This window comes from Verrucomicrobiia bacterium (assembly GCA_035489575.1).
Taxonomy (GTDB): domain Bacteria; phylum Patescibacteriota; class Saccharimonadia; order Saccharimonadales; family JAGQNK01; genus DATHJY01.
In genome coordinates this window covers 57672-171511 of sequence record DATHJY010000013.1, presented here as the reverse complement: position 1 = coordinate 171511, position 113840 = coordinate 57672, and the positions used below count along the sequence as shown (strand labels likewise).

The 113840-nt window shown below is 51.4% G+C and carries 123 protein-coding genes and 3 tRNA genes (2 of these 126 cut by a window edge); 45 read left to right on the top strand and 81 right to left on the bottom strand.

Annotation, left to right across the window (positions count from 1 at the left end; genetic code table 11):
- Both VK694_06720 and VK694_06715 read left to right on the top strand, forming a co-directional pair.
- Positions 1-1688, top strand: partial view of a DUF87 domain-containing protein gene (locus tag VK694_06720; GenBank protein HTE58410.1) — the 3' portion only. Its footprint begins 1378 nt before the window's first position; the window shows 1688 of its 3066 coding nt (coding positions 1379-3066); its start codon lies off the left edge, out of view; its stop codon occupies positions 1686-1688.
- A 49-nt stretch (positions 1689-1737) separates the two neighbouring features.
- A complete protein-coding gene (locus VK694_06715) occupies positions 1738-1929 on the top strand; it encodes a hypothetical protein (GenBank protein HTE58409.1) in 192 nt (63 codons plus the stop codon).
- Between the two features lie 80 nt (positions 1930-2009).
- Here the strand turns inward: VK694_06715 and VK694_06710 are convergent, their stop codons facing one another.
- The 3 genes from VK694_06710 to VK694_06700 form a co-directional block, all read right to left on the bottom strand.
- Entirely contained in the window at positions 2010-3422 is a 1413-nt protein-coding gene (locus VK694_06710; protein ID HTE58408.1) for a hypothetical protein, read from the bottom strand.
- 83 nt (positions 3423-3505) lie between these two features.
- Complete coding sequence (gene gltX, locus VK694_06705; GenBank protein HTE58407.1) at positions 3506-4930, bottom strand: glutamate--tRNA ligase; 1425 nt, start codon at positions 4928-4930, stop codon at positions 3506-3508.
- Between the two features lie 34 nt (positions 4931-4964).
- On the bottom strand, positions 4965-6443 hold the full coding sequence (locus VK694_06700; protein HTE58406.1) for a PEGA domain-containing protein: 1479 nt from the start codon (positions 6441-6443) through the stop codon (positions 4965-4967).
- A 212-nt stretch (positions 6444-6655) separates the two neighbouring features.
- On the opposite strand from VK694_06700, the gene VK694_06695 reads away from it, so the two are divergent.
- The gene (locus tag VK694_06695; protein HTE58405.1) at positions 6656-7705 is read left to right on the top strand and encodes a DUF4367 domain-containing protein; all 1050 of its coding nucleotides are present in this window, start codon (positions 6656-6658) and stop codon (positions 7703-7705) included.
- A gap of 232 nt (positions 7706-7937) precedes the next feature.
- Here the strand turns inward: VK694_06695 and VK694_06690 are convergent, their stop codons facing one another.
- Positions 7938-8906, bottom strand: coding sequence for a DDE-type integrase/transposase/recombinase (locus VK694_06690; protein ID HTE58404.1), 969 nt, complete (start codon positions 8904-8906; stop codon positions 7938-7940).
- Between the two features lie 331 nt (positions 8907-9237).
- Positions 9238-10479 carry a sortase gene (locus tag VK694_06685; protein HTE58403.1) on the bottom strand — a complete coding sequence of 414 codons (1242 nt, stop codon included), beginning with the start codon at positions 10477-10479 and terminating at the stop codon, positions 9238-9240.
- A 101-nt stretch (positions 10480-10580) separates the two neighbouring features.
- Here VK694_06685 and VK694_06680 point away from each other — a divergent pair.
- Positions 10581-10665, top strand: a tRNA-Leu gene (locus VK694_06680).
- 225 nt (positions 10666-10890) lie between these two features.
- Positions 10891-11136 (top strand): hypothetical protein, encoded by a 246-nt coding sequence (locus tag VK694_06675; protein HTE58402.1) that lies wholly within the window; start codon positions 10891-10893, stop codon positions 11134-11136.
- Between the two features lie 23 nt (positions 11137-11159).
- On the opposite strand, the gene VK694_06670 is transcribed toward VK694_06675, so the two are convergent.
- The 9 genes from VK694_06670 to VK694_06630 form a co-directional block, all read right to left on the bottom strand.
- A complete protein-coding gene (locus VK694_06670; protein HTE58401.1) occupies positions 11160-12455 on the bottom strand; it encodes a hypothetical protein in 1296 nt (431 codons plus the stop codon).
- A 20-nt stretch (positions 12456-12475) separates the two neighbouring features.
- Entirely contained in the window at positions 12476-13276 is an 801-nt protein-coding gene (locus VK694_06665) for a hypothetical protein (GenBank protein ID HTE58400.1), read from the bottom strand.
- Complete coding sequence (locus tag VK694_06660; protein HTE58399.1) at positions 13251-13739, bottom strand: 8-oxo-dGTP diphosphatase; 489 nt, start codon at positions 13737-13739, stop codon at positions 13251-13253. Before VK694_06660 ends, VK694_06665 begins: the two co-directional genes overlap by 26 nt.
- Positions 13736-14134: a MazG-like family protein gene (locus tag VK694_06655; GenBank protein HTE58398.1), complete on the bottom strand. Its 399-nt coding sequence runs from the start codon at positions 14132-14134 to the stop codon at positions 13736-13738. Before VK694_06655 ends, VK694_06660 begins: the two co-directional genes overlap by 4 nt.
- Before the next feature lie 12 nt (positions 14135-14146).
- Positions 14147-14950, bottom strand: a complete 804-nt coding sequence (locus VK694_06650; protein ID HTE58397.1) for an exodeoxyribonuclease III — start codon at positions 14948-14950, stop codon at positions 14147-14149.
- A complete protein-coding gene (locus VK694_06645) occupies positions 14947-15213 on the bottom strand; it encodes a hypothetical protein (GenBank protein HTE58396.1) in 267 nt (88 codons plus the stop codon). Before VK694_06645 ends, VK694_06650 begins: the two co-directional genes overlap by 4 nt.
- A 153-nt stretch (positions 15214-15366) precedes the next feature.
- Entirely contained in the window at positions 15367-16212 is an 846-nt protein-coding gene (locus VK694_06640) for a hypothetical protein (protein HTE58395.1), read from the bottom strand.
- A 343-nt stretch (positions 16213-16555) separates the two neighbouring features.
- Positions 16556-17536: a hypothetical protein gene (locus tag VK694_06635; protein HTE58394.1), complete on the bottom strand. Its 981-nt coding sequence runs from the start codon at positions 17534-17536 to the stop codon at positions 16556-16558.
- A gap of 136 nt (positions 17537-17672) precedes the next feature.
- Complete coding sequence (locus VK694_06630) at positions 17673-18599, bottom strand: hypothetical protein (GenBank protein HTE58393.1); 927 nt, start codon at positions 18597-18599, stop codon at positions 17673-17675.
- A 328-nt stretch (positions 18600-18927) separates the two neighbouring features.
- On the opposite strand from VK694_06630, the gene pyrH reads away from it, so the two are divergent.
- The gene (gene pyrH, locus VK694_06625) at positions 18928-19632 is read left to right on the top strand and encodes a UMP kinase (GenBank protein ID HTE58392.1); all 705 of its coding nucleotides are present in this window, start codon (positions 18928-18930) and stop codon (positions 19630-19632) included.
- A 5-nt stretch (positions 19633-19637) separates the two neighbouring features.
- Here the strand turns inward: pyrH and VK694_06620 are convergent, their stop codons facing one another.
- Positions 19638-20231: a hypothetical protein gene (locus tag VK694_06620; GenBank protein HTE58391.1), complete on the bottom strand. Its 594-nt coding sequence runs from the start codon at positions 20229-20231 to the stop codon at positions 19638-19640.
- Between the two features lie 368 nt (positions 20232-20599).
- Positions 20600-20687, bottom strand: a tRNA-Ser gene (locus VK694_06615).
- 315 nt (positions 20688-21002) lie between these two features.
- Between VK694_06615 and VK694_06610 the strand changes: the two genes are divergently transcribed.
- Positions 21003-21896 (top strand): ABC transporter ATP-binding protein, encoded by an 894-nt coding sequence (locus VK694_06610; protein HTE58390.1) that lies wholly within the window; start codon positions 21003-21005, stop codon positions 21894-21896.
- A complete protein-coding gene (locus VK694_06605) occupies positions 21896-23119 on the top strand; it encodes an ABC transporter permease (protein ID HTE58389.1) in 1224 nt (407 codons plus the stop codon). Before VK694_06610 ends, VK694_06605 begins: the two co-directional genes overlap by 1 nt.
- Before the next feature lie 211 nt (positions 23120-23330).
- Here VK694_06605 and VK694_06600 read toward each other — a convergent pair whose 3' ends face one another.
- From VK694_06600 to VK694_06590, 3 genes are all read right to left on the bottom strand, one after another.
- Complete coding sequence (locus VK694_06600; protein HTE58388.1) at positions 23331-23504, bottom strand: DUF6496 domain-containing protein; 174 nt, start codon at positions 23502-23504, stop codon at positions 23331-23333.
- 13 nt (positions 23505-23517) lie between these two features.
- A complete protein-coding gene (locus VK694_06595; GenBank protein ID HTE58387.1) occupies positions 23518-23682 on the bottom strand; it encodes a hypothetical protein in 165 nt (54 codons plus the stop codon).
- Between the two features lie 163 nt (positions 23683-23845).
- Positions 23846-24115 (bottom strand): GlsB/YeaQ/YmgE family stress response membrane protein, encoded by a 270-nt coding sequence (locus VK694_06590; GenBank protein ID HTE58386.1) that lies wholly within the window; start codon positions 24113-24115, stop codon positions 23846-23848.
- Between the two features lie 628 nt (positions 24116-24743).
- Between VK694_06590 and VK694_06585 the strand changes: the two genes are divergently transcribed.
- Entirely contained in the window at positions 24744-25094 is a 351-nt protein-coding gene (locus VK694_06585) for a hypothetical protein (protein ID HTE58385.1), read from the top strand.
- Positions 25095-25260: 166 nt separating this feature from the next.
- Here the strand turns inward: VK694_06585 and VK694_06580 are convergent, their stop codons facing one another.
- From VK694_06580 to VK694_06570, 3 genes are all read right to left on the bottom strand, one after another.
- Positions 25261-26289: a TerC/Alx family metal homeostasis membrane protein gene (locus VK694_06580; protein HTE58384.1), complete on the bottom strand. Its 1029-nt coding sequence runs from the start codon at positions 26287-26289 to the stop codon at positions 25261-25263.
- 195 nt (positions 26290-26484) lie between these two features.
- Positions 26485-27495, bottom strand: coding sequence for an ATP-binding protein (locus tag VK694_06575; GenBank protein ID HTE58383.1), 1011 nt, complete (start codon positions 27493-27495; stop codon positions 26485-26487).
- A complete protein-coding gene (locus VK694_06570) occupies positions 27495-28175 on the bottom strand; it encodes a response regulator transcription factor (protein HTE58382.1) in 681 nt (226 codons plus the stop codon). The genes VK694_06575 and VK694_06570 overlap by 1 nt, the downstream gene beginning before the upstream one ends.
- Before the next feature lie 132 nt (positions 28176-28307).
- Here VK694_06570 and VK694_06565 point away from each other — a divergent pair, with 132 nt between their 5' ends.
- On the top strand, positions 28308-28982 hold the full coding sequence (locus VK694_06565) for a hypothetical protein (protein HTE58381.1): 675 nt from the start codon (positions 28308-28310) through the stop codon (positions 28980-28982).
- On the opposite strand, the gene VK694_06560 is transcribed toward VK694_06565, so the two are convergent.
- The 7 genes from VK694_06560 to VK694_06530 form a co-directional block, all read right to left on the bottom strand.
- Entirely contained in the window at positions 28979-30973 is a 1995-nt protein-coding gene (locus VK694_06560; GenBank protein ID HTE58380.1) for a hypothetical protein, read from the bottom strand. The genes VK694_06565 and VK694_06560 overlap by 4 nt on opposite strands.
- Before the next feature lie 37 nt (positions 30974-31010).
- Positions 31011-31388, bottom strand: a complete 378-nt coding sequence (locus tag VK694_06555; GenBank protein HTE58379.1) for an NUDIX hydrolase — start codon at positions 31386-31388, stop codon at positions 31011-31013.
- A gap of 219 nt (positions 31389-31607) precedes the next feature.
- The gene (locus tag VK694_06550; protein HTE58378.1) at positions 31608-32393 is read right to left on the bottom strand and encodes a prohibitin family protein; all 786 of its coding nucleotides are present in this window, start codon (positions 32391-32393) and stop codon (positions 31608-31610) included.
- Between the two features lie 547 nt (positions 32394-32940).
- Positions 32941-33933, bottom strand: a complete 993-nt coding sequence (locus VK694_06545) for a hypothetical protein (protein HTE58377.1) — start codon at positions 33931-33933, stop codon at positions 32941-32943.
- A 168-nt stretch (positions 33934-34101) separates the two neighbouring features.
- Positions 34102-34353: a hypothetical protein gene (locus VK694_06540; GenBank protein ID HTE58376.1), complete on the bottom strand. Its 252-nt coding sequence runs from the start codon at positions 34351-34353 to the stop codon at positions 34102-34104.
- Between the two features lie 463 nt (positions 34354-34816).
- The gene (locus VK694_06535; GenBank protein HTE58375.1) at positions 34817-35455 is read right to left on the bottom strand and encodes a CAP domain-containing protein; all 639 of its coding nucleotides are present in this window, start codon (positions 35453-35455) and stop codon (positions 34817-34819) included.
- A 56-nt stretch (positions 35456-35511) separates the two neighbouring features.
- Positions 35512-36897 carry a DUF3152 domain-containing protein gene (locus VK694_06530; GenBank protein HTE58374.1) on the bottom strand — a complete coding sequence of 462 codons (1386 nt, stop codon included), beginning with the start codon at positions 36895-36897 and terminating at the stop codon, positions 35512-35514.
- Between the two features lie 100 nt (positions 36898-36997).
- Between VK694_06530 and VK694_06525 the strand changes: the two genes are divergently transcribed.
- A complete protein-coding gene (locus tag VK694_06525) occupies positions 36998-39211 on the top strand; it encodes a bifunctional alpha,alpha-trehalose-phosphate synthase (UDP-forming)/trehalose-phosphatase (GenBank protein ID HTE58373.1) in 2214 nt (737 codons plus the stop codon).
- Here VK694_06525 and VK694_06520 read toward each other — a convergent pair.
- The gene (locus VK694_06520) at positions 39201-39644 is read right to left on the bottom strand and encodes a hypothetical protein (GenBank protein HTE58372.1); all 444 of its coding nucleotides are present in this window, start codon (positions 39642-39644) and stop codon (positions 39201-39203) included. The genes VK694_06525 and VK694_06520 overlap by 11 nt on opposite strands.
- Before the next feature lie 229 nt (positions 39645-39873).
- On the opposite strand from VK694_06520, the gene VK694_06515 reads away from it, so the two are divergent.
- Positions 39874-41100 (top strand): L-histidine N(alpha)-methyltransferase, encoded by a 1227-nt coding sequence (locus tag VK694_06515; GenBank protein ID HTE58371.1) that lies wholly within the window; start codon positions 39874-39876, stop codon positions 41098-41100.
- Between the two features lie 97 nt (positions 41101-41197).
- Here VK694_06515 and VK694_06510 read toward each other — a convergent pair whose 3' ends face one another.
- Positions 41198-41530 carry a nucleotide pyrophosphohydrolase gene (locus VK694_06510; GenBank protein HTE58370.1) on the bottom strand — a complete coding sequence of 111 codons (333 nt, stop codon included), beginning with the start codon at positions 41528-41530 and terminating at the stop codon, positions 41198-41200.
- Positions 41531-41829: 299 nt separating this feature from the next.
- Between VK694_06510 and radC the strand changes: the two genes are divergently transcribed.
- Both radC and VK694_06500 read left to right on the top strand, forming a co-directional pair.
- Positions 41830-42588: a DNA repair protein RadC gene (gene radC, locus VK694_06505; protein ID HTE58369.1), complete on the top strand. Its 759-nt coding sequence runs from the start codon at positions 41830-41832 to the stop codon at positions 42586-42588.
- Entirely contained in the window at positions 42581-42856 is a 276-nt protein-coding gene (locus VK694_06500) for a hypothetical protein (protein ID HTE58368.1), read from the top strand. The genes radC and VK694_06500 overlap by 8 nt, the downstream gene beginning before the upstream one ends.
- Before the next feature lie 87 nt (positions 42857-42943).
- On the opposite strand, the gene VK694_06495 is transcribed toward VK694_06500, so the two are convergent.
- Entirely contained in the window at positions 42944-43363 is a 420-nt protein-coding gene (locus VK694_06495; protein HTE58367.1) for a hypothetical protein, read from the bottom strand.
- Between the two features lie 208 nt (positions 43364-43571).
- On the opposite strand from VK694_06495, the gene VK694_06490 reads away from it, so the two are divergent.
- Positions 43572-43937, top strand: a complete 366-nt coding sequence (locus VK694_06490; protein ID HTE58366.1) for a hypothetical protein — start codon at positions 43572-43574, stop codon at positions 43935-43937.
- Positions 43938-44005: 68 nt separating this feature from the next.
- Here VK694_06490 and VK694_06485 read toward each other — a convergent pair whose 3' ends face one another.
- Positions 44006-45535, bottom strand: a complete 1530-nt coding sequence (locus VK694_06485; GenBank protein ID HTE58365.1) for a lysine--tRNA ligase — start codon at positions 45533-45535, stop codon at positions 44006-44008.
- Positions 45536-45718: 183 nt separating this feature from the next.
- Here VK694_06485 and VK694_06480 point away from each other — a divergent pair, with 183 nt between their 5' ends.
- From VK694_06480 to VK694_06470, 3 genes are all read left to right on the top strand, one after another.
- Positions 45719-46132, top strand: a complete 414-nt coding sequence (locus VK694_06480; GenBank protein ID HTE58364.1) for a VOC family protein — start codon at positions 45719-45721, stop codon at positions 46130-46132.
- A gap of 166 nt (positions 46133-46298) precedes the next feature.
- Positions 46299-47780, top strand: coding sequence for a cohesin domain-containing protein (locus VK694_06475; protein ID HTE58363.1), 1482 nt, complete (start codon positions 46299-46301; stop codon positions 47778-47780).
- A gap of 56 nt (positions 47781-47836) precedes the next feature.
- Entirely contained in the window at positions 47837-50956 is a 3120-nt protein-coding gene (locus VK694_06470; protein HTE58362.1) for an Ig-like domain-containing protein, read from the top strand.
- Between the two features lie 287 nt (positions 50957-51243).
- Here the strand turns inward: VK694_06470 and VK694_06465 are convergent, their stop codons facing one another.
- The 4 genes from VK694_06465 to VK694_06450 all read right to left on the bottom strand — a co-directional run bounded on the left by VK694_06465 (position 51244) and on the right by VK694_06450 (position 54493).
- Positions 51244-52245, bottom strand: coding sequence for an SGNH/GDSL hydrolase family protein (locus tag VK694_06465; GenBank protein ID HTE58361.1), 1002 nt, complete (start codon positions 52243-52245; stop codon positions 51244-51246).
- 148 nt (positions 52246-52393) lie between these two features.
- Positions 52394-53275 carry a hypothetical protein gene (locus tag VK694_06460; protein HTE58360.1) on the bottom strand — a complete coding sequence of 294 codons (882 nt, stop codon included), beginning with the start codon at positions 53273-53275 and terminating at the stop codon, positions 52394-52396.
- Positions 53276-53316: 41 nt separating this feature from the next.
- On the bottom strand, positions 53317-53874 hold the full coding sequence (locus VK694_06455) for a DUF3841 domain-containing protein (GenBank protein ID HTE58359.1): 558 nt from the start codon (positions 53872-53874) through the stop codon (positions 53317-53319).
- 4 nt (positions 53875-53878) lie between these two features.
- A complete protein-coding gene (locus tag VK694_06450) occupies positions 53879-54493 on the bottom strand; it encodes an NUDIX domain-containing protein (GenBank protein ID HTE58358.1) in 615 nt (204 codons plus the stop codon).
- Between the two features lie 103 nt (positions 54494-54596).
- Here VK694_06450 and VK694_06445 point away from each other — a divergent pair, with 103 nt between their 5' ends.
- Positions 54597-55181 (top strand): hypothetical protein, encoded by a 585-nt coding sequence (locus VK694_06445; protein ID HTE58357.1) that lies wholly within the window; start codon positions 54597-54599, stop codon positions 55179-55181.
- Here the strand turns inward: VK694_06445 and VK694_06440 are convergent.
- The 5 genes from VK694_06440 to VK694_06420 all read right to left on the bottom strand — a co-directional run bounded on the left by VK694_06440 (position 55178) and on the right by VK694_06420 (position 58628).
- Positions 55178-55318 (bottom strand): hypothetical protein, encoded by a 141-nt coding sequence (locus tag VK694_06440; protein HTE58356.1) that lies wholly within the window; start codon positions 55316-55318, stop codon positions 55178-55180. The genes VK694_06445 and VK694_06440 overlap by 4 nt on opposite strands.
- Positions 55319-55537: 219 nt before the next feature.
- Complete coding sequence (locus VK694_06435; GenBank protein ID HTE58355.1) at positions 55538-56263, bottom strand: hypothetical protein; 726 nt, start codon at positions 56261-56263, stop codon at positions 55538-55540.
- 36 nt (positions 56264-56299) lie between these two features.
- A complete protein-coding gene (locus tag VK694_06430) occupies positions 56300-56869 on the bottom strand; it encodes an AAA family ATPase (protein ID HTE58354.1) in 570 nt (189 codons plus the stop codon).
- Between the two features lie 106 nt (positions 56870-56975).
- Positions 56976-57911: a hypothetical protein gene (locus VK694_06425; protein HTE58353.1), complete on the bottom strand. Its 936-nt coding sequence runs from the start codon at positions 57909-57911 to the stop codon at positions 56976-56978.
- Between the two features lie 177 nt (positions 57912-58088).
- A complete protein-coding gene (locus tag VK694_06420) occupies positions 58089-58628 on the bottom strand; it encodes a hypothetical protein (GenBank protein HTE58352.1) in 540 nt (179 codons plus the stop codon).
- 239 nt (positions 58629-58867) lie between these two features.
- On the opposite strand from VK694_06420, the gene VK694_06415 reads away from it, so the two are divergent.
- A complete protein-coding gene (locus VK694_06415) occupies positions 58868-60205 on the top strand; it encodes a PIG-L family deacetylase (GenBank protein HTE58351.1) in 1338 nt (445 codons plus the stop codon).
- A gap of 162 nt (positions 60206-60367) precedes the next feature.
- Here VK694_06415 and VK694_06410 read toward each other — a convergent pair whose 3' ends face one another.
- The 8 genes from VK694_06410 to VK694_06375 all read right to left on the bottom strand — a co-directional run bounded on the left by VK694_06410 (position 60368) and on the right by VK694_06375 (position 63928).
- Positions 60368-60646, bottom strand: a complete 279-nt coding sequence (locus tag VK694_06410) for a BrnA antitoxin family protein (protein HTE58350.1) — start codon at positions 60644-60646, stop codon at positions 60368-60370.
- A complete protein-coding gene (locus VK694_06405; protein ID HTE58349.1) occupies positions 60621-60926 on the bottom strand; it encodes a BrnT family toxin in 306 nt (101 codons plus the stop codon). Before VK694_06405 ends, VK694_06410 begins: the two co-directional genes overlap by 26 nt.
- Positions 60927-61127: 201 nt before the next feature.
- A complete protein-coding gene (locus tag VK694_06400) occupies positions 61128-61286 on the bottom strand; it encodes a hypothetical protein (GenBank protein ID HTE58348.1) in 159 nt (52 codons plus the stop codon).
- 24 nt (positions 61287-61310) lie between these two features.
- A complete protein-coding gene (locus VK694_06395) occupies positions 61311-61610 on the bottom strand; it encodes a hypothetical protein (GenBank protein ID HTE58347.1) in 300 nt (99 codons plus the stop codon).
- A 177-nt stretch (positions 61611-61787) separates the two neighbouring features.
- Positions 61788-62033: a hypothetical protein gene (locus tag VK694_06390; protein HTE58346.1), complete on the bottom strand. Its 246-nt coding sequence runs from the start codon at positions 62031-62033 to the stop codon at positions 61788-61790.
- 456 nt (positions 62034-62489) lie between these two features.
- Positions 62490-63422, bottom strand: coding sequence for a hypothetical protein (locus VK694_06385; GenBank protein ID HTE58345.1), 933 nt, complete (start codon positions 63420-63422; stop codon positions 62490-62492).
- 39 nt (positions 63423-63461) lie between these two features.
- A tRNA-Asn gene (locus VK694_06380) sits at positions 63462-63536 on the bottom strand.
- A 53-nt stretch (positions 63537-63589) separates the two neighbouring features.
- On the bottom strand, positions 63590-63928 hold the full coding sequence (locus VK694_06375; GenBank protein ID HTE58344.1) for a potassium channel family protein: 339 nt from the start codon (positions 63926-63928) through the stop codon (positions 63590-63592).
- A gap of 82 nt (positions 63929-64010) precedes the next feature.
- Between VK694_06375 and VK694_06370 the strand changes: the two genes are divergently transcribed.
- Complete coding sequence (locus tag VK694_06370; GenBank protein HTE58343.1) at positions 64011-64613, top strand: hypothetical protein; 603 nt, start codon at positions 64011-64013, stop codon at positions 64611-64613.
- A 1-nt stretch (position 64614) separates the two neighbouring features.
- On the opposite strand, the gene VK694_06365 is transcribed toward VK694_06370, so the two are convergent.
- The 9 genes from VK694_06365 to smpB form a co-directional block, all read right to left on the bottom strand.
- Entirely contained in the window at positions 64615-65571 is a 957-nt protein-coding gene (locus tag VK694_06365; GenBank protein HTE58342.1) for a serine hydrolase, read from the bottom strand.
- 7 nt (positions 65572-65578) lie between these two features.
- Positions 65579-68161, bottom strand: a complete 2583-nt coding sequence (locus VK694_06360) for a hypothetical protein (protein HTE58341.1) — start codon at positions 68159-68161, stop codon at positions 65579-65581.
- Between the two features lie 176 nt (positions 68162-68337).
- A complete protein-coding gene (locus tag VK694_06355; GenBank protein HTE58340.1) occupies positions 68338-69345 on the bottom strand; it encodes a hypothetical protein in 1008 nt (335 codons plus the stop codon).
- A complete protein-coding gene (locus tag VK694_06350; GenBank protein ID HTE58339.1) occupies positions 69342-70409 on the bottom strand; it encodes a hypothetical protein in 1068 nt (355 codons plus the stop codon). Before VK694_06350 ends, VK694_06355 begins: the two co-directional genes overlap by 4 nt.
- 54 nt (positions 70410-70463) lie before the next feature.
- Entirely contained in the window at positions 70464-71537 is a 1074-nt protein-coding gene (locus VK694_06345; protein HTE58338.1) for a hypothetical protein, read from the bottom strand.
- Between the two features lie 139 nt (positions 71538-71676).
- A complete protein-coding gene (locus tag VK694_06340; GenBank protein ID HTE58337.1) occupies positions 71677-72819 on the bottom strand; it encodes a hypothetical protein in 1143 nt (380 codons plus the stop codon).
- 94 nt (positions 72820-72913) lie between these two features.
- A complete protein-coding gene (locus VK694_06335; protein HTE58336.1) occupies positions 72914-73528 on the bottom strand; it encodes a hypothetical protein in 615 nt (204 codons plus the stop codon).
- 230 nt (positions 73529-73758) lie between these two features.
- Positions 73759-74781, bottom strand: coding sequence for a hypothetical protein (locus VK694_06330; protein HTE58335.1), 1023 nt, complete (start codon positions 74779-74781; stop codon positions 73759-73761).
- An 81-nt stretch (positions 74782-74862) separates the two neighbouring features.
- Positions 74863-75324, bottom strand: coding sequence for an SsrA-binding protein SmpB (smpB, locus tag VK694_06325; protein ID HTE58334.1), 462 nt, complete (start codon positions 75322-75324; stop codon positions 74863-74865).
- Between the two features lie 63 nt (positions 75325-75387).
- Here smpB and VK694_06320 point away from each other — a divergent pair, with 63 nt between their 5' ends.
- Together VK694_06320 and VK694_06315 are read left to right on the top strand one after the other, a co-directional pair.
- Entirely contained in the window at positions 75388-76533 is a 1146-nt protein-coding gene (locus tag VK694_06320) for a hypothetical protein (GenBank protein HTE58333.1), read from the top strand.
- A gap of 5 nt (positions 76534-76538) precedes the next feature.
- Entirely contained in the window at positions 76539-77519 is a 981-nt protein-coding gene (locus VK694_06315) for a hypothetical protein (GenBank protein HTE58332.1), read from the top strand.
- Here the strand turns inward: VK694_06315 and VK694_06310 are convergent.
- Together VK694_06310 and VK694_06305 are read right to left on the bottom strand one after the other, a co-directional pair.
- The gene (locus tag VK694_06310; protein HTE58331.1) at positions 77491-78366 is read right to left on the bottom strand and encodes a beta-galactosidase; all 876 of its coding nucleotides are present in this window, start codon (positions 78364-78366) and stop codon (positions 77491-77493) included. The two genes, VK694_06315 and VK694_06310, sit on opposite strands and share 29 nt — an antisense overlap.
- A gap of 32 nt (positions 78367-78398) precedes the next feature.
- Entirely contained in the window at positions 78399-79559 is a 1161-nt protein-coding gene (locus VK694_06305; GenBank protein HTE58330.1) for a hypothetical protein, read from the bottom strand.
- On the opposite strand from VK694_06305, the gene VK694_06300 reads away from it, so the two are divergent.
- Positions 79551-80396: a glycosyltransferase family 2 protein gene (locus VK694_06300; protein ID HTE58329.1), complete on the top strand. Its 846-nt coding sequence runs from the start codon at positions 79551-79553 to the stop codon at positions 80394-80396. The two genes, VK694_06305 and VK694_06300, sit on opposite strands and share 9 nt — an antisense overlap.
- 89 nt (positions 80397-80485) lie before the next feature.
- Positions 80486-80902, top strand: a complete 417-nt coding sequence (locus tag VK694_06295) for a hypothetical protein (protein ID HTE58328.1) — start codon at positions 80486-80488, stop codon at positions 80900-80902.
- Between the two features lie 127 nt (positions 80903-81029).
- Here the strand turns inward: VK694_06295 and VK694_06290 are convergent, their stop codons facing one another.
- From VK694_06290 to VK694_06255, 8 genes are all read right to left on the bottom strand, one after another.
- Positions 81030-81578, bottom strand: coding sequence for a thermonuclease family protein (locus VK694_06290; protein HTE58327.1), 549 nt, complete (start codon positions 81576-81578; stop codon positions 81030-81032).
- 3 nt (positions 81579-81581) lie between these two features.
- Positions 81582-82118 (bottom strand): ATP-binding protein, encoded by a 537-nt coding sequence (locus VK694_06285; protein HTE58326.1) that lies wholly within the window; start codon positions 82116-82118, stop codon positions 81582-81584.
- 34 nt (positions 82119-82152) lie between these two features.
- Positions 82153-82815 carry a hypothetical protein gene (locus tag VK694_06280; GenBank protein HTE58325.1) on the bottom strand — a complete coding sequence of 221 codons (663 nt, stop codon included), beginning with the start codon at positions 82813-82815 and terminating at the stop codon, positions 82153-82155.
- A gap of 78 nt (positions 82816-82893) precedes the next feature.
- Positions 82894-83319, bottom strand: coding sequence for an RbsD/FucU domain-containing protein (locus VK694_06275; protein ID HTE58324.1), 426 nt, complete (start codon positions 83317-83319; stop codon positions 82894-82896).
- Positions 83320-83339: 20 nt separating this feature from the next.
- Positions 83340-83909, bottom strand: coding sequence for a cob(I)yrinic acid a,c-diamide adenosyltransferase (locus VK694_06270; protein HTE58323.1), 570 nt, complete (start codon positions 83907-83909; stop codon positions 83340-83342).
- A 10-nt stretch (positions 83910-83919) separates the two neighbouring features.
- Positions 83920-84351, bottom strand: a complete 432-nt coding sequence (locus VK694_06265; protein HTE58322.1) for a hypothetical protein — start codon at positions 84349-84351, stop codon at positions 83920-83922.
- A gap of 66 nt (positions 84352-84417) precedes the next feature.
- On the bottom strand, positions 84418-84663 hold the full coding sequence (locus VK694_06260) for a glutaredoxin domain-containing protein (GenBank protein HTE58321.1): 246 nt from the start codon (positions 84661-84663) through the stop codon (positions 84418-84420).
- Entirely contained in the window at positions 84663-84884 is a 222-nt protein-coding gene (locus tag VK694_06255) for a hypothetical protein (protein ID HTE58320.1), read from the bottom strand. The genes VK694_06260 and VK694_06255 overlap by 1 nt, the downstream gene beginning before the upstream one ends.
- 46 nt (positions 84885-84930) lie before the next feature.
- Between VK694_06255 and VK694_06250 the strand changes: the two genes are divergently transcribed.
- From VK694_06250 to VK694_06180, 15 genes are all read left to right on the top strand, one after another.
- On the top strand, positions 84931-85614 hold the full coding sequence (locus VK694_06250) for a hypothetical protein (GenBank protein HTE58319.1): 684 nt from the start codon (positions 84931-84933) through the stop codon (positions 85612-85614).
- 73 nt (positions 85615-85687) lie between these two features.
- Positions 85688-86002: an AtpZ/AtpI family protein gene (locus VK694_06245; GenBank protein ID HTE58318.1), complete on the top strand. Its 315-nt coding sequence runs from the start codon at positions 85688-85690 to the stop codon at positions 86000-86002.
- On the top strand, positions 85995-86813 hold the full coding sequence (locus tag VK694_06240; GenBank protein HTE58317.1) for a F0F1 ATP synthase subunit A: 819 nt from the start codon (positions 85995-85997) through the stop codon (positions 86811-86813). The genes VK694_06245 and VK694_06240 overlap by 8 nt, the downstream gene beginning before the upstream one ends.
- Before the next feature lie 49 nt (positions 86814-86862).
- The gene (locus VK694_06235; GenBank protein ID HTE58316.1) at positions 86863-87069 is read left to right on the top strand and encodes an ATP synthase F0 subunit C; all 207 of its coding nucleotides are present in this window, start codon (positions 86863-86865) and stop codon (positions 87067-87069) included.
- Between the two features lie 25 nt (positions 87070-87094).
- Positions 87095-87658 (top strand): F0F1 ATP synthase subunit B, encoded by a 564-nt coding sequence (gene atpF / locus VK694_06230; protein ID HTE58315.1) that lies wholly within the window; start codon positions 87095-87097, stop codon positions 87656-87658.
- On the top strand, positions 87658-88059 hold the full coding sequence (locus VK694_06225) for a F0F1 ATP synthase subunit delta (protein HTE58314.1): 402 nt from the start codon (positions 87658-87660) through the stop codon (positions 88057-88059). Before atpF ends, VK694_06225 begins: the two co-directional genes overlap by 1 nt.
- An 11-nt stretch (positions 88060-88070) precedes the next feature.
- On the top strand, positions 88071-89663 hold the full coding sequence (gene atpA, locus VK694_06220) for a F0F1 ATP synthase subunit alpha (GenBank protein HTE58313.1): 1593 nt from the start codon (positions 88071-88073) through the stop codon (positions 89661-89663).
- Between the two features lies 1 nt (position 89664).
- Complete coding sequence (locus VK694_06215) at positions 89665-90006, top strand: hypothetical protein (GenBank protein ID HTE58312.1); 342 nt, start codon at positions 89665-89667, stop codon at positions 90004-90006.
- Complete coding sequence (gene atpG, locus VK694_06210; protein ID HTE58311.1) at positions 89999-90868, top strand: ATP synthase F1 subunit gamma; 870 nt, start codon at positions 89999-90001, stop codon at positions 90866-90868. Before VK694_06215 ends, atpG begins: the two co-directional genes overlap by 8 nt.
- Positions 90868-91230: a hypothetical protein gene (locus VK694_06205; GenBank protein HTE58310.1), complete on the top strand. Its 363-nt coding sequence runs from the start codon at positions 90868-90870 to the stop codon at positions 91228-91230. The genes atpG and VK694_06205 overlap by 1 nt, the downstream gene beginning before the upstream one ends.
- Positions 91227-91490 carry a hypothetical protein gene (locus tag VK694_06200; GenBank protein HTE58309.1) on the top strand — a complete coding sequence of 88 codons (264 nt, stop codon included), beginning with the start codon at positions 91227-91229 and terminating at the stop codon, positions 91488-91490. The genes VK694_06205 and VK694_06200 overlap by 4 nt, the downstream gene beginning before the upstream one ends.
- Positions 91490-92890 carry a F0F1 ATP synthase subunit beta gene (gene atpD, locus VK694_06195; GenBank protein ID HTE58308.1) on the top strand — a complete coding sequence of 467 codons (1401 nt, stop codon included), beginning with the start codon at positions 91490-91492 and terminating at the stop codon, positions 92888-92890. The genes VK694_06200 and atpD overlap by 1 nt, the downstream gene beginning before the upstream one ends.
- Position 92891: 1 nt before the next feature.
- Entirely contained in the window at positions 92892-93071 is a 180-nt protein-coding gene (locus tag VK694_06190) for a hypothetical protein (GenBank protein ID HTE58307.1), read from the top strand.
- Positions 93068-93502, top strand: coding sequence for an ATP synthase F1 subunit epsilon (gene atpC / locus VK694_06185; GenBank protein ID HTE58306.1), 435 nt, complete (start codon positions 93068-93070; stop codon positions 93500-93502). The genes VK694_06190 and atpC overlap by 4 nt, the downstream gene beginning before the upstream one ends.
- A 73-nt stretch (positions 93503-93575) precedes the next feature.
- Positions 93576-94766 (top strand): Shedu anti-phage system protein SduA domain-containing protein, encoded by a 1191-nt coding sequence (locus VK694_06180; GenBank protein ID HTE58305.1) that lies wholly within the window; start codon positions 93576-93578, stop codon positions 94764-94766.
- A gap of 84 nt (positions 94767-94850) precedes the next feature.
- Here the strand turns inward: VK694_06180 and VK694_06175 are convergent, their stop codons facing one another.
- From VK694_06175 to VK694_06165, 3 genes are all read right to left on the bottom strand, one after another.
- Positions 94851-95474 carry a Type 1 glutamine amidotransferase-like domain-containing protein gene (locus VK694_06175; GenBank protein HTE58304.1) on the bottom strand — a complete coding sequence of 208 codons (624 nt, stop codon included), beginning with the start codon at positions 95472-95474 and terminating at the stop codon, positions 94851-94853.
- 222 nt (positions 95475-95696) lie between these two features.
- A complete protein-coding gene (locus tag VK694_06170; GenBank protein ID HTE58303.1) occupies positions 95697-97643 on the bottom strand; it encodes a KUP/HAK/KT family potassium transporter in 1947 nt (648 codons plus the stop codon).
- A 113-nt stretch (positions 97644-97756) separates the two neighbouring features.
- Positions 97757-98161: a hypothetical protein gene (locus tag VK694_06165; GenBank protein HTE58302.1), complete on the bottom strand. Its 405-nt coding sequence runs from the start codon at positions 98159-98161 to the stop codon at positions 97757-97759.
- Positions 98162-98281: 120 nt separating this feature from the next.
- On the opposite strand from VK694_06165, the gene VK694_06160 reads away from it, so the two are divergent.
- Both VK694_06160 and VK694_06155 read left to right on the top strand, forming a co-directional pair.
- Positions 98282-99286: a hypothetical protein gene (locus VK694_06160; protein HTE58301.1), complete on the top strand. Its 1005-nt coding sequence runs from the start codon at positions 98282-98284 to the stop codon at positions 99284-99286.
- 97 nt (positions 99287-99383) lie between these two features.
- Positions 99384-100043 (top strand): aquaporin, encoded by a 660-nt coding sequence (locus tag VK694_06155; GenBank protein HTE58300.1) that lies wholly within the window; start codon positions 99384-99386, stop codon positions 100041-100043.
- An 11-nt stretch (positions 100044-100054) separates the two neighbouring features.
- Here VK694_06155 and VK694_06150 read toward each other — a convergent pair whose 3' ends face one another.
- Positions 100055-103270, bottom strand: a complete 3216-nt coding sequence (locus tag VK694_06150) for an ATP-dependent DNA helicase (GenBank protein HTE58299.1) — start codon at positions 103268-103270, stop codon at positions 100055-100057.
- A gap of 136 nt (positions 103271-103406) precedes the next feature.
- Between VK694_06150 and VK694_06145 the strand changes: the two genes are divergently transcribed.
- Complete coding sequence (locus tag VK694_06145) at positions 103407-103919, top strand: hypothetical protein (protein ID HTE58298.1); 513 nt, start codon at positions 103407-103409, stop codon at positions 103917-103919.
- A 126-nt stretch (positions 103920-104045) separates the two neighbouring features.
- Complete coding sequence (locus VK694_06140) at positions 104046-104711, top strand: Crp/Fnr family transcriptional regulator (GenBank protein HTE58297.1); 666 nt, start codon at positions 104046-104048, stop codon at positions 104709-104711.
- 37 nt (positions 104712-104748) lie between these two features.
- On the opposite strand, the gene VK694_06135 is transcribed toward VK694_06140, so the two are convergent.
- From VK694_06135 to VK694_06125, 3 genes are all read right to left on the bottom strand, one after another.
- Positions 104749-104898 (bottom strand): hypothetical protein, encoded by a 150-nt coding sequence (locus VK694_06135; protein HTE58296.1) that lies wholly within the window; start codon positions 104896-104898, stop codon positions 104749-104751.
- Positions 104899-105020: 122 nt separating this feature from the next.
- The gene (locus VK694_06130) at positions 105021-105707 is read right to left on the bottom strand and encodes a hypothetical protein (GenBank protein HTE58295.1); all 687 of its coding nucleotides are present in this window, start codon (positions 105705-105707) and stop codon (positions 105021-105023) included.
- 215 nt (positions 105708-105922) lie between these two features.
- Positions 105923-106486, bottom strand: a complete 564-nt coding sequence (locus VK694_06125) for a hypothetical protein (GenBank protein ID HTE58294.1) — start codon at positions 106484-106486, stop codon at positions 105923-105925.
- A 232-nt stretch (positions 106487-106718) separates the two neighbouring features.
- Here VK694_06125 and VK694_06120 point away from each other — a divergent pair, with 232 nt between their 5' ends.
- Positions 106719-108014, top strand: a complete 1296-nt coding sequence (locus tag VK694_06120; GenBank protein ID HTE58293.1) for an MFS transporter — start codon at positions 106719-106721, stop codon at positions 108012-108014.
- 51 nt (positions 108015-108065) lie between these two features.
- Here the strand turns inward: VK694_06120 and VK694_06115 are convergent, their stop codons facing one another.
- The 5 genes from VK694_06115 to VK694_06095 form a co-directional block, all read right to left on the bottom strand.
- Positions 108066-108392, bottom strand: coding sequence for a hypothetical protein (locus tag VK694_06115; GenBank protein ID HTE58292.1), 327 nt, complete (start codon positions 108390-108392; stop codon positions 108066-108068).
- 67 nt (positions 108393-108459) lie between these two features.
- On the bottom strand, positions 108460-108957 hold the full coding sequence (locus tag VK694_06110) for a hypothetical protein (protein HTE58291.1): 498 nt from the start codon (positions 108955-108957) through the stop codon (positions 108460-108462).
- 1 nt (position 108958) lies between these two features.
- A complete protein-coding gene (locus VK694_06105; protein ID HTE58290.1) occupies positions 108959-110587 on the bottom strand; it encodes a hypothetical protein in 1629 nt (542 codons plus the stop codon).
- Positions 110572-113409, bottom strand: a complete 2838-nt coding sequence (locus VK694_06100) for a hypothetical protein (GenBank protein HTE58289.1) — start codon at positions 113407-113409, stop codon at positions 110572-110574. The genes VK694_06105 and VK694_06100 overlap by 16 nt, the downstream gene beginning before the upstream one ends.
- A gap of 6 nt (positions 113410-113415) precedes the next feature.
- On the bottom strand, positions 113416-113840 hold the final stretch of the coding sequence (locus tag VK694_06095; GenBank protein HTE58288.1) for a polysaccharide pyruvyl transferase family protein. Its footprint extends 634 nt past the window's final position; only the last 425 of its 1059 coding nucleotides appear in the window; its start codon lies beyond the right edge, outside the window; it ends in the stop codon at positions 113416-113418.

Sequence of the window (113840 nt, the reverse complement as noted above, 5' to 3'; positions counted from 1 at the left end):
GCGTCCCTGAGGCGCGGGTGAACGACGTTATTTATTTTAACCCTTCTGATACTAATTTCCCGGTAGCCTTTAACCCCCTAGAGGTCTCTGACCCCAACTTGCGTACTCACATTGTGTCGGAACTGATTGGGGTGCTCAAGCGTATGTTCGAGTCATGGGGTCCACGTTTGGAATATATCTTGCGCTACACTCTGCTGGCGCTGGTGGAGTTCCCGGAAGCGACCATGTTGGATATCACCCGCATGCTGACAGAGAAAAAGTTCCGCCAGGACGTTATAAAGCACGTGACTGACCCCGTAGTGGTCAACTTCTGGAATGTAGAATTTGCCAGCTGGAACGACAAATTTGCCACCGAGGCCGTAGCGCCAGTGCTGAACAAAGTAGGTGCCTTTACCGCCAACCCTACTGTTCGTAATATCATCGGCCAACCGCACAGCAGCTTTAATATCCGCAAGATCATGGACGAGCGCAAGATTTTGATCGTCAACTTGTCACGTGGCCTGATCGGCGAAGATAACGCCAGCCTGCTAGGTGCGCTGCTGGTAACCAAGATTCAGATGGCAGCTATGTCCCGGGCAGATATGGACCTGAGCGAGCGTGTGCCTTTCTATCTGTATGTGGACGAATTCCAGAACTTTGCCACTGACTCGTTTGCTACCATCTTGTCCGAGGCTCGTAAGTACGGCCTAAATCTGACCGTAGCCAACCAGTACATTGCCCAGATGAGCATGGAAGTCAAAGATGCTGTCTTTGGCAACGTGGGTTCTATAGTTGGCTTCCGTATGAGTGCCGACGACTCGCGTATTATGACCAAGTATTTCGAACCAAAGTTTGAAGAACATGACCTGGTGCACATGCATAACCGTCACTTTGTTATCAGCATGACCATAGAGGGTGAAAAGGTGCAGGCTTTCTCTGCCACCTCGCTAGAACTACCGCCCCAGAATCAAGACTACAGCGAGCAGATTATTGCTGCCAGCCGTGAAAACTTTGCTTATAAGAAATCCGACATAGAAGATTACGTTCGTGAACGCTACCTAACGCCGGAACAAATAGCAAAAGCCATCCAGACCAACACCAAGCCAAAAGGTCACCATCAGGACAAGCCCAGGCCTGCTAATAATCCAAATAACAATCCAAAGCCTGCTCACCAGGCCCCCAAGCCTGCCACGCCAGCACATAAGCCCGTGGCTGCACCTGCTGCACCAGCAGCAGTAGCTGCCGTCGTTCGGCCAGTAGAAAAGAAAGTGAAAGATACCGTCACTAAAGTAAAAGACCTCGGCAAAGCCGTGACGCACATGGCACAGCCCAAGCCTGCATCTGAAGCAGCTGCACCTGCTGTACCAGCCCCCGCTGAAGCACCCAGACCTGCAGCGCCCCCGGAAAAACCCAAACCAGAGCCTAAGCCTATACCCGTACCGCCTCTGGCGCCAGCCAGTGAAGAGGCTGATAGGCCCAAGCGCAAACGAACGCGCAGCCGACGTCGCAAAAAACCCGGCGTGTCTACCGAGCAATCCGATCGCACTGGCAACCGCCAGCCAAGAGAAAGAGGCGAAGAAAGGCCGGCCCCCAAGCCTGCCGAGCCTCGGAGATCTGAAACTCCTGCTCCCAAGACGGACAAGCCCACGCCAGAGCCCCCAAAGCCCTCCACGACGAGTGGCGACGAAACAGTCATTCGCCTCAGATAAGATATTGACTATTTAGTAAAATAGTGGTATTATATACCTCATGGATAATATGGATGCTTTCGAGGCCCAGTTTGATACGCCCGACGAAACGTTGCGTAAACTTGATGACCAAACACTGACTGTCTTGGCCAGAACGGCATGTCTAGAAGATACCGCTGCCTACCTTGAGGACGAAGCGGTTCAGTTGCTTGCTGATGTTCGGGCTGCCAACGAGAGGCACGGACTCAGCCCTTCTGACTAGATAGATGTGGATGACGTGGATGTCAACTGCAGCCAGCCTACTTACACGGGCTAGAGAATAAAGTAGAAACTCCAGCCACTTTAGGATATAGTAGCGTAGTAACGAGATCGTCTCGTTGCTCTTTTACCTATGGAGGTTACACGGTGACTGACACCGTTACTCCCACCGAGCGGCAAGAGCCGTTGCAGCTCAGTGCGGTGATACACGAGGATGGGACGAGTGAAGCCAACGTCAAAGTGACGTGGTGTGCTCCGACCTCCGAGCTGCAGGATCTGGTGGATCACCACGAGATCGTCAACCCCTTCGTCCTCATCATGGTGCGGCCATACTCGGTCACCCAGAGAGATGGCGAGGAGAGGCGTCTCTACTCCAGCGTGACCAAGCAGTACATCGTGCCGTTCAGCGAAGGCCAGCAGTATGTGTCCTGCTCGCGGCCGGGCAACAACGCCATCAGTGCCACTGTGATCTGGAATGATGAAGGTCACGGCAGCTGGCGCCTTGGTGATGTCTTCCGCCCGGGAGTCGTGTTCGACAACTACGACGGCGAGCTTCGACGAGTGCGACGGCATGACCGTGGCAACCGAGAGGCCTGTCTGTTGTACGAGGTCTTCGACGAGATCACCATGGTGGTGCCGGAGGAGATGTTCGCCAAGCCGTTGCCCCAGTGGTTCCGGGACTACACCGGCAAGTTCGTGGACGACGCGGCGTTCGATCAGTGCAAGGGCCGTGCCCGCATGATCCTGCTGGGCCTCTACGCCCCGCTGTACTTTCCATGGGCCTACCTGTTGCGGACCCTCCAGGTCGTTTTCGGGCTTGCGCTGGGCTTGCGCGACCTGCAGTACAAGAGCTTTGCCCACCCCTTGCGCTATCGGATCCGGCACGTCAGCGAGCAGGCCGACAACTCCATCTGGTGGTTCGACAGAGAGGGTCGTCGCTTGCCCGCCTGGCGGTTGCCCCTGAACCCCCTGTCGCCGCTGGCGGTTGCCCTGATCATCTTGGGGATCAGCAGCTGGCACGTGACCGAGAACGAGCGAGTTGTGCACTGGCTCGGCTGGAGCTGGTGGGAATGCTTGGGCGTGAGCCTGCTGTTGCACCTGGTGCCGCTGGTCCTTCTGGGCATCATTGCCGGACTGGCTCTGTTCGCGGGCGCTGTCAGCGGCATTCCCGTGTTCGGCAAGGTGTACGAGCGGATCGTCGAAGGCCGGCGGGATCGTCGCCAGACTCGCGCCCAGCGTGACGAGGAGAAGCGGCGTGAGCAGGTCAAGCAGACCCGTGCGGCTGTGGAGCTGCTGTCGTGTTCGCGTCCTGGCGGCCCACCCCGGAAGAGGACCTACCGCATGATCTTCCAAGAGACCAGGCACCGGGTCTGCAAGCCCTACGCCCGCTGAGTCCTCTCCCCTAGCCGTCCTGGTATGACGGTCAACAACTACCACGGTGGGTGGTCCTCTGAGATTGTTGCCTTTTTTGGCACCCCTCTCACGGCCACCCGCCACTATCGTCCACAAAGTAATAATTGTGCTGATGAGCTGTAATAGCAGCGAAACGATAGAGAGTTAGGCATCCTATGCGCGGGAAGCTAGAGGGCTGCAAGCTGAGTTTGCAGGCGGCGCAGACTAACCTCTTTGCCCAGGACGGCCAGGGTCTCTGCCAGGCCGGGGCTGGCCGGGGCCTGGGTAGTGGCAATACGGACCAGGCTGAATAACACGGCTGGTTTGGTGTCGGTTGCGGCCAACAGTTCGTTCAGGCGTGTGGTCAGGTCGTCCACGCTAAAATCGCTTTGCTCTAGTTGAGTTTGGGCAGTTTCTAATAGCGTTTTGAGTGTTTCTTTCTCTAGCTTTTTCAGCTGCTTGTGCTCGCTGATAAGTGCCGGATTGAGTGGTAGGTCTGTAAAGAAGAATCGGGTTAGGTCTGGCAGCTCGGCAAAGTATTTTAGGCGTTCTTGTACCAGCCCAAGCACCTGTTTTTTATGAACATCATCATAGTCTTTGGCTTCTGGTGGCCAAAAGTCTTTGACCTTTTGGTACAGATCGTCCAGTTCCAGCTTTCTGATATGCGCGCCGTTTAGCCAAATCAGCCGCTGATCATCAAAATGGGCACCGCCCTTTTGGACCCGTTCTAGGCTGAACTTTTGAATAAGTTCGTCTGCGGTAAAGATCTCTTGCTCGGTACCGTCGTTCCAACCCAGGGTAGCCATAAAATTGATAAGGGCTTCTGGCAGATAGCCTTCCTTGGCGTAATCCAGGATATCTTTGGCGCCGTCACGCTTGCTGAGTTTTTTCTTGCCGTCTGGCCCCATAACCATAGGAACGGTGGCCAACACCGGCGGTTTGATATCCAGGGCTTCGTACAAATTTAAATACTTGGGGACACTGGCAATAAACTCTTGCGAGCGGATGATGTGGGTGATCTCCATCAGGAGGTCGTCAATGATATGGCAAAAGTTATAAGTTGGATAGCCGTCTGATTTTATGAGGATAAAGTCGTCCACGGCTTCGTCGCCGGCCGACAAATCTCCCATGACAGCGTCATGCCAGGTGTAAGCTTTGGGCTGGGACTTGAACCGGAGGGGTTGACTGCCATCCCACGTGGGTGGGTTATCTGGTCGGTGGTCGCGGAACAAGAATGGCTTTTTGGCGGTCTTGGCTTGCTCACGAAAGGCTTGTACTTCTTCGGCTGTATAGGGGTCGCCGTAGGCCCTGCCGGCGTCCACCAGCTTTTGGCCCCATTCCTTATAAGTATCCAGCCGTTCACTCTGCTTGTAAGGGCCATAGGCCCCACCAATATCGATGCCCTCTTGCCATTCCAGGCCGAGCCACCTGAGTGATTCCATGATGTGCTGTTCGGAGCCTTCGACTTCGCGGATTTTGTCGGTATCTTCTAGCCGCAGCATAAACACGCCATTGTTCTGCTTGGCGATCAGCCACGCGAACAGAGCGGTACGTACACCACCGACATGCATATAGCCCGTGGGGCTGGGGGCAAACCTGGTTCTAACTGTCATATTGGTTGATTATACGAAAACAGAGGTAGATTTGCTACTGATCCGAAGAGATTCGCATGGGAGCTCTCAGTAACGCCGGCTTGCCCTGGACTGTCACCGACGGACCTATGCTGTATAAGAAGTCATAATCTCTATCAAAGAATGGCAAGAAGGCGGCGTCTGAAGGGTTTAGCTTTTGTATGTTGATACCGTCAAAATCAAAGACTGCCACCTGTCCCTCGGAGACTACCATGTAGCGGTGGCCATCCATCCAACGGGCCTTGTAGCCGGGTGTCAGGGGCAGCTTGGTATCGTAGTGATAGGTGCGGTCGTGCTCGGAGTCGTATACCGCAAAGTTACTGCCGCCCTGCGCGCCAATAAATCGACTGTTGGCCGATACTGACAGATATTCTAGTTTGTCTAGCTTCAGTACGGCGACGGGTGCCAGGGCTCTGTCTTTTTGTTGAATCAGCGCCTCAAAGGGTTGTTCGTAGACATAGACCTTGTTCTCGGCACTGGTGCCGGCAGCCACATACCACCGGTCGTCGAACCGGCTGACGTCTACTACGTTGATATCACCTTTTGGTAGTTCTCGTAGTTTGTAGCTGTCGTTGCCCTTGCGTAGCTGGACCACGGTCTTGCCGACCGCAGCGCCTTCTTCTGTAACGTAGACAAGTGTGTCGTCGCCGTATGACTTGAAGACCAGCACTCTGTTGGCTAGCAGAGTTAGCTGGGCAGATTTGGCGTCGCCATGCCGCAAGATGCCACCGCTTTTTTCTAGCAAATGGAACTGATCAAACTTTTTGTCACGCAACGCGACGTCGCTCAGCGCTAGGTTAAATGTTTTGTTTATGTTGAAGCTGGTGGCTGGTTGTTCGCGGTCTACCATGACAAATTCTGGCCCACCGGCGTAGACATGCTTGACCAATACGTGTCGGTTGTCGGTAGACCACTCTACTGCCTCCAGCTTGTGGTCGCCGCTGGCCGCTGCAAAAAGTGTGTCTGGCAGTGTCAGCGTGGTGGCGGGGTTGGCGCTATTGCCAAGGTCTACTATGTCGAAAGACGTGAGGGTGGCGGGTTTTTGGACCAAGAGCCACTTGCGGTCCGGGCTCTGGGTGGCCAGTCCGGGACTGCTGCCATATAGTTGTACGTCTTTTGGCTCTAGCTTTTCAGGGAACAAGAACGGATACACCATGCGTTCTATGCTGCCGCCCTCTAGCTGTAGCGTTCGGCGCCATGTCCGGTAGCCGTCACGTTTGAGCTCGAAGTCGTATTTGTTGGCTGGCAGGGTCAGTCTGGTGTCGGTCTGGCCTTCCTGCTTGCCATTCATAAAAATGGTGGCCTGCTCTGGGTGAGCATCTACAAATACCAGGCCATTTTGAATAACGGTGCCGGTCTTGCGGTCGTAGTCGTAACCTGATACCTCAAACAGTAAGATAAGGGTGCCGATACTCAGGGCAACGGCCATCAAAAAGTAGCCGATGTACAGTCGTATGATGTGGGCCTTTTTCTTTTTTGGGTCGAGAAAATCCATATTCCACCACTAGTATAACTCCAGAACCTATTCCAGATCTCCAATTTTGCCCCAAAACCGCCCGGAATGTATCGATTTTGGTATCGAAAGCGAGATCTGGAATAGGCTCTGAGCTCCTTCCGTTCCATTCATTTGCGAAAACCCTGATCAAGGGTTAAGATAAATGAAGCAAAAGCTTTTTTCGGAAATCTTTGAGGGTACAAACAAATAAGATGGGTTCTGCCAAACAAAACACTATCCAGTTGAATGGTCGGCACTACGATGCTCGGACCGGCAAATTAATGTCGGCTCAAGAGACAGTCACGAGCGGCAATAAGACCTACGTAAAACCGCTCGCCCAACAAAGTGGTGTAGTGCTAGATGGGTTTGCCAAGCGCACCCATGCCAAAACACCCGCCAAAAAAGTACACCAAAGGACCGAAAAATCTAAGACCCTCATGCGTCACGCGGTCAAAAAACCGACCACGCCAAAGGCCGGGCCCGAGCGCATGCGTGTAAAGCGTCACGTTACTCCGCACCTGGACATAGATCCCGGCCGACATTCGCGCACCACCACTATTAGCAAGAGCCACATGGTGAGCCGGTTTGGCGTACATGCACCCATAACCCCAACCACATCTGTTTTGCCTGTGCAGCCAGAGCCAACGGCACCGCCTATCAGCCCCCTCACCCAGCACCACGAAGTTTTTGGTTCTAATCTGCAACCCTTGTCTCTGGAAAAAGCTATAGAGCAAGCTACCAGCCACACCCAGCCCAAGCACAAGAAATTATCTAAGCGGCAAAAAGTTGCGCACAGACTGCGTGTCAGCAGCAAAACAACCAATATAGCAGCAGCCAGTTTGGCGACTGTTCTACTGGCAGGCTTTATTGCCTTTCAGAACGTGCCCAATCTAGCTATGCGAGTGGCCACTGCCCGTGCTGGCGTACAAGGCAGCCTGCCCGCCTACCAGCCGGCTGGCTTTGGTATGAATGGTCCTATTCAGTACAAGCCTGGCCAAATTACTATTAGCTACAAGTCAAACTCTGATACTCGGGGATTCCGGGTAAGCCAGAAGACATCCGAATGGAATACCGAGACTTTGCGCGAGGAATACGTTGCCAGTGATCGCCGCGCTTATCAGACTTTTCAGGATGGCGAGCGGACCATTTATATATACGATGGCAGCAACGCCACTTGGGTAGATGAAGGCGTCTGGTACCAAATAGAGGGCAACTCCTCATTAAATAGCGACCAACTCCTCCGCATCGCCGCCTCGATGTAGCTCGCTAACCTAAAAGCCAAAAACACCCACCCCTTCGGATCCTAGTACTTACCCCACCTTCGCCAGACAGGCGGTTCCAAAAACGTGACTGGGCAGCCGGCAAAGCTATCCGGCTCCTGCGGAACTCGTTCTGCTTTTGTCATTGATTTAACGGAATAGCAGAACTTCAGACAGTCCTCGGAGCGCAGGTAGCCCGCAATCTAATCAATACCTTCGCACCACTAACCGGCCGTTAGGCCGGTTGTCTTGCAGCCAGTTCTTGTTGTTCTTTTGGTGTCTTAAGTCCAATACCAAGGTGTAGCCGGTCGTGGTTGTAGTAGTGGAGCCAGGCGTCTAGCCTGGTCTTAGTCACCTGGCCGCGGAGCGGCCTGGTGCCCAGCAGTTCCTGCTGAATGGTCCGGTTGAAGCGTTCAATGTGGGCATTGTCATTGGACTGGCGGACTCGGCTGTGGCGAAGTTGTATGTCTTTGCTCTTCAACATGTCTTTGAGCCAAGTGGCAAACTCTGGTCCGTTGTCTGCCTGGACCGTCTGGAAGGCAAAGCCGAACAGGGCCTGGGCCTCCAGGATTGTTTGGTAGCTCCAGTGTTGTGAGATGTGGTCGTGCACAGCCGCATGTGCCATGCGGCTGTGCAGATCAATCACCGTGTAGAGGTAGAACATCTCCTTGGTCTGCCAATCCAGGAAGTGAATGGTATCTGTCTGCACGAGGGCACCAGGGGTCTCGGCCGGAGGCCGAGCCACTGGTGGGCGATACCGTTTCCATTTGCGGGACGGCACCAGTTCGTGTCGCTTGAGCGTGCGTTTCACGCTGCTCAACGAGACGGTGATGCCACGGCGGGCAAGGCTCGCCTGGATCACCTCGGCGCAGCGCTTGGTGCGCAAGCGTTCCTCCACAATGGCTGACACAAGCCCTGGGGCCAAAGCCCGGGGATGGGACTTGGGTTTGCTGCGGAGTGTGGGGATGGTTTCTCGTCCATCGAACGGAGCACGAGCCACCCAGCGGGACACGGTGCTGTGGCTGTACCCAAAGTGGCGAGCTACCGCTCGCACACTGTGGCCACGGCGAACCATGAGCACAGCCTGCATACGCAGGCGGGGGAGTTTGGGATTAGTGGTGTATGGCATATGGTTCATTATCCCTTCTTTCCACCAGCTCGCGGCTTCGCCGCTCGGACTGGTGGTGCGAAGGTATTGAACCATTACGGTAGCCTTGACCAGCCACCCAATCAGTTTCTGGAAAGCCTGATCTGGTCGGAGGTGGGGTAAGCCATCCACGTTTCGTGGCGGCATTCCCCACATGGAAGTCACGTACGCTTTGGCCAAAACTGATTAGCCAGTAGCTCCCAGCCGCCTGCGGTCCGAGGACCTGTTTGCGGCCCTGCAATCTTTTAAGTCAATAATAAATCCCGCAGGACCCAGACAGTTGGGAGCTACTGGCTAGTAATGTTTGGCCAACCGCGTACTGGCTTGTATGTGGGGAATGCACTGTTTAAATAAGAGTTTCTGGGTTTATTCAGTGGAACTTCAGGAGTTACGAGGTGAACCAGGAGGTTATTCTTTGCCAGAGGCTGGGGGAGTTGCTGGGGAGTTCTTGGGGTTGGGTGGCTTCGTCTTGGGGGATGGTGCTGGCTATGTTGCTTGCGGGGTCGGGGCTGATCTGTTCGCCAATGACTACCAGACGGTTTATGGAAGTGCCGGGTGGGTCGCAGGTTATGAGGGTAAAGGTGGCTGCCTTGGTGGTTTTGCCCAATACGGCCACTTCGGTTGGTTTGACCACCTTCTTCTCGAATATGCGGTATATATACCGTTTGCTATCTTTTTGAATCATAAAGGTATCGCCAATCTCTAGGCGGTGCAGCAGCACAAAGGCAAACTTGTACTGCCCTTTGTTGAGGATGTTGTTGCTAGAGTGGCCAAAGATAACGCCGTTGCCTAGTTCACCCGGGCCGGGCGTGGTGGCGTAGTGCACTACTCCGCGCTCTAGGGCCTTTTGTACGGCTGCTTCGCTGACAGATGGTTCGTCGTAGACAACGGGCAGTTCGGCGTTGATCTTGGGTATCAGAACGGTGGGCGCAGTCCCTACGGTGGTGCTGGCTGGATCTATGATGATGGGGCTATTGCTGACAGATTTGCTGGGTGTGATAAACGGCGCAATAAATCGTTCGTTAAAAAAACCAAAGAGTAATATAACAACCGCGACAGCTCCCAAGCCCAAACCAAACAGCAATGATTGCAGGTGTCCTTTTTTTGCGGTCCCTCGTTTTTGGATACGGCCCAGCAGCTGATCTTTGACATCTGACACACTGCGCAGGTCGGTTGTTGGGGCGTCTGTGGTGACGTGTGCGCTGGCCTGGGGGTGAACCACGGGTTTGTCTGGCTTGCTGGGTTTGGTTTCTGTGTGATGTGGTTCTATCTTGGTGTGCTTGGGCTGGTGGTCTTCGTAAAATTCCTGCCATACCTCGTGCTTGTCTTTGTCGGGTAGCTCTTGGTAATAGGTGTGCCAGGCTTTTTGTATCTCTGCTAGGGGCTTGCCCGACTGGCTAATCTCGTACAAAAACTGCTGGTGTTTGGACCGCTTCTTGCCGGCTGCTTTGGCCTCGACCAGCTCTTCTTTGGCGTTTGGTTCTTCGATATAGAGGTTGCCAATTTTTTGGCGAATCAAATCAACGGCCGGATTATCGTTCTTGCCGGTTTGTTCGGGTAATGGTTCTACCACCCGTCTTTTGGGTTGGAGGTTCTGAAATAGTGGGTTGTCTTGAAAGGGGTTATCCATGGGGTGTCTTGTGGCCGCATACGCTGGCGCTAACAGGGTAATTATAGTACAGTAGGACGGTCAAACCTATCCGTGTATAGGTTGTGCTTTAACACAGAGGAGCCGGAGTGGCGGAATTGGTATACGCGCACGACTCAAAATCGTGTGCCGCAAGGCTTGAGGGTTCGAGTCCCTCCTCCGGCACCAAAGTAAAAGGCCCGCTCTTGGCGGGCTTTTTACTTTGGTATTGAAAGTACCTCGGACCCGTACGGCGAAGCCGAGGGTTCGCTCGCAAAGAGCTCTCGCAGGTGCTTGCACCGAGAAAGCTCTGCAACTTGCCGAAGGCAGTCCCTCCTCCGGCACCTAAAAACCTCAATCGCTGTGCTAAAGACAGCCCCCTCTTCTTCTGTAGGCTGGCGTATACTGGTAGTTATGAGCGAAGACGAATTCACACGGCTATTCAAATATATGACTGAGCGCTTTGATAAAGTTGATAAATCTCTGGCAGAGAAAGCCAGTAGCTTAGATATGCAACGAGTGCTTGCCCTGCTGGATGAGATGGCCAAGCGACAGGAAATTTCTGATGACGAAAGGCTTGTCATGGGACACCAACTTGAGCGTCTAGACCGTTGGACTCACGAGCTAGCCAAAAAGATTGGTTATAAGCTTTCTGCCTAGCTTATTGCTTACCCAGTTCTATGTCATAGCACTACATTATTCTCAGCGGTAATCAGTCCTTGCTTCTGTGCTAGTGCAGCAGCGGCAATGGTGCCTACCTGTAGGGCTATGAGCTGACGGGGTCTGAGCCCGATAGGCTGCAGCCCTTCATCGACTGCCTGAGCTATTTCGATGATCTTGTCGTTCGCTCGCCGTGCCAACTTTGGCTTGTTACTTAATTCGGCCACTTGCCGGGCGCTGTTAAGCGGGACGGCAAAGTAGAGCATCTGTCTGAGAGAGGCATCAAGCTGGGGTAGCTCTGCTATTGGCTTGTTGGTAACACCGGCAAGATATGGCTCAACTTCTGCTAGCCATCCTGCTACCGCGTCGTAGTGTGGCTGTGTTTCTGGTGCTAGGTCGTCGCAAGCTATAGTGTCTCTGACGGTTTGATAAATACTGACAAGGTCTTCCATATGACCCAGTTGATCTAGGCGTTGACCTGGCGGCGTGTCAGCCTCCGAGGCCTGAGACAGCAAGTAGGGTCCCTCGCTTAATGCGGCCAAAGCAGTGAGCCCCGCTACTTTTTTGAGGTACTCGTGAGACATCTTGCCCTCGGCAGACGATCGACGTGCAAAGATTCCGTCAGCAAGCACGGCGGCAGTATTGCCATACGAAGTGCGGGGGATACCTTCATGATCCGAGAGAGCGATCAGCCACTCATTCAGCAGTGGAATATCGTGCGACATCAGCCAGTAGGCGCCTTCGTTGAGGGCAGCGCAGTGGCCGGGAAAGAAAACGGTAGGCTGGTAGAACTCCATGATTTTCATGGATGCCATTGTGCCTGGGGGCGCCTGGGACCCAAGGTGGTAGCTGTAATCTATGTTGGTCATGGATCGGTGGCTGCCCTGCAGGAAGAGTTCGGTGGTCAGTGGGCCTTGATATACCTGGTCCCCGTTGCGTTCGGCGCTTTCTGATTCTGCGTCGTAGTAGATGATTTGCCTAAGGCCAAGCTGGACCATGAACTTGGGCTCTTCCAGTACGCGAGGTGCCAGATGATCCATAGTGCCCTTGGCGACGTGCTCGTTTGAATGCACGTCGTCCTTGATATATAAGACGCCGGCATCGGGATCTGCGTCGGTTAACTCAATAACAAACACCTCAAAAAACCGGCCCATGCTGTCTACATGCTCCCTAAACTCGGCGCAGATGTCTGGGTCGTCGCGATACTTGGTCTCGAGATTCTCTAGGTTTGTGCGTAGTTCGTGTGGGCGTGGGTAGCCCTCGTGCTCTGGGACTTGGTCGATTAGGTGCTCTATGATAGGTGGCAATGCTTCAGACATAAAGGCCAACAGTAAAGGAGTTAAGCGTGATCTGCAACAAGGGTGGTCGCCAAAGCCTCCAGCGGCTTGGACGGGTTCTGCATCCACCAGACGCTAGCGGCTGCGGCTGTTTGGACTCGCCAGGCTTCTGGGACCTCCGGTAATGTGGTGGTTACCACCTGGCCATTCACGCCTATAATCAGTTGCTCTAGGTGTTGCACGACGATCATGATGGTGTGCTGGGTGGTAAAGTCGTGCAGCGTATCAACTAGTCGCAGTAGGTCCATATCGAATGTAAAGGCTCTGGTGTATCCCATCTTTGTCGCCAGCTTCTGCAGTTGCGCAAAGCTGAGCACCAGCAGGGTGTTTTGGCGGTGCACAAAGGCGTCTGGCGCAGATGTCACATAGTCTGCGGCGTCTTTGGTGAGCGTCAGATGGCCCGGGTATTTTTGAGCGAGCTTTTCGAGCAGAATGGCTGTTTCAGAATTTCTGCCTAGGTCGCCGGCTATTAGCACGGCGTCTGCCCAGGCGCTGGCGGCTACTAGTTCTGCCAGGGCTTTTTGCCCAAAGCTGCCGCTGAGGGTGCTGGGTGCGTACTCTACATGTTCCAGTATGGGTCCCACGATCTTCTTGGCAGCGTCTGGCAGCATTACCCTGACAACACCGGCACCGGTTTTTTCGGCCCGGGCAAAAGCCTCGGCCGGAGCGGCAAAGGCGTGTAAGTTGCCCCCAATGATCAACAGCTTGCCCGCGGCACTGCGCCGTTCTGGCCGGCTCCATACCAAATCTGGATACAGAGGTTTGTCGATGGTTTGTCTATGCCAAAATGTTGGATGATCCAAAATCTGTTACCTCCTGCACTTTATGGCTGAGCATGACATCTTGTTTATCAAATGCAAACGTACCGACTACTTTCTTGCCGTTCAGAACTTGTGGCAGCCAGTGTTTGTCGTCTTGCCACATGTCGCCATAAGGTATGTCGGTTGTTTTGAACCACTGAGGACGCATTTCTTCGGACTCGGTTGGCTGGCCAGTCCACTCATGGCACAGAAAGGCATGGACATGTAGATCAGTACGTTGGTCGTTCATATAGGCGTCAAAGGTGAGGTCTGCTACTTTTTCGTAGCTAGTGGGGGTGACACCTATTTCTTCCTGGCATTCGCGGACCAAAGCCTCTGTGGTGCTCTCGTTTGGCTCGAGCTTGCCTCCTGCTCCGTTCCATCTGCCGGCACCAAAGCCACGTTTTTTCATGGCCAGCAGTACCTGGTGGTCACGGATGAGGAACACAAGAGTTAGTTCTTTCATGTTTTTTCGGTGCGATAAGCCCTGAGTGCTTCTTGCCAGTTTTGGTGTCTGTCTGCTTTGGATCTATTCTTAAAATTTTCGGCTGGATACTTCTGGGCAGCCTTCTTCAGTTTTTGTTTGATAGCTTGGGTCATATCAATGTCAGTTCGTTGGGCATACTGGAAGCAGTAGATAAGTATATCGGCTAGTTCATCAGCTAGGGCTTGCTTGTCGCCCACTGCTTTCTCGGACCACTGATAGTGCTCGAGCAGTTCACCAGCCTCGATAGCAATAGATGTTGCATAGCCTCGGGGCGAATTGCCGAGCCAATCCCGCTCTTCCAGATGTTTCCAGATCAGCTGACTTATCTCTTCAAAGCTGGTGTCGCTTTGTCTGATGGTACGTGTTTTGGCCATTGCTGTCCTATCCTAGGCTGATGTTTGCAGGGTTATGCTGATGGGACAGTGGTCGGACCCCATGACGTCGGCATGGATTTGGGCCTTTTTGATCTTTTTCTTCAAGCCCTCTGACACCAGGAAATAGTCAATCCGCCAGCCAACATTATTGGCGCGGGCATTGCCCCAGTGGGACCACCAGCTGTAGTGTCCGTTGCCTTCGGTAAACATACGGAAGGTGTCTACAAAGCCGTGGTCTATGAACTTTTGGAAGCCTTCGCGCTCTTCGGTGGTAAAGCCTTTCTTGCCCTCATTTGGTTTGGGGCGGGCTAGGTCGTCGGGTGTATGAGCGACATTGAGATCGCCGCAAAAGATGACGGGCTTTTTCTTTTCTAGCTGTTGGCAGTAGGCCAGGAAAGCTGGATCCCACTGTTTGTGGCGCAGTGGTACGCGGCTGAGGTCGTCCTTGGCATTGGGGGTGTAGACGGTAACAATATAAAAATCTTCAAACTCGGCAGCGATGACCCTGCCCTCGCTATTGGGGTTGCCATATTTGTCGGCCACCAGACCGTATTTTTTCTGGATATCTTCTGGCAAACTGTTGATGACAGCTATGGGCTGGTGCTTGGTAAAGATGGCGGTGCCACTGTACCCCTTCTTTTCGGCTGAGTGCCAGTACTCCTCATAATCAGGTAGTTCTATAACGGCCTGCCCTTGCATGGCCTTGGTTTCTTGCAGGCACAAGATGTCTGGCTGGTGCGTTTTTATAAACTCTTGAAAAGCACCTTTGTTGACCACGGCGCGGATTCCATTGACATTCCAGCTGTAGATTTTCACCCAGGAATCCCCCGTGTGGCCTCTAGGCGAGCCACTCGTCTTTCAAGTTTATGAAGGTCATTACTGGTATCAGTGACCGCAGCTTTAATGAGTTTGATGTCCTCCCTTGCCTCGACAAGCTCTTCTTGTACAACCGGACGGACTTTCCTTTCGACTATGGCACCCATATTTTCTTCCAGGGCGTCGATTCGCATTCCAATGTCTTCTGTGATGAGCTCGGCTATGCGCTTCAGGTCGTCTTCGTTATAAGTCTTTTTTGCCATATATAAGAGTATAAACCACTTTATACATCTTGGAGATTAAGACATGGTAGTGCCTAGAGTGATGACTTCGCATAAATGCGAAAGAACAGGTCATCACCCTAGGGCTTTTTGTGTTGTTTGATCGGTTCTACTCGATCACCTATCGAAGTTGCGTCAGATCAGGACGTCCACCAGCTCGTGGCCGGAAGCGCCCTGCCGGAGGCTGTCGACCGCGACGGTGTAGTCGCCGTTGGGGGCGTCGAAGCGGTTGTCGTGGAAGCCGGCGACTCCCAGGTTCGGCAGCGGGGCCCAGTCGGGCTGGATGATGAAGCCGCCGTGCTGGTAGCGGAAGCTGATCGGCAGCTGCTGGCCCTGGACCGCGAACGCGACGTAGAAGTCACGCACGATGGGCTGGCCGATGATCGGCACGTTGCCAGTGTGGCCGTCCAGTCCGGGGGCGAACACCACGTCGTCGTTGTTGGGGACGTACCTGACGGCGATCGGGTGCCGCGGGTTGGCGCTGCCGTTGAAGCAGGCCAGCACGAACGAGTGATCCGGGTACCACTCCCCGTACCAGGCGGCCAGGGCCTCGAGCTGCGCGGTATGCGCCGGCCGACGGCTGGGGGGCACCTGATCCAGGGCTTCCAGGATGCGGCTGGGCGAGCTGCACAGGATGAGGTGGTAGTCACCATGCTCCACGACCACGGGCGCGCCGAGGGCTGACCGGGTGGCGAGGCCGCCCAGGGTTGCTCCGCGCATGCGGGGGACGTACACCAGGTCGGGCAGCCCGGCCGTGACGTCGCGCATGAAGTCGTGGGTGTGGTTGGGGCCGTCCACTGCCTCCAGATGCGCGGTCGGGAACTGCAAGAACATGCAGTTGGGTCCCTGGCCGGGCACACGCTCGCTGGCGCGGTTCTGGTAGAAGCTGTAGTGGACGGGCTGGTGGCGGGCCGAGCCGTACGTGACGTACGTCAGGACGCGGGTGTCGTTGATCTCGGCGGGGCCGGATGTGACGCACATGGCGTCTCCTTCATGGGTTGGGGACCGTTTGCGGTCCGATGTGAACGAGCGATAGGATAATTAATTATACAATCTTATCGATATATATGCAATAGTTTGCGATAGACTTTCGCCGTTTACGGCTCATCGGCATAGCTTTTGGTAGATCTATGGAGTCTGTTTGGGGAACGCTTGTGGTTGATATTAGCGATCGCATGAAATGCGATCCTCCACAAGCGTTCCCCGGTTTCGGAGTGTTACAGCTTCCGAAAGGCTGGTGTGATCTACGCGCTGGGCGTGTATGACCTACTCACACGGTAGGGTTGCTTGGCTCTGGATCAGAGCTGGGTACTGGGTGGGATGTCTACTGGCTGACGGGAACGCCCGGCGGGTTGCCGATGTTCACGTCGCAGTGCGACTCCTCGCCCTTGCACTTGTCCAGCACGTCCATGAGGCCCAGCCAGTAGCCGGCGCTGGGGCCGTAGAGGGCCTCGGCGGCAGCCAGGCGGGCGGCGTTGCTCTCGAGCTCGCTCTGAGCCTGGGTGGCCTCTTCGCTGCTCTGCTGGGTGCCCGAGTTGGCGGCGATGATGCCGTCCAGTTCGATGCGCACGCTGGTGCACAAGAAGTCACCCTCGCCGGGCTTGTCGACGTCGTCCCAGCCGGAGTTGCCCGATCCGCAGAAGATGTCCAGCTCGTAGCCGGTCTTGGCCCGCACGGCGTCGGCGAATGCCGCTGACATGCGGTCGCTCATCTGCTGCTCGAGCTCCGGGGTGGGGTGTTGCCAGACCTCGTCGTCCACCTCGGCGACAGCGATCCTGAAGGCATCGTCCACCGAGGGGCCGAAGTTCTCCGCCAGCATGCCGTTCCACCCTTCGGTGGAGAAGTTGGCATCGCCGGACTCGGCATCGTCGCTGGAGCATTTGTACTTGTCGCAGACGGCCCAGAAGGCGCGCAAGGCCTCTTCGTCCTGGTTGAGCGTCCAGTACGAGCTGGTGAAGCCGTTGACCTTGGTGCCATCGCTGGTGTAGCCCACCGAGGGGTTGCTTCGGTCACCGACCTTCTGGTCAGCGCCGTAGGTCACGGAACCGTCGTTGATGATGAAGTTCCGGGCGTTGCAGGGGACGTAGCGCACGTCCTCGGTATCGCTGTTGTAGTCGACGTTGTCGTCGGGGTAGACGACGTCGTGGACCTTGCGGTCGTGGCCCTTGCTGCCATCGCCCAGCACGAAACTGCACATGGACGAGGTGTTGGCGGTGCTCGAGGAGCACGCGGCACCGACGCTGGTCAGGATGGCGGTCACCACCAATGCTGAGGCGACTCGCTTGAGCTTTCGGTTGGAACTCACTGCACCTCCAGGTGCGGTTGTTGGGTTTGGAAGGTTCGTGACTCTCGGATGAGGGTCGGGTGGCACAGCTCACATGTGTCATGAGCCGTTGGGGAGAAATGTTGTTTCAGTTGAAAGAAGGCCTAGCGCCCGTGGCTTACTTGCTCCAGGTGCGCTCTGCGTTCATGATGTCGGCGTTGACCAGGTAAACGGCAAGACTGCTCGTGTTGCCGTCCCTGATATCGTCGAGCACCATCTCTGCAAAACCTCGCATCGCGTTCTCGCCGCTCTCCATGAGTTCACGGGGATTGTCGTAGTAGCGCGGGCAGTCCTGCACGTCGATGTACTTGATGATCAGTCCCCGAAGATTGCCCAGATGGTTCTTGAAATTGTCACTATCTTCGTTGACCGTGGTGCCGAGGGGCACCTGGCGCTCGAAGTATGCGTCACAATCCCAGACGATCTGGGTGATCAGCTGCTCCATGTCGCTGCGGTTCACCTGCGGCGCTAGCTGCAGGATGTCTCGCAGGATGTCGCTGACCTTGCGGGGCGCATGGAATGCCGGCCCTGAGTCTTCGCTCCGTGACGATTTGGTGAACACAACAATCGTGGCGATTGCCGCAAGCACCACTGCCACGCAGCCCACGGCAAGTGGGACGAGGGGTGGTTCATCTTCTGGCTTGGCCGACTTGGAGGCCGCAGCCTCGGGGTTGCGATCCTGCCAGTGGTGGACATTCCGGATGAACGTAATCAGGGTTTCACTCTGGTTGGTCGAAACGCTGATGGCTCGATCCATCAGGTCGGTCGCCTCGCCGGCGGGCAGGATGGCCGAATAGGCCACGATCTGATCGCCGACGGATAAACCGATGATGTTCTTGCCACCGAGAGCCTCGTCGATTCGCTGCGCGAACGCCGTCAGATCGGCTGGCTCTTCTCCCGACTCGCTGATGGCCTGCTGCGGCAGCATGATGATGAAGACGTAGTCTCCTTCATGTATCTGATGCAGCAGTTCTCCGGCGGTGTCGGGGGTTGTTCCTTCGGTGCCTGGTGCGACGTACACGGGACTGGCCTTGAGGGCTTCCACTGTGTCGTCCAGGGTCTCTGCATGTGCAGTGCTTGCTGTGGCCAGGAGGGCCACCACAGCAGTGCACAATGCAGTCACGACTCGTATCAACGCTCCACCTCCCTAGGTGATGGATTTACATGGGTTTAAAGAACTAACTGAAACGGGCAAATATTAACATATGATGGACTAATAGTCAATTTAATTCTAAAGTGTCAGAAGCTCATATCTACCCTATTTTCAGACTTGTGCACAGCTCCCGGGCTTTATTGCATAAAAATTTCTGCTCTTACTTATCTGCACCACAGTAATGGCGAAGAGCAATTGAACTTATGCTAGACTACCAGTAATGTACAAACGCGTACTCCTGAAGCTCTCTGGTGAGCAATTAGCTGGCAAGTTTGACGTTGGGATTGACCCCCAGGTAGCCGCCTACTTTGCGGACGAGGTAAAGAAGACCACCAAAGCCGGCTACCAGCTGGTGATTGTGGTGGGCGGCGGCAATATGGCCCGCGGTGCCGAAGTTGCCAAGCAAGGCATTCGTCGCGTCACCGGCGACCACATGGGCATGCTCAGCGGACTTATTAACTCTATAGCTATGACTGATATCTTCGAGTCGCACGGCGTGCAAACCCGGTGCCTCAGCAATGTCTTTGCTGACCAAGTGGCAGAAATGTACTCATTCAGACGGGCCGATAAACATATAGAGCTTGGTCGAACAGTTATTGTGGCTGGTGGCACCGGCCGGCCCTATTTTACCCACGACACTGCGGCTATAAATATTGGGCTAGAACTCAGTTGCGATGTCGTCCTGAAGGCTACCAAAGTAGACGGGGTATATGACAAAGATCCCACCAGATTCCCCGGCGCCAAGAAGTTTGACGAACTCGACTATCAGACAGCAGTACAAGATGGCGCCATAAAAGTTATGGACAAAGCTGCCCTGGGCCTGGCTATGGAACAAGGCATGCCAGTGGTTATCTACGAAGCCATGGTACCAGGCAATCTGCTGAAGATTTGCCAGGGCGAAAAAGTCGGCACCACCGTTAAGTAGGCGCACTATTCCCAAAAGGCAACGGTTCTAAAGGTGGCTTGGGCGAGTTTTTCATCTGCGGGAGCTGGGGCTGTGTAACTACGTTTACTGTTTCTTGTGATCAGCCCTCGGTTAGCCTGGGTGTGTGCAGACCAGCTCAGTACGGCGTTGCCAATGCGCTCTCCTACCTGAGCTACCCGCTGCCACCTGTGTTGCGCATCGTTAGTAGGTTCCGTCTCGAGCAGGTCTGTTGCGACGGATTCGCGTAGAACACTCACGACAAGGCTTTTTTGGACATGTGTATCCCTAAAGCGTCCCATTCGTGCAAAGAGAACTTCATATCCGTCGGGTACCGCTGTTCTGTTTGGCTGGTCATGGACGTATTGCAGCCCGACTTGCATGACCTCGTTAGTCTGTCGGTACGGCAGACCTAGGTTGCCTAGGTGCTGGTCTACTCCGTCGGGAAAACCCAGTACGGCCGGGCGAGCGTCGGTTAAGTCCCATCGTCCCCTGTTGGGCATGGCACGCTGAACTTCCTCAGGATCATATGCCTGCTGAAGGTGTGGATTGTAATCATAGACGCCTTCGAAAAAGCCATCCTCAATAGTAGGTGTGCTCATAGGTCGGTTATTATATAACAAACCGTAGTTATTTCAATCATTAGGTACCTGAATCCCGAAACTACACCCCTGTTATAAGGATTTGGGTGAAGTTGCCGTCTCTGTTGGGGTGAGTAGACTTTCATTTTCACCTACCTCTGTTAAATTGAGTTTCGGGATTCAGGTTTAGGTCTCTTAGCTCAAACTCAGAAATAGCCCTCTTCAGAGGGATTCGCCTCGGGCGAGCGCAAGTGCGCTGCCTATTCGACCCCAAACATGCCGTCAGGCATCTTTGGGGCTACGGGTCCGGGGAGTGCCACAGGCACTCCCGTTCGAATCCCCTTCGCCTAGCCAAATAAAAAAGCCCAACAAAGTCAGGCTTTTTTATTTGGCGGAGGGAGAGGGATTCGAACCCTCGAGGGCTTGCACCCAACACGCTTTCCAAGCGTGCGCCATAGGCCACTAGGCGACCCCTCCTCGTATAGCTTCACGCCAAGAAATCTTTTCTTTTTCAAGGACTGGGATTTCTTGGGTTCTGCATACAACCTTCGCTGATCGCTCGTTTGCCAACGTGTAATGCTGAGGTAGCTGATTCGCCGGCAAAACAAGTTTGCCCGGCAAATCTAGCTACCTCAGCAAGCCGGTTCCTCTTCCGATTGGCGAATCCTCTCGCCAATCGGGCAAAGCAGCGAGCTGCTTTGTAGACATTTTTGGCTTCATGGCATTATATCCTAAAAATTACATCACTAACACCTTGAAGATGGGGATCATCAAAGGGTACACTAATGTATAGTGCCAGTTATCCAATTACAAGATGTCAGCAAGCTTTTCGGCTTCGGTGATGCTACTACCGTTGCACTTGACGAGGTCAATCTCAGTATTGACGCCGGTGAGTTCGTGGCGGTCATGGGACCGAGCGGATCAGGCAAATCTACTCTGATGAACCTCATCGGACTGTTAGACACTCCTACGCATGGTACCTACAAATTAAACGGCAAGCCCGCCGAGCGCCTGAGTGCTCGCCGCCAGGCCAAGGTGCGTCGTGACACCATTGGCTTTGTGTTCCAGTCGTTCAACCTACTGCCCAAATTGACGGTTGTAGACAATGTGGCATTGCCCCTGGCCTACAAAGGTACTACCCAGGCCCGCCGCCAAAAAAGGGCTGCCGAAATTCTAGAGCGAGTTGGTCTGGCTGACCGCGAGTACTTCATGCCCCGCCAACTATCTGGTGGCCAGGCGCAGCGGGTGGCTATTGCCCGTGCCCTCATAAACAATCCCAACATTATTATTGCGGACGAGCCAACTGGCAACCTAGACAGTGCCTCTAGCCGGCTGGTTATGGAGCTACTGAGCGACATCCACAAAGCCGGCAACACCATTCTGCTGGTGACACACAACCCTGGCCTGACCCGCTTTGCCAGCCGTGTGGTGTTCATGCACGACGGTGCCATCGTCAAAGACGAGCAGTCGGCCGTGGGCGAACTGCACGAATCAGTACGGCGCAGCATGTACTTCCTGCCCCGTGCAACCATAGAAGACGACCTGGCTGGTGTATCTACCCTCATGAAAACTCTTCCCGACAAATTAAGCTCTGGCAAGCAAAAGCCAGCCGCCAAAGCCAAGAAAAAGACCACCACAAAACGTACCAAATACAAAGCTCCCGCCAAAAAAGGCAAAAAAGCCTGATGTTTGGCCCCAGCAACCTCAAAATGGCCCGCGAAGCCATACGTTCCTCGCGTTGGCGCAGTTTGCTGACTATGTTGGGGGTGGTTATTGGTATAGTCAGCGTGGTAACCATTGTCAGTTTGGGCGAAGGCGCCAAACAGCAGATTGTGGGCCAGATCAATAACGGTGGTGCCGATCTGATCACGGTCCGTCCTGGTCGGATCTCTAAACAGAACGATACAGGGGCTCTGATCGGACTATTCGGTGGCCTGAATACTGGTTTCCTGAGCGAGAGCGACTACGCCACTATAGACGCCGCCAATGGCGTCAAGGGCGCCATTCCCTTTGCTTATGTCAACGGTGTGCCCAAAAATCATGACCGCGAATTTACAGAAGCGCTGGTGATTGCCACTACGGAAGAAGCGCCCCAAGCAATCAACAAAAAACTCGAATACGGTGCTTTCTTTAATAAGAGCGAGTCAGATCGTGACGTAGCAATCATCGGCAAGCGGGTGGCCGAGCAGCTCTTTCAAGAGAACGTACCCATAGGCAAATTATTTACCGTCCGGGGTCGCCAGTTTGTGGTGCGTGGAGTGTTCGAGGAGTTCCAGGTTAGTCCCCTTATCCCTAACGCCGACTACAATAACGCCATTTTTATTCCCTACGACTCTGGCAAAAAACTAGACAATGGCCAGGTACAGCTATACCAAGTGTTAGCCCGTCCAGACACACCCGGCCAGGCCACTTTGGCGGCCGAGGCTATCAAGACTTCGTTGGCCAATACCCATTCTGGTCAGGTTGACTTTACCGTCCTAAGGCAAGAAGACATCCAGGCTTCGGCGCAACGAGTGCTCGACCTGCTCACCGCTGCTATTGCTGCTATCGCGGGCATTGCGTTGGTGGTGGCTGGCATTGGTATCATGAATATCATGTTGGTGTCAGTCACCGAACGTACCCGCGAGATCGGCGTGCGCAAGGCTATTGGCGCAACCAATCGTCAGATCCTTGGGCAGTTTTTGACAGAGGCGGCCCTGCTGAGCTTTGTGGGTGGCCTGCTGGGCCTGCTGTTCTCGTTGTTTACTAATTACCTGCTCCGGATATTTACCAACCTGACACCAGTACTTACTTGGCAGATCATGGCCTTTGCCACCCTGGTGTCTGTTGGCATTGGCATGGTCTTTGGCATTACGCCCGCCCTCAAGGCAGCTCGCATGCGCCCCATTGACGCTCTCCGCCACGAATAACCGTAATGAGACACCCATGCGCAGCCCCAAGCAAGCTTGGGTCCCTCTGGCTTGGGTTTCTCACCTTACCCCACAAAACGGGTTTTGTGGGGACCCCGATATCGCGCAATGAAAATGTGCTCCATTTTCGTTGGCTGCTCTTCCCAAATAGCAGATAAAAATAATCTGGAGTGAATCCAGATTATTTTTGATCGATAGATCCAAATTGCTATTACTTCTTTGGGGCTTTTTGTCCCTTGCTTCGTGCTTCGGATAGGCCTATGGCTACCGCTTGCTTGCGGCTGGTTACTTTCTTCTTACTTTTGCCACTGCGCAGATCACCTTCTTTGAATTTGTGCATGGCATTTTCAACGGTCTTTTGGGCCTTGGGGCCGTATTTGTTCATCTATACTCCTTGCTTAGGCGTGATACATCATGGGGTGTATCAGGCGATGGACGACGGGCTCTAGGTCAAAGGGTGCGGCCGGGGGTTCTACCACGGGTGTTTCCCCGTTGATGATCCCGCCGTCGGAGGTATTGTTCCACCATCTAAGTTCGAAATGGGTGTGGATTGCTCTCTTCATACCATTTCCAGCTTTCATTGTTACGAACTTTGCTGTTCTTCTTTGCCATAACTTCCCTCCAATCGTTAAGGCTACTGACAGTCTACGTGGTATCCTACTTTCTCACTACGAAATATTTTACTCAAAGATCAAGTCCATTTTCGGAACCTCTGCACCAAAGGCTCTAGACAGCGTCGTGGTGACGGCCGCCCGTGAACAGCCTGACAAAGAACAGTAAGATAACCGATCCCAAGATAGCCACCAGCAGACTGCCAAGATTAAAACCAGTCACGCCAGGTCCACCAAACATGCGGGCTACCATTCCACCTATGAACGCACCCAGGATACCAACAATGATGTTGGCTATGCCGCCTTGCTGGTCATTAGTACCCATGACCATGGATGCTATCCAGCCAACAACCGCTCCAAACGCGATCCACAAAATAATATTCATTGCCATAGTGCATACCTCCTTCGTCTACTGTTGCTATTGTTGGTGTGCTTTTAGGGCTTTTGTTAAAAGCCACTGACACCAAGTATGAAATCACGGACAATTATTAGCTATAAAATATGTTGCAGTAACTAATACATACCCCAGAAACCAAGATACACCCGGCCTTGGGGAAGCCGGGTGTATCAAAGGGGGATCTTAAAGCACTTGCCTAATAGGTGTCGTTGTCTTCGTCGAGCTGGGAATCTTTTAGCTCGTCGGGATCCAATTGAGGTTGGTCTTGCATCGCAGTGTCATCTTGTGATGAATCGTTTGCCATGATAGCCTCCTTCCTTATTAGGTTGGCACGGTCCATTATGACTACTTATATATTGGCAACTATAAAATATTTCATAGCCCAGACAGATGTGTGCGGTAACGGTTGCATAGTAGTATTTTTTATGTTATAATAAACTAACTTGTTACAGATGTAATGAGTACTTTGACAAGCAGACGCATAAAGGTGAGTTATGAGTCCAGCATAGGCTGGGTTTGTATCTCATCTTTGTGCAAAAGAAAGCACACCTACCCTTTGGCGTAGGCGACCTCCACGAGCGGATAGTGGTCGAGATCGAGAAGACAAGGTTCTGACATGTACACTTTTTCCCTGATCTGGCTGTACACCACTGTGGTGCTTGGCCTCCTGGGCTCCGTGTTGCTGATCGGCAGGAAGGACACCTTCACTCCAGCGAGAGCTTTCTGGGCTGTCGTGGCTAACATCGTCGAGGCGGTTGCGGTCTTCGTGCTCTGGAGGCAGTCCGATCTGGATTCGTCCACTCTGGTGGCGGTCCTGCTCTGGGTGTCCGAGTACTTCTTCGCGGTCCTGGCGTTCTTCCAGATCGGCAAGTCGTCTCCCAACACTCCACGGTACGCCCTGTTCTCTGCCACCTGCTCCGTGTTGCTGGGTATCGGCACCAGTCTGCTGGTTCTCGGCGGAGCGTGATCGCGATGGGGCGACGAAGAAGGAGCCTTAGGCTTCATACTTCGTCGCCCCATCCGCGCCACTTTCTTTTATATTCTGCTTGTCATTTCACTCCATGAATGTGCATTCATGCTGATGAGTCCAAAAGGACGAAAGTGAAAATGCAAGGTCCGGTGTAATGTGTTTCTTATTTAGAGATATGAAGTGGCTTAGTTTTGATGGATCGCTTCCAGAACATGCTGACAGCAATAGACCCAACGAATAAGAGTGCTAACACCCCAAGACTTATAGCGACTGGTATGTGCAGGCCAATCCAGTCTATGCCCAAGAACAGTTTGGTGGGGGCTACGATCATCTTGAAAGATATCCAGGCCAAGATGCCAGCCAGACCCCACTCTAGCGCCCAGAACCGGTCAGAGATGGACTGATAGACAAAGAACAAAGCCCGGAGCCCCAGGATAGCAAAGACGTTAGAGCTGTACGCCACAAACCTATCTGGCGATACGGCCAGAACAGCTGGCACTGAGTCAACGGCAAACACCACGTCTGACAGTTCGATCAGAATGATGATAGCCGCCATGAGCGTCAGCATACGTTTGCCGTTGCGGATGGTTGTCAGCTTGTGGCCATCAAACCCATGGTAAACCGGCAAGATTTTGGTGATTGTTTTCCAGAGTCGCTGTTCGGTGATCTCCACCTTTTCCTCGCCGTAGTCGCCATGAGCTTCCTTGATAGCTTTCCAGGCAGCCCGCAGCAGGATAAGCCCAAAGAATATGCTAATCCACGCAAAAGCCTTTAGCAGTTGAAAACCTAGCACGATAAAAACCAATCGGAAGAAAATAGCCCCGGCAATGCCATAGTTCAGCATGCGCCGCTCTAGTTTGGGCGGTACCGCAAAACTGGTAAAAATAAGACTCATAACAAACAGGTTGTCCAAAGACAGGGCTTTTTCGATTGCCCATGCTGCCAAATATTCACTGCCTGCTTGGGGGCTGATGAACATAAAGACTGGAATGGCAAAGGCCAATGCTGCGCCAATATAGATAAGAGACCAGATGGTGGCCTCTTTGGTGCCGATGACGTGGTCTCGTTTGGTGTGGTGGGCTTCTATGATGGCGTACAGGACCAATACGGTAGCAACCGTGGCATACATGAACCACGGCACATGATAGTGATGCACGCTTGCGGCACCCGAAGAAGCAATAAAACTTAGCATAGAGTTACCTCAGCATAATATGGGAATGCTTCAGAGTCTACCCCAGATCTCGCTCTTGGGTGCCAAAATTGGCCTATTTCGAGTGACAGTTCGTTCTGGTTCGCCAAGCGTACCCGTAGGTACGCTTGGCGAACCAGGGCGGATTGGCGCCGAAAGGGACGGTTTTGGCGTGGGATTGGAGATCTGGGGTAGACTCTATGCAAGTGGCAGATGAAAAGTAAATGTCGACCCTTTGCCCTGGCTACTCTTGACCGTAATGGCGCCACCGTGCATTTCGACAATATTTTTAGCGATGGCCAGGCCCAGCCCGTACCCCTGGGTGTCCTGTTTACTGCGGGCCGAATCGGCGCGATAAAAACGGTCAAAAATATGTGGTAGGTCTGACGCCCGGATACCCATGCCCTGGTCTTTGATCTGGATAAGCGCTTGTTTCTGGCTCTTGCGTACGGTGACCTGGACCTTTGACTTCTTGGGACTGTATTTGATGGCGTTATCCAGCACGGTAACGACAGCCTCTGTTAGGCTGGCCTGTTCGCCGCGTACCTTCAGGTGGGGTGCAACGGTTGCTTCGATCTGGACATGCTTGGTCTGTGCCAAGGTAGTCGTGCGGGCTAGTGAGTCGGCTATAACCTTCTCTAGCTCTACGTCCACAAAATCATCACTATTATTCTCTAGGCGTGCCAGGCGTAACAAGCCCTCTGACAAAACGGTCAGCTTAGCCAGTTCTTCCAGATTGCTGCGCAATTGATCTTTGGCGGCGTCTAGTGTCAGTTTGGGGTTCATCAGGGCCACTTCGTTCTCGGTTTGCATGACGGCCAAGGGCGTACGCAGTTCGTGGCTGGCATCGGCCGTAAAGCGCTCTAGGGCATCATGAGCTTCTTCTATAGGCTGCAGCGTGCGGCGTGCCAGGTAATAGCACAGTATGCCGCCGCCCACTAAAATAATGAGGTTAATCAGCACCAGACGATTCAAGATGTGGGTTTTCGCCTCGGTATACTGCTGCCGCCGTTGGTCGAAGAATTGGTCCAACGCCGGTTCGGTTAGTCGAAAATCTGGCAAGCGGCGAATGACCACTCCCTGGCGTTCGTAGTCTCTGTTGAACTCGTGGACAGCACTCTGAAAAATGATGGCACTAAAAAACAGGCTGATGCTCATGAGGATCACCAGGTAGAGTGCGGCTAATTTAGTGTAGGTTTTACGAAACATTAGTTCTTAATTCCGAATGTATAACCGAACCCTCTCTTTGTATGGATAAGACGGGGTTCGCCATAAGGCTTATCTATTTTAGTACGAAGGTAGCCAATATACACCTCTACTGTGTTGGGCAAGATATCGGCGTCGTAGTTCCAGACGTGCTGCATTATGGTGTCCTTGGTCAGGATGCGCCCACTGTTGCGCATGAGGTATTCCAGGAGCGCGAACTCCTTGGTGGTCAGATCTATTGGCTTCCCCTGGCGTTCTACGGTCATACTTTCTGGATTTAGCGTAAGGTCTTCGTAGGTCAGGACGGGGTTATTTGTTTGCTGTGGGCGTCGCAGCAAGGCACGCACTCTGGCAATTAACTCTACAAAAGCAAATGGTTTTACCAGATAGTCATCGGCCCCGGCATTCAGCCCGGCAGCCCGATCTAGCACCCTGTCTTTGGCGGTTAGCAGTAGCACCGGGGTATGGATGTGCTGTTCCCGTAGCGACTTCAAAATACCGATGCCGTCCAGGCGGCCCGGCAGCATGCGGTCTAGAATGATCAGATCATACGGTTCGGTGGTGGCCAATCCCAGGCCTTTGTCGCTGTCGTAGGCTACGTCTACCGCGTATGATTGTTGCTCTAGACCTTGCTTGACGGCGTTGGCAATCTTGTGCTCATCCTCGACTACTAAAATCCTCATAGGATAGATTGTACCTGTTTATAGCTGAGATGTATCTGAGAGGCCCTCCCTGGGACTGCATCAACTATCTGGCTAAAAGGCGAATTTTGTATTACCCTGCTATCAAGAGCCTACCTAAGCAAAGGACCTCCGTTGAGCGAAAACATACAAGTAACACACCATCAAGGCTCCGGTTGGCGGCTCTGGATCCGTGTCATATTCCCCTCTATTGCGGGTCTGGTCGGGTATCTCATGCTGTCGCTGTTGGTTATTGGTATTCACCTGCTCTTTCTGAGCATGAACCCTGACTTGGTACTTCCCCACTTCTTTAATAGCGGCGTAGACAGCCAACTAGTAAACACCTACGACACCAGTTTTTTGCAGCCCGTGAACGACGCCTTTCGAAACGACACGCTCAGTACCCTGACCACTGCACTGCTCTGGGGCTTTGTGGGCTGGGTCATCTACAGTGTCCTGGACTTCTCTATCACTACTATCAAAGAAGTACGGCAGTCCGCTAAAGAGGTAACTATGCCCGGCCAAAAAAATCAGCTGGTCCAACACCCCTTGCGGCGGTTGTTGGTGGTTAGGCTGCTCTGGCGCTTTTTCATCGGAATGCTGGTTATCACCTTTACGGCTCTGGCGTTGCCCTATATGGGTCGCCTGTTTGGTCAGGATGTATTGGTACTGCGCTCGGCAGAGGGCACGCAAGCGCTCAAACATTTTGGAATCGCCATAGGCGGCTGGATGATCATCTGGCACATATACGCAGTGCTCATGCGCCTCTTCGTCCAGCGCACCCGAGTCACCGGCGAAATCATCTACTAGAATGGGGCTCTGTTGTTCGGTGCTCGATTAATTTGTTTTTCTATGAGGATGGCTGTAGCAATGTAGTTCCTGACCAACTTGCCACCGATTTCTCTTAGTATCGGATTGTGGTTACCCTGTAGTCTATTGAGTTCATCACACGCCCAAAATTGGAACAGAGATGCAGAGAGGTAGGTTTGTCTCTCATCCGCCCGAGTGAGGTTTTCGCCTAGATCTACAATGAGTTGCTCTACAGAACGGTAGGCCTCTTGTGGTGATATTCTTTCGATGGGATCAAGATAGCCATTTTGGCGTTCTTTCAGCGATATGGATCCGGCGATTTCTAAGAGGCGTGTAGTGATTTCGCGCATAGCATCAGGTGTAAGGAGGTCGTCAGACGTGGGGAGGCTGATCTGATCACTCCACGTGTTGAGTCGCTCCTGCAGCACGTCCACCCGCATCTCACGAATCCGATTACGTGCCCATTTCCTAGGCTCTTCGTGGCCGTCGGCGTATAAAATCATATCAATGGGCCCATGTTTGTCATGGAGCATCATTTGAGAACCGAGCAGCTCAATAAAATCATCAAAGCCAAGTGTTTCCCCAAGAGGAAAGTATCCGGCTTGCTGTTTGATTGTTTCTACAGTGGGCGCTTCTGTGGCAATTTCATACCACCGGCGCATATCCTCTGACGTAAGGGTTTTTGCCTGCGTGTCAATACGGACAGTTCCGTCATTTGCCACAAAGACTTCTTCTACCTTTTCTGCGATGTCAGAGGCGTAACTAGCCAACATTTGGCAAAAATCTGCATCTGAATTAGCGTCCTGAAATCCGAAGAGCGCTTGCTCCAATGTGTTGCTGTCAGCCTGTGGGTAGCTACCGATAAATTCGCCTGGGGCATCTCCTGTTCGGTGAAAAGCTATGATTAGACTACTCCTGGCATGTCCTTCCTCTGTCCTTAAGCGATGATGGACCACAGAGCCGGAGGGGAACACAGTAGTAAGTGGCCTCTCTTCATCATATATTTCCACAACTGCGTTATCGCCCGAACGCACCTGCCGCTGCAGAGCAAAAACCTGGTCTACGTCCTCTGGGTTAATAAAAATTGAGGCGTTCTCCGTAGAGAAAACTTCGCCCCCAGGACCCGTTAGGCTATCCCTTACCCCTATATGCGTACCGGGCAAAAACACGAAATTCTGTCCTTTTGGCCCACTGGCCTTCCCTTTTTCCCAGGTAACCAGTACTTTATACTCATCTCTGTAAGGGGTATTGTCGATATGTAGCATGTTGTCTTGCGCCCGTGCACTAATAGGTCCCGTATCTTTTGCCCGCGCATCCACTACACGCACGGCTCCGCCAACCCTCTCAGATATGAGGGCAAGAGCTAAGGGGTGGAAAAATGCGCCACTAAACCCTTTATTGGCAAGAAAGTCTGGTTGATTGCGCAGGTTGGCATAACTATGCAGGAGGCTCTGACTACCATCTCTTTGCATTAGTTCATCATAGTCGCCCACCAGCTGACCAAAATGTTCACGATCAATCAAGTCGCCAAATACCACGGCGCCGTCCTCTTGAATAATGGCAGATAATTGGTCAAAACGTTCAAGGATTTCTGCACCTTCTTCGGCCCCATACTCCGTTTGCCATGCCTCAAGCAAAGTTTTCCGTAACGCTCCTCGGTATTGCTCTTTGTATTCCTGCCCCCGAAAGCGGTTATAGGCCTCTGGCGCACTTACCTCCTCGGGCAGGACAAGTCGAGGGCGGATTGTTGTGGCGGGTATTCTTTCCGCAAGTAATTGGTCTATGCGTACGTCTGGCATGTCGGGGAAGTCCAGGGTGACGGCATGTATTGCCGCCTCTGGGCTTGGTGCGTGACTACAGACTATGGGCGGCAGTGCAACATCACTGCCTATGGCGACTTGCCCTACGACCTGGGCAGCCTCAGCGGCTGTCAGCGGTGCCAGTAAGCGGGGCTCTTCTACAATTGATATTTTTTCAGGTGTTCTATCCATGCCCAGCCTCTCAATGAGACATACATAAGATCGTAGATCAGTGAATGCGTTTGATGATATTTTCTACGCCGGGAGCCAGATTGTCTACGGGCAACTTTGTAACAGCAAAGTAGGCGCCACGTGCAACATCAACACCATTGCCTTGTCTACTCAACTGGCCTTCCACTGTCTGTATCTTGTAGAAGTACCTTTGTTTTAGCGCATCATTCTGCTGGGTAATGTACGTTACGCTGCCCTGTATTTTTGTACCGGTCTCTTCTAAGAACTCGCGCCCCAAGGCGACCCTCCGAGTCTCTCTCTCCTCAATCCTGCCCCCGGGAAAACCCCACAGGCCCGAACTAGCATCTTGGATAAGCAGCACTCTGCCTTTAGCGTCAAGGTAAACCCCATACACACTAGCACTTCTTGTGATCATATATCGATCTATTATAACCCAGGATCCCAGTCCGCACGTACCATAGCCCTACGATTTTGACATGTCCCGACGCTCAAGTGGGCTAGACACAAAGCTAGCGGTATCAAACACGACATCGTGGTTGGCTGATCATCTGGCACATATACGCAGTGCTCATGCGTCTCTTCGTGCAACGCACCCGGGTCACCGGCGAAATCATTTACTAAAACCTTGTCGCAATTAGCGCAATGGTATATTGAACACCGAATCGCCGCCACCCATGTACTGCGGCAACTTGCCATCCCACTTATCAATTGCCAGCTTTTGTAGGAACTCCTGGCTCAGAGACAGCTTCTGTACGTTTTGTGCTTCGGCGTCTAGCTTGGCACGATCTAGGTTAAATTTTGCTCGCTCTGCTTCCTGGGCTGCTACTTGCTTTGCTTCAATAGATTTGCTGAAGTCGCTACTAAAACTAAAGTTCACTATGCTGATATCCTCGATTCGTATCCCGTAGGGCTCAACCCGTGCTTTTATGCTCTCTAGAGCTTTTTGTTTTACTTCGGGCCGCTTGGTAAGCAACTCCGAGGCTGTGTACTGCGCGGTGGCCGCTTTGAAAGATTCTTGCACGGCGGGCACGATGACACGATCTCTGTACTGCGCGCCAATCTCCTTGTAAACGTTCGTGGCCTTTTCGCGGTTCAGGGCATAGTTGACGGCTAGGGTAGCGCTAACGACCTGTAGGTCGGAACTGGCTGCCTCTGCTTCTTCTTGCTGCTTCTGTAGACGTGTATCCATACGGTACAGCTTCTCGACAGGCCATGGGAGTTTAAGGGCCAATCCACTCTGAGTCTCTCTGTTTACTTCACCGTAACGAGTTACCACCCCCACTTGTCCTGCGTCAATAGTTCGGACGCACATCAGTGGCAGCAGAACCAAAAGAATTATGGGTATGGCAAGCTTCCATGCTATCGGTGGTATCGTTGGTCTAGTCACATTTAACTGAATAGGATTTGCAATCTTTGTCATCAATTTTTCCTCTTAAGAAATTTACTAGGCTTTCGTCTGTCAAGAAACGCCACACTTAATATTACTCCCATAAACACGGCACGGCCCAAGTCCATCAAGGTGCTCTGTTCATCGCTAGTGATTAACCCAAGAAGAAACAGGAAAGCAATTGTTGCAATCATGGGCGCAAGCTTCATGGTTTACTCCTGCTGACGGTTACGCAAAGTACTGCAAGCGGTATCGTTGCCATAACCCAGCGCCAGTTTTGTGTGAAGCTTACTATATTCAAAGCAAGCAAACCTACAACAACTACAGCGAGCCATCTTTTGCTTAGATTCACACTACTTCTTTTTGATTAATTGCTCTACGATGCGTGATAATGCAACCAGTGCAATCATGAGAAAGTAAAGCCCCAGGCTTGGCGTAGCTGACCTTGAAAAGGCGTATATGGTGAGCGCTAAAAGAAAAACCAGTCGCAAATAGTCCCAATTTGACCACTGCCATGAATTTTTTCTTGACTCTGATTCTTGTTTCACTGTTTTCCCATTCTTATTTGCTATCTTAGAGATTAGCATCGATAAGGCCACGGTACCATCACTGAATTAGGATTGTAGGAGCGAAAGACGGCAACGCAGTAGCCATTTCTAGTTGCCCATTGAGCAGCCGGAACTATCCCGAAAGATACAAGTCCTAATAGTTTACCCGTGGCCATTGAGGCGGCAGCGCCCGTAATCCACGCCATCGCATTAGTTTCACCCTTTGAAAAGTAAACGTTGTAGCCAGTCCACCCCCAAGAAACTGATGGATCCGCCACCACCGGATAAACCACCCCTGGAATATTGTGCTGCACGTGTTGAGTCAGAGTCTGTCCGTCTGTGGTGAACCAGGTCTGTATTGTTTTGTCTTCGGCGTCTTTAGCCCAAGGGGCTGCTACGGAAGCAATTGGCTCGCTCGACTCCGCCGCCAACACAATTGCTCCACCATCTGGGGTTAGTTCGATTCGGCCACCATTTGGCACGGTTACTTTGTAGTCGTATGCCGTAGGGGCGCTTGGGTTGTCGATGATGGTCAGCATGCGGACGCCGCCATCTTCTGTGGCTTGGACGGCGTTGGCTGAGCCATTGCCTGATTCGTAGGCGACGGTTCCGGCTGCTACCTGTGTGCCTTCGCTGGCTTCAGTGGCGTTAGGCAGTTGAATGTCTAGCTTTGGTCCACCTTCTGCACCAAAGGTAACGCCCTTTTTGGCGTCTTTTGGCACGTCTACCACTGTGCCATTTGTGGTACTGGTGGCTGCTGAGTCTGCGTCGCTTTGTGCAACCGTTTGATCTGAACTCTCCATTACGCCTGGAATGTCCTGCAATGTTTCTTGTACCTCGGAGTGTGATACTCGTCGATCTCTGTTGGTGTGGCGTCTGCGTCCTTGTGGCTGAGCGCCTGCCACTACTGGCAAGCTGACCGAAAAGATCATAGCTAGCAAGAACAGTGCCGAGATTACCCTGAGTTTATTTTGTTTTATCCATCCGTTTTTGTGTAATGCGGCCCCCAAGTTTGTCTGAGACATTGCTCACACGCCTTCCGTATTAGTTGGTATCGGCATCATAACGGGGACGGATTAGGGAACATATTGGTTGTGTTTGTGAAATGATTCTGGCTTAATGTTTTATTAATAATTGATACGAAAAGAATCGCCTTTTCGAAAGTGGCGATTCTTAGGAAGACCTGCGGTACCCTACCGCTCGGTGCTGCGGGTGCCTACGAGAGTCCAGGTGTCATCCTCTAGGCGTAGGCGGTAGGTGGTGCGTCCGTCTGTCATGTCAAACAGTCTTATGACGTGCTGGCCTTTGCGTACCAGGTACTGCAAACCGTCGCTGAATGTGCAGCGGGTGTTGCCGAACTCGATCTCTTTTGGAAAGGACTTTAGCCCTCTGCCGTTTAGGAAGTAAAAGGCGTTTACGTTGACTACTTGGTTTAGTGCGTACATATCATTGGCTCCTTCAGAAACTTACACATCACATTAGCCGACTTCCTGGCAGAGCCAGAAACTCTGCTAATGCTCTTGGCACCCAGCACATTTTTTCTCTGCGGTACTCCCTTCACCGTATTCAGATACGGCTCGGTCTGTTCCGCGAGAAGAAAATGCACTGGATGCTCAAGTGTGTAACTTCTATGTTTTTATAAAGGTAAAAGAAACTAGGCGAAACAGTCTTTATAGATGCTCGCAGACGGCTTTAGAACAAAAGGTGTCTGGTAGGAGTTCCCGAACCGTCCGGTCGGTTGTCCGTAAACAGATGCCTGTGATGATATGTAGGCTCGCAGGGACCAAGGTGTGCGTGCCAAGATGTATATAAAAGTCTGAAAGTAGATGGTCTCCCATACCTCCATGACCTCCTAAATTTTAGCATGACCGTTACGAGGTACCGCAAGTATCAAATGTACAACAGGCGTTATTTGGTGGCTGTGGGCGCGGTTGAGTAGATGCTCACCACTAGGTAGGTTGTCTCGGCATTACTGGACTTGCTAAACTCTGCCGTGGCAATGCCTACTTTGGATACCCTGTTGGTAAGCATGCAGTCTTTGTGACCTTCGTTGCTTGTCAGCCAATCATCGACATATTTTTTGGCTACGAGGGTTGGGGCAATGCCCAGGTTCTCGCAACTGTAGCTTGTCTTAAAGCCATGGCCAGCGAACAGATCGTAGTAGTACTGACCTTTCAGGCTCTGATGTGAGTAGTATTGGTGCTGCACCATGTCCTTCAGGCGTTCTTCGGCAACGGCAGTCAGTTGGGGGTCCAGGGTAACGTTAGGCACATGTATTTCGGTCCGGGCAGCGTTGACCAGCTGCAATAGCTCCGACGTGTCAGGTGCATTAGAGGTATGGCTGATCGAATCTAGGGGGTTTCGCAGGCTGGCATGGGGCTGAAACAACGTTACCAGGCCAGCACCGATGCCAATAAGTCCCAGGCTTACTACAATTCGGCCGACATACGCCATAGAACTGTACCCACCAACGGCACGCATCCAGCGCTTGGGCTTTTTAGCCGAGCTGTGTTTTTTGCCAGGATGTTTTTTGTGTGATTGTTTCATGTCAATTATATATCTTGACTTTACCATAAGCATGGTTGTTTAACGGCATTGTACCCCTATATGCCCAATCTTTGCTTGAGGGCTGCCGTTTCGCCCGGCAACGGCCATGGGTTAAACACGCAGCCATTGAGTGCGATTGACTGTTGTTGCATGACAGGGGCGGCCTGCCCTGCTCCGCCACAGTTACTGTGGTCAAAACCAAACCAGTGTCCGGTCTCGTGGTTTATTACCATAAATCGGTAGTCTTCCAGGCTACCCCCCGAGGCGTTCCAGGCTGGCGAGGCAAAGCGCCAGCGGTCAAAGTTGATCACTACGTTGCTGCCTACCCGGCAGCTCCACATAGCATCACAGATAGCGCCAAAGCTCGGCATCTGGTCGGGCGCAGTCAGCCAGGCGGTAAAGTTACAGCCGCTGCTAGCTTGCGAGAACGTCACCAGCCCACCCACTGACCAGCCGCGGGCATCGGCCAGGGTGGCAGCAAACTTGCTCCCAAACTCACCCAAGTAGGCATTGTCGACACCTCGTGTTGCCACGCAGTAGGTATAGTGCCTGGCGGCCTTGCGGGCAACCAGGCCCACACTGACCTTCTGGCCGGCGGCGATCGCCTTGGACACCTGATCGGCGGCGGCGTCGCTGTTGTCCACCACAATACCCCAAGCCGCTCCACGTTTTTGGATGTAGGCTTTCACGAGGTCCCGGTTGAGTGTAAAGGCATCACCCTGGGGGCTGTACCACCCACCAATGTCTGGAGGCGTGACCGTGTGAGATTTTTGCTGATAGGTTATGGTGATACTGGTATTTTGCTGCTTCTGCAGGCTCTGCTGGGCTGGCTCGAGGTCTTTGGTCTTCTTCTGGGGTTCGACTGTGCGCAACTGCAGCGTGACGTTCTGCTGGCCGTTTTGCAGCGCGTGGGTCAGGGCTTGCTTTATGGTGTCTTTCTGGGCAGTTACTCCATCTTGGGCTGGCACCAGGGTAAATATGTTGTTTTGCAGGACAATCTTGGCATCTGTAACCGGCCTAGAAAAGGCGGTGGCCAAGCGGTTTGCCTCGGCTTCTACTTTTGCGGAATCCATGGATACCGAAGTCTCTAGCGTATGTTTTTTCAGCACATTACTAATGGGTAGCCAGCTTCGCTCTGACTTGAGCCGTGCAATGGTAGCGGGGGCGTCCACCTTGGCGTCGATACTTTTCAGGGGCAGTTGCTCGTGCTTGTCCTGGTGATTGAGGGTCAGGGTGTCATGTCCTAAGGTCTTGGCCTGCAGCGTTTTCTCTATCTGCGAGAAAGATTTGCCGCCCACCTTCTGTCCGTCAATAGTCGTGCGTGGAAAGGCTCGGGCGTTAAAAAACAGATAGGCCACCACATTAATAAGTACAAAGTACGCCAAAAAAGCGCCGAAAATCAGCACAAACTTACGATTCTTAGCGATAAGGCGCAGACGCATTGTTACTATTTTATTACGTCTGTAAGATAATACATACTTGGTGTGTCGAACCTGGCGTATAGTGTACTCAGCATGAGCGAACTAAGCCGGTAGTAAGCATATGGCGAGATCCAAGTTTATTATCGTTTCTAATAGGCTGCCAGTTAGCGTCTCTAAAGAAGACGGCAAGCTTGTATTTACTTCTAGTTCAGGCGGGTTGGCCAAGGCTATGGCCAGCCTAGATTCCAACGCTAAGGACCGGATATGGATTGGCTGGCCTGGGATTGCCTCGGACGATCTTACATCTCAAGACAAATCGGCCATTACGCGCAAGCTCAAATCATTTGGATGCTACCCCATTTTTCTGACAAAAGCGCAGGTCGACAACTTTTATGCCGGATATGCCAATGATACTATCTGGCCACTTTTTCATTATTTTCAGTCACTTGCCCAATACGATGCTGCCTACTGGCAGGCTTACAAAGAAGTTAACGATGTGTTCCGGCGGGCGATTGTACGCAAGGCTGAACCTGATTCAGCCATCTGGATCCACGACTACCATCTCATGCTGCTGCCACAGCTGATCAGAAAGGCGTTGCCAGGTGCTACCATTGGCTTCTTCCTGCACATTCCCTTCCCGTCATACGAGATCTTTCGACAGTTGCCAAACAGAAAAGAGATTCTGCAAGGACTGTTGGGCGCTGACCTGATTGGCTTTCATATTTATGACTATGCTCGTCACTTTCTGAGTAGTGTTCTGAGGGTCCTTGGCCTAGAGAATGACAGTGGTTCTATCATAAAGGGCACTCGTATCGTTAAGGTAGATGCTTTCCCTATTGGTATTGACTATCAAAAATGGGTTGACTCACTGGAGGACGATCAAACAAAGGTCGAGCTGCAGAAACTGCAAGAGCACTACAATGGCCAAAAGATCATTATATCTATGGATCGTCTTGATTATTCCAAGGGTATCCTCAAGCGTCTTGAAGCGTTCGAGCAGTTTTTGCGTAGTGCACCTTCGTGGCATAAAAAAGTTGTCTTGCTCATGGTGGCGGTGCCTTCGCGTACAGAGGTGGATACCTACAAAGAACTCCGCAACGAGATAGAAAAAGCGGTAAGTCGTATCAATGGTGACTACGGAACAGTGGACTGGACACCTATTTCGTATCAGTTCAAGAATCTCCCCTTCGAGCAGATCAGCGCACTATTGGCGCGGGCTGACGTTGCGCTGTTGACTCCTCTCAGAGACGGCATGAATTTAGTTGCAAAAGAGTATATCGCCACAAAACAAAAAGCCTCAGGCGTGCTGATCTTGAGCGAGATGACCGGTGCGGTCGACGAGCTGCCCGAGGCGCTGCGTATCAATCCAAATGACACAGCCTCGGTGGTTCAGGCACTCAAGATTGCTCTCAAGATGTCCCAAAAAGAAAAGCGAGCCCGGCTGTTGGCTATGCAGCGCCGCCTGTCCCGCTATACCGTTCAGCGGTGGGCGGCGGACTTTATGGATCAGCTGCAAAAGTCCAAGTTGGCACAGACGCAAGAGAGCAACAAACTGCTCACCCGTGAGAGAGAAGACAAAATTGTCCGGCAATTTCAAAAAGCCAAGAATCGGCTGCTTTTCTTGGATTACGACGGTACTTTGCGCAAATTTGCTGCCAGCCACCACCCCGCCCAGGCCCGCCCGCCCAAACAACTGCTCCAGCTGCTCCACCAACTGGCCCAGCTGCCCGATACGCGCATTTGTATTGTTAGCGGTCGCCCTCGTGATGCACTAGAGATGTGGTTTAGCGAATTACCCGTCCTGCTGGCTGCCGAACACGGCGCTTTTATGAAATATGACGGCGAATGGTCACAGCAGCCTTCGTCACTTCACGAACATCGTAAGCACATCATGCCTATACTCGAGCAGTACGCCGAGCGGACGCCCGGTGCCCGTATAGAAGAAAAAGAGTCGGCTATTGTCTGGCATTACCGTACGGTGCCTACCGAACTGGCCCATGCCCGCAACGCAGGCCTGAGGTACGAGCTGCGGCAGTTGCTGGCGGGCAGTGATATCCTGGTCCACAATGGCGCAAAGGTAATAGAGATCAAGCCCCGCAACGTCAATAAAGGGATTGTGGTCGAAGATTTACAGGCTATGTATCCTTCTGATTTTGTCATGGCCATTGGCGACGATTACACTGACGAAGACATGTTTCGGGCGCTCCCCGAAGAAGCAAATAGCATAAAGGTAGGACTTGGCGGTACCGAAGCACGGCATCAGATTGTGTCAATAGAGCAAGTGCTCAAGCTGTTGCTCAGACTGGCGCAGGTAGAAATGAAGCCTAAACAGTAGCGTGGGCGATCTTCAGGATGGCGCTTGCCAGGGCTGGTGGGCTTTGGGCCAGGACCGTAAAGCCCGAGTTGTAGTCACCGCTGAGGGCGCTGGTAGCCTCGGAGGTTACTAGGACAGAAGACTTAGCCGGCTGAGCTTCGTCTGATACGAGTGCCCGACCAAATGAAAACGGAGTTGCCTCTGCTGGCAGCTCCGTTGTTGTCTCGAACCGTACGCGCTTCATGAGATCTATGCACTCTACTAGTGGCGCCAGCTCATCTGTGGTCACATCCGCGGTCATGATCATGAGCTTGTAATTCTCTGGCAAATAGTACAACGCATGCAACACATTAGTAAAAGCCTCTGAGCCAGCTTTTGGTGTATAAACCATCCAAAAATCAGGTGCTGCTTTGTAGTCCTGTACCCCGCCTTCTCCAAACAGTGTGGTGCTCATAAGTCTTCCCTCTTTCCCGAGCTTGGCTCGTTCTATATGTTACAATGTTACCTTATGTGTTCGTATCATTGACTGATCTTGGAGAGATTCAATGCAGAACAGCTCCCTTCTCTCCAAGAAAGTCGTCTGCAAAGGTGCTTTACAGTCATGATACGTTTTAAAATCGGAACATGTCAACATTTTTTTTATGTTCTTGAGGCTGGTGTACTAAGATAATTGTGGAGTATCAATGAAGTTTTTTAAGAATACCGAATTAGCAAAGATCTATAATGTCTCAGAGAAATCTGTACGCAATTGGGTTCAGGCTACTCAAGAAGGCAAGCTAGACTTACAATTACACGAAAAAGAGGGACGCTTCTATGTGGCCAATGTCACCAAGAATACTATCCTCATAGAGCAACTCATTGAGAAAGGCAGAAAATACAAAAACAAGCGTGCACTCAAAACTATCTCGCCCAAGCCTGAGTTTTACGAGACGTTTGACCACAAACAGATACTAGATATTATTTCTCATCTCACCATTCATCACGAGATACCTCTGCCGTACAGCTATGTTAATGGTGGGGCGACCTACTGGGATGATTACGCAAACCGGCTTGCCAATGAAGGCACTCGTAATATGCTGACAGCAACCATTGACCTGCTAGGGGCTAGCACTGATACATTAGACCATCTGGTTGGGGGCCATAAGTATGTCAACATTGTAGACCTAGGGCCTGGAAACGGCATGCCAGCAAAGGGACTCCTTGAGCATTTCCTTAAGCTTGGAAAGTTGAAGCGGTACGTTACTCTTGACATCAGCAAGGAAATGCTGCAGATTGCGGAGAAGAATATCGGCACGTGGTTTGACGGTCGAGTTAAGTTCGAGGGGTATGCTCGGGACTTTAGCCGGGAACGATTTGACGATTTATTCACCGAAGATGCTATTGGTAAAGATGAAAGCGATACGCCAGTAAATATAGTACTGTTGCTAGGGGCAACCCTGGGCAATCTCAGGACTCCGGATCAGGCGTTGTGGGCCATTAATAACAGTTTGGGCATCAACGATTTGCTTGTATATAGTGCCAAGCTTGATACTGTTAATTCGCGACGTTATTTTGATTTCACCACCTCCGCAAATCAGAAGCTTGCATATAACCACAGAATGATTCTAGATTTTTTGAACATCGACGAAGATCTTTACGATGTCGTGCAAAATTTCGACGAAAAGAAACAAGCCAGATCCATCAGTATAACCCCCAAGATGGCACTCACGGTAAAGTTTACCTTCCCACAAGGTTTCAAATATATCCACATCAATAAAGGCCAGTTGATCACTGTTTGGCGATACTGGCACCACGACGGCCCGGGGCTCATTGAGCAGTTTGAGAGGAATGACTTTGACATGATGCAGGCTACAAAAACCAAAGATCAAGAGTTTCTGCTGCTAACCTCCAAGATTAAAACCCATAAATAGTCTACCCGACAGCTCAAGAATATTAAGTGATTGTTAAGGGGCGGTGATCGTGGCAAAGCTATATTTAAGCCAGCAGACTCTCAATTAAAGATGAGTTTTATCCTTCTGATGCTAGTTCATTTTTGATTCGGGCGTCGAGTTCATCCATTGTCTTCATAAACTCTGTTGCCAGGTCAATTTTGTACTTGCTGGCTATGACAAGGATGGACCAAAGGCAGTCACTGAGCTCGTGTGTTAGTTTTTTATCTACATCGTCCATAGCACGCAGGCCGCTCTTGGCCATGATGATTTTTGACAGATCACCCACGTCTCCTACGAATCCTGCCATTAACTGCTGTTCGTTCCAGCGGACACCGCGTTGCGTTTCATTTAGTTGGTCGTACTTCTCTCTTAGCTCTAGTGCTCTACTGACGATTTGATCGAAGTTCATCCAGGCTACTCCTTTAAGCGTTACTTGATACTATACTAGACTGTTTTGATGTGCCCGATAGGCTGTTATGGTTGCTTCAAAATCATGCGCTATATTCACTTTACAGAAGAGAATGCTACGAACCTTTCTGCACGGATAGCTTTAGGATCGTGTAGACAACGATGACTTCAAATCAGGAGTACTTACTGCTTATTACAAAACTCAACTCTAATACCTGACTATATTCGGATTGTTAAATAAAGATTAAGCCAAGTCCATTGCGATAGAGTCCTCACAAAACCGCTTGCTATAATGCCGCCATGACATTGGTGGTAGACGAAAAATATCTTTTGCATGACCGAGGGATCTTCATGCTTGCAGATGGTGAAAAAGAATATGAGCTGACACCCCTCAGCGACCTACCCACCGATGAAAAGCCGCGGGAAAAGTTGCAACTGCTCGGCCCAAAGGCTCTTGGCGTGGCCGAGCTAGTAGCGGTACTCCTGAATGTGGGCACTAGAAAAGAAAATGTCTTGTCTATGGCCCACCGCATCCTCAAAGAATACGGCGAGACTGCCATCATGAACGAGACCGACCCGGCCAAGCTATCGGAGGCGCTCAATATTCCCCTTGGCAAGGCCTGTCAAATAGTTGCCAGCTTTGAGCTGGGCCGCCGATACTTCTTGAGCCGGCAAGGCAAGGCTACCTATGTACGCAGCGCCAAGCAGGCTCATGTGTACCTCAAGGACATGGGCACCAGCCAGAAGGAACAACTTCGGGGACTCTATTTAAATAGCCGCCATGAAGTTATCCATGACGAGGTCATCTCGGTAGGCAGCCTGACAGCAAACATCGTGCACCCCCGCGAAGTATTTCAGCCTGCGCTTATCTATGGCGCTGTGGCAATTATCATTGCTCATAACCATCCTTCTGGCAGCCTAGAGCCCACAGCCGCTGACCGTATAGTCACTGCCCAGCTGGTGGATGCCGGCCGGGTGTTGGGTATTGATATTCTGGATCACCTTATTATCAACCAAGATTCATTCGCCAGCATTATGGAAGAGACGCCCCGTGGCTGATTATGCGCTAGATCCCCCTTCGGCGGTGTTGGCACATGATTCGGCACCCACCTGGCTTCTTCACGATGGTAGCGACACTCGTGAGCTAGAGGATCTTATCGTCCACGTACGATCTGGTGATTATTTTATAACTTTGGCTACCTTGCTCGATTCTATTAGTGATGAGCTGACCGTAGAGAACCGTGCCGAGGCAGCGGTGCTGCAACAGCTCATACAAAATCTGATTTACTTAGACAAAACCTACAAGCTTATCAAAAAAGATAACTAAATTGCCAATATAGAAAATTAATTCTATTATATCCCTGCTTGATACTGGTACAAGCTACCTGCAAGTGAGGTGTTCTTGTTGGAACGGTCAGCATGACTGACCCCGAATCAGAAGGAGTCCGTAGTGGACACCACTGACAATACCCCGCGGCAGTCCGCGAACAGCGCAATGGCTGCGAGGCTGCTGGTTCTTGTCGCTGGCGTGGCCGCCATCGGCGTCGCCGCCATCGAGACCAGCAACGCAGGTGCGTTGTGGGCCCTCATCCTGGTGGCCTGGGGCGTTCAGGAGATCGATCGTAAGGGCGAGGTTTCCCCTCTGCTCTACGGCGCAGCCATGGCTGCTGGCTACGCCGTCATCGGCGTCATCTGCGTTTACGTGGAGAGCGTTCAGCCGCTGTGGGCCATGATCTTGGTCAACTGGCTCGCCGACGCGTTGGTCGATGGACTGAGCGACTAGCCCACCACCACACCTATACCCTCCGACTTTTCTGCATGCGGCTTCGGCCAATACTGTATGACAGGTCGGAGGGTTTAATTCTTTATTAGACATATTTATGGATGGGTATGGTAAAAAGTTCTATAATATCTACGCTTAGCATAAGTCTCTAACTTCTGTTTTAAGCAAGGTGTTCTTGTAGTTTGATATGTCATCAGTGCTCGGGCCGAGTTGGTCCACGGGTTTCTACCGTATCCAGCGTATATCCCTAGGAGGGATTGTGACCACAGCAAACGATAGTGACCACGCGACGAGCTGGCTCAGCTCCATCGATGCGATGACCAAGGCGGTCTTTTTGACCTACGTGGGAGGGCTGCTGGCCATCCTGTTGGCCGTCTTGGGCGATCACAACGCTGGCGGCCTGTGGGCCTTCATCCTGGTGGCGTGGGGTGCTATGCGCGTCCGAGAGGGTTCGGCCATGCTGCCTCTGGTGCACGGGGCGCATTACGCCGCGGGCTACCTGCTGATCGGGTTGATCTGTGCGCTCGCGCACGACATCGAAGGTCTATGGGCCATGATTTTGGTTAACTGCTTCGTCAACTACCACGCCCATCTGCGCAGCACGCGCTGCAGCTGCGATCGCTGACAGAACACCATTACCCTCCGACTACATACTCATTGGCGAAGCCAATGCTTATCACTGGTCGGAGGGTTTCAACTTTTGTCTTTATACAGTTCGGGATAGATGGTTTTGGTGACTTCGTCTACTTCCCTTCTGAGCTGGGGGAAGACCACGCCTTCGCGGGCGGTTACGCCTTCTAGGTACCAGAATAAGCGCTCCGAGAATCCAAAGCCGCAGGCTGGTGGCATGGCGTACTCCAACGCTTCTACATAATCAACGTCGAGCATCATGGCCTCGTCATCACCGGCGTCACGAAGGGCTTGCTGCTCTTTGAAGCGATTGAGCTGATCTACTGGGTCGTTCAGCTCTGAATAGGCCTTGCAGAGTTCGCTGCCGCCAAGGAGCAAGTTGAACTGCTCGGTCAGCTCCGGCTTGCCGGACTGGGTTTTGGCCAGCGGTTGTAAAAAGGTGGGTATGTCTACCAAAAAGGCGGGTCCGGCAATAGTCGTGCGTACTTTTTTCCAGAGCTTATCTATGCCACGAGAGCGGTTCTCGGTTTTTTCTACTTCTATCTGATGGTTCTTGAGCTGTTCTTTGACTTGGTCAAGCGTACAGGTGAAGACGTCCAGGCCGTAGTGCTCTTGGATTACATCTACAAAGCTAATACGTGGCCACTTCTGGTCATCGGTTCCTAGGTCTAGATCCATGCCGTTGGCGAGCTTGAATGCACGCTTGCCCCAGGTCTTATCGGCGATAGCACGTACCAGTCTTTCAGTTAGTTCCATGCCCTTTTCCCAGTCGGCATAAGCCCAGTACCATTCCATTGCCACATGCTCTGGCAGGTGTTCGTCGCTATAGTTCTCGTTGCGAAAACGTGGGCCGATATCAAATACTTTTTCGTATCCCCCGACCAGCAGCCGCTTCAGTGGTAGCTCGTGACTAATACGCAGGTAGAAATCTTGGTCTAGGGCGTCCATATGGGTGACAAACGGCGTGGCGTCTGCCCCACCGGTGGTGAGTTCTAGCACGGGAATGTTTATTTCTACAAATCCTTCATCTAATAAGAAGTGGCGTGTTGCTTGCCAAAAGGTACTGCGCCGCAGATAACGCTCGTAAACGTCCTTATTAACATTTGTGTCTATGTAGCGTCGGCGGAGGCGTTCTTCTTTATTAGTGAAGCCGTCTTGCTCTGTGGGCATGGGCCGGAGCGACTTGGTTAGCACCCGAAGCTTCTGCACGTCGATAGATATTTCTCCGGTTTGCGTCTTTATGACAGGTCCGGTGGCCTCGATAAAATCACCAGGGTCTAGCAAATTGATCTGCTCAAAGCCAAGCTGACTGTTTGGCGCCTCTAGACCTGCTAGGGTGTCATGCTTGAGGAAGAGTTGGATGGTTGCGGATGCGTCTTTTAGTACAAAGAAAGCGATCTTGCCAAATTTGCGGGTATTTATAAGACGACCATCGAGCGTGACGGTTTGTCCCTGCAGTTCCTCGAACTTGTCAGCGACTTCTTGGGCTGTGTGGGTTCTGGAGGTGGTGGCCGGGTATGGGTTGATGTCGAGCTTTTTTAGCTCTTCTAGTTTTCGTAAGCGTTCGTCGCGCAGTTCTTTTAAGGTAGCCATAGTGCCTATCTTACACGATTTTAGCATTCTCTCGCCACCCCATATCACATCTGGACGCGCATCCGGTGGGTACTATGGAATCGACGCGAGAATGCTAAAGTCGTGTAGCGAAAACGGGCTCAAACCGAAAGTGTAAACGGCAGCTGGTGTATGATGAGGACAGACAATTAATAGGAGAAAACCATGCAATCGACACTTAATCCTTACCTTAGCTTCAGGGACAAGACTCGTGAAGCTATGGAGTTCTACAAGACAGTTTTTGGCGGCAAGCTAGAGCTGCATACTTTTAAAGAATTCAACTCTGCTCATGATCCAAGTGAAGAAGAGAATATTATGCACTCAGTCCTGACCGCAGATAATGGCATAACATTTATGGCAGCCGATACACCTAAAAGTATGGACTACAAGCCGGGTGCAAATATCAGCATGTCACTGAGTGGCACCAACGATAGCGAGTTGTCTGAGTATTTTCAGAAGCTGTCAGCTGGCGGCACGGTAACGCAACCACTTGTAGCTGCTCCGTGGGGTGACAAGTTTGGCATGCTGATAGATAAGTTTGGCATTACCTGGATGGTTAACGTTACGGCAAAGAAATAAACGATCCTGGTCTGTTAATAAAGAAAAGCATGGGCTGCGCTCTCAGGCGTCTATAAGATTTCTCTAATATACTGGTTGCTTTTTCTTAGCATAAGTACTATTTTGAGAGACAATAAGGGGTATCAAAAAATTGAAAAAGTTACGATCGTTCTCTCCAAAAATTAGAATGTTTATGGTTGGAGGGCTCACTGCTTTATTTGGTGGTGCTTTTCTTCTGCAGCATACCCTTGCGGCGCCGGGTCAGTTCAGTATCACGGGAGCAGGCAGTGTTCAGAATGGTAACAATATAACCGTCGGTGTGCGGGTCAACCCGGGAACGGCTATAGATACAATCGATGCTACTCTGACTTACGATCAGTCTAAGCTCCAGTTTGTATCTGCCAATTCAGGTGGGTCTGGCTTTCCGTACGAACTACCAGGCTCGGGCGGCGGTGGCACCGTGGGCATGGTTCGATTTGTTAGCCCAGGAACAGTTTCTACGGATGTTCTTATTACGCAGGTAACGTTCAAGGCCCTTGCTGGCAGTGGCACAACTAATCTGCAGGTCTCTGGCACCGGTGCGTTAGTGGGCGTTGGTACCACTCCTAGCAATGGCAGCGCGACTATAACCCTTACTTCTCCGGCGCCTGCTCCTTCCCCTTCCCCAACCCCTAGCCCCAATCCGTCCACCCCTAATCCTAAGCCAAGTCCCTCCCCTTCACCTTCGCCGAGCGGTGGTTCGTCATCCGGAGGCGGTTCTTCCTCGGGTGGCTCTAGCAACTCGGGTAGTGGTGGCAGTGGCTCTTCCGGTGGCACCGCTAACAATTCGGGTAGCAAGCCCGCTATTGATCTAGACGTACAGAGGCGCCGCATTGAATTCACCAAAGCACTCTTCTTGGCCAAGGCTAAAACAAAATTCCGCATGTTCATAAAATATGGTCTAGAGAATCAGCTGGTTGCCCAGACAGAGCTAACCGGCTTCGGTACCGAGCACGAGGTTATGCTGAACGAGAGCGTCATATTGCCCGGTACAAAGTTCTACTACCAGGTGATAGCCGAAGACGAGCAAGGCAATAGAACAGAAATGCCGGTAGAGACCTTTAAGACAAAGGGCTACAAGATCCATATGTATCTGGTAGACAAGTACGAAAAGCCTCTTCGTAATAAGAAGGTAGTGTTGCACTCTGACCCTATAGAAGCCAAGACTGACGAAAGCGGTGGCGTTGACTTTGATGACGTTGCACCTGGCAACCACACGGTAGAGTACGAGCAAGAGGGTAAGAAATACTCACAAGAAGTCACGGTCAAGGGACAGCCCATCAAGACCGCAGAGGATGGCGCTCAGGCTGCTGACGTCATACTGCAGCAGGCTGTGTTCAAAGAGCTCGCCGTTGTCGAAAACCGCCCATCCCTCTTACTACCAGCTAGCATCGCAGCTATGGTGGCACTGGTCGTCGTCGGAGCCTTCGTCTTGGTCAAGCGTCGCCGAGGGTTCGTGCCAAACTGGCCTGGAAGCCACGGTGCAGGACCTACACAAGCTGGCCCAGCAGGTACTCCTCCTGCCCCACAAGATCCGACTGGTAATCTAGTCGACAAGGTGTCTGGTCTGCAAAAGCCTGATCCTGGCAGTATTGTCTCGCCCAACGAGGACGATAAAGGCAAGCAATGAGAGCGGCAGTAAGGCGAAAGATAAAGCACCTCACAAAGCAAAGACAGGAGACTAACATGGCATCGGCACCCCGAGCTCAAGACATCACATCCAAAGTAAGACGACTATACGGCAAGCTGGCCAGAGACCCTAAGCGAACCATGATGGCGGCTTTCGTAGTTGTGTTCGCGGTAGCGGGTGCTTCCCTGTTGGTGCTATCGCGGGCAGCCGAGGCCGTTAGCAGTGTCAAGGACGGCCGCTGGAGCGACCCCACAGTTTGGTCTACTGGTCGTGTGCCGGCAACTGGTGACACGGTGACTGTTGGTAACAATGTTATCTTTGATCTCACCACGAGCCCCAAGATGGGCACGACTTACATCAGGGGTAGCCTGACCTTTGATCCCGCTAAAAGCTCCAAATTTATTACCAATGCTAACTTCATTGTTACGGGCAAGCTTACTATGAAGCCCGCCACGCCTGACGTAGAACATTTTGTGCAGTTTGTAGAGGTTAATGAGCCAGGCTTCCAGGGCGGCGGCATGATACCGCTCGATACAGACGTGGGCATGTGGGTTATGGATACCGGTCAGTTGGATCTGGACGGTGCATCTAAGACCAGCTGGACAAACCTTGCAGGTTCATGGAACCCCGCAAACGCAGACAACGGGGTAGCTAATAGGACAATTGTTCTCAAGGAGGTACCAGTGGGCTGGCGAGTGGGCGATGAGATAGTTGTCTCTCCCACAGAGGCACCAACTGTTGGTGCGTCAAGCTACAACGCTTTCGATGAGCGCAAGATTGAATCTATTTCGGGCAATACCGTTGTAGTTAACGATCGTCCAAGTAGGGCTCACCCTATGGTAAACAACAAGTGGACGGCGGAAGTGGGTAACCTGACGCGAAACGTTCGTATAGAGGGTACAGCCATTGCTCGACCTTTCGAAAACGACTGGGATGATAAGCGTCGTTTTAACGGCAGTTCTCACATCTTCATCCATTCCGACAAACCCCAGTTCATACGGGATGCCCAACTGCGTCATATGGGTTCGGGCGGTGTGGACGAGGCTATTAAACAACCCAACTTTAAGTTAGGCCGCTATGCCATACACATGCACCTGATGGGTGATGCATCACGCGGTTCGCTCATTGATGGCGTGGTAGCTCGCGACGGCAACTTCCATACCTTTGTGACTCATGCCAGCCATGGTGTGACACTGAGTAACAACATTGCTTATAAGGTAAAGTCGGCAGCCTTTTGGTGGGATCCGCATGATCTAGATAAAAATAGCGACAGCCATGACATTGTCTGGAACCATAACCTGGTGGCAAATACTATACCGCGTCACTACGGCATGTCGTTCTTCCTGCTGGGCGGTGTTGGTAACATAGCTACGAATAATGCCGCCGTAGGCATACAGGGCTCTGGTGAACAAGGCGGATTTGCCTGGTTCAACGGTGACCACGGCGTCTGGGGCTTTGACAACAACATAACGCACAACCACAACCAAAATGGTATCCAGGTTTGGCAAAACTCCCCACACTTGCACCCTACTGGCAACTTTGTCACTTACTACAATCAGACCTACGGTATCATCCACGGTGCATACGCCAACGACTACCACTACTTTAACGGCGAAGTATACGGTAACCGTACGGCCGGTATAAAACTCCAGGCTAATACTTCATCGATCAGGCAGCAGAAGTACGAAAACATGGTATGGGATGGAGCGGGTATTACCCCCGTCCTGGTAGCGGCGTCTGAGGCCCAGCTGCCTGATCCCCCCGCGCTTCCGGTGCCTACTCTGTTCCATGACAATATCTTTAGGAACTGGACGCAACATGCCGTCCAGATACAAGGAGTGGGTAACTACATACCTAAGAGGATAGACATTGTGAATTCAACGTTCCAAGGACCTGGCACTGCCATAGCCTATGGTAACGACAGTAGCCATCCTAGTAACCGCGTCCGGGTCCAACCCAAGGGCGGCCAAGCCTATCAGATTACTGCCGGGAACGTCAGGACTGATATTGCACCTTTTGCGCCAGACAACTACGGCACCGGCGATGGCCTGCTGGCCGAATACTTCACGGGTAACTTTGCTACAAAAGTCTACAGCAGGCACGAGCCTACGGTTAGCGAAAGCTATGCCGAGGACGATACCCTGCCACCACTATGGATAAAGCCATGGGGACAGCCCTTTACTGGTCGATGGACCGGAGAATTCCAGGCCCAGTTTACCGAGCCTTACACCTTTGGGCGTAGCCAAGATGTTGGTATGCGTATCTGGATCAACAATCAACTGGTATTGGACGCTTGGCAGCCAAATTCGCAGACAGTCATGGGCACTCCCATACAGCTGACCAAGGATCAAAAGTATCCAATACGTGTCGAGGTTAACTTCGGGGCGAGAGAAGCCAACCCTGCTCGCGACAGCCAAATTTTCAACGCCTATGTAGAGAGCGCACACCAGTATAGAACTGTGCTGCCAAGAAGCCAGCTGTACTGTGGCACTAACCCGATCTGTAATATCAACCCTGGCATCTCAGCTCCTGGACCTAACCCCAATCCAACCCCGAACCCCACACCGACTCCTACACCCACCCCTACGCCCACTCCAACACCTACACCGACTCCCACGCCTACCCCAACTCCTACCCCTACTCCAACACCCACACCGAATCCAACCCCAGCCCCTGACACGAGCGCACCGTCAGTCTCTATTACGGCACCAGCCAACAATGCCACTGTCTCGGGCACCTTCGATGTCACTGCCAACGCTTCTGATAACGTTGGAGTATCCCAAGTAGAATTTGTGGTAGACGGCCAGAGCAGAGGTACGGATATGTCTGCGCCCTATCGATTTAGCCTCAACACCATCAACCTGGGCCTGAATAATGGCAATCACTCCGTTATAGCTCGAGCCCGGGACGCAGCTGGTAACCAAAACTCCAGTGGCAGGATCGACTTTACGGTAAACAACGTAACGCCTACTCCAACGCCCACTCCTACGCCACCGACGCCTAGCTACATTGACGAGGACATAAACCAAGATGGCAGAGTGAACATCTACGACCTAAGTATCCTTGCTTCTCGATTTGGTCGCAGCGGATCTGATCTCGGCAGGGCCGATATCAACCATGACGGCAGGGTCAACATATTTGACCTGAGCCTGCTTGCCTCCAAGTTTGGTCGCTAGTAGTACGGTACGCTGTTGCAGCAAAAAGAGCCCTTGCCAAAGGCCAGGGCTCTTTCGTATTTATGTGATGGAGTTTTTGGTGGGCTAGAGTATGAAATTACGATGATCGAGGACGCCCTAGAGAGGAGATATTGGGAAATTCCAATAGATCAGCGGACTTGGTAGGTTGAATAAATCCTTACAGATGGGGCACTACTTGCCGGCGGGCGGGTTTCATGCCCCATCTGTAAGCTACTGAGTTACCCCAGCGGTAATCGGATAAACACTTGCTGCACCCAGCTGCGAAGCTAGGCGAACAACGCCTGTACCTCTGGCAGGTCGCGGAGGGCATCGCCCATGGCGGCCGTACCGGCGGCGTTGGGATGGACCCACTCGCTGGAATCCGGCGTGGCGCTGAGATCGTTCAGGAAGTCCTGCCCTGCTCCGCCCAGACCGTGTCCGTCGAAGTCGCCCATGTTGTCGTCCTCGTGGAGTGGCATGAACACGAACCGCTTCTCGCCGAACGAGTCGTTGAGGTCGTCCACCACTTGGGCCTGCTGCGAGTTGAGCAGCTCGATGCCGTCCAGTATGGCAGCAGCTGGGTCGAACACGGCATGCGTGGTGTCAGCCGGCAGCACGAACGAACTTCCCTCGAAGATGAGGGGGTAGCCGATCAGCACCACGAGTGCATTCGGGAACTGCTGACCCAGGTGCTCCAGAGCCGCTTGGGTCTGGCTCTGGATCTGGCTCTTCCCACCGCTTGCGTCCAGGAGGTCGAGGGCAATGTCCTGCTGCTCTCGACACGGACCATTGGCCGCGACGCCGGGGAAGAAGCAGTTGGCCACGATGCTCGTGAAATGGAGGTCGTTACCCCCAGCCGTGATGGTGATCAGCTCGACATCTTCTCGCTGGGCCACATCGAAATCGTTCAACTGCGGCGGTACATTGCTGCCGGTCAGGTTGGCAATGACGTCACCGCTGCACGAGGCGTTGATGAACGAGCCAGCGCTGTCTGTCTCACGCCACAGCTGCTCGGCTGCCGCGTCGTGGTTGCGGTGACACCCCAGGTCGCCTGCTACTGGTGTGCCCTGGCGCCAGGTGGTCCGAGGATCGTCTGGGCTCTTGGCATCACCGTCACCGTTGGCGTAGTAGGCACCAGCAGAGCCCTGCCCGGTGCTGTAGCTGTCGCCGGCTGCCACGATGTCCACCTGGGCACCGGAGTTCTCATCGTGCTTGGGAAGGCCGCAAGCCGACAGGCCCACAACCAACAAAGCGGCACCACAAAGCGGAGCAACCCGAAAACGCAACACTAACCCTCCTTAGGGGTTTTCCGATTAAAAATAGCAATACCGGGGTATTTAGGCCGTGTTCTATCTACTTGATAGGCAATGCCTAACCGGTATCCAGCCCATCTTACAGGCTTGGTTAACTCTAATCAATTAGAAATAAAAGAATCAGTTATGGTACAAACTTGATAGAACCTATCAGTTCCATAAGGCCATCAAAATTGTCTTTGGTGATCTTGTCCCGGCTTTGGTTGGGGTTTATGACAACGGTCACTTCTTTGGTGCCTGCCTGGTCTCTTATGAGGATAATCCTTTGATCAAGCGCGTTTTCGCCGGGTTTGGTTATGTAGTCAGCCACCGTAATGCCGTTAACCTTGTACATCTGCAGGTCTTCTATTTTGTCTTTTTCTTGGGTTTTGATGGCTTCTTCGGTTAACGTGGCGGGTATGGGTAGCTGTCTGCTAAACAGCTGAACCTCATACATTTTATCCAGTGAATATGGGTATGTTTTGAGGTCTCTTCGTTTAACATCGTGATAAAAATTAGCATTCCTGGGATAACGATCATCAGCCTTTAATTCGGACGCAACCGCCCCTGGGTCGAAATTAAGAATAGATACATATGACGACGGCTCGCTCCGGGGTTTGGTGGTCCATTTCTTCGACAGTAAAAGGGTTGTCCCTTTTAGCTGCGCAAACTCAGTGTAGGCGTCCGCGCTTGGTTGGTTGGTGATGTCTTTTGACTGGTGTTCATCCTGCTTTGAATGCGGATCATTGTGCTGCCCAGAGCGATCTTTCAGAAGCATATATGCTCCCACGCCTCCACCGATCACAAGGCATGCTACGAGCAGTATGATAAATCTTTTGAGGGTGGCTCTGCGCAGGGGATGTGCAGATTGCATGGATTGTTGGGGTGCAAAATAAAAGGCCACTATCTGCGCGGCAGCAGCAGTGTCCCACCCCGCCTGCTGCAGACCAGCGCGGATTTGTTCGGGCCCATAACCCTGCTGCATCATGCTTATGACGTAGCTGCGTACTTCGGGAGGTAAGTTCATTTTATTAGCATTATATAGCAAGTACCCCAGAGAACAGATATCTATCGTGAAATGAATGGAGTAACCTGGACAACCTGATCCAGCGTGATTTGTCCCAGTGTTGCCTGCAAAGTTTGAGATCCTTCCCATTCTGGAGTGGCCGCTAACGCCTCTACGTCAAAGATACGTTCCCAGCTTTTTGTGATCTGGGCGACTTTTTTTGGGTCTTTATTGCCATGGAACCACATGCTATAAGAACCGTTATTTTTATAAAATTCCTCGTCTTCTTGCTCGGTTAGTGCGCAGTAGATGCCATTTAATACCATGTGCCAGGCGTCAAAATCTGAGATCAGGACTTCGTCGGCTTCTGCTACAAACTCTAGGCGAACACCAGGGGTTCCGCGCGTAAACTGTCGGCGCCGCAAATCAGGCTTGTCGCTAGCGTAGGCCCATATAGGGTAGCCTCCCTTATACTGCGGGACGCGTTCTCGCATTTGGCCCATTAACCATTCATAAGAGGGCTTGTAGAAGCGGTCTACCCGCCGGCCATCGCCTTTGAGTATGCCTGTCTGTTGCGCCTTTTCCCACGCGGGCGCAGTTTGTATAATCCACAATTTCATGCCTCTATTGTTGTAGAGTAGAGAGTCTTCCGGCATCAATGACGGCATAGAGTGCTTGCAGGGCGTACACCGCTCCCTCTCGGAATTCCTCTGGCTGCTCGGCTATGGCTTGTCGAGCTACTCCTAGCTCTGTCCATGAAGCCTCAACAACCTCTGTATTGTCTATGCGGTAATCTATACCACCAGGTAGTTGGTAGACGTATAGAGTATTCCACCTAGATACAGTTGCAACATCTTGCAATCGTTGGTCGTTGCCCGCTATGACGGTTTCTACGGACTTGAAGTGCGCAACACGTTGTAGCGAGTTGCCACATGGCTGTTGTGTGATGTCTATGCCCACCTCTTCCGAGGTTTCTGAGATTGCACACTGCATGTATGTCTTGTTTGCTTCAACATGCCCTGCGGCCGAAATGTCCCATAAGTTTGGCCACAGAATATTCTCGCCTCGCACCTGCAATAGAATCTGAGCCTCAGAATTAAGAATAGCCACCATAGCTACCCGATGAGTTAACCCTTCTCGATAGGCATCAACCAATTGCATGCCAGCCTCTCCGGCTCTTGGGTTTATTTCCCAGTCTCTGTCTGGGTCACTGATAGCGATATTTGGATAAGTTCCCATTTGAGTAGATACAATATCATAAACCACTTGCGTGCGACACCGAATGCTGGGCTAGACGCAATTCACTTCGCCTTAAAGTTCTAAAAGTATATAGTTACTAGCGATGAGCAAGCTTAAGGCTATTAATATTTTGCTGAAGTTCGGCCTGCTTGGCCTGCTGGTACATGCAGTGTATTTTAGTGACCTGCCGCAGTACAAAAACAAAGCCATTGCTCTTCGGGTTGTCTTCTACCCGTTGGCTGCTCTGCTAACGTACATTGCTTGGAGTTTTGCCAGGCGCAAAAACAAACTGCTGGCATATCCTTATTTTGTCGACATGGCTTTGACCTTTGTAGCGGCGTTTGACCTGCTGGGCAACACCCTTGCCCTCTATGACAAGATCACCATTTGGGACGACGTGATGCATCTGCTGCTGTCGATTCCCTGGGTTTTAGTGGCGGGGTATTTGCTAAGAGATCGTGGATATGAAAAATGGGTGACAGCGGGGCTGGTAGTTGCTTACAGCGCGGTAACTCACATTATTTGGGAAGCGTTGGAGTACACCAGTTTTGTAAGAAGCCATCCGGTTGAATCACTGTCTGCCTATCGTGATACCATTGGTGATTTGCTACTGTCATTAGTTGGCACATTTATAGGTGCTGTCATTGTTGCGCAGTATATTTGGATCAAGAAACGACGATCAGACTAGTGATCACCGGAGTGCTCGGCGGGCACGATATTAGCCTGGGCTTGCGAAGAGCGCCGGAGTGCCTGCATAAACAATGATTCTTCCAGGACGCTTATTGCTGTACCTGGTGCATCTTCGGGAATGTACTCTCGTAGCACTTCCCCGCCATCCTCGCAAAAGACGGTCGTCAGATAGAAGGCGCCGTTTCGTACACTTTTTGATAAGTTTTGGTGCACCGGCGCTCATCAATAAAACCGGTTACAGTCAACCTTTCGGTTTTATGCTTCGGGCTAGCTAAGGAACGCAACTAGGCAAGTTGCCCACAGCACAAATACTTGTCGATTTCGCTATTCTGGGTTGGGTAGCACGCGCTAGAGTTATTTGTTGGCGCTTATTCTAAAGACTATGTTGTCGCATAGCCACTGCGCAGCCATGATAGAGGCGATCAGTTGATCCGATGTAGCCGTATAGCTCTGCGGATGCCCCCACGGGTCTGAGATCAGGTAGTCCCCAGCCTCGTTTTGGCCGTACGCTAACACGGCATGAGTGCTGATGCCGTTTTTGAGGTCTTCCTGGACGTCTTTTCGTAAGCCCACGCTTTTGGTGTGACCTGCCCCTGTCATAGTGGGGTGGCTAATTGCAACACACAGCGGCCCTTGCTTGACTAGGTCGGTTAGCAGTTGGGTGGTTGGGTACGGTTTGATTATCAACTTCCCGCCTTTTTTAATGAAGGCTATGTATTCTTCGATGTATTGTCTCGTGCCGCTTTTGCCTAAGTTTTTTACATCGCGGCTATCTTTAATCTTCTCTAGTTTTTCGAGCAGTTTTTGATTGGACAAACCACCCCAGCTTAGATCTAGGATTATTGCATCAAAGCTATAGAGTTCAACTTCGTATCCCTGTTCTAGGCAATAGACCGCCAGTTGCTGCATGCTTGATCCTGCCTCGTCACCATTGTCATTCTTATGGGTGGGGGATTCTTTCATAACTTGTGCAACAGTTGCGCTAGTGTCGTAATGACTGAGCAGCATTGCCGTAGCAGCCTGTGTACAGGCATGGTTGGTTGGCTGAAGCATGGCAGAAAAAGTATGTTTTACAGTCATTGAGGTAATTGTAGCAAATCAAGTGCATCAATTACGCTAGATATATTCGGTGTATATAAAGCTCGCGATTTTGTGTGGCGAAACTTGCTCTACGTAAAGCTTGCCTTCGGGGCCCCATTTGGTATCCCATAGTGCAATTTCGGCTTCACTGTCACCCTGCTGACGATTTCTTTCTTTGGCGCGGGCGGTAGCTAGGTCTATGGGGCAATCTATCCAAACGCTGATGTCTACAAAGGGCATTATCCCTGGGCGCAGTAGGCGAATGCCTTCGAATATGACTACTCGTGGGCGCGGCTCATCAACTATGCTCTCTATTTCTTTGTCGTTACGCTTTAGGTATTTCAGGCGCTCACTGGTGCGGGCATTCGACATGATGTCCATGATGGTTGCCCAGTCGTGATGGTCAAAAAGGTCTTTTGCTTGCATATAACTCTTTGCGTGCAGGCCATCGGTTCGAATGATTTGATTATCGGCTACCCCGAATTGGCGCGCCAGCTTATCGGCTAGGGTCGATTTGCCGGAGCCACCATGGCCCGATATTGCTACGACAACCACCTCCTGCTCGGCGAGTAGTTTCTCGATGGCATATGCTAGATCTTCGTACATAAATGCATGATACCCCACCTCCTGAAAAAAAGAGCAACCTTTTTGTGTTTCAGGGCGACCACGCAGGATGCAAGAAAGTAAGAGCGGAGCACTTTGTTGAAGTGGCTCAGTGTACCAAATGGCTTTCGGTGCGAAGAGCATTCACGGCTGCGATTAATCCGCGCATGTGGGTATCCCAGTAGATATGGTCGGGTTGGGCTGCTTGATCGAGTTCGGATGCTTGCCCCTGGCGACGCATGCCATTGTTGAGGCGTAATAATGCCCGCACGGATAGCCATTGAGCACCCTGGACATCTATCCCGGTTGGAATCTCATCCAAAACTTTAGCATTCTCGCTAAATGGAGCTTCCACCATATGGCTTTCCGGGATAAGAATGCTGTTTATTGTTGTGGGGGAGCTGAGAGCTAGTTCGGCATGCACGGGCATGTGAGGAAATTCCCTGATGTCAAAGCCCGTTTTCCTCAGACAAAGTCGGACGGCTGCCTGCCACGAAGAATATCGACCCTCAACGACATCTTCTCTTGAGCCGAAGCCCCCAGGCGGCACCCATACCTCATGGGATTGCTCTGTTGGCGGATGGCCAGAGACTAATGTGGCAAGGTCGCCATCAGCCAGTCGCATAAGAATAAAAGGGTCACTTGCGGGGTGCGAGCCAGGGCTCGCAAAGGTACCGTTGCCGACTGGCATACCGAGTTTTGTGCCGTAATTGCCCTGAGATCTTAAGCCTAGTAGCTGTATGACCCGTTCATATGTTCCTGGCAAAACTCTGTCATGCTGATCGAATACCCGAAACCCCATATCAAGCCACCGCCGGAAAGCCTGCGGCGCGACTTTTTTATCACTGCCGGTCGTGATATCCGCAACAGGTGGGTAAAGAAGATTGCCTGTGTTGTCCGGATTAGACAAAAAGTCTTGACGGCTTTGGCTCGCGGTGTCGTGTCCGGGCGTAAGGTAGATTCGATGAATCTTGGTCAGCGTACCGTCAGACAGTTCATGGACCTCTTCGGACATAGTAGCTGCAAGAACATCTTCACGAGACATATATAAACGCCTATTTGGATAACCGGCAATAAGGCCAGGAAAGCCTTCGCGCGGTCTGCTTGATTCGGCAACGTTCCGTGCCCCTGCCCTCAGGGCCTCATCGCTCAATATGTCAACACTAGACGCTGGGGGAATGTAAGGCAGTTCGTGATCTATGGTCATGCAGCCAACTAGTGCTTACTTTGAAAGTATTTGGTCGTAAGCTTTGTTGAGCGTACTCAAAAATTCTTCTTGATCTGCTGCTGTGAGTTTTGGCAAGTCCTCGGCGCTGTATTCATAGCGCTTGCCGACAGGTTTGCGCTCAGGATGTTGGTTGCTTTCTAGGCTAACATGAATGAGTTTTGGTGTGGTGCTTGGGTCGCCCAGCAATGACACTAGGGCTTGCTGCGTGAGATTATCCGAGTCGGCTATGATTGCTTTGGTCTTTTCTGGGTCGGCATTAAAATCGAGTGTGATTATCGTGAACAGAATTGGCTCAGCTTCGTCCTGTGGCGACCAGGCCAGCCTGGCTCGTAGCAAGCTCTCGGTACCGTCCTCTGCCGCATAAACATCGGCACATAGTTCGATATCATCATAGACAACAAATCCAGCTCGGTCAGTATATCCACCAGCTGGTGCTGCCTTTCCTTGGTTCCACGTGTGCGTCCGCTCCCCAAGCTGGTTACTGAGTTCAATAATTTGCTGCGCAGTTGCTTTGATTGATTGTATAAATTCCATAGCTACATCATACAGTACTGCGCTTTTCTGGGGCCGGACAATGCTCGTAACTTGTCGCACTGCCTGCGGCACAATTGGAGCCCCGACTTTCAGCTTGAGTATTTTTCTATAGCTTCTACCAATAGATGCACTTCGAATACTGGCATTTATTCGTTTCGGATTTCAGATGGTTTTTAATCGAGCATCGGTAGTATAAACTAAAATTTAGTGAGTTTAAGCTGCCATATTAGGAGTACTAAGTGAAGAAATTATTCAGTGATATTGGCAATAGATTTTATATTGGGTTGATTCTAAGTATGTTTTTAGTGAGCTTGATAGCATCTAGCGGCAGTTCTGTGCGTGCAGTGGATTGTCCGAATGGTTCTGTCATGAGTGTTGTGGCGCATGAAGATGACGATTTGCTATTCCAGAATCCCGATCTATGGCACGATATCCAAAATGGCAAATGTGTAAGAACGGTATTTGTCACTGCCGGTGATGCTGGCTGGGACGCTAACTATTGGCTGGGACGCGAGGCGGGTGCCAAGGCGGCTTATGCCTCTATGGCTGGCGTAGCGAACTTATGGCAAGAGATTGACGCAGGTGTACCTGGTCATCCGATACCGGTATTTACAATGACGAATCACCCGACCGTATCTTTAACATTCCTGCGGTTGCCAGATGGTAACGGTGAGGGCGGCGGCTTTGCTGCCACCAATAACACCAGTTTGCAGAAGCTGTGGCTCGGCTCGATATCTGAGCTATGGGCTGTTAATGGAACTTCTGGCTACACTAAGCCACAGCTTATAGCTACCCTGTTGGCGTTGATGAATGGCTACCAGCCTGATGAGCTATACACCCAGGACTTTAACGGCGTATTTGGTGACGGTGATCACAGTGACCATCATACTGCTTCATACTTTGCCAGAGCAGCTCATCAGCAGTTCGCAAACACGCATGGGGTAACTGCTTACCAGGGGTATGGCATATCTTCCAAGCCAGAAAATGTATCGGGACCGGATTGGACAGCTAAAAAGAATGCTTTTTATGCTTACGGGGCACACGATTTTGTTTGCACAAGTGATGAAGCCTGTGGCACTGGAACCTATGCTCAATGGCTACTCAGGCAATACACCACCCGGTCAGAGAACGGTGGGTCGGGGGCGTTTACGAACATTGCACCTTCGTCAGTCTTAACTACTTCGTCAGAATCTCCCTGGTCCGATCAACTTGCAGGAAAGGCTGTCGATGGATTTGCTACGGGGTACCCAACTGACCACACAAAAGAATGGGCTACTTGGGGTGGCAAAGCTGGTAGCTGGCTAAAACTGGTTTGGCCACAAGCACGAACCATAAACAAGATAGTCCTTCATGATCGGCCTAATAGTACCGACCAGATAACCAGTGCTGACATTAGGTTTAATGTAGGGGGTACTATCGCTACTATGGATGTGGGCGCACTAAACAATGACGGCACAGGCGTTACGCTAAATTTCCCCAACATAACGGCAACAAGTGTTAAGCTCGTTATCAAAACGGTTAGTGGTACCACACAGAATATAGGTCTCTCGGAAATAGAAGTTTTCGCCGCTCCATAACCAATTGATATCTGACAACCTTCTGTCAGCTAAAGCTGGTGCGTTGTCTTGCTTCGGGGCCGGCTCGAAAGCCAAACAAAAACCGCCCCCCTAGGGGACAGTCCTTGTTTGGCTCGACCTAATGGACAGTTTCCAAATTTTCTGGTCTGCCGTAAAAGAAAGTTATTTCTTGGACTTAAGCTCGTGCTTTACGCGATCGTTTAGGTATACCTTCATAAGCGACTGATAAGGTACATCTTGATCATTTGCCAACTCTTTAAGGCGAGCCAGCAGTGGTGACGGTAGCCGCAGAGATATCGATTCGGTAGTTGGCTTGAGGTTGGGGAATACCGTTTTCTTGGCATCTGACCAATCTACGTATTCTGTAGAGTTGTGGGTGCGCCAGAACTCGGCTTCTTCTTGCTCGTTCTTGAACTCAGGAATTTGTTTCATAGTCTTCATATACATCCTCCTCTGCTTGTGTCATATCCCTAACGGATATCACTCTTATTTTAGTGCCCCTAATCGTAAAAGCTGCAAAGAGCTTTCGATTTGATTTAGTCTGACCTAATACCCAATAACGACGCTCGCTCTTAGAATGATCTTTGTCTCTGGCTAAGATAAACGGATCGTTGACAAATATTTCCTCAGCTTCTTGATAAGTCACGTTATGCTTTTGGAGGTTCTTAGGGATATTGCCTTTATCCCATTGGAAGGACAGCGGCTCGGGCAAGATATCCATAAACTTAGTATATTTCTGTAATATACAGTTTGTCAATGCTTGTTCTTAAATCAATCTGGTCGAAAAGTTTTGCTATCCGCTTTATGAAGGGGCAATCCCAAATTAAAAACACCTCAACTTACAGAGGTGCTTTTTAGTTCATAATCTTTGGCTCAGCACGATAGAGGAAGTTATAACTGCGATAAAGTTGGACCTGGTCTACTAATCTGCCTCCGTATAATCCGCAAGAATGGTGTCTGCCTCTAAACCTGCTTGAGTTAAGTAGCTGTATGCAGTCTCAAAAGCTTCTGGGAGTGGCATATCAAGAATTTCGTAGCAGGTTTGGTCATCAAAACCGTTATCTTCACCTAAAGATGCCAAACGATTAACCATTCTATAACGTAGTCAATCCTCATTGTTTTCCTCAGGATCAGCCTGCCTTGCGGCTTCAGTATTATAAATTTCGTTAAGTTCATTTTTTGTTGTTAATACAATATCCTCTAGAATTAAGCGACTTAATTCACTATTTATTAGTTGCCGAAAGCGGAACTCTGGTTTACCTAAGCGTTCTGGCGGTTGATTCATAGGAATTCCACCATTTTCCTCTCGCCAAGCGTCTTCGGTGTAAGCAAGGTCCATAGCAATATCTATGTCCTTAATGTGACCTTTATCTGGTCCGTCTGTGATCACATATTTTTCAATCATAAAAATAAAATACCACAAAAGTGGTATTTGTCAAAAATTGGCTCCTGGGTGAGAAAGTCCAGTGGACTTTTGCAAGGAAATCTTCTCTTGAGAACTTGCTCTCAAAGATGAAGTTTCGGGGTCGCCGAAGGTACCTGGATCAGCGCACGGTGAGTCCCAGTCCCCCTTCGCTAAAAATTAAACAGTCAGCTTATAGCCAATTTTGTCCGCTACTTCACGAACCCAACGATCAAGCCTGTCTAGTTGATGGCCCATGACTAACCGTTCATCTTCAGAAATTTCTAATTGTTTTTCAATCGAGTCTAAGCGATTTAGTATCTGGTTTATGTTGTTTTTTGTGGCCATGGTTTCAGTTTGTTTTTCAATTTTTCTATCCATCTGCTGCAGGTATTGAAATAATTTGGTGAATTCGTCGGTGCTCATGTGAACCTAGTATAGCAAATGTCTTTAGCTGGCCCTCTCTAATGGGCGTATTTCGCAACTTTAAGAAAGACGATATGGTTCTATGCCCCGAGCCACTGAATCTCTAGATATATAAGCACCCATTTTTGCACCTCTACTCGTAAGAGGATCATCGAGTGTTTCTTGAGCTACTGACAATCTGTCGATTGCACAATAACCGAATACTCTTTCGATGGTTGCAGCTTCTTCAGGAGTGGTTGCGCGACTTAGTGCGCCAGCTTTATCTTCAGCGATTTTTGTATCAGGAGAGACTAAATCTTTCCAGATAGCATAATAGCCCTCGTACTCGCAGGACAAATAAAACGTAATGTGGTATTTGTAAATGCTTGGCTCACAACGATAGAGTACGTTATAACCGCAATAAAGCGAGATATAGCAATCAGCTAGTAACGATCCCAAGCGCTCGTACTTCGAAACTTACGCTTCGGCTTCGGCAATGAACTCGTTGATGACTTTCTCGACTTTCGCTGGGCTTAATTTGCTGCCACTAACCCTAGGACTACCACCTATAATGGTTGCGCCACCCCACCTGTCTTTTTCACAGGCCTCAACTTGGTTAAGTCTGTCTATCAGAACAGGAACATCGAATGGTATAAACTCTGATCTTCGCCCGACTGTGTAGCGCCAGCGTTCACCGGGTAATTCTTGAACGGCTACATACGCATCTATGCCATCAACTAACGCGCCAACGCGCCCATCTTTGCCAACTTCCTCAATCATTTTCCAGTCTTGACCACCACCCACAAGTTTATAGCGAGCATCGATCTTTGCGGACTCTCCTCCACCCACCAGATGTTGCTGAATTCTAGCTTCTACGCTCTGAATAACTGATCGGTATTGTTCATTATCCTTACTTGCCATTTCCCCACTAGCTCTAAACATCGTGTAGGGTTCAAATACCCAAGCAAGTTCACCTAAGATTCGAAGATCCCTGTCGTATGGGAAAGCGCCCGCGGTGGCATCAAGGGTGCCTGCTACGTTAATAAATCGGTTCAGAGTCGGGTTGGTAACAGTTTTAGCCTGCTCTACGTGGTTTAGAAGATACCAGGCAGCACAAACATCCTGATCGCAGTCATTAACATAAACTTTTGGTGCAAAAACACCATCTCGTGTAAAGGCTTTATCTAGGCCCATACGCACATTCATGAGTATTTGCTGTGCTGTAGACAGTGTCTCAAGGCGCTTAACACCCTCGTGGTGATTCGCGTTTAAATAGGGGCCTTCTGGTTCATACTGCGGACCTTCGCCAACGTACCCATCTAGAGCAATCGATCCAACAGGATGCGTTTCTATAAATTCTTGCCATGTAAGAGGAGGAACTTCCGAATGAACAATTAATTCAGCACTCATAAATATAAAATAGCACAAAACGTGCTATTTGTCAATATTTGGCTCCCGGGGTCGGACTCGAACCGACAACCTCGAAGTTAACAGCTTCTTGCTCCACCATTGAGCTACCCGGGAATAGCGATAACCCTGCTATTCTACCTTTTTACCCCGCCCCTGTAAATATGTGGTTATTGTTGGCTTTGGCTGCTACCGCCGCGGCGCAGTATGCCTCTCATGACTATGCGGGCCAAGATGACAAAGATAGATATGCCAATCAGGACATAAAACATAGTAAAGACTTTGCCCACGCTCGTCTTGGGGGCTATATCGCCATAGCCCACTGTAGCCAGGGTCATGGTAGTGAAATAAAAAGAATCGAGCCATGTCAGCTTCTCGACAAGGTGATAAAACAGTGCGCCAAGTGCTATAAATCCAGAGGCTGCGATAGTAACACTCCAATAACTCACCCCCTTGGATGGTTGCTGGGCTATTGGTCGGACTTGGGTGGGTGCTTTTGATTCTGACATGTGGTTTGTTTCTCTTGTTAATTTTACCAGAAATTTACAGAAGTTACTGAGGATATCATCTTGCTATAATGAGCGCAGCCTTATGACCAAACAAGAGCACAAAGCAGCAAAACCACGTCTGATTCAAGACATACAGACACAGCAGCCAGCCCCACGGTCCGACAAGGCCAAGCAACACGAGCGTTTTTTGCTTCTACGTCGAAAAGCCGGCCTACTGGTTCGCAAGAAAATGTTTTTGGGTATATGCGGGGTGTTGGTGCTTATAGGTGGGGTGCTCATTGCCTATGCCGTGACTAGTGTTGCCATACCGCCCATCCCTGCCCACTTGGGCCAAGAGTTGGGTGTCACCCTGTATCACCCAAGCAAGCTCCCTCAGGACGTGGTTTTCAAGCCGGCCGAAACGGCTACTGAAAAAGACAGCATAATCACCAAGTTTACGGACACGACCGGCAAAGGTAGCCTGTTCCTGACGCAGCAGAAGCGACCCCAGGCTAACCTGAAACAAATAGACACGCAGGAGACATATCTGGCAACGATAGGCACCGTGTACTTCTTGAAGGGCGAGAAAGATCGGCTCCAGGCCATTGTTGAAACAGACCAGACCTGGATATTACTAGACGGCTCGACGTCTTTTGGCATAGACAGAGCCAAGGAAATTATCTCTAAATTAGAGGTTGTGCGCTAAGCTACTGCGCTTGGGTCACGTAGTCGTATACGTGTTTGGATAGTTCGGCAATAACTTCGCTGCCTTTGGTCTGCCCTTCTTCCAATAGTACGCACAGCACGTAGTTGCGGTGCTCTACATAGACAATCCCGCAGTCACCCTGGATTTTTTCGCCCAGTACGCCGATTTTGTGAGCAACTGTCGTTGACTTGGGGATGTATTTTGGCAGACGGTCGTCGCCTACAGTGGTGTGAGACAAATAGCTTAGGACCTCCTGGGAGTCACCCTTGGACAGATAGCAGGCAAAGTACAGGCACTTCAAGAACGAGGAATAGGCTCTAGAAGATAGCTCTACGGTCTTGTCTTGTTTGGTACCAAAGTCTACGTCGAGAGCGTTAAAGGAGCTGTCTTTGGGGTCCAGTTTGGCGTCGGCCACCAGTGATTTCACACCGTTAATAGCGGTATTGTCGGAATCCTGAATAGCGATGCGAGTGAGTTCTCTGATGGTTAGGCTGTGGCCAGCCCCCTTTTTGTGGAGTTCTCCGTACTGATCGTCGAGCCACTCTGATTTCAGCGTTATTTTGTCGTCTAGGTTCAGTCTCTTCAGTTCGGCTAGATGGTACAGATCCATCACGTACGGCAATTTTAGCAGAGAGGCACCCACCAATTGCTTGCTGTCTCCTACCCTGATAGATGTGCCGGTTGGCAGGTATTCAAAATAAAGTGAGGCGTTATTCGAGTAGTAGCTTAGCTCGTCCCTCAGCTTGCTACGCAATGGCTCAAAATTAATGATAGTGTCACTGGGGTCTTCGATAAAAAGTCGCTTGGCAAGCAGTGGGTAGGCGTCGGGTTTGTGAACTATGCGGTCCTGAGCCCACTGACTGCCAGCAAAGAATGACAAGCCAGCGATAAGTAGTGCGACAACGACACCCAGAATCAGTTTTTTATAAACTTTTTTACCCTTACGTTCGTCGGGCATTACCTAGCTACCTGAGGGTGGTTAGGTTTCTTTTGATCTGGAAATAATCTATCTTCCACTGCCGAATTGTAGCATCTACGGTATTAAAGTTGATAGTTGGCCCATAGCTGGCGGTGGCCCCAGGCAAATTAGTAGAGGCAGTACCTACCGAAGCTTCATTGATAAAGAACTCTACACCGGTACCAGCCGAGTTGGTTTGGATACGAAAACGCTGGTACTGGTTGGCGGTGGTGGTGCGCGCTACGCCCGTGTCAACGCAGGTGGTTTGGGTACAGCGTTGCCAGTTGCCGGCGGTTGTTGTTGCGGTGTACATAAAGTATATGCCGTCTGTGGGGGCAGCCGAGGTTGTCGAGTCAAGCAGGCCCACCCTGGCGGTTTGTTGTTGCGCGGTCGCAGCGGCGGCGTTCACTGGTCCTACGGCGAACTCGACTGTCAGATTGCTCGGGACGCCGGCCATACTGGTGTTGTCTTGTCGCAGGTGGACGCCAGTGGTAACGGTAGCCGGTGAGTTCATTTGCAATACACCAAATCGATCTTGGTTTGATGCGTCAGTGCCAACATTGGTTTTTGCTATTGTGCCACCGGTGCCGATAGATACGAATGTCCAGCCATTACTCACATTGCTCAGACTTGCCCCTGTTCCCGCTGTGACAGTGTTGGTCACAAAGTCATCCTGGAACATCCATTCCGAGCGCAATGATGCAAAGTCACAGTCTTGCCACAGGCCGTTATGTCGGCAGCGGAAATTCTTAGAGTCAGAGTTGTAGTACATGGCACCGTCAGAACCACTAGGATCCGTGGCGGTAGTTTTGGTATCTAGGTTCAAAAGTGTGCCGGTAGCATCGGATACGCCTATCGTTACATTGCCTGAGTCGTCCACGGTCAAGGCGGCAGTGCCGTTGTCTTGGATTACAAAATCACCGGTAGAAGTCAGGTTAAAGGTAGCGTTACCGGTGCCCGAGATTGTGTTGGTCAAGGTGCCCGCCCCGGCGATGGTGGTGGTCAAGCTTTGGCCAGAAGTTGGCGCAAAAGTAATAGCACCGGTGTTGGCGAATGTTGCAAAGGCTGTCGTGCCATCTCGCACTGCAAAGTCTCCGGTGGTTGTGAGGTCAAAGGTCAGACCCCCGGCGTTGTCTATCTCCATGTTCAAGTTAGTGTTTGTTATGGACTGTGCATACACGGCATCGAGATCAGGGGTTGTTCCACCACATGCGCCCCAGGTAGGTGTACCGCTGGCACCGGCACCAGATACCAGGCACTGTGATCCTGTCGACGTGGCGGCGGTGGTTACGACTCCGGTCGTAGGAGCTGCAAACAGGATAGCGTTAGCTCCAGCCATGCCAGGCAGGATCAGGTTAGAGTCAGCGTCCAGACCGGCGATGGTGAAGTCGGTGGTTCCGGCAGCAAGCGTAAAGGTCATAGTGGCGGCGTCAACCGTGATGGCATCGTTGACATTGATGTCTAGATCGCCACCCGATCCTGTGACATTGATACCAACTGCAGCAATTCCAGTGCCGGCACTAGTCAGGGTCAGCGTGCCGGTACCTCCTGGTGCCACGGTCAGATCCTCGCCCGAGGCAGTTGTTACGTCAGTTGTGGCTCCGGCAAAAGTTATTCCTCTGGTAAAGCCCCCGCCACCGTTTATAAACAACATACCGTCGGCTATCGCCAAGTTGCTGTCGGAGTTATCGATAACCAGCGAAGCATCAAAGCCATTGCCATTGGCCGAGTTGGCCTGGTCGATGTACAGGCCGTAGGCGGTGTTGGCGCTGGTGTTTGGTGTACCGGTGATATTCAGGACGTCCAAGGTGCCGGCTAGGGTACTCGTCAGGCTGGTGCCGCTGGCTGCGTTCAGGATAATCTGGTCAGCGCTGTTCAGAGAGATATCACGACCGGTGCCAAAAGAGGTAATACTCACCGCGGCTTCGTTTGCTGCTGGTCCAATTACCAGGATGGCGTTGTTTGTTCCGTTAACGGTACTCACCTTTAGGATGTCAGCGGTTGGGGAGCCAACGGATGTCTGCTGGACTACTAGGCTACTGACGTTAGTAGTTGGCTGCAGAGTCTGCGTGCCGGTCCAGGTCTGGTTGCTGGCTAGCTGACCAAACGCAGCACTGTCTATGCCATCCAAGAGGTCTGAGTTGAACGAGTACGGTGAAGCTGTGAAGCGCACCATTGGGTCCATCTCGCTATCTGGGGCGCAGCTGGCAAAGGGTGTGCAGCTGGCGTTGGTATTACCCATCTCCATGGACAGCCAGAGCGTGCTGTTGTTGAAGTCAACACTCCCCGGTAGTGTCGTGACCGAACCGAGGTTAACCTGGAATACGCCATCTGCAAAAACAACCCCTTGGGAGCTGTTGCGCAGGCGAGATTCTGTCCATAGAAGCGTCTCGTCGCCACCACCGGGCACGCCGTCTCCCCCAGAGTAAATCTTGAACTGCATGTTGTACGTACCATTGGTAATGTTGGTGCCGCCGGTTTTGTTGACGATCTTCCCCTGGAAATTGATCTGGCGGTTAACAGTGGCAGAGGCCTGCTGGCCCCCAAAAAAAGGCACAAAAGCAATGCCGGCCAATACCGAGACTGCCACAATCTTTAATTTTTGTGTTTTTTGCTTTTTGATAGCCTTTTACCCCAAGATGTAAAAATTCTTACTAATAGTATCAAATTTCAGGGGTAAGCACAAGCTTTTTGTTTTAAGTTTTGTCAAACTTATTTGCTGGCTCATCGTCTTAAATTTGCCTAAAATTTAAGAAGTTAGTCGCTTTATTTAACTTTTCGGCCTCGATGCCTCATGGGCCGAAGTAATCGCAAAAAAGTAGTTCTGAGGGCTTTGGTGACAAACTTTACGGCCTTTCGTAGCTGTCTGCGGAGTACGTAGATTACGGTTGCAAGTGCCAGTACTGACATGGCCATCACCATTAGAATGCGGAGGTTGGCGGCATAAAAGACTTGCGTGTATTTGGAGAAATTCTCTTGGCCGTCGTAGCGATACAACACTTCCACGGTGTACCTGCCTGGCCAGGTGACTTTGGCAAGCTTATCAAAGCTGACATGGAGGGTGCGTGTACGTTCTGGCAGCACCATGGACGATTCGGAGTTGATGATGCCCCGGGCAATCTCTGCGCCCTTCATGTTCTTGATGCTGACGACCCCACGGGGCACCAGGTGTACATTGCCTTCGTTCTTGAAAGGCAGCTCTACTACGGTTGGGAGGCTCCAGGCATTATGAGGCGCCTTGATATCCTGCAGGGATAACTGGTATACCTCGCCCCCGCGTTTTAGCAGGAAAAGCAATGAGGCTGCTTGTGGTGATAAAGTGACCTGTTTGTCCACGTCCGTCTGCTTATTTGCCTGCTTGACGATAATGGCACCATAGTGACCGCCCGGTGACAGTAAGACGTTGTTCTTTATGGTAAAGCGGATGGTTGCAGCCTTCCCGGCAGGAATATCCAGCCTGGTTTGTGGCAGCTCCATCCAGTTGGCCAGCCCGTATTTTTTTTGGTAGTCCTGCGACAAGCCGGAAAAGACCAAGCCACCCGTATCGTCCAGTGTCCCCATGTCTATGGTGGACAGGTCAAAGGTGGCGGTCTGGTCGGAGTCGTTCTGGACAGTAAATGTGCCCTCGCGAGTCCCCTGGTCACCTTCTACCACCAGCTGCTGCAGCGCGGGGGTAATTGTGACGCCACCAGTCTTTTTGCGCTCTAGGGCCACTGCTGTGCCCGAACTAACCAGCACCAGCAGGGTTGCTAAGACAAGGGTACGTTTTATCATTTTTCCGATTTAAATTTTGCGGGTTGGTGTCGGAATTTCAGGAGGCCCTTGCGTGCCGTAACCCAGATACCAATACCAGCAAATAGTAATATCAAGACGCTAAAGATAATGATTCTCCACGGTATAACCCAAAAACTCAACGTAGCTTCCAACGGAACGTCCCGCGTGCCATCGTCATAGACCATGACCAAGGTAGCGCTGTATTTGCCAAAGCGCAGCTTGCGCAGATCGCCCAAATCCCAGTCTAGTCCGTATACTTGTTGGCCGTCCTTGACGACTGCCTTGCCGTTTTCTTGCTTGGCTTTATAAACCGGAAAGCCTTCTGACCATTCGGTAGTAAAAATGCGATTAGACTTGGGCAGGACGTTGCCGCTTGACGCGTTGACGCTGACCGTACCAATTTGTTTTTTGCCTTGCTTGATGAATATCGTACCGGACGGAATGCTGTGCACGTTCCCTTTGTTACGAAGCTTTATGTTGAACTTGGCGGGCAAGAATTCATAGGTGCGTTTACTTACCCCGAAGGATTCGAGCGATAGCTCTCGCTTGGTATCTGGTACATCGGCTTCAAGTAGTACGAGCGTAGCCGAGCCACCCTGGACGGCCGATTGCATTGCTCCACTGGCCTGCTCTTGGTCGGTGCGTGTAAAAGTAACGGCATAGTAATACCCAAAGGCGGCATCTTCCGGAAGGTTGATGGTCATCTTTATGGTTTTCCATTCGTTGGGTTCTGCCGTTAGCTCTGTTTGCGAGAACTTTACCCAGTCAAAGTAGTCATCGCCTTTTGCTCGCTCTGCTAGCTGTGGCTTTCCTTCTTCACCGCCGGCAGAGAACTTCATGAGGCCAACCTTCAGCTTTTCGGGGGTCGAACTGCTATTGCGAATACGCAGGTCGGTGCTGATTGACTCTCCGGGCTTGGCCTTTAGCGCAATGGGTAACGGAGAGGAGGTGAGGTTTAGTTCGCCGGTCTGTGCGCCTGCTCGGTTACTGAACAGCAGGACAGCTACCAGCAAGGCCGCTGTTGCAAAAACACCTCTTCGTTTCATAGTTACTTCAGTATACAAGAAGTCTCCCCTTTTACTTCCGAAAGCTCTGTCAAAAAAAGTTTATTGTAAGTTCTAGAATGCGCCTGCGCCGATGATAGTCCAGGTGTCGGTGTAGTCGGTTGCAGCTTGCGTGTTACCGGCAATAGCGGCTTTGCCCACCAGCGTAACGACGTCACCACTTGTTGGCGCTGTGCCTACGGCTGCGGTCCGGAAAGTGCTACTTAGCGTACCGCCAGCGTTAGCACCACCGTTGTATTCGGCGTCTACGGTTACGGTACCGCCGGGGTCGGCTGTCTCGTCGACATCTAGTACATAGCCTTCAGTTCCGGCTGATAGCGTGCTGGGTGTGCCGTCTACCGTGCCGATAGTGGGTATAGTCTTGCTGGCTGCTGCAGAAGTAAGTCCGACGTTTGAGTCTTTGACCCATGCAACCCAGCCATTGGCGGCATTGGTTGTAATAGTTACGGTACGGTTGGGCGTGGTTGAGCCAACAGCACCAGAGCTCAGGCCACCAAATCCAGTTGTATTGCCGCTGAGGGCAAAAGTAAAGCTGGGCGGTACACTAGCGCTGACTACCACCTGATCGTTGGCAATGGTAGCAGTCGAGTAGTCGCCCGTATCACTCGCAACTCCACCGGTAGTTTGGGTGATAACTTGTCCGGATTGGCTGGCGCCTGCGCTGGTGTTTGTCTTTAGTGCGGTAGTAGTATTTGTCCAGTTAAAGCAATACCTGGTAGTGGCGGTCAGGTCGCTGCTACCAAAGTTCACTGATTGACCAGAGATGACAAACTCACCTGTGCCAGTTGGTGCCGCAATGCCCGGCCAGGCGACTGCACCACTTGGCCAGCCGGTGGTAGCGGCAGTGCTTACGGCCCAGTTGCCAACGGTGCTGCTCACAACAGTGCCCGTTGGGAAGGTAACTTTTACCGAGGTTTCGGTGGCGGTGCTGGCTGCGGTAGCGCATACGGTACCATCAGTAAAGACATCGCCTGCCCCACCAGTAGATTGTTTCATTCGATTAAAGCGAACCAATGTATAGCTCAGTGAGGCAGCCGAAGCTTGGCCCACGAATAGCCCGTAAGACAGTTGCAAACAGAGTGCAAAAGCCGCCAGCAGCGGCACAAACTTTTTGATACTTTTGTTCATATTGGTTTTCTTTCGCTTAACGATTATTAACTTCTCATTAAGCGTATTGTGCTTGTGCTTTTATGTCAACAGAAATTCAACAAGCTTTAGAGGTGAAGAGTGTGAAATATTTTACAGACGTGGTGTGTATGGAAAAATCCTAAAAACCCACGGCAGCAACAAGGGTGAGTCTGTCTGTATAGTCATTGCCGGCTGGTGTAGAAGTCTGAGATTTGGCTTTTAGCACCAGCGATCCCCGGCCGGCGGTGATGGCTGCTCCGGATGAATAGACTTGGGCCAAGGTAGAGTTGAGCACTCCGACATTGTTCGAGGCACCGTTATAGGGTGACTGCACCGCCAGCGGTCCGCCGGCGGACTGGGTAGCTGACATGCTTTTGGCTCCCAGGCCTGCACCGAGCACAGACAAGTCGCCAGTGGCCGAGGCAATGGTGGCCCCCGTGGTGACACTGTGTAGTCCATTGTTTACTGAAGCAATAAAGATATAGCCACCAGTTGTGCCATTGGTATCAAAGTCAATCCAAATACGCTGTGGACTGTCTGTTACTGTGCCCGGCAACAGGCCGCCAAAGTTGGTGGTGTATGGTGGTCCGGTTTCGATGTCAGAAGCCGACACGTCAATATCAAAGGTCAGCGATTGTCCGGTGGTGACGGCCGTATCTACGGCACTGTACTTGGCCTCGGTATACAAGCCTCGAGTGGCTTTTACTTTTGCGTAGTAGGTGGTGTTAGAGCTTAGCCCAATGATGTCTACGCCGGCGGCGCTGCCCCACGTTGCGTAGGTTTGCCAGTCTTCGCTACCCAGAGTGGGGCCAACGGTATTGTCGCTCTGGACATACTGCGTAGACGCGAAGCTGTCGGTGCTAATGGCAACGGCAAACTTGGCGTCAGTCGGGTTGCCGCCGGTGTCTAAAACAATATGCAATTTGTTGTAATAGGTCGCCGGGTTGGTCATGTTGGGTGCAGCAGGCACGTTGGCGGCATGGGTTGCTGGCACCCCGCTTTGCAGCTCGTAAGTCGTGCTGGTGTTACCTGGCGCCGTAGAGGTTTGACCAGATATAGTGGTCGACTGGTAGGTGGTGGACTGGCTGCCGGCATTGCCGCCAGAACCAATGCCGTACGAGTCCAGCCGGTAGGTGCCGCTGGACGACTGGGCAAAAAGCGTGACCAGCCCTACGCTCAACGCGGCCGCAATTTTTATGGGTGCCATAATATAGCCAGAATAATACAAAACTCGCTTCCTAGCCAGCGCCTGACTGGCCAGAATCTCCCAGACTTCACTCACCGTATCTATGGATATGCTTCACTCAGTCTGAAAGTTTCTGACTCAGCCAGATCATCTGGCTAAAAAGGCGGGTTTTGTATTACTCTGGCTACAGTTATCTCCATTTGAAACTATTTATTATTTCGGTAATTTCTTGATTGTAGCTGTCGCGGGGATTGGTCGAGGTGGTTGCAATAATAGCATAAGCGTTTTTGCCTGGAACAAAGTAAGTAATTTCTGAGCCGTCCTTTTTACTTGTTTCGATAGCCTTCTGGCCGGCTACTTCAGCGTCGCCAGATACATATTCGGCACTGTGTTGTCGGAACTGCAGAGCTGATTCTTCGCTGAAATTTGCGGGGGGTGAGTTTTTGATAGTGATACTTATACGTCGATTCTCCAGGGCAGACACTTGGCTGAGGCTGGCCAGCTCCTGTGTCGGTGCTTTGGCGGCGTCGACCTTGAGGGATTTGTAGGTCCCGGGCAACTCTACGGTGAACGATTTACCAGTGAATATTGTTGTAGACACCCCCTCGGTCCGAGGTGTCGGCCCTGTTGTTCGGACTGTGCCTTCGGCCGGTGACTGAATATAGTGGTATCCCCATATAAAAAAACCAGCGCCAAACAGCATCACAATGCCCAGGATTCTTTTTGGCCCCCACCAACCACGGGATTTTTGTACCTCAGTAGCCTCTGGCGCATACTGACTGGGTCTTTCCCGCAAACCTCTCATAGAGCCCATTTCAGAACTCCCATTCAGCTTCAATCCATTCTGACGGCACCCTTTGCCAGTTTTCCTCGGCGATGTACCTACGGGTACATCTTCTCAGAAGAACTGACAAATGGCACTCGCCAGAAAGGCTTTCACTTAACAAACAAGAGGTCTGAAATGGGCTCCGTGTCATGACATAACTGTAGTCTATTGTATATATTTATTGCAAACTGCTTGTGGTTAGGGCCGGTCTACCAGAATTTGGGAAACCTCAGTTTGAGCGGCCATGTATGTCCACCAATGCCGGCGGCAATAACGTGCTGACCCAGCCAAAAGCTAATAGCCATCAAACTGGTCGCGGTGTAGGCTCCCCATATATAAGTAACATTTTGTGACATGCCAGCGGGCGGTGGTATTGTCGATATAGGACCTGCTGACAGACCACCTCCCCCGCCTGTTTCCACCGAATAGTTCAGGACGGCAAAAACTTGCAGGTGTGCCGTATGGTCTGATGTGTCTGTTGCGGTGACCTGCATTTTGTAGTAGGCCCGAGCTGCCGATTTTTTCGTATATTCATGTGACACCGAAAAACTGTTTGTCTCGAGGCCTTTAGCCGTCGATTTATCTCCATCCCCCCAATCTACTTCTGCGACATACGGCCCGGTGCCGCCGGTTATCCCAAAGGTCCAGTCTATGCGTGTTTTGTCCTGGTTTGCTTTGAAAAATTGGTCGGTAGTTAGCAGAAATGGCTCCTGAATTTCTCCAGATGACTCATCCACGGTGCCGCTTGGTGGTGAATCAGACGGTGGGTCGTACATGATGATAATTTTGGCGGGCGCTGGGCCCTCCTGGTCGGCAAAGTTAAATATGCGAGCTTCTAGTTCGTTTCTTCCCTCGAAAAGATCAGTCAGGATCCGAAAGGTATTGTCTGTCTGGCACTGGGCAGAGCCGCTAAAGACTTGGTTGCGGTACAGCCTCACTACATACGGTGCTTGGCAAGTGCCGGCAACTTGTATGGGCATGTCTGTAACAGCCGCGCCAGCCTGAGGATCCGTAATAACTGCCGGTACTGTTGGCACGGGCCCCTCTGCTGTGGCAGTTACCGCCATATCAGCTGCTCGGGCTTGGTAGGTAGCCTGCACTAGTACCACGCCTACCATCAGTAATAATAAAACCACAAAAGGCCACGAGGTATGGTGGTGTGGCAAAACTTTGGCTGTGTGCCGGTGGTGGCTGAGGAGTGGCTTGTTGGTTTTTTTTGATTTTCTCGTCATTTTGGTTCTCTATGTAACTCTCTATTTACCACAAAGTATACGCCACTACGTCCAGAATTTTGCCTGCTACCCTTCTCTTTTCTATCGTTGACTGATTGCTCGCTGCATCTCGCGGGCTTGGTCTCTGTGCTTCAGGACCTGTCGTTTGTCATAGTGCTTTTTACCACGGCCTGAAGAGATACGAACTTTTATATAACGACTGCCGGTTAATATCTCGAGTGGAACAATGGTCTGACCTTGCTGCTTGGCGGCTATCAATTCGGCAATTTCTTTACGCTTTGCCAGCAGTTTGCGGCTACGGGTTTGCTGCTCTTCAGATATAGGTATGCTAGAATCTCCGGTAATAGTGGCGTTGGTGAGCCACAGTTCATCATTTTTGATAGTTACGTAAGAACCGCGAATATGGCCATGTCCTCGGCGCAATGACTTCGTCTCTGCTCCGGTCAAAGCGATGCCCACGATTAACCCATCGCCTAGATCGTAGTCAAAGCGCGCGCGTCGATTGCTTATTCGTTTGGTTTGGGGCGATTTCTTTTTCACCATGCTCCTATTGTAACCGAAGATGAAGGTATTGAAAAATATTAAAAAGGTTGTATACTACGCAAAATGACTGAACAGGCGCTTACGAATGTTATTGATTATGATCTAACCGACGGGGTAGAGATACTGTCACGTTGCTTCACGCCCGACACTTGTGGTCAAGTAGAGGAACTAGAACCCTTTGCTTTTGTCCCGCCCGAGCAATACGATAGCCCACCCACGGCAACCGATCCTGACGTGGTAGCAATACGTGAGCTATTCGAAAAGCCATACAAAGGTGGGCCAAAAGGCCGACAAGTAGCTTACTCCATCTTGGGGGACGACAGTGATTCGGGCGAGATCACGGCCTTGTTTATGAACTGGGGCAGATGTCGGGACGAGTCAATGATCCGGGAAATTGCCGGTATTTTAAGAATGAGTCCAGGCATGCGATTGCTGGTATCTGACCACCCCAACACTGGTGAGTCTGACCCTTTGCCGCGCGCTGTGTCTAAGGAAGTGGCCCGTTCTGGTCGGCACACTGCTTTTGCCGAAGTAGTACTGGGCGGTCTGGCCTCGGCCTTCGAAGACTATGTGCTCACTATTCGCGCTCGATCCGAAGGTGGATTGGTTGGACTGGAGGTGGCCGCCCAGCTAGAGCGGCCTGTGAAGGCTATCAGTGTATTTGACTCTCCGGGCTCCCGCGAATTGCGTGTTGGTGAAAAATCGAACATAGCCGCCCTGGAAACCATTGCATTGCTTCGGGGCATGAGACATTATTTTCTTGATGGTGAGGCGAAACATGCTCTTGCTTACGCAAGTGTGCCTGGCTTTGACCCCGAAGCTGCCCGCATACGTAGCGAGGGTATATCGCATGCCGAAGTTGCAAGAAGCGTTGCCAGACTCATCCTGGAGAAGCGCTTCATGACGCAGGTTATTCGCCTGCCGCTGTCGATGGCTCGCGGAAAATTGGGCGAGGCGATAGGCGACGCCATGCCGAACGTGACCGGTAACATGACGTTTATCTCTCCTATATATAGCGAGTTAAATCGACCGGGCGATGTAAAGACAGTTTTTGAAGAAGTAGTAAAAGAAGCTGACCCTTCTGAGCTGCCAGGGGTTGTGAGGCAGCTTATCATCAACGGAACTCACGCCTTTGGCACCTCTACGCCAGATGCGCTTACGGTTGTCGAAAATCACGCCCTGCACAATAATTATGGAGAGCGGGTATAAATGACATGGCAGTTGAGGGTCTAGAACTAGAGCCAAGCAAAGCTTACACGAACCAACTCCAGGAATGTTTTGGAGACGATATCATGGAGCGGATTGCTGCTGGTGTGCGTCAGATTCCCCTCCCCCACTGCTCGGCGCCAGGAGAAACCTTGCCAGTTCTTCGGCTTGATCCTGCAGAGCCTCGGTACGAAAGGCCGGTACTTGTGATTCCTGGCTTTACAGCAGGGGTCGTCGCCAAGCTTCCCTTTGCCGCTGAAATGGCTCATCGGGGGTTTGATACTTTGTTGCCCGGACAGAATCGTAGCGGTATCTTGCGTGACCCTACGAACAAGCGAAGCGCTACATATTCCCAGGCCATGAACTATTTGGCTCTGTTGGGGCATACGGAAACGGAAGGGCCTGTTGACTTTGTCACGCACAGCTACGGGTCACTTATCTTTCAGGCTATGCACCGGCTCGCAAACGAACGGCAGCGATCCTACTTTACAGATTCAAAGGTAGTCATGCTGGCTCCTGCTGGATCCAACGACCATGAATGGTTTGGCTCCCTAGCTGGCCGTTTCCTCGTAAACACTATTACAGAAGCCAGGACTGCCAAGGATATGCCAGATCCGGGTGACATGGCTAGGGCCGGAGCCAAGAATTTCATGGCTAATATGCCACGTACCATTCGCGAAATGTGGGAACTTACACGGCTACGGATGGATTATCCAGTTCTAACCGCCTCAGAACTTGGCGTGATCGTGGTCGCAGCCTTTGCCGAGGACCGACTTTACCCGGATCGTGTTATGGAGTCGACCATGACGGTAGCCATAGAGGCGGGGGTACGTTATGCAACGCCAATTTCTCTTCAGCCAACTGCCGACAATAAAATCCGTAGCGGCAAACACGCCTCGCATAACGACGAGCAGTTCAACCCAGAACGACCCGTAGGCCTTATCGAGGATGTTTTACGCTTTACAGATCGTTGGCGAGTTCCTGCCTGACAGCGTCCCAGGTAGTGGGATCTTTCAGGGTAGTCAGGCGCCAGTACCACCATTCCCCGCCCCATAGATCCAGTGGGTAGAGGTTGGTTTTGCGGCCGGCACCAAAGTTTTTGTGTATTTGGGCAGGTCCCATAGATTGGTCTTGCTGTTCTGGTGTCATTTCCCAGATGTCTTTTGGTCCCCAGGGCTCCATTTGTAATTCGTGAATAAAACTGGGAATGCGCCACAACAGACGAATCAAAAAGGCACGGATGCGATGGATAAAGGCGGCATGATAGGTGGTGGTGTACTTGGTGTCCTTCCAGCGGATCAGGTAGTAGGAAAAAGCTGACATGTTAGGGATGGGTCCGATAATAGGAATACCCCAGGCGGCGCTGGTGCTCATAATGACCGGGCGCGGCGACGTGTCTAGTTTTTTAACAAGCGCATATTCTTTGCGCAGACGTGCTCTGTCAATCTCTATGCGCTCGCCAAAGCCGGTCAGCAGTGCTTCGTTTTCTAGCTGCCAGCTGACAATGCTTTTTCTGTCTTTATAACGTTCCACTACTACTTCTACATATTTTAGGAGCGCCTCGTCGCGTTCTGGCTTTGGCGCCTCCCAGGCCCAGTCTGGCCAGTGAAATTCTGGCCAGCGTGGTTGACGAACTCCGAGGCACATCGTTACGACACCCCCGGCTTTTTCAACGAGGTCTAGCTGCTTGTCCAGGGTGGTAAAATCGTAGACCCCTTTTTCTTTCTCGTGCTCGTTCCAGTAGCTCATCAGACGTACGCGCCGAAAGCCGGCTTCGTCTAGTAGCCAGGCCAGGGTCTTTTCCGGGTCGCTCTCGAAGCGTCTGCACTGTTTCACTGAAAAGCTTACACCATACCGTTCTGGGTCTATCATTGGACTCTCCCGTATTCTTGTTTTGCTACATTCCAGAGCTCTGGGGCATTTCGACGGACCTTCATGTAATACCACCACTCCGCTCCCCATAGGTCGATTTTCTTCATCCCGGTTGCTTGCGCATACCGGAAACGATGCTGCAATCTTTCTGGATTGAGTGATTTGTAAAACTCATCAATTGGGGCGGTCTGCATGGTATAGCTGGGCGGCAGCCAGGCTTCGGCCTGGAGTTCATGTATGAATGAGTTATGACCCCTGGTTATCTCGGTGAATCCAGCCCGAAAGGCGTAGTACCAGGCTGGTATGGGGTACTCAAAATACCGCTTAGTTAGCGTCTGATCCCATACTCGTTTATAGACAGAAATAGCCCATTCGTCAGGAGTTGGTTGGCCAATCGGGGTACCGATGGCGTTGTTGCTCATGCTGACAACTAACGTAGTGTCAGGGTCTAGCTGCTTAACCCGGTTAAATTCGTTGACCAGCCGATCGCGGCTATGATCTGGGCAATCACCAAACGCTTTCAGGAAGAATTCGTTCTCTAGCTGCCAGCTATCCAGTGCTGGATGGTTTCGGTAGCGCTCTACGACAGCACTTATGTAGTCTAGTAGTCGTGGTTCCCACTCGCCGATTGGCAGCTTGGCCGCCCAGGCCGGCATGTGACATTCGGGCCACCGGGGCTGGCGCAGGCCAATGGCCAGTGACACCTTCACGTCGGCTTCTGCGGCCTTGTCCATTTGTTTGTCCAAAAATGCAAAATCATAAGTACCCTGAACCATCTCGCCATTTTCCCAATAGCTCACCAGTCGGAGGTGCTTTACGCCCAGGTCGTTTATGATGGCGTCTAGGGTTTCGTCTGGGTCTACTCCGAGCTGCAGCGCATAGTCTGGTATAAAGGTTGCGCCCATTCGCACTGGCTCGGCTCGGTGTTTTGCGTAGTACCACTGGGCAATGGCGAACATGCCGGTCAGGGACACAATAACCAATGCTACTAGGACGGCCAGTGCCTTTTGCCAAAAGCCTTTTTGGAGCCAGCGCACAAACCACCCTTTCCCGCGGGCCAGGAGTTTTCGTGGTGACGAACCGCTCGAGGCGGTTGATTTAGGCGCTTTTTTTGGCATTTCTTCGGTAGGCTTTATAGTGTCTATATCGTGGCTCAAGAATTTAGCTTAAGCATAATTATACCCGTATACAATGAAGAACACCACATCCAGAGGTGTCTCGAGGCTCTAGCTGCTCAAACTGTTTTACCAGATGAAGTGATCCTGGTAGATAACAACTCTACTGACAAAACACGCGACATGACCAAACAGTTTCCCTTTGTCCGTGTGCTCCACGAAAAAACCCAGGGCGTGGTATTTGCCCGAGACACCGGATTTGACGCCGCAAAGAGCGACATCATCGGACGTATCGACGGTGACACCATCTTGCCCCCCCATTGGGTGCAGACCGTAAAGAAACTAATGCAAGACCAACACTATGCAGCAGTTAACGGCCCGGTCTTCTACTACGACATGCCATTTAGCCCCCGTAATTACTGGATAGACCACCAAGTACGAAAATACTTATACCGTGGTGCTCCCCATGCTCCCTTTTTATTCGGTTCTAATTCTGCCTTGCGCAAATCAGCCTGGAAAAAGGTCCGAAAAGAGGTCTGTCACGTACGCGCCATGCATGAAGATTTGGATCTTGCCATTCATCTCACGCGGGCGGACCTGCCTATCCGGTACGACAAGCGCTTACTGGCCGGTACTTCCTCCCGGCGCTACGATGACCACTTACCCCAGTGGGCCCATTATATGAATATGTACCGTAATAGCTATCGCCACCATCAGATCAAAAGTATCTCGCCAACCATCGCCGTTGGCCTGTATTGGTTTGGTTATTTTGTGCTGTGGCCACTCAGGCGATCGTATGATCAGGGGGCGGACAGACGCAGTCTGCGTCAGCTGCGCAGAGGTGGCCAGCGAGCTCGCAAAAACCCTATGGCTGAATAATCGTTTTGCAGTCTTAGCGCTTGTGGTATGGTTAGGTGTCTTTTTGTGGTGATCGACTCTGGAAGACCAGCGAACCCATGGAGGCAGTCATGTCCATCATTACTATCACTTGTAGTGATAATTTCTATCCCGCCGATATAACGGGTGTCGGTGGCGCAGATGCTGAGCGGGCTATTCGGCTTGCCGAAGCGCTACCGGCTCTCGTCGTTAGTCGGGCCGAAGCCCTGCTGTTGGAGGCCGACACACCCGAGGAGGCTGTGCAGGTTGACTTCCAGAAGTTTCATCGCCTGGCCGTTAATAAGCCCGACCTTTGGTTCCGGGTAGAGCTGACAGAAGAAGTGCCCAAGTATGACGACAGAATACGCGTGCGCAACACACTGGCAGATATGTTCATGCAGTGGTTTACAGACCATGGACTGCCTCTGACATGGGCGCTCGACGTATTTTTTGGACCCAGTCATGGTTGTATCGGTGCCCCTGACGGCACCTTCCTGGCACACTGGTGAGCCTCACATGTTCTAAAGAAGCCCAGGGTTAAGTAGCCAAGAGTGACTTGGCGAAGCAGGCTGAGAGCCTCCCCTGGCACAGCGACCCGAGATTCCCACGACAGTGGTGACATTAAGGGTCTCTTTTTTATGTTTGCGGACAGCTAGTCCAGAGCCCACGATTTTGCTCGCGGGCCTCACGTTGGTAAGTGGTAAATTCGTCTGCTTTAGTAAAAGGAAAGCTGGTATAGGCAAATCCATAGCCTTGTCGAATGATCTCAGCTTCCACCAATCGCCCATCTGGCAAATACACATAGCGCAGTAAGCGATTATACCGGTCTCGGTTAGTGCTCAGCGGGTCAGACTCTAGCCGAACGGGCTGTATGCCAATAAGCTGCTTGGTAAAGTCGCTGGCCGCCTGACCAAAACATTGCACCGGCTTGCGCGGGTCTTTGGTCTCGGGGGTGTCCACGCCGATCATGCGGATGTGTTCAGACGTGCCGTCCATGTCAACCACGATAGTATCTCCGTCTGAAAAACTGACAACTCGGTAGTATCCGGGGCTCACTGTGCTGGCAATTTGAGGTGGTGGCTGGACTTGGATCTGACGGCTATTGGCAACATACCCTAGCCCCAAAATGACCAGAGCTATCAGGAGCTTGAACAGTCGTCTCTGCGTCCGTTTCCCCACCCGCATAGGCTAGAGCTCCAGCTTCTCGCGCAGATAGTCACGGGTCACTTTAGTGCCGTCAACCGCAATATATGGTTCGCCATCTTCGGGGGTCTCCAACTTGTCGCTGAGCCGGTTAAAGGTTTCTTGGTCCATGTCCCCGAGCACTGTCGCCAGAATGCGTGTCGGCTGCGAGGCCGTATCTCTGGTGGCCCGGTGTCTGGCCGTTTCTCTATCGGTTTGTAGCCAGATCAGCTTTACCGTTGCCCCACAAGCGTCCGCAATGTCATACATGCGGCGGCGATCTTCGCGTCGATTAAAGCTAGTGTCATAAATAACATTGGCACCCCGGCCTAGCAGTTCGCCGGTTTGCGTGTTCAATAGCGTGTGCAGTTGATCGTTCTCGGGCTGGGAAAACACCGGATGCGGGTTGGCTTCTAGTCGCTTTTGGTCTTCCCAGATATGCACGGCTCCTGTTAATTCGTGGATAAATCTGGCCGTGGTTGTTTTGCCAGAGCCCGGATAGCCGAGCATCAAATAAAGGGTGGGAGTTTTTGGTGCCATCATGCACCTAGTCTACCACTCTACGCCTGGTGCGGGGCTAGACCAGGTTGGGGAGCTCGTTGCTCCTGGTAAACCTTGCAACGGCTCGTACTAGCACGGACAGAGCCTCTGGCTGATCATGGGCATCTACTAGGTTGGGATGGATGGGGCGTCCCGAGGTCAGGGCCTGCAGGGCCAAGGGTGTAATAATTTGCTCTTCAATGGTATAGCGATATTCTTGCCGAGATACTGGTGCATAGCTTTGGTGTTCGTGGATGACGCGCATGTGCAAAGCCGCAAGTGATAGGTGTCGTTGCAGGTCATGGGTTTTCGAAGTGTCCGCTTGGCTGCGCTCGGCTTGTTTCTGCATATCTATAAATAGGGAGTGATATACCGTTGGCTGCTGTGTACTGCTGAGTCCTTTCACATAATCTGTGCCCGCTTCAGAGATAGATCGCAGGAGCTGCATATAGGTCAACTGGTGTGGGGTGTTGTATGAGTGAACCCGTACGTCGTGGTCGGCCGACCGAGCCTCTTGGGATGCTGCTGACATAAATACCAGGAAATTATCCTTTAAATAGAGGGTGGGGTCTTCATCTTCGCACGCAACACGCAGCCGCTGTTCGGCATCTAATAGATCACGGAACTGTTCCGGCTGTTGCTGATGACGTATTTCCACATTAGTGAGCCTGGGCTCCTGTGAAGCTTCTGAACCTGCCATAATGATGCAATTATATCACGTATTCGCTAATAATGAAAGTCAATGTCATTATGTACTAATATGTCATGCCGGTTGAAGCTATTCTTGAGAATGTCCGACTACAAACAAGGCGCACGCAAAAGCTTTTTCGTCACGGGTTCTTACAAACAGAGTGTGCTTCTCTGGATTGTTGGCAAGCGTGTAAAAATCCCTCTGCCCTGTCAGGCCTGGTTCAACCGTCAACGCTTCCTCGAACGCTTCTAATGCCGTGCCAGGTTCCTGGGGAAAATGAGGGACCATAACCGAGACATTTGGATAGCCATTTGCATCATCAAGCGGCACAAGGTCCAAGATTCCCTTCAAGGCTCTGGCCGAGGAATCACCCTGGTAGTCGGCTACCTCGGCCGCGGGTGGGATGTCGTAACTGGCGTCTACCACAGCAATTTGGGCACCGTGACCTATTTCTTCAAGCGCCTTTAGCAAGTTACCGTTGATTCCCCTGTCGATACCGTTAAGCGGTGGCATAAAAACTCCCTTTCATGCAGTTAAAAGTCTATTCCTTTGTTGGCAAGGTACTTATCGTCAAAGTGATGTTTGATTTTGGCCATGTTAGTAGCGATGTCGACATATTTTAGGAACTGCTCAGGAAAGTCCCGACCGGTCAGACACAGACTGGTGTTAGCGTGTCGTTTTTCGAAAAGCTCTTTCAGCTGCTTCTCGCTCAGTAGACCATCGTGCACAGCATTGTTGATCTCGTCGCAGATAACCAGATCGTATTCTCCACTGCTGACACAGTCTAGTGTGGTGGTCAGTGTATCTTGGGCGGCCTTTTTATGCTGCTCTGGCGTGATATGTTTTTCGCTCAGGTCACCTGCATTGTAAAAACCCTTGCCTCCCTTGTAGAAGAATAGCTGATCTTCATATATTGGCATGATATCTCGGATAAAAATGTGCTCGCCAACACCCCAATACTTAATAAACTGAATAAAAGCAACCTTCCATCGATTGCCGAGGGCGCGAACCATTAACCCCACGCTGGCACTTGTTTTGCCTTTGCTTTCTCCGGTATAGACAATAACAACGGAGTCTTTGGTTTTGTAATCCTCAAATGCCATAGCAGTGTGATTATGCCGCAGTGCTTTGGTTGATTTCAATATTCTCAGACTCGGGCGTTTGTTCTGGTATTGCTGGCCTACCATCTGACGTCAGGTCGATGTTCCATTCAAAAGCCAGGGCAATGATGGTCCGTCGTGCCCTGAGGGCTGGCGTGCGGGCCTCGGTGTTGTTGCCTAGAAGTCGCTCTACGATAAGGTCACCGGAGATCAGGTCCTCGATATCGGGTTCGTAAAAGCTCGTGTTGTTTTTCAGTGCCCGGGCGCCGGTCTCGTTGGTGTCCGATAGCGCGAGGGGTATTGGGTCACTCAGGAGAGCGGCCATGTCTGCGTTTGCCTGATAAGCATCAATAATCCTAACCTGTTCAGTGGTTAGGCAGTCAGCTAGCTCGGTAAGTGGATAATCACGCAACCACTCCATGCCTTTTGCAGAATTTTGTGCCATATGCACCTCCTTCTCTGTACCTATAGTATATATAGTGTACGAGCAAGTATGCAATGCACTATATAGCTATTTTTGAACCAGATTATTTAGTTTAAAAGCTTGATCTAGCATGGCCTTATCAAATCCGAGGATAATCGTACCTTCTACATCTACAACTGGCACACCCATTTGCCCAGATTTTTGGACTGCTTCGTTGGCGGCTACGGGGTCTTTTTCGACATCCTTTTCCTCGTACTTTACGCCGAGCTGATTCATGTAATTTTTAGCCATTTTGCAAAAGCTACACCAGGTCGTTGTGTAGATCGTAACCATTATGCCTCCTTAGGTTTGCGTTGTTTGTTGGGTTGCTTTTTTGCAGAGGCCGATCTGGTCTGGCCAGGGGCACTCAGTAGGTATATGACAAGTGCTCCGACGCCGACAACCAAGATCGTCAGGACAAAAAGAAATAGAGGTGTAGCCGACCCGCTATGTGCGGTTGCCTCAGCGGGCGTGGCATGCTCTACTCCATTGTGGGCAAAGTACTGTAAAGTCACAGACCTATTTTAACACTTATACACATCTGATATATACTGGCTATTAATGAAGTTTAAGATTAATCAAAAGTCTCGTCCCTCGTTCTCGGACATCAAGGAGAGATTCAAGGGTGGTTTTACTAAAAGAATAGCTGCAGCTCTAGCGGCTGGCTTTCTGCTGGGTGTGGTATGGCTGGTGATGGCACGTTTTATTGCCTACAAGCCAGTCAATACGCACTACCATGCTAACTTTGCGCTCTATATAAATGGCCAGCGGGATGAGTTCAAAAACTTTACCTTCTACGAAGAAGTCCAGTCTTGTGGTAGTGACGAAAAGAACGAACCCAAGCACCGCACGCACATGCATGACAATGTTAACCATGTGGTCCATGTTCATGAGCCAGCGGTAATGTGGGGACATTTCTTTGCAAACCTGGGCTATACACTTGGTGACACAGTGGTAAAAACAGACAAAGGCTTGTATGTGGACGGCCAAGATGGCGCCCAGCTGACGTTTACGCTCAATGGCAAAGAGGTAAACAATATTGCCAACCGACTTATCAAGTCCGAAGATGTACTGCTGATCAACTACGGTAAAGACAGTCCGGCTGTGCTGCAACAGCGCTACGATGGCATCAGTAAAGATGCTGGCGAATTCAACAAGCGCAACGATCCCAGCAGCTGTACGGGCACAAAGCCCCTGAGCTTTAAGGATCGCCTCAAAAAAGCCCTGAGCCTTTCCGGCCAGTAGACATTTCGGAAAGTTGTTTTCTGGGTAGAATCCTGTTGCGGTATCGCAGCCTTCCCTGTTATACTGAGGTCATATGGGTAAAGCCGCCGCCACTCGGAAGACGACGACTACTGCTGATTTGCAGCAGGCCGCTGAGGTATTTAACGCCAAGCAGCGTTTTTTTTCGGCTACTCTCAATATGAGCTGGCAGCTCGCCCTCATGGTGGTGATTCCGGTAGTTGCCGGCGTAAAGCTGGACCAAAAATTTGATACTGCCCCGTCGCTTACGCTGACGGGCTTTTTTCTTGCAGCCTTTGCAGCCTGTTATGTGGTGTGGAACACTGTCAAGGACGTAAATAAGTTACAGGCCGAAGACGATAAAAATAAGAGAGGTAAGAAGCGTGCTTAGTATACTCAGTAGATTTGCCGCCGAGAGCTCTGGCCCTGCGGTTCATATCACCCCTGGCGATGTATTCCAGATTGGCAATATAACCATTACCAACTCTATCTTCTATGGCTGGATCAGCTCATTCGTTATCATTGTACTGGTAGTAATTGCCGCTCGCCGGGTTGGCCTGCGCCCCAAAAAGGGCTTTACGCAGTTCTTAGAAATCGGCAGCGACTTTATCACCAACCAAATGACTGGCGCCCTAGGTTCACGAAAAAAGGCATTGCAGTATGCACCCTACTTTGTGACCTTTTTCTTTTTCATCATGTTCTCTAACTGGCTCGGCCTATTGCCGGGTGTAGGCGAGGCGTTGACCGTCAACGACAGCCCGGTGTTTCGGCCCTTCACGGCTGACCTGAACGGTACCCTGGCTGCCGCCACGGTTGTTATGTCTATCGTCCAGTATTTTGCCATCAAAGAATCGGGGTTACTCAAACATATCGGACACTACTTCAACGGTAGCCTGAAGAATCCGCTGACTATTTTCCTGGGCATCTTCGAGATGTTTAGCGAACTCATTCGCGTGTTTAGCCTCGCGCTTCGTTTGTTTTTGAACGTCACCATTGGTGAAGTGATCATTTCAGTTTTCAGTTACCTGGGTAGTTTTGCAGCTCCTATAACCTCTCTGCCATTTGTGACGCTAGAGCTGGCGGTGGGTGGTCTGCAGGCCTATATTTTTGTAATGCTTAGCATGACTTATCTATCTGTTGCCATAAAGCACGGCGAGGAACACGAAACCGAAGACCAAGAGCCTTCGGCGGTGTCGGCCTAGTGATAAGTATCGTTAAGAAGTAAATAAATTTGTAAGGAGTTTCATACACATGGACACAGAAGTACTCGCAAAAGGTATCATGATGGGCTTCGGTATGCTTGGCCCAGCTATTGGTATCGGACTGATTGGTTCCTCATTCATGAATGCTGTAGGTCGCAACCCTGAGTCATCCAAGTACCTTGGTCAGATCCTGGTTATCATCGGTATCGTTGAGTTGATGGCGCTGTTGGTGTTCGCTTCATTATTCATTATCTAAGAAAGCAAGGAACGTTAAAGACCTTATGTTTGTAACACTATTTGCAGCCGAAGCCGCACATGCGGCAGAGCAAGCAGCCGGACATGCTGAGGAAGCAACCGGACTCGGTGCCTTGGGCGTGAGTCTACAGTCTTTCGTTATCCAGCTTTTCACCTTTGTCCTGGTATTCCTGCTGCTCAAGAAGTTTGCCTTCAAACCTATTGGTAACATGCTGGAAAAGCGTCGCCAAACTATTGATGACGGCGTGCGCCTAGGCCAAAAGCTAGAGCGCCAGCGCGAACAAATGGATCAAGAGGCAGCCAAGATTACCCGCGAAGCTCGCCATGAGGCCGATCGCATTATTGCCAACGGCCACAAAGAGGCCCGCGAAGTACTGCGTGACGCCGAGAAGGCTGCCAATCGCAAGTCAGACGCCATGTTGGCGGATGCCGAAGTGCGGATTCACGAAGAAACCGAGCAGGCCAAGCGCAAGCTAGAAAAAGACATTGTGGGCCTGGTATCAGAAGCTACAGAAGCGATCGTTGGGGAAAAGGTCGACCCCAAAAAAGACGCTGCAATTATTGAAAAAGTTATTCGGAGCCGTAAGTAGTGATTTCCCGCCGCCACCTAGCCGAAGTTATTGGGGCGCGTACCCTCAAGGTTCATAGTACCAAAAAACTGGCTCAGGAAGTGGCGGCTTATCTATTGGATACCCACGATACAGATGATCTAGAGTCTTTGCTGCGCGACGTCATGGAATACCGTGCCCAGCATGGTGTGGTCGAGGCCGTAGCCGTCAGCGCTCATGACCTGACCCAAAGTGTCGTCAAGGACATAGAAACCATCCTGAAAAAAGAGTATCCCCACGCCAAGCACATTCACGTTATTAGCCGCATAGATCCAACCGTAGTAGGCGGCGTGCGCGTAGAAATGGCTAACGAACAGCTGGATCTCACGGTGCGTGACAAGATAGATGCATTCAAACGCTTAACGGCAAACATTAAGGAATAAGTACGAGTCATATGGACAACATTTCCATTAAAGAATTATCAGAAGACATTCGTTCGGCTATAAGCCAGCTGAAGTCTCGGCCAGAGATCGAAAAGGTCGGAATTGTTACCCGCGTTGGTGATGGTGTGGCCTGGATCTATGGCCTGACCACTGCCGGCTACTCCGAGATGATCGATATCGAAGCCACAGACGGCACATCGGTCACGGCCTTTGCCTTCAACTTGGGCGAAGACGAGATCGGCGCCGTGCTCTTGGGCGACGACGTGATTATCAAGGCTGGTGCTACCGCCAAACTGAGTGGCAAGGTACTAGAAGTACCCGTGGGTCCCGAGCTTGTTGGCCGTGTAGTCAACCCGCTGGGCCAGCCACTGGACGGCAAAGGTTCTATCAAGGCTACGCAGACCAGCCGTGTAGAACGCCCCGCCCCTGGCGTACTCGCCCGTAAGAGTGTGCACGAACCACTCATGACCGGCATTACGGCTATCGATGCCATGGTGCCAATCGGCCGTGGTCAGCGCGAGTTGCTAATTGGTGACCGCCAGACCGGTAAAACAGCCGTGGCTGTAGACACTATGATTAACCAACACCGCCAAGAAACTGGTGTTATCAACATCTACGTAGCTATCGGCCAAAAGCTGAGTAAAGTTGCCCGTTTGGTCGAGCGTCTCAAGCGCGAAGGCGTGATGGATCAAACCATTGTGGTGGCAACTTCTGCTGCCGACCCAGCCAGCTTGCAGTATTTGGCTCCTTACGCTGGTGCTGCCATGGGTGAATATTTCCGTGACAACAAACAACACGCTCTGATTATTTACGACGACTTGTCCAAGCATGCTGCCGCTTACCGTCAGATGTCTCTGTTGCTCCGTCGCCCACCGGGCCGCGAAGCCTATCCTGGCGACGTTTTCTACTTGCACTCTCGCTTACTGGAGCGCGCTGCTAAATTGTCCGACGACCTTGGTGCCGGTAGCCTGACTGCTCTGCCTATCATCGAGACCCAGGCTGGCGATATTAGTGCTTACATTCCTACCAATGTGATTTCTATCACTGATGGCCAGATCTTCTTCGAAACTAACCTGTTCTACCAGGGCATTCGCCCAGCTATTTCTGTCGGTCTGTCAGTGTCACGTGTGGGTGGTAACGCCCAAACCAAGGCCGTCAAGAGTGTGTCCAAGGGTCTACGCGTAGACTTGGCTCAGTTCCGTGAGCTGGCTGCCTTTAGTCAGTTCTCGACCGACCTAGACGCCGAAACCCGTCAGCGTATCGAGCGCGGTCAGCGTCTGACTGAGTTGCTCAAGCAGCTCCAGTTCAGTCCGCTGAGTGTCTGGGAGATGTTCTCTGTCCTGTATGCTGCAATTCAAGGTGCCTTTGATAAGGTGCCCCTGGACAAGGTCAAGACAGCCGAGGCCAACCTCCTGCGTGAGCTCAAGAATGAACAAAAGAAGCTAGTCAAAGATTTGAACAGTGGCGCAGAGCCTGACGATAAGGTCAAAAAGATCATCCTAGATACTGCTCACAAAGTAGCAGCCAGCTACCATGCCGAACCTGCTGCAACAGCTGGCGTATCAAAGCTAGCCCCCAAGGCCACCGAAGGGACCAAAAAGTAGCATGACCACCTCCAGGGAACTACTAGATGCAGTTGATGCTCTGGCCGATGGAGGAGTGTTTGCTGCAGACGTGAACGAGCCGGGTCAGTACTCTATGCTTTACAACCCGGCCAGCGATGACCGCGATGAACTTTTGTGGATCCAGGAGCATAAGGACGGAGAGATAGTGAGTAGCTACGATCCTGAAGAATGGGTTGGTGGCCTGGCGGTGGCCTGCCAGGTAGAAACAACACCAGAAGAAGTCAGCGAATTCACGGTCTTTCTCAAAGGCAGACTTACGCTGGATAATTGGCGGTTTACGGCTGAACTGCGTCACATGATCAGGGGTGAATCTCGTGGCTAATACTATTACACTCAAACGACGTATTGGCTCTGTCAAGAATACTCGGCAGATTACTAAGGCTATGGAACTGGTGGCGGCCAGCAAGATGCGCCGGGCCCAGGAGTTTGCCCAGCGTAGCCGCAACTATCGTATTGCGGCCTATTCCCTGCTGACGCGCCTGAGTATGATCACCGATGTCGAGGACCATCCGCTGTTTACCAAACGCCAGGTCAAGCATCGCTTGTATGTGGTGGTTACCAGCAACCAAGGTTTGGCTGGTGCCTACGACGCCAATATTTTGAAACTCTTAACCCGTTCAGTACGCGAAGACGTTGCCAATGGTATCAGTGCCAAAATCATTGCCATTGGTAAAAAAGGTGCCAATTTTACCCGCAACCTCCAGGGCATAGATCTGCTGGCTGTCTATACAGACATTGGCGATCAGCCAACAGCCAACGATTTACGCCCCCTACTGAATACTATTACCGACCAATATGCCGAAGGTCAGGTAGACGAAGTAAAACTGCTCTACACCGACTTTAAGACTAACTTGCTGCAGATAGCTAGTACGCTTCAGATCTTGCCTGCTACATTCGAAGAGACTAATGAAGAGGCTCACGCCCTGGATAATGTCACCTTTGAGCCATCGGCAACGGCAGTCCTGGACAACGTTGCCCTGCGTCTGATCGAAGTGCAGGTCTGGCAAGCAATCCTGGAAAGCTTTGCTTCTGAGCAATCCATGCGCATGATGGCTATGAAAAACGCTACCGACAACGCCTCGGATTTGATCGATGACCTGACGTTAGCATTCAACACAGCTCGCCAAGCGGCTATCACCCAAGAACTAGCCGAGATAACCGGTGGTGCGGAGGCGATCAAGTAATGGCACAGATCGTATACCTTCATGGTGACTCGGATGGTGACTATGAACTTGCACGGGAGAGATACGAGCAGGCTTGTCGTGTCGAAGGGGGTTTGGATAGGTACCAGCAACCTCGCGTACTGTCATTTTATGCGATGGCAGAGCTAGAAGAAGATCTGGTTGGACGAGCAGAGCTGGCAGGTAAGCTTTCCGAGCTTGGCAGTTTCGTGGTGAGTTACGGCAGACATGGTGAGTTTCCGCTGACCGGGGATGCAGCACGTATTGGTGCGGCGGCCCGCACGCTCGCTTCTGGGATGTCCATTGGTAGACACAGTGCGTTTGCTACTGAGTACAAGCAATCAACGGAGGTAACCCAAGAATGAGCGAGCGAGGAACATTCCGACAAGCAATCCAGGAGGGCGATGCCGGCCTGGTGGGGGTTGATCCATCGGGTAATGACCCTGAGTTTTTGTATCCCCAAGACGAAGTGTACATTGGTGACGGAGAGGTTGATTTGCGATTTGAAAAATTAATGAGGGGTTTTCATGCGGCTTTGATTCGTGATTTAGCTGAAACACTAGATTTAGATTCAGGACTTAGACAAATTTTGGGTGAAGCGCATACGCCGGAAGGAGATAATTGATGGCAACAGCAACTAAGGAAAAAACCAAGACAGGCAAGATTAGCCAAATTGTGGGCGTGGTGGTTGACATAGACTTTCCCAAAGATCACCTGCCGGCTATTTATAACGCAGTTACGACCGAGCTGGATGGTAAAACGCTGGTTCTAGAGGTCGCCCAGCACCTGAGCGAATCAAGTGTACGCGCCGTATCGCTCGGCTCGACCGATGGTCTAGAGCGTGGTGCCGAAGTAACCGACACCGGCGATTCTATTAGTGTGCCAGTTGGCGAAGAAACATTGGGCCGCATGTTCAACGTGGTGGGTGAACCAATTGACGGCAAAGGTGGTACCTTCAAGACCACTTCGCCTATTCATAAGTCCCCTCCACCGCTGATTGACCAGTCCGGTACGGTAGAAATCCTGGAAACCGGTATCAAGGTTATCGACCTGATTGCGCCTATTACCAAGGGTGGTAAGGTTGGCCTGTTCGGTGGCGCTGGTGTGGGCAAGACGGTGCTGATTCAGGAGCTTATCAACAATATTGCCAAGTTCCACAGCGGCTATTCAGTCTTTGCTGGCGTGGGTGAGCGTACCCGTGAAGGTAACGACTTGTATCATGAAATGGCAGACTCTGGCACTTTGGAAAAAACAGCTCTGGTCTTTGGCCAGATGAACGAACCACCCGGAGCGCGTTTGCGTGTAGGCCTAAGTGGTCTGACTATTGCCGAAGGTTTCCGTGACAAAGGCAGCGACGTGCTGTTGTTTGTAGATAATATCTTCCGTTTTACCCAGGCGGGTGCCGAAGTATCTGCCCTATTGGGCCGCCTGCCCTCAGCTGTGGGCTACCAGCCTAACTTGGCCCAAGAAATGGGTCAGTTGCAAGAGCGCATTACCTCGACCCGCAAAGGTTCTATTACTTCTGTGCAGGCTGTGTATGTCCCGGCCGACGACTTTACCGACCCTGCCCCTGCTACTACCTTTGCTCACCTGGACTCTACTATTGCCCTGAACCGTTCCTTGACCGAGCTTGGTCTGTATCCAGCTGTTGACCCGCTGGACAGTAACTCTACTATTCTGGACGCCGAGATTGTGGGTGACGAGCACTACAACGTAGCCCGCGAAGTGCAGCGTGTTTTGCAACGCTACAAAGACTTGCAGGACATCATTGCCATCCTGGGTATGGAAGAATTGTCTGACGAAGACAAGCAGACCGTATCTCGCGCCCGACGTATCCAGCGCTTCCTGACCCAGCCGTTCTTTGTGGGTGAAGTCTTCACCGGATTCCCCGGTAAGTACGTATCACTGCAAGATACCATTGCTGGCTTCCGTGAAATCTTAGACGGCAAGCATGACGACAAGCCTGAGAGTGCCTTCTATATGAAGGGTGCCATCGACGAAGTCGTAGCTACAAAGGAGAAATAACGTGAGTGACGTTAACCCAGAACTGTATGGCGGTGAACCCCCACACCTCCGTACAAATGTCAGAGAGGGTTACGGCAACAATCGAGTAGATATTGATGTGGATGATGAGCTCGTGGTAACGGATCAGCCGATGGGCCGCACCCCTATGGATGATTTGATTGACGAAGAAAGAATGCAATGATTCGACTAAAGTTAGAAACAATCAGTGGCACTAAATATGACGACGATGTATATGAAGTCGAGCTGCCAACAATGGCGGGCCAAATTGGTGTATTGACCGGACATATGCCACTGATAAGTGTGGCCACTCATGGTGTGATCAAGATTCGCAAAACTGCCACTGAGCCGGACGATATGCGTGACTTCTTTGCCACTAACGGTGGTGTTATAGAAATGGACCACGAAGCCGGCACGCTGACCGTGTTGGTAGACGAGGCTGACCATGCCGATGACATCAGCGAAGACGAAGCCAAGAAGGCTTATGAACTAGCCCAGAAAATGAAGGGCGAAGCCAAGGACCAAGTGTCCCTAGAACATGCCCAGAGCCTGATGGACCGCCATGCCGTCCGCTTGCAAGTAGCTGGTCTCAAGCGTCGCCACCGAAACCGCTAGGGATTAATCTCGCCGATCAAGTTATCCAATGGTTAGTATGTAGCAACGCATTTCAGGTGCTATGATGCCTTAGATGACACAAAGTGATTTCGCAAGTGTTTGTCTTGCTGCATTTAATGCCTATCTCGAGGAGGCCTCGGAGCTTATTAAATCGGAAGCGTTTCAATCTGATATTGCCGATCCTATATTTGTTTACCCAACCCACGTGATTATAGGCATGGTGTCCGGGTTCCTTTTCCTTGAACTGGTAGGTTCTAGCGATCACTTCGTCCCTTTGAGCAAAAAGTTTACAAAGCCAGAATCTATATATAGCTTCTTAGGGCAGGTTGAGGAAGGAGAGGCTATGATGGAAGTTGGTCATCACAACACAATAGGCAATCTTTTTTTTCAAACCAGCTCAAGCAATGAAGCGCTGGTTAAGCGTTTTCCTAAAACAATTCTCGAAAGATATAAGTCAAAAATAAAGGCAAGCTTTGACGCTAGGAGGGTCTTTGAGTTCAATAATGAGTTAGACTACTTTTGCCTCGAGGATGTCATGTTACTCAATAATTATGATAATCAATCTCGATTAAGGAATCCAACCCTCGTGTTTATTGTTTCCAATAAAACGAGTAAGAGAGAATTAGTGGAGTACTTAAACGCTAACTTCAGAATTAGGGACGGAGAGAGTCTTCGTGTCATAAAGACGTTTGATAGTACGAGCCAGCACTCTATAGACATATGTGCCCAGTTCTATAATCTTTACTTACAAAGCAATATCCATGAAACACTGATAAGTGATTTTTTAGAGCATCATAAGGAGATCATATTGCTCGCTCTTGATGGAAGTGATCTTATTTATCAGCCTGAGTTAGAATGGCAGGTTGATGCAGGCCAAGAAGAGACGTCCATCATACCTGACTTCATGATCAAAAGAGCTGATGGATTTTTTGATATATGTGACTTAAAATTACCTCTTTTATCAAATAGTTCACTCACCACTGGGCACACTAGGGATCGAAGTTTTATTGCACCAATACACAAGGGTTTATCACAAATTGCAGGCTATCGTGATTACTTCAGGCAAGAAAAGAACAGAGATTATGCAATGAGTAAGTACAAAATTAAAGTTGACTCACCCGCCCTCACACTAGTAGTGGGCAATTATGAGAATTATAACAACGAGTTCGTGAAACAAGCTGGTAGAGCTTACGATGAGATGAGAATCATTGACTATGACACCTTAATAACTGCCTATCGTATTAAAGCAACCACCGACCAGTGATCTGGGTTAAGCCAAATATTCTCAGAATACGTCCAAAACTTGATGGGGCTGCCACGCTGACCACCGTTAAGATAGCAAAACTACTTACGTGGTTGGGTTTTTGACGGTGGTTATTTGGTCATCATTAATGACAAGAGCTTGATCGTTGTTTAGAGTTACAACTTTTGTAAAATCCTTCATGGTCTCTTTTGCCTTTTCTAGGACTGGCTGGTATTTTCCCCACCCCCAGTGTGGAACGATGCCGTAAGGCTGCAGGCTAAGCCCTGCCCAGACTACTTCGGGGGCATCTTTGGGGTCGTCTACGTGTTCAATGCCGTGCAAAGTGGTGCCGATTATTACCGCGCCAGCGCTTTCTCCGCCGTAAACGAGTCCCTGATTCACCAAGTCTTTGACCACATCATCAAAACCAGATTGGTGTATATAGAAGTTAAGATAAAATGTGTTGCCACCCATAACCCAAACCACATCCTGGGCTTTTAGTGTGCCCTCTACTGATTCTTTGTTGGCTTTTGTAAGGTCGAGCAGTGAGGTTGTAAACCCTGCTGCTTCGAAAAGCTTGACCGCTTTTTCAACCTCGACTGCCTTACGCTCTGGTGGGTATGTGTCCCAGGCATTGGGGACGACAGCGACTGCAGGATTTGGTTTGTCTAAGAGTTTCAGTAATTCGTCTGTGTTTGACAGTGGCATAGATGAAAGAAATAGCTTCATAGCAGTAATGATAGCATGGACTTCGAGGCTCAGTCCTCATGCGACCAGATCAGGCTTTGCGGAAACTGATTGATCTTTTGGCCAAGTTGCAGGCCGCGGAGCGAGGACTGTTTGACCTTAAGGGAGCTCCGCAGTGACCGGATGCATCTTGGCCAAAAGTCAATAATGTTTTTGCAACCGCCTGTCTGGCGCATGAGGACTGAGCTCCCAGAACGCTTTCGTTTACGAGATGCGGACGGGGATGAGTTCGGCGCTGACGCGGGAGTCGTCTCCCAGACCGTAGTACTCATAGCCAGGTGTGGCATTGATCACCAGCCAGCTAAACAGCAGTGCGCGCATGCGGGTAACACGTTTGGGGTGTCGCTTTTTTAGGTGGGCTACTACGCGCATGCGGGCAACGTAGATGATCCAGTCTTTCATGTCGTCGTCGGGTATCAGGTCCCTATTTTTGGCAATGTCTTCAATGACTTGTTCAACGTCCGGTTCTTCCATAAAGCCAAAGCTGGCAGTAATGGACAGCAGGCTAAAGCCTTTCTGATGATTGTTCTCAAACTCGGTGATGGTATAGCGCTCTTTTTCGTCCACATACGGTCTGCGGGTTTGGCGAATAGTCATGGTAATCACATGCTTGGGCAGCAAGTGGTAGCGGTCCATAAAAATCTGCAGCAGTGCTGGAGCTTTGTCTGCTTTCTGCTTGGGCTGGGTTTCGTGGCTGAGGATGAGCAGGCTGCGATCCAGTGAGCTGGTTTGGGCCTGTTTTTGTTTCAGGATTTCACCCATAGTCATGGTGCTGTGGGCTCGTAGCGTATCACGCCAGCGGTGTCTGCCCCACTGCCAGGTGGTCATAATGACGTAGAGGGTGCAGCCAATGGTCAGCGGCACAAAACCACCCTGCAAAAACTTGAGACTGTTGGCTACTAAAAAGTTGATATCTATTAGTAGTATCGGCACAAAGACTGCCAGGGCGACGGCTCGCTTCCATTTCCATAAACGATGCGCAACTACGATCATGCTGAGGGTGGTGGCAATCATTACGCCAGATTCTGCCAGGCCGTAGGCGTTTGCCAAGTTGCTGCTGGACTTAAAGCTCAGTACCAGGGCCACACAACCAATGAATAAACCCCAGTTAATAAACGGAATATAGATCTGTCCCTGATGTTCGGGGTGCGTTTGCTTGATCTTGAGGCGCGGCAGCAGGCCCAGGTTAATTCCCTGAGCGGTCAGGCTGAAGGCGCCAGATATCAGGGCTTGACTGGCGATGATAGTAGCCATGCAGGCCAGAATAACCACGGGGTACAGCAAATTTGTTGGCACCAAACTATAAAACAGGTTGTCACTCACAACCTGTTTTCCGCCGAGTAGAAATGCTCCCTGCCCCAAGTAGTTGAGCATCAGGCATGGCATAACTACCGTAAACCAGCTAATACGAATGGGCAAACTACCGAAGTGGCCCATGTCGGCATACAGAGCCTCGCCGCCCGTCACCACCAGTACTAGCGAGCCAAAGATCATGAGCAATTGATGGAATGGAAAGAGGGTGAGCGCCCGGAGGGCGTATAGTGGATTGAAGGCCATCAATATCTGGGGTGCCCCCACGATTTGTCGTACGCCCAAGGAGGCTATAGTCGCCAGCCATATCAGGGTGATCGGCCCAAATAGTTTGCCGATCTTGTGTGTGCCCCGAGACTGTATAGCAAACAGTCCAGTCAGGATAGCTATGGTAAGGGGTATGACGTAGGGGTTGAATGATTGCGTAGCAACTTTTAGCCCCTCTACCGCAGATAGCACGCTAATGGCGGGCGTAATAGTTCCGTCGCCATACAGCAGCCCGGCGGCAATGATAAGTAAGACGCCTAGGGCGGGCATGGCTTTGCCACGCATGCCCTTTAAGCGTGCAAAGAGGGCGAATGTTCCGCCCTCTCCTTCGTTGTCTGCCCTCAGTACAAAAGCCACGTATTTGATGGCTACAACGATGATGAGTGTCCAGAGAATAAGAGAAATAATGCCGAGGATGCGATTATCGGTAGGCTGCACATGGGCATGGCCAAAGAAGATTTCGTTGGCTGCATATAAAGGGCTGGTACCAATGTCACCATAGACCACACCGAGTGCACCGAGCGTCAGTCCGGCCACACCGAGTTTTGTTCGCTTAGTAACGCTGTGTTGCATGTTTGCTTTCAGGAGAGAGCTTTAGAAAATAAAAATTGTTTTTGACCGACAAAGATCAAAAACGTTTCCGGCATTTATTCTATAGCGAGGCAAGAATATTGCAACACTAAAATTTACATCCCACCTTCGGGTGCGGTGTCTGTGATTATGGGTGGTTCGTCTACGGTGTCCATATTGAATAGCTGTTGCAAGTGTTCGACAGTCTGTTGGGCTCCGCCCACGTCGTATGCCACCTGGCCGATACCGGTTATCATGGCTCGCGCGACAATGCCTCGCAGCTGTTCACTGGTAACGGTAAACACCGGCTGATTCCGGTCTTGGCCTAGCTGCTGGGTGGTATCGTCTAGCGTTGCGTCTATCTGAGCAGCAAGTCGATTGCCGCCGAAGAGTTCGCGGCGGCGCAGTGCGTGGAGCGCTGCAAGTGCAGCTTTATGATCAAGTAGTGGGCCCGCATCAACCATAGGGAGCGAATCAACGCGTTCCTGGATCTCTGTCATTGATGGCTGAGGTTGTTCCATGGGGCCTCCCTCCACTATAAGTATACTACATATAGCGTGGTGGCTTATGAACTTGAAAAGAAAAAGCTGTAGCAGTAGTATAGAAAAGTTATTTAAAAGAGAAAATGAGGGAAAATTCACATGGAGCGCGAACATAAAGCGCATGTGTTTGAGGTTGATATGGAAAAAGAACAACTCGAACTCACCGTTACAAAAGTGGCACCCGAAGGCCTCGGCTTTGGCGACGGCACTATATCTGGCAAAGAGCGTCTAGACAGCCTGGGCGGTGATGTATTAACAAAGATAGAAGAACTGGCTGGTTCACCACAAATCCTTGTCCCCGTCAGCGTGGGCAAAGATGGTGAGCCTATTGATGATGATGGGTGTGGCGACGGCCGCGAAGCGGTGCGTATTTTCTTGGGAACCCAAGAAAAGTCTCGGTCATTAAATCGCTCCAAGGTATTTGGTGGTGGCGTGACTATGCTTGCGTCAAGTGTGATCGGACTAGGGCGGGCTGCGGGCCAAAGATTGCGCCAAGTTTTTTCTGGCAGCATGTCTACACTGGCTGAAAAGAAAATTGGGTTCGGTGCACATACCGGACATGCCCACGGACCGAACTGTGGCTGTGGGGCAATTGATCAAGCTCCGGCTATTGTCCAAAATGCCCTCACCTACGAGGAAGGCATCCGGGGCGCTATAGATGGGCTGGGAGTTGACGCCACTGGCTTGGATGATGTTTTTGACAACTTTCGCAGCTATGCAGCGGAGACCAAGGGCCAAGACTACAGCGGCGCCGATGTCATGGGCGAGATTATCGATAACGGAAAGATTGTGGTCAAAGAATTAGGCGATGACCACAAAGAAGTGGTCATCTTGCTGAACATGGCAGAGGGTTACACGGTTGACCAAGACCAAGTTCGTCAGCTCACCGACGGCGAGGCCCAGGCTTTTGCGGTAGATGTCTGGCGCATGCAGCAGCTGGTTGAGAGGGTTTATAAGGGCGAGCCGGAAGAAGTGCTTCACCGAGCCTTCTTGAGCGAACTGGTCTATACCCTGTCCACCGCCGGAACACTTACCAAGGGTGATTTGCCGGTATATGTCATTGATCAGGCGACGGCAGATATACCAGAGCCAGTTGCGGTATAGTTCTCGACCCGGGTAGCCCCCGCAAAAACGCTATGCGTAGCGTTTTATATTGCGGGGGCTATGCTATTCTTTAGGTAATACATAAGGAGGGAGTTCTATGTTTGGACGCAAAAAAGTCGCCATGTTGGTGGCAGAGTTTCTAGGTACCTACGCTCTGGCGAGTGCCGTGTTGGCTATGGCTAGCCGCACCACTTTTCCGTTTTTTGGTGGAGCTGCCGCAGGTCTAACGCTGGCAGTGATGGTGTTGGTTATTGGTGCCACCTCTGGGGCGCATATCAACCCTGCGGTAACGATTGGTTTGTGGAGCATTCGCAAGGTGCCTACTCTGCAAGCGCTAACCTACATCATGGTGCAGATGGTGGCTGGCTTTACGGCCTTCCGGGTCAACCAGTACATGATGGACCAGGCGCTGCCTAGTTTGGCAAAAGCCAACTGGGACTGGCGGGTGTTTTCTGCTGAGTTGATTGGTACGCTGATATTTACCTTTGGTATCGCGGCAGCGGTATACGGCACGTATGAGGGTGGCAAGTTGGCTGCAGCTATTGGTGGTTCGTTGTTTGTTGGGGTGTTGGTGGCGTCTGTTGGATCTAACGGTGTTCTGAATCCGGCGGTTGCTCTGGGTTTGCATTCGTGGAGCGCAGCCTATGCTCTGGGTCCTTTGCTGGGTGCTGTCGTTGGTATGAATTTGTATGTTCAGTTGTTTGCCCCGCAGCCAGCTGCTTCTCGGGCAAAGACTGCCACTCGCCTGAAAAAATAACCAGCGGGTTCTTACAGTTTCTTGTCTAGCAGGTCTTGCTCGAACAGGCTGATGCCAGTGTAGTCTGGTGTGTAGTGACGTATATCTATGAATGCGTGGGTGGTGATCTTGGCCCATACTGACTGAATCAGACGGCGTAAGCGCTCCAGCTCTTCGGGCGTCGGCTGGTAACGCAGAAAAAGCTGCTGAGGCGTCTCGGCTTCTACGTAGATCATCTGGGTTTCGAACGAGGCATCTGGCTTGAATTGTTTACTCTCTTGGGCCAGGAGCGCGTAGAATTGCAGCTGGGTGCGATGTCGCCAGGCTTTTATCTGTTTGGTTTTGTCCTTGGAGGACAGACTGGTGAGGGGTTTGCTGGTTTTATAGTCGCTAATGAGCACCGCACTGCCGACGGCATCTACGCGGTCCAGCACACCAGTCAGGCGAGCAATACCCAGTGGAATATTGGCGAGCTTTACCTCTGGCTGTCCGGTGGACTGCAGGTGCAGTTCGTCCAGTAACCGCGACAGAAGCTGTTGCCCGTGTAGCAGGTAGCGTTCGTGGTCTACGGTACTGAGGTACTGGTCTTTGAGGCGACTCTCGTAGTGGGCCAAGACTTTTTCTGGCGCAAACTGGCCCTGGCATACTTGCTGTTGGGCGTATTCCAGCGCAGCGTGTATAGCGCTTCCAAAGGCCGCGGCCGTGCTGGTGGCCTCTGGCAAGCGCAGCAGATGACGCTCTAGGAAATACTGGGGTCCGCCTTTGCTGATGTCTAAGAAGTCCAGTAACCCAGTTGCGCTGAGTGAAAAGCCCTCTAGGATGTCGCGCAGCAGAAGCTTCTCTGCACTGCCCTCTAGCTGTGGCCAGGTCAGCGAGCTCTCTAGCACTTCTTCGGGTGCATCGGCCTGGCTGATGTCTACCTGCTCTGCTTCTAGGATGTCACGAATAATAGCAGTGGGTAGTGTGGTGCCGCCGTCTAGTGTGGTGTAAAAACTGCTAATGGTGATGCTGTGCTTAGCCCGTGTGACCGCCACAAACATCAGGCGAATATAGTCGTCCAGATCATCGCCGTTGGGCTTGAGCGGTAAGTTAATGGGTGGTCTCCGGCCGCTATTAACGGGCCGCCAGATGCTATCCATGGCGTCGATGATAAAGACGCTATCAAATTCGAGCCCCTTTGCCTTATGGATGGTCATGAGCTCTACGGCGTGCGGGGCACTGACAAACAGCGACTCGTCGGTCAGGGTTTGGCCGTTGTCGGCGGCTACGTCGATAAGTCGTACCAGATCTGCCAGGCGGCTCTGCCCTTGCCGGCTAAAGTCCTGGGCCAGGGCCAGTAACTGGCGCGTACCGGACAAGGCGGCGATGTATGGACTGTCTACCGTGTTCTCCTGCAGGAAATAAGCGCGAATGGGGCTGGTCATGTGCTCGGAGGCTGTCAGGCCTATGATGTACTCCAGCACCCGTGGGAGCGGCTGTAAACGGCTCTGCTGGCCAAGCCAGAGCAGCCATTGGCCAAGGGTTTGGATATGTTCGTCTGTGTGACTGGTGAGGCTGGTCAGCCATTCTTTGTGGGTGCGGTTGTGGACTGCCAGGTGCCAGGTTATTTCGGGACTTACCTGCCACACAGGGTGGCACAAGAGCGTGGCAAGATATTGATTGACCTGCGGCTGGTTACCTTCGGCTATGGCGACCACGCACCGTGCTACCAGCATGATTTGCTGGACGGCCTCTTGCTCTAGGACGCTCTGTTGCTGCTCGTACCGAATAGGTACCCCAGCCTGCTGCAGCATAGTGGCAACGCGCCTGAGTGATTCGTGGCTACGGGCCAGGACTGCCACGCTGCCCGGCTGGTTCTTAAAGGCAGTATCAATTTCTTTGGCGATGCTGTGGTACTGGTGGTCGGCTGTCGGGTACGAGATGTGCCTGATAGTTCCCGATTGCTCGGGCTGATTGCGTGCCACCAGGACCTTCTGTATATCTTTTTCGACGGTTGTGACGCGTTCACTGGCTTGGGTAATAACACGCTCGGAGAAATTCAGTACCGCCTGGCTAGAGCGGTAGTTGTCGGTCAGTACCACTACATCGCAGGTTGGGTAACTGCGCCGAAAGCCCAGCATGTTGCTCAGTTCGGCTCCGTTGAATTTATAAATGGACTGGTCATCGTCACCAACGACCATAATATTGGGTCTGCCTTCCGCCGAGTGGTGGTCGGCAATCAGGTGTGCCAGCCGTAGCTGGGCGGCATTGGTGTCCTGGAATTCGTCGATCAATACATATTGGTAGCGTTCCTGGGCGCTGGCCAGCATGTCGGGGTGGTGTTCTAGCTGAGTGATTACCTCTATGATCATGTCGGCATAATCGTAGTAACCCCTGGCATGCAGGTGATCGCGATACTTTTTATACACATCACACAAGCTCAGCCACCACGCATTCCGTTTGCGCTCGTCGAACATGCCCTTCTGGCCATTTACGGTGGTGACTAGCCGAGATTTCCACTTGCTGACGTTGGTGGTCTTGTTGGTGCCTTCGTCTTTGGCCCGTGCTGCCGCGAAGCTCTCTTTGAGTACGGTGGTCAGCGCGATAAGCGGACGAGTGGTTTCGTCGGTGGTTTGGTCTGGTAGCTCGGCGATCCGGGTGGCGAATTCATCCAGCTTTTTGTAACTAAGCTTTTGGCTGCAGATATCTACCAGCTGTGGCTCGATGATGTCCAGGTATTTTAGGTTGAGCTGAATCAGCGAGCGTAGCTTGTCTGGCGTTAGTCCTGCCTCTTTTGCCAGCCGCAGGCCATCCTGTACGTCACGGATACCGGTGTACATACCCGCAAACTTGAGTGCCAGTGGATTACTGAGCGGCAGGCTCGCCAAGATAGAGGTGATGATTTCTAACTGGACCGCCTGTGGCACGTGTGTCAGGCTGGCTCCATTCCAGAAGAACTCGGGGTACAGGCTCATGAGGTCAGCCGCAAAGCTGTGAAAGGTACGGATTGGCACGCGAGTACCGGCCGGTCCGATGAGTGCACTGAGTCGCTGTCGCATATTGTTGGCTGCCTTGTTGGTAAAGGTTAGGCACAAGATGTTGTCTGGTGATGCATCGGTTTTGGCCAAGATGTTGGCCACGCGCAGAGACAGCAGCTGGGTCTTGCCTGTACCTGGTCCGGCAATAACCAACAAGGGTCCATCAATGGTATCGACGGCCTTTTGCTGCTGAGTATTCAGCCGGTCATATTCCCTCTCGAAGTCTGACATCTTATACATTCTACCTTACTGGCCTGTACGCCACACCTGTCGGCGGTCTGTAAAATTCCACGAGCGGAAGTGGTTGCGGCAGGGGTTGTAGGGGTTTATGCTAAAAACATCAACCTAAAAAATGGAGGATCCTCACATGGATTCTGTGAAGAAATTAGAAACACTCGTAGGAGGTTTATTTAAGAGCGCCCCACCGTTGCCCAAGAACGCTCGGGATATGCTTGTTAAAGCCTGGCCGTGGATTGCCCTGATCTTTGGTATTTTGCAGCTGATGGCTGCCTGGGGCCTATGGAATCTAGCTCGCAGCGTTGACCGCCTCAATACTATTGCCAACATCTACACTTACCAGACCGGCCTTAGCTCTTCTGATCGATTCATGATCTACCTTGGCATTGCAGTATTGGTAGTGGACGCGGTCATTTTGCTCATGGCTTATCCTGAGCTGGCCAAGCGCAAGGCTCGCGGCTGGGACCTGCTGTTTCTGGGATCGATCATTAATGTGGTGTATTCGCTCGTCAGTCTTTTCATCAGCGACCGTGGCGCTGGCACCTTTTTCTTCAGCGGCATTAGCTCGGTTATCGGATTTTATTTGTTGTTCCAAGTACGTCCAGCATATAAAGGAGGCACCAAAAAGTCGCGCAAGTCTTGAATCGTTAAATAAAAATTAATTCAAAGTGATATTTTCATTGTCAGGAGTTTTGTGTTGTAGAAAACTTTACGTGGGTGCGGCGACTACACTACAATGGACGGGAGCTCCAAGGTTTCTTATTTATATATGCAAGATTATCAGAAATTCCTGAGTCAGTTTCGTATTAAGCGCTTCCAGAAGGGAGAGCTTATTCTGTGCCAGGGTGAAACACCAGATTGTGCCTTTATCGTGAAGCAAGGGGTGGTCAAGACCTACAACCTGACCCTACAGGGCGAAGAGAAGCCTATTGGCTTTGACGTAGAGCACGATATATTCCCTGTTGCATGGGTATTTACCAAGGTGAGATACGTCCAGTACTACTACGAGGCCTTTACCGACTGCGAGGTCTACTGCGTACCCATAAAGCCGTATGTAGACTACTTGCGCAAGAGTCCTGACGAGATGATGACCATGCTCACCCACCTAGTAGATAAGTACATCAGTATTCAGATGCGCGTGAATGCGCTGGAGCAGTCCAAGGCTCCCTCGAAGGTGATCAATACCATTCACTTCTTGTGCCTGCGTTTTGGCGTAGAAGTAAAGAAAGACACGGTGTGCATAGAATTGCCGCTGACCCAACAGGACCTGGCGAACTTTGTTGGTCTGACGCGGGAAACAACCGGTATAGAGCTCAAGAAGTTGCAGCGAGCCGGAGTACTCACCTATAAAAAGCGCAACTACATTGTGCGCACCGACAAACTAAACGATCTTTTGGACGAAGAGTACAGCTCGGGCTTTCCGCTCAAGTCCTAACCCTAGGAGCATCAGAAGCGAGACCTTGGGTGGGCTCTTAGGCGATTTGGTGCTTGAATTTGCGCAGGGCGCGGGTGCGTAGCTTTTCTACTTTGATCTCGCGAGTATCAGAGACTTCGTCGTAGATGTCGTCTAGACTAAGGTCTGAATAGCGCGTAACTTTTGTTAAGATTTTAAGTTTTTTCATTAAAACCTCCCCTGGAACCCATCCTCAAGTCCTCTCGGAGGCAGACGGTTTTGATCAGGAGAAGGATTTGAGGATGGGTTCTTAAACTACCTGGCCCTTTCATCATACTGATGGGGTTGTTGCTATGGCTGTAATATTTTTTGCTTTTTGGTCGAAAGGGTGCGATAGATACGGTATGCTTGCAGCCCGATGAGGGCTGTCATGGTCAGTTCGAACATCTCTTCTATGGGGACCATGAGTAGCCGATAGGTCGTCTGGTGTCCGTATACATATGTCCCGGCAATTTCCCAGGTAATGGTCCCAGCGACCAAGATAAATACACGCACCAGCATGGGCGTAAAAACCGTCAGCTTTTGTTTGTGCTGCCGAATGAATAATAGAGTCGCTCCCAGCAGTCCTGCTGCTACTATCCCTGGTATGACCCAGGCGTGAAACAGCGGGCTGGTAGTCGAAATGTTTAGCAGCTTGCGGACTGGTTCGGCTAGCTGTTCGTGGATTATCAAGAACTCGTCCAAGGCAAAATATCCTAACAATCCGGCAAACATGATCCATCCCAGCTTCTGGGACTTGTAACGAGAGATCACGGCCAGCCGTATGCACCAATAACTGACAAGCAGAAATAAGCCGCTGCTGATGAGGGTTGGGAGGTTGCGCTCCCTATCTAGGTCAAATAGAGGGGTGAGCCGGGTGAGCGGTACGGACGAAGCATACAGGTCTAGGTATACGAACAGCCAGTGCATGAGTAACACAAGGCCGAGCATGGCGGTGAGCCATCGTCCATAGGCGTGCGAGACGCTCGGTTTGGACATTGAGCCTACCTCACCTCTCCGGTCTGTTAAGCGAAATGTGTTTTGGCGAGTGCCCTTTGTTAGATCTTCCGAGAAGGCATATCCGTTGGTATGTCACCGAGGAAATCTGGCAAAGGGTGCCGCCAAAACGTGTTAAGGCTGGACCGGAGAAGTGGGGTAGGCTCATCATATAAGGATAACCCGTATGTGGGCGCAGTCGCAACCAACACCCCTGATCAGTGTTCGTCTGCTCGACTGACGATGGCTAGTATGCCTGCCAGCACAAAGAAAAACGCTCCATAGAAGCCAATCGTGGCATACAATTGCAGCTTGTACCCTTCATTGAAGAAATCTATGAAATAGCGAATTGCTGCGTATGAATAGACGGTAATGCACAGCGAGGCCGTGGCCCATAACGCTGCTCGACTGGCCAGGGTTGCGATAACTGCCAATGGAATGGCAAACAGGGCTACCCCTAGGCTGGCCATGCCGCGCTCGACATAGACTAGGTAACCCGCAAAAACAATATCCATGGCCGCCAAGCAGTAGACGAGCGTCCTGAAGCCGGTGGTACCAACTTTCTGAGTGCGGGCGTAGTACCAGATCACTGTTGTGATGATTAGCATGGCAGCGACCGCGGTCCAGCGACGCATGATAGCGTCGGTCGGTATGAGATTGCCTGCATGGTAGGCGACAATGCTGGCCGCAAAGGCAAATATATAGGCAAAGTGCACCATGCACAGGTGGCGAATAGTTGTTTGTCGCTGGCCGTTCTTGGGAGTTTTTGTCATTGAATCCATTTCAGAACTCCCATTCAGCTTCAATCCATTCTGACGGCACCCTTTGCCAGTTTTCCTCGGCGATGTACCTACGGGTACATCTTCTCAGAAGAACTGACAAATGGCACTCGCCAGAAAGGCTTTCACTTAACAGACGGGGGTTCTGAAATGGGTTCATGTCTTGGTGCTCATTCAAGCATAGGGCTTACGCTTGTGTCAATGTACGGGAGGATAAGGCTGTTACAATGGGGCCATGACCGTATCGCATCAGCGTAAGTCGCACCAGTTAACCGTACAAAATACCTACTTGATACTGATGCTCTTGAATACGCTGGCAGCATCATTTATATGGGGCATTAATACGCTCTTTTTACTCGACGCCGGACTGTCTAACGCCCAGGCCTTTGCTGCTAACGCGTTCTTTACGGCCGGCCAAGTATTGTTTGAAATTCCAACAGGAGTGATCGCTGATACATGGGGCCGACGGGCGTCGTATCTGTTGGGGGTTATTACCCTGATGGGCTCGACCCTGCTGTATTTGTACATGTGGCAGATATCTGGCCCATTTTGGGGGTGGGCGGTATCTTCGATGCTGCTAGGCCTCGGGTTTACTTTTTTTTCTGGTGCCACCGAGGCATGGCTGGTAGATGCTCTGCATGCCACTGGATTCACGGGTCAGCTTGAATCGGTATTTGCCAAAGGACAGATTGTTGGGGGCGTGGCCATGCTGTCTGGTTCGGTTTTGGGCGGAGTGCTGGCCCAGCAGACCAATCTGGGGGTTCCGTATATAGTTCGGTCGGCAGTCTTGTTGCTTAGTTTTGCAGTGGCGTTTGTGCTTATGAAAGACTTGGGCTTTACCCCACGCAAAAGTACAAGCCATGTGCAGGAGATGAAGTTGATCCTACAAAAGTCTGTAAAATACGGCATCCGCAAACCGGAAGTAAGGTGGGTGATGTTGGCAGCGCCCTTTAGCGCTGGCGTAGGCTTTTTTGCTTTTTATGCTATGCAGCCATATTTGCTGGAATTGTATGGCAACAATGCCGCCTATGGAGTAGCTGGTCTGGCTGCAGCCATCGTGGCTGGGGCGCAAATTGTAGGTGGCCTGTCGGTTAAATATATTCGACGTATTTTCAAGCGTCGTACCTCTGCCTTACTGGCGAGCGTCGTGTGTAGTGCGGCAATCCTGTGTGCTATTGGTCTGGCTGCACAATTCTGGGTGGTCATTGTCCTGCTGGTGCTGTGGGGGCTTGTTTTTGCGGCCACCAGCCCGATCCGACAAGCCTACCTGAACGGCCTCATACCTTCCGAACAACGGGCCACGGTGTTGTCGTTTGACTCATTGATTGGTTCAGTCGGAGGTGTTGTCTTTCAGCCTGCACTTGGCAAATCTGCCGACCTTTGGAGCTATGGCACGTCCTACGTTGTGAGTGGAGGCATACAGATATTGGCTGCTCCCTTTATTATTGCTGCACGTCGCCTCAGTCCCGTGTCAGATGTAGTGCAGGAACAATCTGCCGAGTCAATTCCGACTGAAGTACTGAAAAAATAAAACCCCCCGCTGGTTGCGGGGGAGTTCTCTGGATAATCGCAGGCAATAATGCTAGCCAAATACGTAGTTCAAGATAACTTGAACGGTATTTCCGTCGCCATCTATATCGACGTTGATATCGGTATCGGTATTCACATTATTTTGGTTACCGTTACCATAGCCAACGTTTGGCTTGTTCTTGTTCTGAGCCCACTCTTTGACACATTGGCCATAGTTAGTGAATCCAGCCTTTTGACACTCGTCCTTGGTGGGTTTGTTGACTGCGGCACTTGCCATGCCTGCTGTTGCTACCACTGCTGCGCTAGCCACGGCTGCGAAACCCATGACCATACGCTTGGACAGCGACCCCTTCTTTGTTGTTGGTGTACTTATTCGCATCGGCCCTCCTTTTATTAGCGCTTAAGTAACCGAACCATTCTAACTACCATACACGAGCATTTCTGTATTATATTTCGCTCCGTACTTCTCTCCAGAGAGTAAGGGTGCCAACTGCCAGGAGTAAGAAGACATACAGTGCAAAAGTATTTGCCAGTGTTACGTCCGATCGTATGCTGGCAAAAATGACCAGCGCCAGCGCCATAACTGCCATAGTAAAAGTGATCCTGCTGGAAATACGCCAGCCAATAGCTGCAATGGCGTAAATCCCTATGGCCACCTGGCCGATCGCGGGCGACTGGGCCAAAAAGGCAAGGATAAATATACCAATACCTAACAGAAACTTGCCTATACCAACTACCATCCGTTTGAAGAATGACCGTTTCTTGGGTGTGGCAGGTGTGGTGGGCGCGGGTCGTACGGCTGCCACGGGTTTGGCTTGGGGCGCGGGGCGATGAGCTGCTGCTGGCGGTGTCATTGGTGTGGGGCGCGGCAGAGGCGTCGCCCTAGATCGTGACGGTAGAAATCCATCGACTGAGCGGGCTGGTCTGTGTGGTCTAGGGTCCATGCTAGTCCTTCCATGTTTCGTTACGATATAGCTTGAGGGATTGGTTTTCGTATATAAGTTTCAGATCTTTTTGGTGATCTAAGTAGTCATAGTCCGGGGCGTCGGACTCTTTGGCGAAAACCACGTACTTGATACGCAAGCCGGCCAATTGTGAACCAAAATCTTGGCGGGTACTTGCCTGCGGCAGTATATCGTAGCTCAGCCGGTCTTTCAGCGAATCTTGCGATGTGCGCGCTACTCCACCAAACTCTGGGTCGTTGCTGACTAGCACTGGCTTATCAAAAAATTCCTGGGCAGGGTTGGCAATGATTCGGCCGGCAAAGGTGAAATGCATATATAAATGCCAAGGCAAAAAGACTGTCTGGAACTTGTCCTTGTCCTGCGATAATTGTTGATTTATGGTAGCCCAATCTTCGGGATAGTGCCGCGGGCTTAGCTGCCCGCTGAATCCCCAGAACATAGTAGACGTCAGTGCGACAAGTAGTACGACGCAGCAGGCGATCACAGATGTACCAGCCAGTTCGGTGCGCTTTTGGTATTTGTGGGCAAGCGCTGCCATGCCCTGCCCGGCGCATAGAGCGTAGAACAACGCTATCAGCCCGACAAACTTATGCGGCTCGCGGTAACCGGGTAGCGAGGGTATGCCCAGTGCCAGCACCAGCGCTACGGCGGCACCTAGCCCGAAAAACAGCACCATAAAGCGGTTGCCAGAACGCCACAAGGTTCGACTGCCTATAAATATAAGTACCCACAGAGCGCACATTAGCAGCCCCCAGGCAGGCATGTGGTCTTGGGGCAGCAAGAACAGACCACGGTCCTCGGCCCAGAATCCTTGCAGCCGTATGATATTGCCCACTTTGCCAATCAGGTTGCCGCCTGCAGTGGCAAAAGCAGTAGTGTCGGTAGCGCCAAAGCTCTGAATGGTCTGGGCCGTTGTGCCTCGCCCCGCCAGCAGCGGTACCAGCCAGTAACTGCTGGCCAGCAGCATAACTCCGATACCTAAGGCTGTTGCCTTGTAATGTTGTTTTAGGCGTCCTGGCTGGCGCTGATATTGCTTGGTTACTAGAGCACCTCCTAGCACCAGCAACACAGCAATCAGGCCCAGTGTATGGATAGATACAATCCCGATCAGCGTCGCCCACCCCCCGAGCTTCAGGGCATTTCTGGTGGTGGGATTTCTAATGGTTCGAAGGAAAGCTTGGGCAAAAAATGGCAACAGCGCGTAACCCAGAAGTACTGAATATTGGCCAGCCATGAATCGAGAATATGTGTAGGGATTCACCGTATAGAGCAGCGCCGAAAAATATGCCGCAGAGGGTAGCGCGCGTGTTTTGAGGCTTTGGACCAAAGCATACATTCCATAGCTAGCCAGCAACAGAATGCTGAAAAACAAGAGCTTCTCGATGACATCACTGGGTAGTAGTTTGTTGGCCCCATGCAGCAGCAGTCGAAAAAGATAGCTGCTTGTAACAGTCTGTGGGGAAGGAATGGTGGGAGCAAACGCCAGATCCAGGGTCATGATATGCCCCCGCGGCAACAGTGGTAGCAGAATAGTGAGCGACAGCGTGCTAAAAAGTGCCAACACTCGAGTTTTGGGGTTGTGATAGAGCTTATTTAACGGTGACGCCATCGTTTGTCTCCTCCTCTTTTGATCCACTTCAGACCCACATATGCAAAGTAAATGACCACACCACCTGCTGTCAGGCCACTTGCCAGTAGGCCCGCGTAGAACCACCGCTGTGGGGCGAACTCGGCAACCAGCTGAATATCGTACGAGCCGTCTGCAAGTTTGGTGCAGCCTTTGGGCATGTTCTTGCAGAGCTCGGCTGGATTGATATACCACCCGTTCATGAAGCCGTTAAGTTTGAGGTGGTTATTCCCAGGAATGGTGCTGGGTTTGGGCGATAGGCTGGTGGTGGGTAGCCCTAGCTGCCACTTGGGGTTAAAACTGTCGCGCATGGCGAGGTAGAACGGAGTCTGAGCGCCCTTGACGGTGACAACCTTTTTGGATGGATTGACCGATGCAAAAGTTGTTTCTGCTGGGGCCTTCAGGGTAGTGGTGGGCATGGTCGCTACGTAGAATTTACCCTGTACGTCAGGTATCTCTATGAGGCTAAAGTCGTCGTAAAGTACCTTGCTGGTCACGCCCGATGTGCCAGGATAGGCGTGAGCGGTCAGCTGCAAATGGCGGGCGCCTGTAGGTACCTCGACCTCGCCTATGAAATATTCCCATGTGCCAGTGCCTGCCAGGCGGTCGGACTGACTGGCGTGCGATAGATCGTCGAAGCCAATGCCATACCCTGCTGCCGTTCCGCGCCCTGCAAGATACCGGAAAGATACCAGATATCGCGACGTCTGTTTGACGGTAACCATCGGTGGGCCGCTGCAGGCGATGTGGTTGCTGGCTTCCAGCTCTAGCGAATTCTGCCCAGTTACTTTTTGTTTGGTATTGAGCGCCATGCCAATACGTGGCTGGTCATCATAGGCGTAACAATCCCAGACGTTCTTTTGCCACAGTCCTTGTTCGAGTGAGGGGTTGGGGATGAGGTTTGGCCGCTTCGATACATTGTCCTGATAGGCAAACTCTAGCCCGTTTTTCATGGCACCGCTCAGCGTATAGTCTCCTGGGTTTACTTTTTTAAAGCCAGCAGCCGGCGTGGCCTGGAAGGTCATACGGCTGCCATCAACCATGTTGTAGAGCGGTCCTTGGGGCTGGACGAGTAAGTGGGTCTGGGTATTTTGCCCGGGGAAAACCTTTGCCAAAATCTTGTTGTCTTCGACATTTTCTGCGGTCAGGCCTTCAAATGGATCGTACAGGGTGGTGACTGGTTTGTCGTCGGCCTGGGTGACAAAGTCAAACTCTTTGCCCGTGAGTTGCTTTATAAAAGCGCCCTTGTCGCCTACGTTTCGCTGTTTGGGCAATGATACTACCTGATCGGTGCTGTAAATATACGGGCGAACATTTTTATTCTGGTATAACTCAAACTGGCCGTCAGCATAGACGCCAAACCTCTGAAAAGCTGGCTGTGATTGCATAGGCTGGACCAGTGCCTCTTTGCAGCCCAGAACGTAATCATAGGAGCCGGCGTTTATGGTGCCTACGTCGGCTGATTTGATGCGCTTCAGTTGTGTTTCTTTGGACAAGAAAATCTGATTCATCTCGGTCACCACGCCCAAATTCTCTTGCAGAAAAGCAAAGCACGCTGCGTCGCTGACAAACAAGACGTTTTTATGATGCAGGTCGACCGCTTGCAGCCCGCCTAAATATTGAAAGTTCTTGGGCGCAATCAGCTTGCGTTTGATATCCACACACAAGAAAATGCTCATAAGTGCCAGTGTGCTGGCAATACCCAGCATAGCCAGCAGACGGATCCGTTTGACCTGGGTTTGGGCCAGCAATATACACATGATTGTTGCCAGTATGAGTGGGATGTAGAGCTGCCATTTCAGGGGCGATCTAAAGGCCCAGCCGCCTGGCAGAGTGACTAACATTTTTATCAAAACGTTAAAGCCAAAGAACGTAGCCATGGACAGTAAAATGAGCAGTAAGAACAATCCAAACAACAGTACCAGCCGACTACGATGCAACTTGCCCAAGCGCTTCTCATTGTAGATATATAGGCCAAACAGTATGACATAAAACACAAACACGGCCCCAAAATAGACAGGCTCGTACGTGAAGTTATAGTAGCGGAAGTCTAGCAGTACATCGCGCGACAAAGACAAGGCAGTCAGTGGATTGCCAGCATTGGCAAAGTCAATAAGTCCGGTGTAATCTACGCTGCTGGTGGTAGTACTGATTTCTTCAGACAAAGCGGCCTTATTGATAGTGCCCACAGCTGCCACTGGCAGTAGAAAATACAAATTCAGAGCCACACCTAGTACCACAACGCCAATGGTTTTGAGCTTGTGTTGGCGCAGGAACTTTCCGTAGGGGCGCAGCATACTTATAAAGTATATTCCCGACACGCCCAGGTTTATGGTGAGGGTAAACGGATGCACTAGCGAGACATTCAGTAACAATATGTACAAGATAAAATAACGAAACTGTCTTTTTAGAAATGCCTGCCTGAGGACCACCAGGCAGAGTGGTAACATGGCTACGCCAACCAACAATCCGACTTTGGCAATGTAGCCCAAAAATATAGGATTCAGGGCAAAAAACGCGGCGCCCAGTACCCGGATGCGCCAATCTTTGATGTCCAAAAAGTGCAACGCAAAGAGGTAAAAGGATACAAAGATCAACAGCAGCGAAGAAAAGATATAGAAGTAACTGACACCAATGTTCCCTGTCAGCCCAAAGATCAGTATATTCAGAAGTCGGCTGGGCAGGCGCATGATACCATCCAGATTGGACGCGCCGGTCTGGTAGGACCATACGTAGAAGTGTTTCAGCCAATATGGTGCAAAAGTAAACGGAAACAAAAAGTCGCCCTGAGAGACAAATGCCACGGTGCCTTAAGCCCTCCCCTCGGCGTAGAATGCGTCAGCAAACAACTGGAGGTCACTGGGCACGAGGTTCTGTACATGGATACCTTGCGGAACGCCGAGTTGGTCGAATAGCTCAAACACTTTGTTGTCGTAGGCCACGGGCAGGAATGGAATGTCGTTTAAGCTAGCAGTTAGAATAGCGTGGAATTGCGGCGCCACCAGGCCGATGTCATGGCGACGTCTTTGCATGAACACAAAGAACGCCAGAGGATTCAGTGTTCCTGATAACACACGCACGTTAGGGTACATCTGCTGCCATGACTGGATGAGCCGACTACCTTCAGGATAGCTTTCGGCCGTTTGTAGTAAGGCGATGATAATTGATTTATCCGCATTGTTAGCCAGGAAGTTTCCGATCTGCTGATGATACTGGTCAGCGAGGCTGCCACGAA

Excerpts from the sequence above, each read along its gene's own strand:
- VK694_06430 (HTE58354.1), bottom strand. The coding sequence starts at position 56,869 with ATGTACGAAGATCTAGCATATGCCATCGAGAAACTACTCGCCGAGCAG.
- VK694_06425 (HTE58353.1), bottom strand. The coding sequence starts at position 57,911 with ATGTCTCGTGAAGATGTTCTTGCAGCTACTATGTCCGAAGAGGTCCAT.
- VK694_06245 (HTE58318.1), top strand. The coding sequence starts at position 85,688 with ATGGGTAAAGCCGCCGCCACTCGGAAGACGACGACTACTGCTGATTTG.
- VK694_06460 (HTE58360.1), bottom strand. The coding sequence starts at position 53,275 with ATGAACTTACCTCCCGAAGTACGCAGCTACGTCATAAGCATGATGCAG.
- VK694_06170 (HTE58303.1), bottom strand. The coding sequence starts at position 97,643 with ATGCAACACAGCGTTACTAAGCGAACAAAACTCGGTGTGGCCGGACTG.
- VK694_06435 (HTE58355.1), bottom strand. The coding sequence starts at position 56,263 with ATGACTGTAAAACATACTTTTTCTGCCATGCTTCAGCCAACCAACCAT.
- VK694_06205 (HTE58310.1), top strand. The coding sequence starts at position 90,868 with ATGGCACAGATCGTATACCTTCATGGTGACTCGGATGGTGACTATGAA.
- VK694_06410 (HTE58350.1), bottom strand. The coding sequence starts at position 60,646 with ATGAAGACTATGAAACAAATTCCTGAGTTCAAGAACGAGCAAGAAGAA.
- atpC (HTE58306.1), top strand. The coding sequence starts at position 93,068 with ATGATTCGACTAAAGTTAGAAACAATCAGTGGCACTAAATATGACGAC.
- VK694_06125 (HTE58294.1), bottom strand. The coding sequence starts at position 106,486 with ATGGATTCAATGACAAAAACTCCCAAGAACGGCCAGCGACAAACAACT.
- VK694_06165 (HTE58302.1), bottom strand. The coding sequence starts at position 98,161 with ATGGAACAACCTCAGCCATCAATGACAGAGATCCAGGAACGCGTTGAT.
- VK694_06555 (HTE58379.1), bottom strand. The coding sequence starts at position 31,388 with ATGATCACAAGAAGTGCTAGTGTGTATGGGGTTTACCTTGACGCTAAA.
- VK694_06120 (HTE58293.1), top strand. The coding sequence starts at position 106,719 with ATGACCGTATCGCATCAGCGTAAGTCGCACCAGTTAACCGTACAAAAT.
- VK694_06550 (HTE58378.1), bottom strand. The coding sequence starts at position 32,393 with ATGACAAAGATTGCAAATCCTATTCAGTTAAATGTGACTAGACCAACG.
- VK694_06200 (HTE58309.1), top strand. The coding sequence starts at position 91,227 with ATGAGCGAGCGAGGAACATTCCGACAAGCAATCCAGGAGGGCGATGCC.
- VK694_06275 (HTE58324.1), bottom strand. The coding sequence starts at position 83,319 with ATGCCACCGCTTAACGGTATCGACAGGGGAATCAACGGTAACTTGCTA.
- pyrH (HTE58392.1), top strand. The coding sequence starts at position 18,928 with ATGTACAAACGCGTACTCCTGAAGCTCTCTGGTGAGCAATTAGCTGGC.
- VK694_06285 (HTE58326.1), bottom strand. The coding sequence starts at position 82,118 with ATGATGGCACCAAAAACTCCCACCCTTTATTTGATGCTCGGCTATCCG.
- VK694_06335 (HTE58336.1), bottom strand. The coding sequence starts at position 73,528 with ATGAGAGGTTTGCGGGAAAGACCCAGTCAGTATGCGCCAGAGGCTACT.
- smpB (HTE58334.1), bottom strand. The coding sequence starts at position 75,324 with ATGGTGAAAAAGAAATCGCCCCAAACCAAACGAATAAGCAATCGACGC.
- VK694_06560 (HTE58380.1), bottom strand. The coding sequence starts at position 30,973 with ATGGATAGAACACCTGAAAAAATATCAATTGTAGAAGAGCCCCGCTTA.
- VK694_06470 (HTE58362.1), top strand. The coding sequence starts at position 47,837 with ATGGCATCGGCACCCCGAGCTCAAGACATCACATCCAAAGTAAGACGA.
- VK694_06130 (HTE58295.1), bottom strand. The coding sequence starts at position 105,707 with ATGTCCAAACCGAGCGTCTCGCACGCCTATGGACGATGGCTCACCGCC.
- VK694_06320 (HTE58333.1), top strand. The coding sequence starts at position 75,388 with ATGACTGAACAGGCGCTTACGAATGTTATTGATTATGATCTAACCGAC.
- VK694_06155 (HTE58300.1), top strand. The coding sequence starts at position 99,384 with ATGTTTGGACGCAAAAAAGTCGCCATGTTGGTGGCAGAGTTTCTAGGT.
- VK694_06175 (HTE58304.1), bottom strand. The coding sequence starts at position 95,474 with ATGAAGCTATTTCTTTCATCTATGCCACTGTCAAACACAGACGAATTA.
- atpA (HTE58313.1), top strand. The coding sequence starts at position 88,071 with ATGGACAACATTTCCATTAAAGAATTATCAGAAGACATTCGTTCGGCT.
- VK694_06660 (HTE58399.1), bottom strand. The coding sequence starts at position 13,739 with ATGAAAGAACTAACTCTTGTGTTCCTCATCCGTGACCACCAGGTACTG.
- atpD (HTE58308.1), top strand. The coding sequence starts at position 91,490 with ATGGCAACAGCAACTAAGGAAAAAACCAAGACAGGCAAGATTAGCCAA.
- VK694_06235 (HTE58316.1), top strand. The coding sequence starts at position 86,863 with ATGGACACAGAAGTACTCGCAAAAGGTATCATGATGGGCTTCGGTATG.
- VK694_06110 (HTE58291.1), bottom strand. The coding sequence starts at position 108,957 with ATGGACCCTAGACCACACAGACCAGCCCGCTCAGTCGATGGATTTCTA.
- VK694_06375 (HTE58344.1), bottom strand. The coding sequence starts at position 63,928 with ATGTCAGAATCAAAAGCACCCACCCAAGTCCGACCAATAGCCCAGCAA.
- VK694_06675 (HTE58402.1), top strand. The coding sequence starts at position 10,891 with ATGAGCGAAGACGAATTCACACGGCTATTCAAATATATGACTGAGCGC.
- VK694_06695 (HTE58405.1), top strand. The coding sequence starts at position 6,656 with ATGGGTTCTGCCAAACAAAACACTATCCAGTTGAATGGTCGGCACTAC.
- VK694_06640 (HTE58395.1), bottom strand. The coding sequence starts at position 16,212 with ATGTGCGTCACATCCGGCCCCGCCGAGATCAACGACACCCGCGTCCTG.
- VK694_06620 (HTE58391.1), bottom strand. The coding sequence starts at position 20,231 with ATGAGCACACCTACTATTGAGGATGGCTTTTTCGAAGGCGTCTATGAT.
- VK694_06645 (HTE58396.1), bottom strand. The coding sequence starts at position 15,213 with ATGGCAAAAAAGACTTATAACGAAGACGACCTGAAGCGCATAGCCGAG.
- VK694_06530 (HTE58374.1), bottom strand. The coding sequence starts at position 36,897 with ATGCGTCTGCGCCTTATCGCTAAGAATCGTAAGTTTGTGCTGATTTTC.
- VK694_06145 (HTE58298.1), top strand. The coding sequence starts at position 103,407 with ATGGATTCTGTGAAGAAATTAGAAACACTCGTAGGAGGTTTATTTAAG.
- VK694_06280 (HTE58325.1), bottom strand. The coding sequence starts at position 82,815 with ATGGCAGGTTCAGAAGCTTCACAGGAGCCCAGGCTCACTAATGTGGAA.
- radC (HTE58369.1), top strand. The coding sequence starts at position 41,830 with ATGACATTGGTGGTAGACGAAAAATATCTTTTGCATGACCGAGGGATC.
- VK694_06595 (HTE58387.1), bottom strand. The coding sequence starts at position 23,682 with ATGAAGAGAGCAATCCACACCCATTTCGAACTTAGATGGTGGAACAAT.
- VK694_06290 (HTE58327.1), bottom strand. The coding sequence starts at position 81,578 with ATGCGGGTGGGGAAACGGACGCAGAGACGACTGTTCAAGCTCCTGATA.
- VK694_06535 (HTE58375.1), bottom strand. The coding sequence starts at position 35,455 with ATGAAACAATCACACAAAAAACATCCTGGCAAAAAACACAGCTCGGCT.
- VK694_06390 (HTE58346.1), bottom strand. The coding sequence starts at position 62,033 with ATGAGCACCGACGAATTCACCAAATTATTTCAATACCTGCAGCAGATG.
- VK694_06270 (HTE58323.1), bottom strand. The coding sequence starts at position 83,909 with ATGGCATTTGAGGATTACAAAACCAAAGACTCCGTTGTTATTGTCTAT.
- VK694_06475 (HTE58363.1), top strand. The coding sequence starts at position 46,299 with ATGTTTATGGTTGGAGGGCTCACTGCTTTATTTGGTGGTGCTTTTCTT.
- VK694_06575 (HTE58383.1), bottom strand. The coding sequence starts at position 27,495 with ATGTTTCGTAAAACCTACACTAAATTAGCCGCACTCTACCTGGTGATC.
- VK694_06115 (HTE58292.1), bottom strand. The coding sequence starts at position 108,392 with ATGCGAATAAGTACACCAACAACAAAGAAGGGGTCGCTGTCCAAGCGT.
- gltX (HTE58407.1), bottom strand. The coding sequence starts at position 4,930 with ATGACAGTTAGAACCAGGTTTGCCCCCAGCCCCACGGGCTATATGCAT.
- VK694_06105 (HTE58290.1), bottom strand. The coding sequence starts at position 110,587 with ATGGCGTCACCGTTAAATAAGCTCTATCACAACCCCAAAACTCGAGTG.
- VK694_06515 (HTE58371.1), top strand. The coding sequence starts at position 39,874 with ATGAAGTTTTTTAAGAATACCGAATTAGCAAAGATCTATAATGTCTCA.
- VK694_06670 (HTE58401.1), bottom strand. The coding sequence starts at position 12,455 with ATGTCTGAAGCATTGCCACCTATCATAGAGCACCTAATCGACCAAGTC.
- VK694_06585 (HTE58385.1), top strand. The coding sequence starts at position 24,744 with ATGTACACTTTTTCCCTGATCTGGCTGTACACCACTGTGGTGCTTGGC.
- VK694_06135 (HTE58296.1), bottom strand. The coding sequence starts at position 104,898 with ATGAAAAAACTTAAAATCTTAACAAAAGTTACGCGCTATTCAGACCTT.
- VK694_06510 (HTE58370.1), bottom strand. The coding sequence starts at position 41,530 with ATGAACTTCGATCAAATCGTCAGTAGAGCACTAGAGCTAAGAGAGAAG.
- VK694_06520 (HTE58372.1), bottom strand. The coding sequence starts at position 39,644 with ATGAGCACCACACTGTTTGGAGAAGGCGGGGTACAGGACTACAAAGCA.
- VK694_06685 (HTE58403.1), bottom strand. The coding sequence starts at position 10,479 with ATGGATAACCCCTTTCAAGACAACCCACTATTTCAGAACCTCCAACCC.
- VK694_06700 (HTE58406.1), bottom strand. The coding sequence starts at position 6,443 with ATGGATTTTCTCGACCCAAAAAAGAAAAAGGCCCACATCATACGACTG.
- VK694_06260 (HTE58321.1), bottom strand. The coding sequence starts at position 84,663 with ATGGTTACGATCTACACAACGACCTGGTGTAGCTTTTGCAAAATGGCT.
- VK694_06355 (HTE58340.1), bottom strand. The coding sequence starts at position 69,345 with ATGATAAAACGTACCCTTGTCTTAGCAACCCTGCTGGTGCTGGTTAGT.
- VK694_06655 (HTE58398.1), bottom strand. The coding sequence starts at position 14,134 with ATGGCCAAAACACGTACCATCAGACAAAGCGACACCAGCTTTGAAGAG.
- VK694_06405 (HTE58349.1), bottom strand. The coding sequence starts at position 60,926 with ATGGATATCTTGCCCGAGCCGCTGTCCTTCCAATGGGATAAAGGCAAT.
- VK694_06150 (HTE58299.1), bottom strand. The coding sequence starts at position 103,270 with ATGTCAGACTTCGAGAGGGAATATGACCGGCTGAATACTCAGCAGCAA.
- VK694_06250 (HTE58319.1), top strand. The coding sequence starts at position 84,931 with ATGAAGTTTAAGATTAATCAAAAGTCTCGTCCCTCGTTCTCGGACATC.
- VK694_06295 (HTE58328.1), top strand. The coding sequence starts at position 80,486 with ATGTCCATCATTACTATCACTTGTAGTGATAATTTCTATCCCGCCGAT.
- VK694_06525 (HTE58373.1), top strand. The coding sequence starts at position 36,998 with ATGGCGAGATCCAAGTTTATTATCGTTTCTAATAGGCTGCCAGTTAGC.
- VK694_06445 (HTE58357.1), top strand. The coding sequence starts at position 54,597 with ATGAGCAAGCTTAAGGCTATTAATATTTTGCTGAAGTTCGGCCTGCTT.
- VK694_06370 (HTE58343.1), top strand. The coding sequence starts at position 64,011 with ATGACCAAACAAGAGCACAAAGCAGCAAAACCACGTCTGATTCAAGAC.
- VK694_06215 (HTE58312.1), top strand. The coding sequence starts at position 89,665 with ATGACCACCTCCAGGGAACTACTAGATGCAGTTGATGCTCTGGCCGAT.
- atpF (HTE58315.1), top strand. The coding sequence starts at position 87,095 with ATGTTTGTAACACTATTTGCAGCCGAAGCCGCACATGCGGCAGAGCAA.
- VK694_06590 (HTE58386.1), bottom strand. The coding sequence starts at position 24,115 with ATGAATATTATTTTGTGGATCGCGTTTGGAGCGGTTGTTGGCTGGATA.
- VK694_06455 (HTE58359.1), bottom strand. The coding sequence starts at position 53,874 with ATGAAATTGTGGATTATACAAACTGCGCCCGCGTGGGAAAAGGCGCAA.
- VK694_06385 (HTE58345.1), bottom strand. The coding sequence starts at position 63,422 with ATGAGTGCTGAATTAATTGTTCATTCGGAAGTTCCTCCTCTTACATGG.
- VK694_06600 (HTE58388.1), bottom strand. The coding sequence starts at position 23,504 with ATGAACAAATACGGCCCCAAGGCCCAAAAGACCGTTGAAAATGCCATG.
- VK694_06345 (HTE58338.1), bottom strand. The coding sequence starts at position 71,537 with ATGAACAAAAGTATCAAAAAGTTTGTGCCGCTGCTGGCGGCTTTTGCA.
- VK694_06690 (HTE58404.1), bottom strand. The coding sequence starts at position 8,906 with ATGGTTCAATACCTTCGCACCACCAGTCCGAGCGGCGAAGCCGCGAGC.
- VK694_06330 (HTE58335.1), bottom strand. The coding sequence starts at position 74,781 with ATGACGAGAAAATCAAAAAAAACCAACAAGCCACTCCTCAGCCACCAC.
- VK694_06265 (HTE58322.1), bottom strand. The coding sequence starts at position 84,351 with ATGGCACAAAATTCTGCAAAAGGCATGGAGTGGTTGCGTGATTATCCA.
- VK694_06485 (HTE58365.1), bottom strand. The coding sequence starts at position 45,535 with ATGGCTACCTTAAAAGAACTGCGCGACGAACGCTTACGAAAACTAGAA.
- VK694_06715 (HTE58409.1), top strand. The coding sequence starts at position 1,738 with ATGGATGCTTTCGAGGCCCAGTTTGATACGCCCGACGAAACGTTGCGT.
- VK694_06480 (HTE58364.1), top strand. The coding sequence starts at position 45,719 with ATGCAATCGACACTTAATCCTTACCTTAGCTTCAGGGACAAGACTCGT.
- VK694_06540 (HTE58376.1), bottom strand. The coding sequence starts at position 34,353 with ATGTACGCACTAAACCAAGTAGTCAACGTAAACGCCTTTTACTTCCTA.
- VK694_06395 (HTE58347.1), bottom strand. The coding sequence starts at position 61,610 with ATGATTGAAAAATATGTGATCACAGACGGACCAGATAAAGGTCACATT.
- VK694_06140 (HTE58297.1), top strand. The coding sequence starts at position 104,046 with ATGCAAGATTATCAGAAATTCCTGAGTCAGTTTCGTATTAAGCGCTTC.
- VK694_06365 (HTE58342.1), bottom strand. The coding sequence starts at position 65,571 with ATGCCCGACGAACGTAAGGGTAAAAAAGTTTATAAAAAACTGATTCTG.
- VK694_06580 (HTE58384.1), bottom strand. The coding sequence starts at position 26,289 with ATGCTAAGTTTTATTGCTTCTTCGGGTGCCGCAAGCGTGCATCACTAT.
- VK694_06180 (HTE58305.1), top strand. The coding sequence starts at position 93,576 with ATGACACAAAGTGATTTCGCAAGTGTTTGTCTTGCTGCATTTAATGCC.
- VK694_06160 (HTE58301.1), top strand. The coding sequence starts at position 98,282 with ATGGAGCGCGAACATAAAGCGCATGTGTTTGAGGTTGATATGGAAAAA.
- VK694_06570 (HTE58382.1), bottom strand. The coding sequence starts at position 28,175 with ATGAGGATTTTAGTAGTCGAGGATGAGCACAAGATTGCCAACGCCGTC.
- VK694_06315 (HTE58332.1), top strand. The coding sequence starts at position 76,539 with ATGGCAGTTGAGGGTCTAGAACTAGAGCCAAGCAAAGCTTACACGAAC.
- VK694_06545 (HTE58377.1), bottom strand. The coding sequence starts at position 33,933 with ATGTCTCAGACAAACTTGGGGGCCGCATTACACAAAAACGGATGGATA.
- VK694_06450 (HTE58358.1), bottom strand. The coding sequence starts at position 54,493 with ATGGGAACTTATCCAAATATCGCTATCAGTGACCCAGACAGAGACTGG.
- VK694_06420 (HTE58352.1), bottom strand. The coding sequence starts at position 58,628 with ATGGAATTTATACAATCAATCAAAGCAACTGCGCAGCAAATTATTGAA.
- VK694_06605 (HTE58389.1), top strand. The coding sequence starts at position 21,896 with ATGTTTGGCCCCAGCAACCTCAAAATGGCCCGCGAAGCCATACGTTCC.